111 protein-coding genes, 1 tRNA gene and 1 riboswitch (2 of these 113 cut by a window edge) are annotated in these 115343 nt (G+C 37.2%); of the genes, 62 read left to right on the top strand and 50 right to left on the bottom strand.

The annotated features are described in order from the left end of the window. From D1094_RS06870 to D1094_RS06895, 8 genes are all read left to right on the top strand, one after another. On the top strand, positions 1-963 hold the 3' portion of the coding sequence (locus D1094_RS06870) for an integrase family protein (RefSeq protein ID WP_182440116.1). The gene continues 375 nt to the left of window position 1, outside the view; the window shows 963 of its 1338 coding nt (coding positions 376-1338); the start codon falls outside the window, past its left edge; it ends in the stop codon at positions 961-963. Further along, entirely contained in the window at positions 960-1505 is a 546-nt protein-coding gene (locus tag D1094_RS06875; RefSeq protein WP_118959356.1) for a hypothetical protein, read from the top strand. Before D1094_RS06870 ends, D1094_RS06875 begins: the two co-directional genes overlap by 4 nt. A 113-nt stretch (positions 1506-1618) precedes the next feature. Continuing rightward, positions 1619-1822 carry a helix-turn-helix domain-containing protein gene (locus D1094_RS06880; protein WP_118959357.1) on the top strand — a complete coding sequence of 68 codons (204 nt, stop codon included), beginning with the start codon at positions 1619-1621 and terminating at the stop codon, positions 1820-1822. Position 1823: 1 nt separating this feature from the next. After that, complete coding sequence (locus D1094_RS06885; protein ID WP_118959358.1) at positions 1824-2270, top strand: hypothetical protein; 447 nt, start codon at positions 1824-1826, stop codon at positions 2268-2270. A gap of 79 nt (positions 2271-2349) precedes the next feature. After that, positions 2350-2523 (top strand): hypothetical protein, encoded by a 174-nt coding sequence (locus D1094_RS18610; protein WP_182440117.1) that lies wholly within the window; start codon positions 2350-2352, stop codon positions 2521-2523. Continuing rightward, positions 2523-2954, top strand: a complete 432-nt coding sequence (locus D1094_RS06890; RefSeq protein WP_118959359.1) for a hypothetical protein — start codon at positions 2523-2525, stop codon at positions 2952-2954. The genes D1094_RS18610 and D1094_RS06890 overlap by 1 nt, the downstream gene beginning before the upstream one ends. A gap of 284 nt (positions 2955-3238) precedes the next feature. Further along, positions 3239-3454 carry a recombinase family protein gene (locus D1094_RS19075; RefSeq protein ID WP_404851452.1) on the top strand — a complete coding sequence of 72 codons (216 nt, stop codon included), beginning with the start codon at positions 3239-3241 and terminating at the stop codon, positions 3452-3454. A 212-nt stretch (positions 3455-3666) separates the two neighbouring features. After that, the gene (locus tag D1094_RS06895; RefSeq protein WP_118959360.1) at positions 3667-4020 is read left to right on the top strand and encodes a hypothetical protein; all 354 of its coding nucleotides are present in this window, start codon (positions 3667-3669) and stop codon (positions 4018-4020) included. Between the two features lie 87 nt (positions 4021-4107). Here D1094_RS06895 and D1094_RS06900 read toward each other — a convergent pair whose 3' ends face one another. The 3 genes from D1094_RS06900 to D1094_RS06910 form a co-directional block, all read right to left on the bottom strand. Next, a complete protein-coding gene (locus tag D1094_RS06900; protein WP_118959361.1) occupies positions 4108-4611 on the bottom strand; it encodes a hypothetical protein in 504 nt (167 codons plus the stop codon). Positions 4612-4809: 198 nt separating this feature from the next. Continuing rightward, a tRNA-Ile gene (locus D1094_RS06905) sits at positions 4810-4886 on the bottom strand. A gap of 237 nt (positions 4887-5123) precedes the next feature. Next, positions 5124-7892, bottom strand: coding sequence for a choice-of-anchor B family protein (locus tag D1094_RS06910; RefSeq protein WP_118959362.1), 2769 nt, complete (start codon positions 7890-7892; stop codon positions 5124-5126). 178 nt (positions 7893-8070) lie between these two features. Here D1094_RS06910 and D1094_RS06915 point away from each other — a divergent pair, with 178 nt between their 5' ends. Then, positions 8071-8871, top strand: a complete 801-nt coding sequence (locus tag D1094_RS06915) for an MbnP family copper-binding protein (RefSeq protein ID WP_182440118.1) — start codon at positions 8071-8073, stop codon at positions 8869-8871. Continuing rightward, positions 8871-9995: an MbnH family di-heme enzyme gene (locus D1094_RS06920; protein ID WP_118959364.1), complete on the top strand. Its 1125-nt coding sequence runs from the start codon at positions 8871-8873 to the stop codon at positions 9993-9995. The genes D1094_RS06915 and D1094_RS06920 overlap by 1 nt, the downstream gene beginning before the upstream one ends. A gap of 7 nt (positions 9996-10002) precedes the next feature. Here the strand turns inward: D1094_RS06920 and D1094_RS06925 are convergent, their stop codons facing one another. From D1094_RS06925 to rpsU, 5 genes are all read right to left on the bottom strand, one after another. Beyond that, positions 10003-10620 (bottom strand): outer membrane beta-barrel protein, encoded by a 618-nt coding sequence (locus D1094_RS06925; protein ID WP_118959365.1) that lies wholly within the window; start codon positions 10618-10620, stop codon positions 10003-10005. A gap of 162 nt (positions 10621-10782) precedes the next feature. Next, positions 10783-12633 (bottom strand): RNA polymerase sigma factor RpoD, encoded by a 1851-nt coding sequence (rpoD, locus tag D1094_RS06930; protein ID WP_118959366.1) that lies wholly within the window; start codon positions 12631-12633, stop codon positions 10783-10785. Between the two features lie 198 nt (positions 12634-12831). Next, complete coding sequence (dnaG, locus tag D1094_RS06935; protein ID WP_118959367.1) at positions 12832-14589, bottom strand: DNA primase; 1758 nt, start codon at positions 14587-14589, stop codon at positions 12832-12834. Between the two features lie 106 nt (positions 14590-14695). Continuing rightward, complete coding sequence (locus D1094_RS06940; RefSeq protein WP_118959368.1) at positions 14696-15142, bottom strand: GatB/YqeY domain-containing protein; 447 nt, start codon at positions 15140-15142, stop codon at positions 14696-14698. Positions 15143-15178: 36 nt separating this feature from the next. After that, positions 15179-15394 (bottom strand): 30S ribosomal protein S21, encoded by a 216-nt coding sequence (gene rpsU / locus D1094_RS06945; protein ID WP_076420232.1) that lies wholly within the window; start codon positions 15392-15394, stop codon positions 15179-15181. 229 nt (positions 15395-15623) lie between these two features. On the opposite strand from rpsU, the gene tsaD reads away from it, so the two are divergent. Then, positions 15624-16667, top strand: a complete 1044-nt coding sequence (tsaD, locus tag D1094_RS06950) for a tRNA (adenosine(37)-N6)-threonylcarbamoyltransferase complex transferase subunit TsaD (RefSeq protein WP_118959520.1) — start codon at positions 15624-15626, stop codon at positions 16665-16667. A 16-nt stretch (positions 16668-16683) separates the two neighbouring features. Here the strand turns inward: tsaD and plsY are convergent, their stop codons facing one another. Continuing rightward, positions 16684-17274 carry a glycerol-3-phosphate 1-O-acyltransferase PlsY gene (plsY, locus tag D1094_RS06955; protein ID WP_118959521.1) on the bottom strand — a complete coding sequence of 197 codons (591 nt, stop codon included), beginning with the start codon at positions 17272-17274 and terminating at the stop codon, positions 16684-16686. Between the two features lie 149 nt (positions 17275-17423). On the opposite strand from plsY, the gene folB reads away from it, so the two are divergent. From folB to D1094_RS06975, 4 genes are all read left to right on the top strand, one after another. Next, positions 17424-17780 (top strand): dihydroneopterin aldolase, encoded by a 357-nt coding sequence (gene folB / locus D1094_RS06960; RefSeq protein WP_118959369.1) that lies wholly within the window; start codon positions 17424-17426, stop codon positions 17778-17780. Next, positions 17780-18277, top strand: coding sequence for a 2-amino-4-hydroxy-6-hydroxymethyldihydropteridine diphosphokinase (gene folK, locus D1094_RS06965; protein WP_118959370.1), 498 nt, complete (start codon positions 17780-17782; stop codon positions 18275-18277). Before folB ends, folK begins: the two co-directional genes overlap by 1 nt. Positions 18278-18343: 66 nt before the next feature. Next, positions 18344-19156 (top strand): undecaprenyl-diphosphate phosphatase, encoded by an 813-nt coding sequence (locus D1094_RS06970; protein ID WP_118959371.1) that lies wholly within the window; start codon positions 18344-18346, stop codon positions 19154-19156. A 71-nt stretch (positions 19157-19227) separates the two neighbouring features. Further along, positions 19228-20103, top strand: a complete 876-nt coding sequence (locus D1094_RS06975) for a tetratricopeptide repeat protein (protein ID WP_259337851.1) — start codon at positions 19228-19230, stop codon at positions 20101-20103. Between the two features lie 96 nt (positions 20104-20199). Here the strand turns inward: D1094_RS06975 and zapE are convergent, their stop codons facing one another. After that, on the bottom strand, positions 20200-21315 hold the full coding sequence (gene zapE / locus D1094_RS06980) for a cell division protein ZapE (RefSeq protein WP_118959372.1): 1116 nt from the start codon (positions 21313-21315) through the stop codon (positions 20200-20202). Between the two features lie 168 nt (positions 21316-21483). On the opposite strand from zapE, the gene D1094_RS06985 reads away from it, so the two are divergent. The 3 genes from D1094_RS06985 to D1094_RS06995 all read left to right on the top strand — a co-directional run bounded on the left by D1094_RS06985 (position 21484) and on the right by D1094_RS06995 (position 24610). Beyond that, positions 21484-21939, top strand: coding sequence for a YhcB family protein (locus D1094_RS06985; RefSeq protein ID WP_118959373.1), 456 nt, complete (start codon positions 21484-21486; stop codon positions 21937-21939). Positions 21940-22080: 141 nt separating this feature from the next. After that, positions 22081-23433: a DegQ family serine endoprotease gene (locus D1094_RS06990; RefSeq protein WP_118959374.1), complete on the top strand. Its 1353-nt coding sequence runs from the start codon at positions 22081-22083 to the stop codon at positions 23431-23433. Positions 23434-23533: 100 nt separating this feature from the next. After that, positions 23534-24610 carry a trypsin-like peptidase domain-containing protein gene (locus D1094_RS06995; RefSeq protein WP_118959375.1) on the top strand — a complete coding sequence of 359 codons (1077 nt, stop codon included), beginning with the start codon at positions 23534-23536 and terminating at the stop codon, positions 24608-24610. Positions 24611-24674: 64 nt separating this feature from the next. Here the strand turns inward: D1094_RS06995 and D1094_RS07000 are convergent, their stop codons facing one another. The 3 genes from D1094_RS07000 to ccoG form a co-directional block, all read right to left on the bottom strand. Continuing rightward, on the bottom strand, positions 24675-25322 hold the full coding sequence (locus D1094_RS07000; RefSeq protein ID WP_118959376.1) for a thiol:disulfide interchange protein DsbA/DsbL: 648 nt from the start codon (positions 25320-25322) through the stop codon (positions 24675-24677). A gap of 67 nt (positions 25323-25389) precedes the next feature. Further along, positions 25390-26376 carry a serine/threonine protein kinase gene (locus D1094_RS07005; RefSeq protein WP_118959377.1) on the bottom strand — a complete coding sequence of 329 codons (987 nt, stop codon included), beginning with the start codon at positions 26374-26376 and terminating at the stop codon, positions 25390-25392. Continuing rightward, positions 26376-27824, bottom strand: a complete 1449-nt coding sequence (ccoG, locus tag D1094_RS07010; protein WP_118959378.1) for a cytochrome c oxidase accessory protein CcoG — start codon at positions 27822-27824, stop codon at positions 26376-26378. The genes D1094_RS07005 and ccoG overlap by 1 nt, the downstream gene beginning before the upstream one ends. Before the next feature lie 155 nt (positions 27825-27979). On the opposite strand from ccoG, the gene D1094_RS07015 reads away from it, so the two are divergent. Beyond that, the gene (locus D1094_RS07015; protein ID WP_118959379.1) at positions 27980-28336 is read left to right on the top strand and encodes a hypothetical protein; all 357 of its coding nucleotides are present in this window, start codon (positions 27980-27982) and stop codon (positions 28334-28336) included. An 88-nt stretch (positions 28337-28424) separates the two neighbouring features. On the opposite strand, the gene D1094_RS07020 is transcribed toward D1094_RS07015, so the two are convergent. Then, complete coding sequence (locus D1094_RS07020) at positions 28425-29807, bottom strand: formimidoylglutamate deiminase (protein ID WP_118959380.1); 1383 nt, start codon at positions 29805-29807, stop codon at positions 28425-28427. 65 nt (positions 29808-29872) lie between these two features. Continuing rightward, complete coding sequence (gene hutG, locus D1094_RS07025) at positions 29873-30658, bottom strand: N-formylglutamate deformylase (protein ID WP_118959381.1); 786 nt, start codon at positions 30656-30658, stop codon at positions 29873-29875. Between the two features lie 332 nt (positions 30659-30990). Between hutG and D1094_RS07030 the strand changes: the two genes are divergently transcribed. From D1094_RS07030 to D1094_RS07045, 4 genes are all read left to right on the top strand, one after another. Continuing rightward, positions 30991-31719 (top strand): glutathione peroxidase, encoded by a 729-nt coding sequence (locus D1094_RS07030; protein WP_118959382.1) that lies wholly within the window; start codon positions 30991-30993, stop codon positions 31717-31719. Between the two features lie 144 nt (positions 31720-31863). Then, positions 31864-32091 (top strand): VF530 family DNA-binding protein, encoded by a 228-nt coding sequence (locus D1094_RS07035; protein ID WP_118959383.1) that lies wholly within the window; start codon positions 31864-31866, stop codon positions 32089-32091. Positions 32092-32210: 119 nt separating this feature from the next. Beyond that, positions 32211-33071, top strand: a complete 861-nt coding sequence (gene purU / locus D1094_RS07040) for a formyltetrahydrofolate deformylase (RefSeq protein WP_118959384.1) — start codon at positions 32211-32213, stop codon at positions 33069-33071. A gap of 196 nt (positions 33072-33267) precedes the next feature. Next, the gene (locus D1094_RS07045) at positions 33268-33798 is read left to right on the top strand and encodes a VOC family protein (protein WP_118959385.1); all 531 of its coding nucleotides are present in this window, start codon (positions 33268-33270) and stop codon (positions 33796-33798) included. Positions 33799-33846: 48 nt separating this feature from the next. Here the strand turns inward: D1094_RS07045 and metE are convergent, their stop codons facing one another. Beyond that, the gene (metE, locus tag D1094_RS07050) at positions 33847-36120 is read right to left on the bottom strand and encodes a 5-methyltetrahydropteroyltriglutamate--homocysteine S-methyltransferase (RefSeq protein WP_118959386.1); all 2274 of its coding nucleotides are present in this window, start codon (positions 36118-36120) and stop codon (positions 33847-33849) included. 194 nt (positions 36121-36314) lie between these two features. On the opposite strand from metE, the gene D1094_RS07055 reads away from it, so the two are divergent. Then, the gene (locus D1094_RS07055; protein WP_259337852.1) at positions 36315-37274 is read left to right on the top strand and encodes a LysR substrate-binding domain-containing protein; all 960 of its coding nucleotides are present in this window, start codon (positions 36315-36317) and stop codon (positions 37272-37274) included. 9 nt (positions 37275-37283) lie between these two features. After that, the gene (locus D1094_RS07060; RefSeq protein ID WP_118959387.1) at positions 37284-37703 is read left to right on the top strand and encodes a secondary thiamine-phosphate synthase enzyme YjbQ; all 420 of its coding nucleotides are present in this window, start codon (positions 37284-37286) and stop codon (positions 37701-37703) included. Between the two features lie 20 nt (positions 37704-37723). Here the strand turns inward: D1094_RS07060 and D1094_RS07065 are convergent, their stop codons facing one another. The 5 genes from D1094_RS07065 to D1094_RS07085 form a co-directional block, all read right to left on the bottom strand. Further along, positions 37724-39232, bottom strand: a complete 1509-nt coding sequence (locus D1094_RS07065; RefSeq protein WP_259337861.1) for a phospholipase D family protein — start codon at positions 39230-39232, stop codon at positions 37724-37726. A gap of 301 nt (positions 39233-39533) precedes the next feature. Continuing rightward, positions 39534-40952, bottom strand: a complete 1419-nt coding sequence (dnaB, locus tag D1094_RS07070; RefSeq protein ID WP_118959389.1) for a replicative DNA helicase — start codon at positions 40950-40952, stop codon at positions 39534-39536. Between the two features lie 115 nt (positions 40953-41067). After that, complete coding sequence (locus D1094_RS07075) at positions 41068-42018, bottom strand: DUF4097 family beta strand repeat-containing protein (RefSeq protein WP_118959390.1); 951 nt, start codon at positions 42016-42018, stop codon at positions 41068-41070. A gap of 127 nt (positions 42019-42145) precedes the next feature. Then, positions 42146-42706 carry a hypothetical protein gene (locus tag D1094_RS07080; RefSeq protein ID WP_118959391.1) on the bottom strand — a complete coding sequence of 187 codons (561 nt, stop codon included), beginning with the start codon at positions 42704-42706 and terminating at the stop codon, positions 42146-42148. Then, positions 42699-43289, bottom strand: coding sequence for an RNA polymerase sigma factor (locus tag D1094_RS07085; protein ID WP_259337862.1), 591 nt, complete (start codon positions 43287-43289; stop codon positions 42699-42701). Before D1094_RS07085 ends, D1094_RS07080 begins: the two co-directional genes overlap by 8 nt. A 277-nt stretch (positions 43290-43566) precedes the next feature. Here D1094_RS07085 and D1094_RS07090 point away from each other — a divergent pair, with 277 nt between their 5' ends. Beyond that, the gene (locus tag D1094_RS07090; RefSeq protein WP_118959393.1) at positions 43567-46167 is read left to right on the top strand and encodes a zinc-dependent metalloprotease; all 2601 of its coding nucleotides are present in this window, start codon (positions 43567-43569) and stop codon (positions 46165-46167) included. Between the two features lie 144 nt (positions 46168-46311). Here D1094_RS07090 and rpmE read toward each other — a convergent pair whose 3' ends face one another. After that, positions 46312-46524: a 50S ribosomal protein L31 gene (rpmE, locus tag D1094_RS07095; RefSeq protein ID WP_118959394.1), complete on the bottom strand. Its 213-nt coding sequence runs from the start codon at positions 46522-46524 to the stop codon at positions 46312-46314. Between the two features lie 265 nt (positions 46525-46789). On the opposite strand from rpmE, the gene priA reads away from it, so the two are divergent. The 5 genes from priA to D1094_RS07120 all read left to right on the top strand — a co-directional run bounded on the left by priA (position 46790) and on the right by D1094_RS07120 (position 52357). Further along, positions 46790-48994 carry a primosomal protein N' gene (gene priA, locus D1094_RS07100; RefSeq protein WP_118959395.1) on the top strand — a complete coding sequence of 735 codons (2205 nt, stop codon included), beginning with the start codon at positions 46790-46792 and terminating at the stop codon, positions 48992-48994. Between the two features lie 327 nt (positions 48995-49321). After that, positions 49322-49897: an SPOR domain-containing protein gene (locus tag D1094_RS07105; RefSeq protein ID WP_118959396.1), complete on the top strand. Its 576-nt coding sequence runs from the start codon at positions 49322-49324 to the stop codon at positions 49895-49897. A 117-nt stretch (positions 49898-50014) separates the two neighbouring features. Next, positions 50015-50533, top strand: a complete 519-nt coding sequence (gene hslV / locus D1094_RS07110) for an ATP-dependent protease subunit HslV (RefSeq protein ID WP_118959397.1) — start codon at positions 50015-50017, stop codon at positions 50531-50533. 80 nt (positions 50534-50613) lie between these two features. After that, on the top strand, positions 50614-51942 hold the full coding sequence (gene hslU / locus D1094_RS07115) for an HslU--HslV peptidase ATPase subunit (protein ID WP_118959398.1): 1329 nt from the start codon (positions 50614-50616) through the stop codon (positions 51940-51942). A gap of 40 nt (positions 51943-51982) precedes the next feature. Next, positions 51983-52357 carry a gamma-butyrobetaine hydroxylase-like domain-containing protein gene (locus tag D1094_RS07120; RefSeq protein ID WP_118959399.1) on the top strand — a complete coding sequence of 125 codons (375 nt, stop codon included), beginning with the start codon at positions 51983-51985 and terminating at the stop codon, positions 52355-52357. 95 nt (positions 52358-52452) lie between these two features. Here the strand turns inward: D1094_RS07120 and D1094_RS07125 are convergent, their stop codons facing one another. Both D1094_RS07125 and D1094_RS07130 read right to left on the bottom strand, forming a co-directional pair. After that, positions 52453-54312 (bottom strand): methyl-accepting chemotaxis protein, encoded by a 1860-nt coding sequence (locus tag D1094_RS07125; RefSeq protein WP_118959400.1) that lies wholly within the window; start codon positions 54310-54312, stop codon positions 52453-52455. Positions 54313-54588: 276 nt separating this feature from the next. Further along, on the bottom strand, positions 54589-56511 hold the full coding sequence (locus D1094_RS07130) for a bifunctional diguanylate cyclase/phosphodiesterase (RefSeq protein ID WP_182440121.1): 1923 nt from the start codon (positions 56509-56511) through the stop codon (positions 54589-54591). 235 nt (positions 56512-56746) lie between these two features. Between D1094_RS07130 and rraA the strand changes: the two genes are divergently transcribed. Beyond that, positions 56747-57232, top strand: coding sequence for a ribonuclease E activity regulator RraA (rraA, locus tag D1094_RS07135; RefSeq protein ID WP_118959402.1), 486 nt, complete (start codon positions 56747-56749; stop codon positions 57230-57232). Positions 57233-57305: 73 nt separating this feature from the next. Here rraA and D1094_RS07140 read toward each other — a convergent pair whose 3' ends face one another. The 6 genes from D1094_RS07140 to D1094_RS07165 all read right to left on the bottom strand — a co-directional run bounded on the left by D1094_RS07140 (position 57306) and on the right by D1094_RS07165 (position 69107). Beyond that, the gene (locus D1094_RS07140) at positions 57306-59456 is read right to left on the bottom strand and encodes an EAL domain-containing protein (RefSeq protein WP_118959403.1); all 2151 of its coding nucleotides are present in this window, start codon (positions 59454-59456) and stop codon (positions 57306-57308) included. A 69-nt stretch (positions 59457-59525) separates the two neighbouring features. Further along, complete coding sequence (locus tag D1094_RS07145; RefSeq protein WP_118959404.1) at positions 59526-61133, bottom strand: methyl-accepting chemotaxis protein; 1608 nt, start codon at positions 61131-61133, stop codon at positions 59526-59528. 140 nt (positions 61134-61273) lie between these two features. Beyond that, a complete protein-coding gene (locus D1094_RS07150) occupies positions 61274-64507 on the bottom strand; it encodes an amidohydrolase family protein (RefSeq protein WP_118959405.1) in 3234 nt (1077 codons plus the stop codon). 58 nt (positions 64508-64565) lie between these two features. Continuing rightward, a complete protein-coding gene (locus D1094_RS07155; RefSeq protein WP_118959406.1) occupies positions 64566-65129 on the bottom strand; it encodes a hypothetical protein in 564 nt (187 codons plus the stop codon). A 10-nt stretch (positions 65130-65139) separates the two neighbouring features. After that, on the bottom strand, positions 65140-66996 hold the full coding sequence (locus tag D1094_RS07160) for a lipopolysaccharide assembly protein LapB (RefSeq protein ID WP_118959407.1): 1857 nt from the start codon (positions 66994-66996) through the stop codon (positions 65140-65142). A 170-nt stretch (positions 66997-67166) separates the two neighbouring features. Beyond that, positions 67167-67249: riboswitch (cyclic di-GMP riboswitch) on the top strand. A 79-nt stretch (positions 67250-67328) separates the two neighbouring features. Then, positions 67329-69107 (bottom strand): DUF885 family protein, encoded by a 1779-nt coding sequence (locus D1094_RS07165; protein WP_118959408.1) that lies wholly within the window; start codon positions 69105-69107, stop codon positions 67329-67331. 170 nt (positions 69108-69277) lie between these two features. Here D1094_RS07165 and D1094_RS07170 point away from each other — a divergent pair, with 170 nt between their 5' ends. Continuing rightward, positions 69278-70246: a GGDEF domain-containing protein gene (locus tag D1094_RS07170; RefSeq protein ID WP_118959409.1), complete on the top strand. Its 969-nt coding sequence runs from the start codon at positions 69278-69280 to the stop codon at positions 70244-70246. An 8-nt stretch (positions 70247-70254) separates the two neighbouring features. Here D1094_RS07170 and orn read toward each other — a convergent pair whose 3' ends face one another. Then, complete coding sequence (gene orn / locus D1094_RS07175) at positions 70255-70800, bottom strand: oligoribonuclease (protein WP_118959410.1); 546 nt, start codon at positions 70798-70800, stop codon at positions 70255-70257. A gap of 181 nt (positions 70801-70981) precedes the next feature. Between orn and rsgA the strand changes: the two genes are divergently transcribed. The 4 genes from rsgA to D1094_RS07195 all read left to right on the top strand — a co-directional run bounded on the left by rsgA (position 70982) and on the right by D1094_RS07195 (position 75685). Beyond that, a complete protein-coding gene (rsgA, locus tag D1094_RS07180; RefSeq protein WP_118959524.1) occupies positions 70982-72046 on the top strand; it encodes a small ribosomal subunit biogenesis GTPase RsgA in 1065 nt (354 codons plus the stop codon). A 63-nt stretch (positions 72047-72109) separates the two neighbouring features. Then, positions 72110-72946 carry an archaetidylserine decarboxylase gene (gene asd, locus D1094_RS07185; RefSeq protein WP_118959525.1) on the top strand — a complete coding sequence of 279 codons (837 nt, stop codon included), beginning with the start codon at positions 72110-72112 and terminating at the stop codon, positions 72944-72946. Positions 72947-73111: 165 nt separating this feature from the next. Continuing rightward, complete coding sequence (locus tag D1094_RS07190; protein ID WP_118959411.1) at positions 73112-73492, top strand: BlaI/MecI/CopY family transcriptional regulator; 381 nt, start codon at positions 73112-73114, stop codon at positions 73490-73492. 18 nt (positions 73493-73510) lie between these two features. After that, positions 73511-75685, top strand: a complete 2175-nt coding sequence (locus tag D1094_RS07195) for a M56 family metallopeptidase (RefSeq protein ID WP_118959412.1) — start codon at positions 73511-73513, stop codon at positions 75683-75685. Positions 75686-75687: 2 nt separating this feature from the next. On the opposite strand, the gene D1094_RS07200 is transcribed toward D1094_RS07195, so the two are convergent. Then, positions 75688-76173 (bottom strand): Spy/CpxP family protein refolding chaperone, encoded by a 486-nt coding sequence (locus tag D1094_RS07200; RefSeq protein WP_182440122.1) that lies wholly within the window; start codon positions 76171-76173, stop codon positions 75688-75690. A 216-nt stretch (positions 76174-76389) separates the two neighbouring features. Between D1094_RS07200 and D1094_RS07205 the strand changes: the two genes are divergently transcribed. From D1094_RS07205 to D1094_RS07215, 3 genes are read left to right on the top strand one after another with little or no spacing between them, the layout of a single operon-like run. Then, entirely contained in the window at positions 76390-77100 is a 711-nt protein-coding gene (locus D1094_RS07205) for a response regulator transcription factor (protein WP_118959526.1), read from the top strand. Then, a complete protein-coding gene (locus D1094_RS07210; protein ID WP_118959414.1) occupies positions 77097-78527 on the top strand; it encodes an ATP-binding protein in 1431 nt (476 codons plus the stop codon). The genes D1094_RS07205 and D1094_RS07210 overlap by 4 nt, the downstream gene beginning before the upstream one ends. A gap of 32 nt (positions 78528-78559) precedes the next feature. Next, a complete protein-coding gene (locus D1094_RS07215; protein WP_118959415.1) occupies positions 78560-79567 on the top strand; it encodes an alpha/beta fold hydrolase in 1008 nt (335 codons plus the stop codon). 4 nt (positions 79568-79571) lie between these two features. On the opposite strand, the gene D1094_RS07220 is transcribed toward D1094_RS07215, so the two are convergent. Continuing rightward, entirely contained in the window at positions 79572-80489 is a 918-nt protein-coding gene (locus D1094_RS07220) for a cation diffusion facilitator family transporter (protein ID WP_118959416.1), read from the bottom strand. A gap of 169 nt (positions 80490-80658) precedes the next feature. On the opposite strand from D1094_RS07220, the gene trmL reads away from it, so the two are divergent. Beyond that, entirely contained in the window at positions 80659-81123 is a 465-nt protein-coding gene (gene trmL, locus D1094_RS07225) for a tRNA (uridine(34)/cytosine(34)/5-carboxymethylaminomethyluridine(34)-2'-O)-methyltransferase TrmL (protein WP_118959417.1), read from the top strand. A 237-nt stretch (positions 81124-81360) separates the two neighbouring features. Here the strand turns inward: trmL and gpsA are convergent, their stop codons facing one another. Genes gpsA through D1094_RS07245 form a run of 4 tightly spaced genes read right to left on the bottom strand, consistent with a single transcriptional unit; the run spans position 81361 to position 83660 of the window. After that, entirely contained in the window at positions 81361-82365 is a 1005-nt protein-coding gene (gene gpsA / locus D1094_RS07230; protein WP_118959418.1) for an NAD(P)H-dependent glycerol-3-phosphate dehydrogenase, read from the bottom strand. Between the two features lie 29 nt (positions 82366-82394). Beyond that, positions 82395-82895 (bottom strand): protein-export chaperone SecB, encoded by a 501-nt coding sequence (gene secB / locus D1094_RS07235; RefSeq protein WP_118959419.1) that lies wholly within the window; start codon positions 82893-82895, stop codon positions 82395-82397. 28 nt (positions 82896-82923) lie between these two features. After that, positions 82924-83193 (bottom strand): glutaredoxin 3, encoded by a 270-nt coding sequence (grxC, locus tag D1094_RS07240; RefSeq protein WP_118959420.1) that lies wholly within the window; start codon positions 83191-83193, stop codon positions 82924-82926. A 38-nt stretch (positions 83194-83231) separates the two neighbouring features. Then, positions 83232-83660, bottom strand: a complete 429-nt coding sequence (locus D1094_RS07245; RefSeq protein WP_118959421.1) for a rhodanese-like domain-containing protein — start codon at positions 83658-83660, stop codon at positions 83232-83234. Positions 83661-83859: 199 nt separating this feature from the next. On the opposite strand from D1094_RS07245, the gene gpmI reads away from it, so the two are divergent. The 3 genes from gpmI to D1094_RS07260 all read left to right on the top strand — a co-directional run bounded on the left by gpmI (position 83860) and on the right by D1094_RS07260 (position 87466). After that, positions 83860-85419, top strand: a complete 1560-nt coding sequence (gpmI, locus tag D1094_RS07250) for a 2,3-bisphosphoglycerate-independent phosphoglycerate mutase (protein WP_118959422.1) — start codon at positions 83860-83862, stop codon at positions 85417-85419. 95 nt (positions 85420-85514) lie between these two features. Beyond that, positions 85515-86645 (top strand): murein hydrolase activator EnvC, encoded by a 1131-nt coding sequence (locus tag D1094_RS07255; protein WP_259337853.1) that lies wholly within the window; start codon positions 85515-85517, stop codon positions 86643-86645. Between the two features lie 62 nt (positions 86646-86707). Beyond that, positions 86708-87466: a divergent polysaccharide deacetylase family protein gene (locus tag D1094_RS07260; RefSeq protein ID WP_118959424.1), complete on the top strand. Its 759-nt coding sequence runs from the start codon at positions 86708-86710 to the stop codon at positions 87464-87466. 62 nt (positions 87467-87528) lie between these two features. Here D1094_RS07260 and D1094_RS07265 read toward each other — a convergent pair whose 3' ends face one another. After that, positions 87529-88293 carry a serine protease gene (locus D1094_RS07265; protein WP_118959425.1) on the bottom strand — a complete coding sequence of 255 codons (765 nt, stop codon included), beginning with the start codon at positions 88291-88293 and terminating at the stop codon, positions 87529-87531. Positions 88294-88499: 206 nt separating this feature from the next. On the opposite strand from D1094_RS07265, the gene D1094_RS07270 reads away from it, so the two are divergent. From D1094_RS07270 to D1094_RS07290, 5 genes are all read left to right on the top strand, one after another. Beyond that, positions 88500-89327: a patatin-like phospholipase family protein gene (locus D1094_RS07270; protein ID WP_118959426.1), complete on the top strand. Its 828-nt coding sequence runs from the start codon at positions 88500-88502 to the stop codon at positions 89325-89327. 138 nt (positions 89328-89465) lie between these two features. Continuing rightward, the gene (locus D1094_RS07275; RefSeq protein WP_118959427.1) at positions 89466-91058 is read left to right on the top strand and encodes an acyl-CoA ligase (AMP-forming), exosortase A system-associated; all 1593 of its coding nucleotides are present in this window, start codon (positions 89466-89468) and stop codon (positions 91056-91058) included. Between the two features lie 31 nt (positions 91059-91089). After that, positions 91090-92343: a pyridoxal-dependent decarboxylase, exosortase A system-associated gene (locus tag D1094_RS07280; protein ID WP_182440123.1), complete on the top strand. Its 1254-nt coding sequence runs from the start codon at positions 91090-91092 to the stop codon at positions 92341-92343. A 158-nt stretch (positions 92344-92501) separates the two neighbouring features. Further along, positions 92502-93320, top strand: coding sequence for a PEP-CTERM/exosortase system-associated acyltransferase (locus tag D1094_RS07285; protein WP_118959428.1), 819 nt, complete (start codon positions 92502-92504; stop codon positions 93318-93320). Between the two features lie 64 nt (positions 93321-93384). Then, positions 93385-95055, top strand: a complete 1671-nt coding sequence (locus D1094_RS07290) for an FAD-binding protein (protein WP_118959429.1) — start codon at positions 93385-93387, stop codon at positions 95053-95055. Between the two features lie 63 nt (positions 95056-95118). On the opposite strand, the gene murA is transcribed toward D1094_RS07290, so the two are convergent. The 7 genes from murA to mlaF form a co-directional block, all read right to left on the bottom strand. Then, the gene (gene murA / locus D1094_RS07295) at positions 95119-96378 is read right to left on the bottom strand and encodes a UDP-N-acetylglucosamine 1-carboxyvinyltransferase (protein ID WP_118959430.1); all 1260 of its coding nucleotides are present in this window, start codon (positions 96376-96378) and stop codon (positions 95119-95121) included. Positions 96379-96439: 61 nt separating this feature from the next. Further along, entirely contained in the window at positions 96440-96703 is a 264-nt protein-coding gene (locus D1094_RS07300) for a BolA family protein (RefSeq protein ID WP_118959431.1), read from the bottom strand. A gap of 73 nt (positions 96704-96776) precedes the next feature. After that, the gene (locus D1094_RS07305) at positions 96777-97073 is read right to left on the bottom strand and encodes a lipid asymmetry maintenance protein MlaB (protein ID WP_118959432.1); all 297 of its coding nucleotides are present in this window, start codon (positions 97071-97073) and stop codon (positions 96777-96779) included. 3 nt (positions 97074-97076) lie between these two features. Continuing rightward, complete coding sequence (locus D1094_RS07310; protein ID WP_259337854.1) at positions 97077-97805, bottom strand: ABC transporter substrate-binding protein; 729 nt, start codon at positions 97803-97805, stop codon at positions 97077-97079. Positions 97806-97825: 20 nt separating this feature from the next. Further along, positions 97826-98299 carry an outer membrane lipid asymmetry maintenance protein MlaD gene (mlaD, locus tag D1094_RS07315; protein WP_118959434.1) on the bottom strand — a complete coding sequence of 158 codons (474 nt, stop codon included), beginning with the start codon at positions 98297-98299 and terminating at the stop codon, positions 97826-97828. A 60-nt stretch (positions 98300-98359) separates the two neighbouring features. Then, a complete protein-coding gene (gene mlaE, locus D1094_RS07320) occupies positions 98360-99139 on the bottom strand; it encodes a lipid asymmetry maintenance ABC transporter permease subunit MlaE (RefSeq protein WP_118959435.1) in 780 nt (259 codons plus the stop codon). Beyond that, positions 99136-99981 (bottom strand): phospholipid ABC transporter ATP-binding protein MlaF, encoded by an 846-nt coding sequence (gene mlaF, locus D1094_RS07325; RefSeq protein ID WP_118959436.1) that lies wholly within the window; start codon positions 99979-99981, stop codon positions 99136-99138. The genes mlaE and mlaF overlap by 4 nt, the downstream gene beginning before the upstream one ends. Positions 99982-100273: 292 nt before the next feature. Here mlaF and D1094_RS07330 point away from each other — a divergent pair, with 292 nt between their 5' ends. The 12 genes from D1094_RS07330 (at position 100274) to mgtE (ending at position 109808) form a co-directional block, all read left to right on the top strand. After that, a complete protein-coding gene (locus tag D1094_RS07330) occupies positions 100274-101257 on the top strand; it encodes a calcium/sodium antiporter (protein WP_118959437.1) in 984 nt (327 codons plus the stop codon). Positions 101258-101272: 15 nt separating this feature from the next. Then, positions 101273-102238: a KpsF/GutQ family sugar-phosphate isomerase gene (locus tag D1094_RS07335; protein ID WP_118959438.1), complete on the top strand. Its 966-nt coding sequence runs from the start codon at positions 101273-101275 to the stop codon at positions 102236-102238. 1 nt (position 102239) lies between these two features. Then, positions 102240-102785 carry a 3-deoxy-manno-octulosonate-8-phosphatase KdsC gene (gene kdsC, locus D1094_RS07340; RefSeq protein ID WP_118959439.1) on the top strand — a complete coding sequence of 182 codons (546 nt, stop codon included), beginning with the start codon at positions 102240-102242 and terminating at the stop codon, positions 102783-102785. Beyond that, complete coding sequence (gene lptC, locus D1094_RS07345) at positions 102782-103351, top strand: LPS export ABC transporter periplasmic protein LptC (protein ID WP_118959440.1); 570 nt, start codon at positions 102782-102784, stop codon at positions 103349-103351. The genes kdsC and lptC overlap by 4 nt, the downstream gene beginning before the upstream one ends. Beyond that, positions 103344-103946, top strand: coding sequence for a lipopolysaccharide transport periplasmic protein LptA (gene lptA, locus D1094_RS07350; RefSeq protein WP_118959441.1), 603 nt, complete (start codon positions 103344-103346; stop codon positions 103944-103946). The genes lptC and lptA overlap by 8 nt, the downstream gene beginning before the upstream one ends. Next, positions 103933-104688 (top strand): LPS export ABC transporter ATP-binding protein, encoded by a 756-nt coding sequence (lptB, locus tag D1094_RS07355; RefSeq protein WP_404851451.1) that lies wholly within the window; start codon positions 103933-103935, stop codon positions 104686-104688. Before lptA ends, lptB begins: the two co-directional genes overlap by 14 nt. Before the next feature lie 60 nt (positions 104689-104748). Beyond that, entirely contained in the window at positions 104749-106251 is a 1503-nt protein-coding gene (locus D1094_RS07360) for an RNA polymerase factor sigma-54 (protein WP_118959442.1), read from the top strand. Between the two features lie 21 nt (positions 106252-106272). Further along, complete coding sequence (gene hpf / locus D1094_RS07365) at positions 106273-106560, top strand: ribosome hibernation-promoting factor, HPF/YfiA family (RefSeq protein ID WP_118959443.1); 288 nt, start codon at positions 106273-106275, stop codon at positions 106558-106560. Positions 106561-106580: 20 nt separating this feature from the next. Beyond that, complete coding sequence (gene ptsN, locus D1094_RS07370) at positions 106581-107033, top strand: PTS IIA-like nitrogen regulatory protein PtsN (protein WP_118959444.1); 453 nt, start codon at positions 106581-106583, stop codon at positions 107031-107033. A gap of 58 nt (positions 107034-107091) precedes the next feature. After that, on the top strand, positions 107092-107946 hold the full coding sequence (gene rapZ / locus D1094_RS07375; RefSeq protein WP_118959445.1) for an RNase adapter RapZ: 855 nt from the start codon (positions 107092-107094) through the stop codon (positions 107944-107946). Between the two features lie 33 nt (positions 107947-107979). Next, positions 107980-108249 carry an HPr family phosphocarrier protein gene (locus D1094_RS07380; RefSeq protein WP_118959446.1) on the top strand — a complete coding sequence of 90 codons (270 nt, stop codon included), beginning with the start codon at positions 107980-107982 and terminating at the stop codon, positions 108247-108249. A 200-nt stretch (positions 108250-108449) separates the two neighbouring features. After that, entirely contained in the window at positions 108450-109808 is a 1359-nt protein-coding gene (mgtE, locus tag D1094_RS07385) for a magnesium transporter (protein ID WP_118959447.1), read from the top strand. 46 nt (positions 109809-109854) lie between these two features. On the opposite strand, the gene pmbA is transcribed toward mgtE, so the two are convergent. Further along, positions 109855-111216, bottom strand: a complete 1362-nt coding sequence (gene pmbA / locus D1094_RS07390) for a metalloprotease PmbA (RefSeq protein WP_118959448.1) — start codon at positions 111214-111216, stop codon at positions 109855-109857. Between the two features lie 107 nt (positions 111217-111323). Here pmbA and yjgA point away from each other — a divergent pair, with 107 nt between their 5' ends. Further along, complete coding sequence (gene yjgA, locus D1094_RS07395; RefSeq protein WP_118959449.1) at positions 111324-111836, top strand: ribosome biogenesis factor YjgA; 513 nt, start codon at positions 111324-111326, stop codon at positions 111834-111836. Between the two features lie 72 nt (positions 111837-111908). Here the strand turns inward: yjgA and D1094_RS18850 are convergent, their stop codons facing one another. The 4 genes from D1094_RS18850 to D1094_RS07410 form a co-directional block, all read right to left on the bottom strand. Beyond that, positions 111909-112031: a hypothetical protein gene (locus tag D1094_RS18850; protein ID WP_259337855.1), complete on the bottom strand. Its 123-nt coding sequence runs from the start codon at positions 112029-112031 to the stop codon at positions 111909-111911. Positions 112032-112221: 190 nt separating this feature from the next. Further along, positions 112222-113661 (bottom strand): metalloprotease TldD, encoded by a 1440-nt coding sequence (gene tldD, locus D1094_RS07400; RefSeq protein WP_118959450.1) that lies wholly within the window; start codon positions 113659-113661, stop codon positions 112222-112224. A 17-nt stretch (positions 113662-113678) separates the two neighbouring features. Next, positions 113679-114509: a carbon-nitrogen hydrolase family protein gene (locus tag D1094_RS07405; RefSeq protein WP_118959451.1), complete on the bottom strand. Its 831-nt coding sequence runs from the start codon at positions 114507-114509 to the stop codon at positions 113679-113681. 54 nt (positions 114510-114563) lie between these two features. Further along, positions 114564-115343 carry the end of a YhdP family protein gene (locus D1094_RS07410; RefSeq protein ID WP_118959452.1) on the bottom strand. 3246 nt of this gene lie beyond the right edge of the window, so 780 of the gene's 4026 nt are visible here — the last part of the coding sequence; the start codon falls outside the window, past its right edge; it ends in the stop codon at positions 114564-114566.

Consider the following 115343-nt stretch of genomic DNA (forward strand, 5'->3'; position numbering starts at 1 on the left):
TGTTACCTTAAAGAGTGGCAGAACAAGCCACTGATAAAACTGAATGAAGATGAGGTCACTTATATTCACCAGCAAGTAAGCAAGCGCAGTAAAGCACAGGCTGATTTAATGGCTAGGGTATTACGTGCAATCTTTAACTTTGCTAAATATGAATATCGCGGCACTGATGATGTATTTATCTTCAACGAAAACCCCGTAAAAATCCTATCCCATAAACGTCAATGGAATCATGTTCCAAGAAAACAAACTCGCATAAGGCCCACTGAATTAAAACAATACTTAACCGCAGTAAATGAAGTTCGCAATAATCCTGAATATGATCGCTTTACCCGTTCAGTTTGTGACGCGGTGGAGTTTGCGTTATTTACAGGATTGAGAAAACAAGAAGTATTAAACATTGAATGGCAGAGAGTTAACTTAAAAGATGGTTACTTTTGGATTGATGAAACTAAAAACGGTGATCCGCTAGAGTTACCCATTACAGATACATTAAGAAAAATATTAATCCGTTGTTGGTCTGAGCGTGATGAATCGGCGCGTTATGTATTTGTTGGCAAAGCAGACGGGCAAGCGATTAAAGAACCTAAGTATGTATTGGAAAAAATTTGCATCGCCACTAAACAAAATAATGAAAGCGAATTGATCGCCCATTGGCACGATTTAAGGCGTACTTATGCCACGCTTGCCGAATCTATCGGTGTTGGTGGTTACACGCTTAAAAGGCTGTTAAATCACCGTATTAAGCGAACCAATGACGTTACCGCAGGTTATGTGGTTTTATCGGCTGATGAACTCCAGGAACCTGCAAAACGTGTTGAGCAATCAATACTTGAACACGCTGGCTTAATAGAGAAAAAACAAGGTGTAGACGCGACACTTCAAGACTTATTACAGAGTGTTAGCGAAGAACAAAAACGTGAATTAATATTTCAACTTTCTCAAGTTAAGGAAGATCAAAAATGAATCAATTAGACAGTGATAAACTTGAAAATATAATGAATCTCTTGGAAGGTGATAATCAGGATGTCTTAAGAAAAATGACGCTGGAGTGGTTTATCGATAAGGCAATTAATAGCCCTAAAGATGTAGATCCTGAAACAGTGTTTTTTATAGGAAAGTTGTTAGAGAGACTAAAAAACGCTAACTATGAAAACCCTAGAAAAGCTATGGGGATAAGCTCAGTTAGAGGTGAACTAAGTGCTAAAACTAAAATTGAAAAAATACGATTAATTAGCGATGTTAATTTTCTATATAATAATAATGGCTGTAAAGGTGCGCAAGGAGCATTAGAATTGCTTTTCGAAAAATCCTCTTATTATAAACATTATAAGAATATAAACTCTCTTCAAGTCACATATAGAAATGCTATCAAGGAAATGGAAAAATGGTCCTCTCAAGATGAAGATATGTATCAGGAGATCAAAGGAAAAGATGCGGTCCTAAAAGGACAATCACTTATGAAAGTTCTACATGTTCTTGTTGGTGAGCGAAACCCTCTAATTTAAATTGACCTTTTAATTAGATCTAATTCATAAAAACATATCCCTTAGAATTTTTATTATATTTCATGCTCTTATAATGTTTTGTAGATTTTAACTCAACTACAGAAGATAAGACTATGGCTACTAATATCTATCACAATAAACTGCTTACCGCAGGCGAGACAGCAACCCTTTTAGGATTAAAAGAATCAACATTGGCACAACAACGCTGGCGCGGATGTAAAAACCTGCCTTGGGTGAAGCTAAACAAAAGCATTAGATATAAACTTGCAGATGTTGAAGCTTATATTGAGCGTTGCACTGTAAGTGAGGAATCTTAATATGAGCATTCTATTATTTATAGCACCAAATGAAGCAATCCCACCACTAGGAACTAACGCTAGAAAATACCTAGATTTATTAGCTTTAGGTGAAGTTAAAGAAAGTGAAGCAATGTTACTCTTTAATGGTAATCAGCGATCACCTATTCAGGACTTAGGCGCTGATAGATACTGCAATTGGTTGATTAAACCCATAGAGAATGAACAAGGTGTAATCGTCGCCAGAAAGCTAGATGAACGACACTTCTCAGGCGACAAACAACTAGATGCTGATGCAAGAACAGAGCGTAAACGGATTCTTAAAGATCGCTCTCACAAGCAAGCTAAACAAGGGCGTATTCGAGAGCCAAAAGCCTTTAAAGAGCTAACTGAGGCACAAAGAGAATTCTTTTTATCTTTAGGTGTTGCGGCAAATGATGAGCAAAAAAATACTGCGAAGAAGTCTTAATTCAACGCAGCATTCTTTTAACGGCTAGTGGATGAAGTTTGACGGCTAAACCACTAGCCCACATCGTCAAGGTATCACAATGAGAAACCATTATCTAATCGAAGTAACTCAAAAACAAACCTTCTATTTTACTGTAGAAGCTGAAAACACAAGTGAAGCTATAGAACTAGCCGTAAAACAAGACAGCAGTTTAAGCGAAGCAATGCCGCCAGAAGTAGAACAAATTAATGCAAAATATATTGGTGGTGATTAATGGCTAGTGTCGATAGGAAAAAGCGGAAAAGCCGTTTTATTGGTATTCCATATCATGTAGCAACTAGTAATGAATTTGCTAATTTGAAAGCGCCAGCCGTTAAACTTTTACTAGATCTTTTAATTCAATACAACGGAAGTAATAACGGTATGCTATCTCCTTGTTATGCCTTGATGCGTGATCGAAACTGGGCTAAAAGCTCACTGTACAGAGCCTATGCTTCATTGGTCCATTCTGGCTTTGTAGTTGTTACAAGACAGGGAATTAAAGTTAGAGGGTATCCTACATTAGTTGCAATTACTTGGAACGGAATTGACGCCCCTATTAAGTGTAAATTTGATATTAATGTAAGGCCTAGTCCTGTTCCTTTGTCCTATTGGAAAACTGATAAATCAACGTGGAGCATCGAGCCAAATATCAAACCACCATAAATAATCAGTACCAAATATGAGCGGCTAATGCTTATTAGTACTTCAAATATGAGTAGGAGATAGTTTTAAACTTTGAATAGTTAACCATACTGGAGTACTAACAGGTTGTTTTAGTCTTTGGACTTGTCCCATATTGGAGAGTCTTATATATACCATAGGGTGTTATTGAAAATAGCCTCTCAATATAACCAATTAATGATGCTTTAGTATGGATAAGCCAAGTTGCAATGAAACGTACCAATCAAATAAAGCACAATCAGATAATAATTGCTCGCATTGAACGTATGCTGACCTGTTCATATAGGCGACCGAGTTACAAAACAGTATGTCGATTATTAAACAAAAATGAATTAACTAGTAGCGTAGGCAATATATGGACTGAAAGAAGTATTTATAGAATGCTTCAAAGAAGCGGTTATAGTGGGTTATGGGGACTCCAGAAATATCAGCGCAATAACTTAGCTCAAAGCTATTTAAGCGGGCATTTCTATAGTCCATAAAAAGGGCATTTCAGCACAAGTACGCGTGAGAGGTTTTCATCTAAAATACGGCATTAATAAGGCATTTAACCGTAAATACGGCAAAAATACGGGCTGTTTAAGGGCTCTAATATTTTATTGTTTACAGTTGGTTTTTGCACCACCTTCCTATATTCTCCTAACTATACCAAAACTGTTAACGTCTTTATTCAAATGGAAAAGGAATCCAAAAAATGAATATAATTGCTGATGTTTTACTCGTTCTTATAATACTTGTTACTTTTTTATATTTTGCTAGGAAAGCTAGAAAGACCCGATCTGAGATAAAGAAATGTGCTAATCAAGATTATGAAAGTGAAGAGGAATTATCTAATGATGAATTAGACCGTCGTTTATGTGAAGCTAAATTAATGTATGAAGAACTAGAGGAAAGATATTGGGGACACATTGGTTTTTTAGCAGGACTAGCTTCTTATTACTATTGGGATATTTGGTATTTATCATTTGGGATTGGCATTTTACTCATGCTTGTAGGTCATCAATATTTATCTATAAAACCATTTAGGTCAGGTATACGTGATATATAAGTAATTAGCAAAACTGAGCTACTTATTAGGCAATAACCATGGGGTAGAGTACATAGGAAAAACCAAGAACGAATGGCGTTAACTCATTTATTTTTCATAGGTGCTTTTAATAATTCTTTGTCCTCTAGTTTTATTAATGGTTTTCATGTTTTTCTTATAAATGAGACCACCAAAAAAAACTAGCCATAAACCTATGGGAAGCTCATTGTGAGGAGGGTTCTTCATAATAACGGCTCTAAATAGAAAAGATAACCCTACAGATAGCATGATAGTTATGAGTAATATTGCTATACATTCACCACCAGTTAAGTTCCACGCTTTAATTGTATATTTTGATAGTCCATTTTCAATAAATTCACTTACCTTAAAAAGCAATGGCATACCGATTACAAAGCAAATAATGGTAAATAGTAAGGGTAGAAAAGGAGCAATTGAATCCCAGCCGTCATAGATAAAATAACCAATACCAAATAAAACTGAAAGAATAACTAAGCCGATAATAGCTACAACACCAAAGTTAATAATATCTCGCCAATAATTTATTATTATTACTGCAAGAACAATCCCTAAAGCAATTTCAATTATCAGCATACATTTCCTTATATTTACCAGAGCGAAGCAGTAAGTATTAACACCTGTTGGTTTAAGAAATAATAGACAATAATTGATTAAAAAGCATTAACAGTTGATGAAGCACTAAAGCGTCCAATAGGCGTCCAAAAAACATTTTCCTATATGTGACCCGTGAAAAATCTTGAAGTAACTAATTGATATATAAATATAAAGAAGTGGTGGCCCCTCAGTGACTTGAACACTGGACCTACCGATTATGAGTCGGGCGCTCTAACCAACTGAGCTAAGGGGCCAAATTTACTTATGTAGAATAAATAAAACTTTAATCAATCGCTTTTGGGTAAAGCTCTTCATTAAAGCGCGTGCAGTATAAGCATTTTTATTTTTATTGTCACTATCAGAATTATAATTTTTTCTTAATTTGTGTTTGATTGGCGTATTATTAAACAAAAGCTTAGTTACGATTAGCAAAGTAAAAGCTTAAGTGTGAATTGCTCAATGCTATTACTTTGCTAGATTGATTTAGGTTGTTACTTAATGGCCTTTCCTCTTCGGCGCATAATTAAAGTCATACTGAGAATACAAATAAGCAAGTAACTCATACTACCACCACTGCTTGATTTAGTTGGCGTTGGTAGCAAAGTAACAGGTGCATCAACTACGGTAACCGTAACACTATCACTACTTTGTGCACCTTTTGCATCGGTTGCTGTAACGGTAAAAATTAATTCATCCGCTTGAGAAGGGGCAACAAAACTTGCTGATTGCTTATCGCTGTCTGATATTGTCACATCAGTCCCACTTGATTGTTCCCATAAGTAAGTTAATTCGTCATTTTCAGCATCTGTTGCTGATGATATTAAAAGACTGACTGTTTGCCCTGTATTTACTTCGAAATCTTCAGCTGCAACGACAACAGGTGCAGTATTGCTGTCATCATCAGCAATGTTAATAATGATGCTACTATTAGCACCTAAATTACTGCTATCGGTTGACTCTAATACGATTGAAAAACTCTCTGTTTCTTCTTCAACGTCATCATTTATTAATACAATACTAATGTTTTTATTTGCATTATCACCGTCTAACCATGTGAGTGTTCCTGCTGCCCCCTCAACATCGTTATTAATTGTTGCACTATCTCCTTGTAGAGAATAGTTCACTGATAATTCCCCTAAACTGCTACCGTCTCTTGAAACTTCAATGATGATATTTTGCTGATTTTCTGCAAAGGTTTGTTCACTTTGAATAAAGCTAGCAGCACCGGTATCGATCTCACCCGCAATATTCACCGTAGCATATGTCGGCGAGGCAATCGTTGCGCCATTTGTTGGGTTAAATAGACGCACGTAAAATGATTCTTTAAACTCTGTCGTGGCATCTTCGGCTGCAATATCAATAGTAATAGTTTTAGCTGCATTATCATTAGCTTGCCATGTTAGTTTGCCATTACTTACTGCAAAGTCATTACCTACTTTGGCGCTTCCTTCAAAGACTTCGTAATCAACAGAAACAGTGGTGGCGCTATTATTACTGCCTACACGGTTTACATTTAGTATAAGGGTTTGGTTTTGTTCTGTTGTAACCGTTGCCGCCTCAAATGAAAGAGTGCCCTGCGATGTAGCTAACGTGTTATCTTTTACTACATATAAGCCGCTATTAATATCGCTTATAAGAATATTGCCCGAAGGTAAATAAGGGTAAGCTCCCCAAGCGCCATTAAAGCTGGCATTATCTGAAGGCGTGAATGTATCAAAAAATCCAATTTCTGTTGGTGTGGCAGGGTCTGTAATATCTAAAACGGTTAAACCACGTTCGTAGTTAGACATGTAGTAACGGTTTCCTCGAACAAAACCGTTATGATCAATAGCTCTTGTACTACCTGTCCACTGACCAACTTGTTGTGGGTTAGCTAAGTCGCTAATTTCAAATACCCGTACGGTTGAGTTTAACCCACCTCGGTATTCATCAAATTCATCGTGAACAAAAATAAACTGTTGATCTTCAGTACCCCAGCCCGAATGCACATATTGGTTAGCTTTTGCTACGTCATTATATTCGGCACTCCCCAAGAGTTTGGCATTTTTCGCATTGGTAATATCCCACAGTTTCATTTCTTTTTCATTAAAATCGATAAAAACAATGCAAGATTCAGCATCAGATTGGCAGTTATTCTTCACTCGATCGTCCGTAATCACAAGAGACGCACCATCATGTGTATAACCACTACCTGCTGAGTTATTCGTTAATAGATTAATATTTTCAGGGTCTTCTAAAGAGTAGCTATGAAATGCACCTGAAAAGGTGTTTGCCCCTGTTAATTGTAAGCTTGGAGTTTTTCCTGGTAATGCGGTATTTAAGCTGTGATCAACATTTGAAATATAAACATTGTGTGCTTGTGCAACAACCTTACTGCGTTTTACTAAGCTAATTGAGTTTGGTAAGTGATTTAAATCAATAACCGTCACGTAATCACTTGATCCATCAATTGTTGCATAGGCATAGGCACGCCATAGGTTTATTGTGTCATCAAAAAATTGGTATACTTTTACATCACGCCAAATATCAGTTTTACCTGATATAGTACCCACTTCAACGGGGTTACTTGGGTCAGTTACATTGACTACTGCGACACCATTACTTACACCAATAATTGCGTACTCACTGCCATCATTTAGATCTACATGTCCCCAAATATCATTGGCTGCACTGGGTGAAGATGAAAAGTCGCTTAAAGCAAGATGAGATAGCAGATCTATATTTTTACACTCAAAAGCTCCAGCCATATTATTCACACAGCTTTGATTTTTTTGACTCTGATTCAGCATACTGTAGGCAGCTAATTTCGCTTGAGCTGCTTCATGAAAGTCATGGGTTTTACCATCAGCAATCACTGAAAAACCTTTCTTACGTAAGCCAGATACAAGCTCATTTGGTACACCCATCAAGGTGGTGACATTGCTATTAGGACTTTGGCTTTGAAAGTGATCAAACCGGTTATAGCCGCCCAATACTGGCACTATTTCACTTTTTAAATAAAACAATTCTTCGCTCGAATTAATTTTATATTTACCCGCTGAAATTAAAACTTTATCTCCTTTGTTAGCTTGTTGCACGGCGTATGCAATAGACTGACAAGGGCGAAGTACATTGTCACACTTACCTGAATCTTGTCCTTCTACAGCAACAAACCTTGCTTTATCATGCTCTGAATGAGCTAATATGCTAGGTGATAAAAAGCTAGAAACAAGCCCTGCAGTTATTGCCAGAGTAGATAATTTACGGTGCAAATTAAGCATAATATTCCATTATTTTTCTATTTGAGTTTATAAGATAGTAGCGCAAAAAAGTAATGCACCTGTGTTTGGATAATAAACTATTATAATATCACATTGTAGATGTTACAATAATGTTAATTTATAATGTATATAGCAATACCATAGTACTTGCTATTACTCACTGATGGTAAGCAATTTGATGTTCTTTTCTTTACTTTATCGCTTCTTAATATTAGCTTTAATTATTCTCCTTGTCGCATGTGATAATGCCAAACAATCAAATGTACAGAATTTAAACGCTATTGAGTTCGTACCGCACTTTAATGGCGAAGTGCTAACGTGTAATCAAAATTTTATTGTTGATGGAACACAATGGCGTATAGAACAATTACAATTTTTCATCAGCTCTATTGAAATTAAAGAAAATAAGCAGTGGCGCAAAACCAAATTAGAAAAATCACCTTATCAAACCGAGTCAATCGCTTTACTTGGTGAATATTGTGCAGATATCACTCAAAAAAATTGGCAGCTAAACTTAACCAATGTTGGCGAAAAAGCTACTGAAATTCGTTTCACCTTAGGGCTGCCATTTGCAATCAATCATTTAAACCCCCTTACCCAAGAAAGCCCATTAAATATTCCATCAATGTTTTGGGGGTGGCAAAAAGGGCATAAGTTTTTACGATTAGAAATGGCTTCTACAAATGATAATTGGTTATTTCATTTAGGGTCAGTAGGTTGTAAAGCTAGCAGCCCTCTTCGTGCACCAAAGCAAGAATGTATGTACCCTAATAGATATAGCTATCAAATATCGCTTTCAAACCCAAATGATAAGGTTTCATTTGAATTATCATCTTTACTTAACGGTTTAAAGCTATCATCTGAAACAAGCTGTCAATCTTCTCCTGAGAATAAACACTGTCAGCAGCTACTTAAAAATTTAACTGGTGAGAATGGATTATTTTCAACCATTACTAGAAAAAGCATTGAGCCTCAATAATGAGTAGAGCCTTCAACATAGCAATTACCCTATTACTAACGATAAGCATAGTTTCTTGCTCTAAAGTCGAGAAAAGTCAGCCCTATCAATGGGATATAATTGATGGTTTTCCAAAGCCACAGCTACCTTCAGACAACCCAATGTCAGAAGCAAAAGTATTGCTAGGTCGTACTATATTTTATGATAAAGCGCTTTCAGCTAATCAGCAGCAATCATGCGCCTCTTGTCATTTACAACAAAACGCTTTTGCCGAGTCTTTACCAACCTCAGTCGGTTCAACTGGGGAGCAGCATAGACGCAACTCACCGGCACTCGTTAATATTGCCTATAATAAAACACTCACTTGGGCTCACGATGGCCTAACCTCAATTGAGCAGCAAATAATACTACCCATGTTTGGTGAAGATCCTATTGAGCTGGGTATAACTCACCATGAAGCTGAGGTGCTACAACGTTTTCAAACAGATCACTATGTCACCTTGTTCACCCAAGCATTTGCAATAAAATCACCACAAGAGATAAGCTTTGATCAAATCAATAAAGCACTTGCAAGTTTTGTCCGTAGCTTGATCTCACTCAATTCACCTTTTGATCGCTATGCCTACGCAAATGATGACAACGCTCTTTCTGCTTCCGCTTTACGCGGTATGAATTTATTTTTTTCAGAAAAACTTGAATGCCATCACTGTCATGGTGGTTTTAATTTTACCCAATCAACTAGCCATGAAAAGCAGCTACTAGATAGACGACCTTTTCATAACACTGGTTTATATAATGTTAATGGGAGTTATCCTGAAAAAGATATTGGTTTAGCTGAAATTAGTACTTTAGCCCGAGATAATGGTCGCTTTAGAGCGCCAACTTTAAGAAATATCGAAGTGTCAGCCCCCTATATGCATGATGGCAGTATTGCTACTTTAGAGGAAGTGTTAGATTTTTACGCGCAAGGTGGCAGAGATATTTCTTCAGGAAAGCTGCTTGGCGATGGTAGAAAAAACCCATTAAAAAGCCCTTTTGTTAAGGGCTTTGATATGACTGAACAAGACAAGCAAGATTTATTAGCTTTCTTAATATCGCTAACAGATGAAAAGTTCCTGAATAACCCAAAGCATGCTAAACCTTAATTAATAATTAAAAGGCTACGCTAATCCCTGCGGCTAATTCTTGTTGAACCCATAAATCACTCGATATTGATATTAAACAGTTAGCTTCATTACAAAAGATGCTGCTGTCTGAGTTAAAAAAAGTACCATAGAGTCGTCCAGACAAATGTAAACTAATATTTTCAGAGACAGGTACCTTACCAATAAGACCTAAATTCATAGAGAATCGCGTTTCATTGTCTAACTTATTATCTTGAGGCGACATATGAGTAAAGCCGATTCCTCCAGCAACATGCCACGTAGCAAAGCTTGATTTTGATACGGTGACATTGCCACCAACATGGGCATAAGTGATGGCAAGTTCATCTTTAGTCGGAATAAAATCACTGTGCTCAGAAAAATTTGTCGAATAATGACTAATTAACAGCTCTCCTTGCCTATTAAGATCATACTTCCAAGAAGTTAACAAACCAAAACTCGTTGTTTCTTCTAACTTCAAACGAGTGGTTGAATCTTCTTCACCATAATCAAAATCGCCACCAAAGCGATATCCTGCAAATGGAGTAAGCTCGAAGTTTTTTGTTTCTTCAGCCACAGTAGGCAAAGCCATTAAGGCCGACAGGCAAACGATGCTTAACTTACGCATGTAGATCCCTTTATTATTAATTTTATACTAACTAAATATTATCCTGTTTAACAAGTAAGTAGAACAGTTGATTAATATTTTTCTTTTATAATAAAAAAGAGCAAGTTAACTAACGCTAAATTGCTCTTTTGTGATGTTTTCTTTTACTGTCTAACAGTAAGCTTACTCACCGTCTAAGAAACTCTTTAATTGCTCAGAACGTGATGGGTGACGTAATTTACGTAATGCTTTTGCTTCAATTTGACGAATACGCTCACGGGTAACATCAAACTGTTTACCAACCTCTTCTAACGTATGGTCAGTATTCATATCAATACCAAAACGCATTCTTAGTACTTTGGCTTCACGAGCTGTTAAACCTGCTAATACTTCATGAGTCGCACCTTTAAGGTTCTCAGACGTTGCAGAGTCAACAGGAAGTTCACCACTGCCATCTTCAATGAAGTCACCTAAGTGTGAATCTTCATCATCACCAATTGGTGTTTCCATTGAAATAGGCTCTTTCGCTATCTTTAACACCTTACGAATTTTATCTTCAGGCATTATCATGCGCTCAGCTAATTCTTCAGGTGTTGGCTCACGTCCCATCTCTTGTAGCATTTGACGAGAAACACGGTTCAATTTATTGATCGTTTCTATCATATGTACCGGAATACGAATTGTACGTGCTTGGTCAGCTATTGAACGAGTGATTGCTTGACGTATCCACCATGTCGCATAAGTTGAGAACTTATAACCACGACGATATTCGAACTTATCTACCGCTTTCATTAAGCCAATGTTACCTTCTTGAATAAGATCCAAGAACTGTAAACCACGGTTAGTATATTTTTTAGCAATTGAAATAACTAAACGTAAGTTAGCTTCAACCATTTCTTTTTTAGCACGGCGAGCTTTCGCTTCACCAATTGACATTCTACGGTTTATATCTTTAATACCATGAATGTTTAAGAAGGTTTCTTCTTCAACTTGGTTTAGCTTGTAAATACAACGCTCTACATCAAGTTCAATATCACTTAAACGGGCTGAGTAAGGGTGACCTGCTGCTTTTTCAGCTTCAAACCACTCTTTAGATGTTTCGTTACCTGGGAAAATTTTAATGAAAGTTGTTTTAGGCATGCCTGCACCAACAACACAGTGCTTCATGATTAAACGTTCTTGAACACGTAAACGATCCATCATACTGCGCATATTCTTCACTAACTTATCAAATAACTTAGGAATTAAACGGAATTCTTTAAAGACTTCAGCAACAGCATCAATCGCAGCAATAGAGTCTTTATGGCCTCGACCATTTTTTTCTATTACTTTATTTGCATGCTCGTGAGCATCCCTTAAGGCATTAAATTTCTCACGTGCTAATTCAGGATCAGGACCAGTGTCCTCTTCCTCTTCGTCATCATCACTGTCTGTATCAGAGTTTTCTTGATCTTCATCAGCAAGATCTTCTTTTGACAGCTCAGAACCAACATGCGTTGCCGCTGCTGCTACATCATCATCTTCGGCATCAGGGTCTAAAAAGCCAGAAATAATATCTGTTAAACGTATTTCTTCTGCTTCAAAGTTATCCCACATTTCAAGTAAGTAATTAATTGCAGGTGGATATTCAGAAACACTGCGCTGAACTTCTTTAATGCCTTCTTCAATACGCTTGGCAATAACTATTTCACCTTTACGGGTTAATAGTTCTACAGTACCCATTTCACGCATATACATACGTACTGGGTCAGTTGTTCTACCAATTTCACTTTCTACTGTAGCAAGCGCCTGAGCTGCAGCTTCTGCCGCATCTTCATCAGTATTCGCTTCGCTCATCATTAAGGTGTCAGTATCTGGTGCGTTTTCAAATACTTGAATACCCATGTCGTTGATCATTCTTACAATGTCTTCAACTTGGTCTGAGTCGATAATGTCTTGTGGAAGATGGTCGTTAACTTGCGCAAACGTTAAATAACCTTGTTCTTTACCTTTGGTTATTAAGTCTTTAAGTCTAGATTGAGGGGCTTGATCCATTGACGAGTGTCCACCTGTATATTAAAAATAGGATAGCAAAGTATGCGCATTTAAACGCTAGCGTGCACAATAAAGCCGCAAATTATAGCGAATTTTTTGTACTATTTCTAGTAATTATATTGCCTTTACATACTTTCTAATTCAAATTGTCACAGCAATAACTGCTAGTAAGTATAGCAGTTAGCAATACAAATATTGTTAAGCATTTAATATTGCTTGAAGCTCTTGTTTTTCTTCGTTTGTCATTTGTCCAGCACGTGCTTTTTGTAATAAAAATTCTGCACGCTGTTCAACAAAATCATTAAGAAGTTTTTCGATGCTGTCTAAAAAAACTTCTTCTACCGCTTCAGATTCAACATGGTGTTGCCAGCACATTAATTTTGCTAGCTGTTTACCCTGCGATGTATCTCTATATCCTTCAAGTATTTGAGCTGTTTTTATGTCAGGTCTTTGCTGACAAACCTGTAACAATTCAATTAATAGAGGAATACCTGGCATATCGAGTGGTTGTAATACTGAAATATCAGGTAGTGCTGTGACGATATGGGGATTCTCTAACAATAATGCAATAGCTAATCTAACGGGAGTTACTTTAGATGAGGCTTTTTGTTTCTTAACTTCTTGATTAGGTTTTATATTTTTATTTAATTTCGCTAAAAACTGTTCACTACCTGTACCAAACTTATTAGCAATATCATTTAATATGGCATCTTTTAACACACTGGCTGGTAGCTTAGCTAAGTAAGGTTGAAAAGATTCAACCAACGCCGCACGACCTTCTAAAGAGTTCATGTCGACCTGATTCATTAAATGATCAAAGAGAAACTTTGACAAAGGCATGGCTGAGTCGAGAATCGCTTCAAACGCCTGCTGACCTTGCTTACGTATTAATGAATCAGGGTCTTCACCATCAGGAACAAAAACAAACTTTAATGAAAAACCATCCCTAATCAATGGCAATGCATTTTCCATGGCTCGCCATGCTGCATCGCGCCCTGCTCTATCACCATCATAGCAACAAATAACTTCAGTTACCGTTCGAAATAACGTTTGTAATTGTTCGGGGGTAGTTGAGGTGCCCAATGACGCAACAGCATAATCAACACCATGTTGTGCCAAGGCCACAACATCCATATAGCCTTCAACAACAACCAAACGTTTCAGCTGCTTATTTGCTTGCTTAGCTTCGTAAAGACCATAAAGTTCTTGTCCTTTATGATAAATACGCGTTTCTGGAGAGTTCAAATACTTTGGTTTTTCATCACCCAGCACTCGGCCACCAAAGCCAATAACACGACCGCGTTTATCACGAATAGGGAACATAATACGGCCACGAAAACGATCATACGGTCGATTTTTATCGCCTTCAATTGCCATGCCTAAATCGACTAACTGCTTGCTTACTTGAGGGTTTTGAGCAAAAACCTTCATCATGCCGTCCCAAGCATCACTGATATAACCCATAGCAAAACGTTTAACGACTTCGCCACTTAAACCTCGGCCTTTTAAATAGTTGATGGCAACATCTTTGTCTTGTGCTTGTTTCAGTTGTTGTTGGTAAAAGCGACTCACTTGCGTTAATAGCTCATAGTCATCTTGTTTTTGTTGATAAACTTGCTGCTGCCTTCGTTGTTCAACAGGGCTGGCATGATTCTCTTCTCTTACGACTTCCATACCACAATGCGAAGCGAGTTCTTCAATGGCATCAACAAAGTCTAGTCGATCAAACTCCATTAAAAATGAAATAGCATTACCGTGTTCACCACAACCAAAACAGTGATAAAACTGCTTATCTTGACTCACGGTGAATGAAGGAGATTTTTCGCTATGAAAGGGACAACAGGCTTGGTAGTTTTTACCCGCTTTTTTCAGCGGTACACGACTGTCTACTAGCTCGACAATATCAGCTCTTGAGAGCAAATCATCAATAAATTGTCGAGAAATACGTCCAGCCATTAAGGTAAAAACTCAAGAGAATGAAGAGACAATATTCTACACAAATTACAGGCAATAAAAAACCGTAATCACAATATGATTACGGTTTTTATAACGTTATTAAAAGCTATGCGTTTAAGGCTGCCCTAACTTGACCGCTAACTGCGCCCATGTCTGCTTTACCTTGCATTTTCGGCTTTAATATTGCCATGACTTTACTCATATCTGCCATTGATGCAGCTTCTGAATCAGCGATAGCTTGTTTTATTAAGAGTGCAATTTCATCATTGCTAAGCGGTTGAGGTAAGAAATCTTCTAAAGCTTTCACTTCAGCAGCTTCTTTATCTGCAAGTTCATCACGACCACCGTCTTTATACATCACAATAGATTCTTTGCGTTGTTTAACCATTTTGGTTAATACGGCAATTATATTTTCATCTGTTGCTTCAGTGTCATGATCAATTTCAGCTTGCTTAACAGCCGACAATGCCATGCGTATAACGCCAAGACGAAGTTTGTCTTTGGCACGCATGGCATTTTTCATTTCATCTTTTAATTGAATTAAGAGACTCATCTATAAGCTCTGTCTTCAAAAATTACTAAGTTAATCTTAGTACATGCGAACGCGACGAGCGTTCTCACGAGAAACTTTCTTAGCAGCACGTTTAACAGCAGCTGCTTTCTTACGCTTACGTTCCCAAGTTGGCTTTTCATAACATTCGCGACGACGAACTTCTGAAAGGATACCTGCTTTCTCACATGAACGTTTAAAACGACGTAAAGCTACGTCAAATGGTTCGTTTTCTCTTACTTTAATTACTGGCATGTACTTTATTACCTTAGTATAAAATCTATATAAATCGATGAACGTCTTCGGCTTTTCTTACATTAAAAAACCTTAACTTCACCCGCTCTATTAAAAATGGGTGACGTATTCTACTGCTAACCGTGCATTGGTGTAAAGATCAATTTTACTTTTCTCTTCTTTGTACTGGTTAAAAATAGATGAACAAGGTAAAATCGCCGCGTTTAATTTTCACCCAGAGAGCAAATTTATGCGCATTTTAGGCATTGAAACATCGTGTGATGAAACCGGTATAGCTATCTATGACGACAAGTTAGGGATTATGTCGCATCGCCTCTATAGCCAAATTGCAGTTCATGCCGATTATGGTGGTGTTGTGCCAGAACTCGCTTCGCGTGATCATGTTAGAAAAACAATTCCATTAATAAAAGAAGTATTAGCTGAGGCAAACTTAACCCCTCAAGATCTCGATGGCGTTGCTTATACTGCAGGTCCTGGCTTGATAGGCGCACTTCTGGTAGGTTGTTCTATTGGCAGAAGCTTAGCTTATGGGTGGAACCTTCCTGCAATACCTGTGCATCATATGGAAGGACACCTGCTTGCACCGATGCTTGAAGATAATATACCTGAGTTCCCGTTTGTGGCGTTACTTGTATCTGGTGGTCACACTATGCTTGTTCGCGTTGACGGCATTGGGGAATATAAGCTTTTAGGTGAATCCGTAGATGATGCCGCGGGTGAAGCCTTTGATAAAACAGCTAAACTACTCGGCCTTGATTATCCTGGCGGACCTGTACTTGCCAAAATGGCCGAGCAAGGTGTTGCTGGTCGATTTAAATTACCAAGACCAATGACAGATAGACCTGGCCTTGATTTTAGTTTTAGTGGCTTAAAAACTGCCGCTGGTACTTTGGTAAGAAAGGAAACAGAAAATTTAGGTGAAATTGATAAGGCTCAAACCTTTGCGGATATTGCTAACGCTTTTCAACAAGCAGTTGTCGATACGTTGGCTATTAAGTGTAAACGCGCACTTCAACAGGAAGGCTTAAAACGACTAGTCATTGCAGGCGGGGTTAGCGCGAATACCAGTTTACGTGCAAAGCTTGCTATAACAACACAAAAACTAGGTGGAGAAGTCTTTTATCCTCGCCCAGAATTTTGTACTGATAATGGTGCTATGATTGCTTATGCTGGCTTACAACGCTTACAAACAGGGCAATTAGAAGAGTTAACCTTTAAAGCAAACCCAAGGTGGTCCCTTGATACGTTGCCATCTATAAATCAAAAACCATAGTACGAGTATTCAATCGCTATATTTTATGACTGATTTTACTTTCAGTTCCTTTGACTAAGCGAATAATATTAGCGCGGTGTCTTAAGATAATTAATACACTTAGCATGAGTGTTGGATAAACATATAGCGGCTTTAGCCAATAAACGTATAAAGGGGCTAGTGCCACAGTTACAATGGCCCCTAAACTGGAATATTTACTTAGCTTAACTACGCTCAACCAAGTTAGCACTAATAAACCACCAAGAGTAAAACCAATTGGTAATAGTGTACCTAATGCTGTTGCAACGGCTTTACCGCCTTTAAAGTTGAAAAAAATCGGGTACATATGCCCTAAACAGGCAGCAACACCAATAACACCAAGATAAATGGGTTCAACCTTTAAAAAATAAGCGCCCCAAACAGGTATAGTTCCTTTTAAAATATCTAAGAATAAAACCGTTAACGCGGTAAATTTGTTACTGATTCGTAATACGTTAGTCGCACCTGGGTTTTTTGAGCCCGTGGTTCTAGGATCAGGTAATCGCAAAAATCTGCATATTAAAATAGCACTAGAGATCGAGCCTATTAAATAAGCAACGATTATCATAGCAAAGGTTACAAGCAACATTTTTGAGAAAACATCCATTATCTAGTTCAAAAAGTAGGTTAATTGGTATTCTATCTTGTTATGCGCTAGTTTTTCTACACCCAGAAAGGTAAACTCGCCTTTATTTTGTAACTTTTCGATGTAAGTTAGTTACCAAGGTCATAAGTGAAATGGATAAGGTATTTATAAAAGGTTTGCGTATTCAGACCACCATAGGGTTTTACCCATGGGAAAAAGAAATCAAACAAACGTTAGTGATTGATTTAGCCATGGGGTGGAATACAGCGGCAGCAGCAGAAAATGATGAGCTTGCTAAAACGCTTGACTATGCGGACATTTCATTAGAAATTGAAAAGTTTGCTAATGCTAACCCCGTAGATCTTATTGAAACACTAGCAGAAAGGTTAGCCAGCTTCTTAATTAATCAATATCATATTCCTTGGTTGAAGCTATCAATCGGTAAACCGGGCGCGGTACATAATACTGACACGGTAGGTGTAGAAATCGAGAGAGGCCAAGCTGGCTAATGGCACATATCTATATCTCAGTAGGTAGTAATATCAACAGAGAACATTATATCAACCTAGGATTACAAGCTATTGCCGATGCCTTTAATATTAACTTTTCTCAGTTAATATTATCGTCGTTATTCGAAAGTGAAGCAGTAGGCTTTGCTGGTGCCCCCTTTTATAACATGGTTGTCGGCCTACAGTGTTCACATTCAATTGAGCAAGTTACTGAAATATTACGTGATATTGAATTTTCTCACGGACGAAAAAAAGATGCACAGAAATATAGTCCGCGTACTTTGGATCTTGATATTTTACTTTATGACGATCTCATTATAGAAACACCAGCCCAAATACCACGACATGAAATTTGCACAAACGCTTTTGTTTTATGGCCATTAAGCGAAATAGCGCCAACACTTTATCACCCCATTTTAAAGCAAAGCTATCAAGAATTATGGCAGCAATATGATAAAGAAAGTCAGCAACTGAATATCGTTAACAATTGCTGGTAGTAAGTACCCAGACATTTTAGCTTCACCCAGAAAACATTTAGGTCAACACAAGGAATCACCACCTCAATGAGCACGTTAGAGATTATTATTTTAGCCCTATTACAAGGGCTTACCGAGTTTTTACCTATTTCAAGTTCTGCACATTTAATATTGCCGTCTCAATTACTTGGCTGGCAAGACCAAGGGCAAGCATTTGATGTGGCAGTGCATGTCGGCACACTCATAGCGGTTATGTTATATTTTCGAAAAGAAGTTGGGTCTATGATTGTTGCTTGGATTGGCACTATAGGTTTTGGGCCAAGTAAACATAGTAATAGCTTCGATGGTAAGTTAGCGTGGTGGATTTTATTTGCCTCTATTCCACTAGGCTTAGTGGGGTTATTTGCGGCTAACTTTATTGAAGAACACTTGCGTTCAGCACTAGTCATTGCTGCAACTACTTTACTATTTGGCTTTTTACTGGGTTTTGCTGATATTAAAGCAAAAGAAAATGCTTCTCTTGAAAAAATTGGCTTTAAAGGGGCGATGCTTATTGGTATTGCCCAAGCTATTGCGTTAATACCTGGCACCTCTCGTTCAGGTATTACCATGACTATAGGCCTACTACTTGGTTTAAGCCGAGATAATGCTGCTCGATTTTCATTTTTGTTGTCGATCCCTGCGATTATAATGACAGGTGGTTATTTAGCAGTAAAATTAATGACTTCTACTGAAACTGTAAACTGGATGACGATGGGCTTAGGTAGCTTACTGGCTTTTATCAGTGCCTATGCATGTATTCACTATTTTCTGATTATTCTGGAAAAATTAGGCATGATGCCTTTTGTAATATATCGTTTAATTTTAGGTGTCGGCCTGCTTTGGTTTATCATGGCTTAATCTGAATATCGTTCAGCTATAATACTAACAAACATTATTATTCATCTTAATTTATCAATATGGGCATTCATGTGAACTCAAATATAATTGACATAACTTTAGATAACTTTCAACAAGTGATTGTTGAGCAATCAAAAGAGAAATTAATCCTTGTCTCGTTCTGGGCAGAGCAAGTACCAGAGAGTATTGAATTAAGAGATAAATTAGCAGCAAAGACATCAACCTTTAGTGATTATGTCACTTTAGCGACTGTCGATTGTCAGACTCAAGGACAAATTGCGCAGCAGTTTGGTATTCAAGGTTTACCAACGGCCGTACTAATCAAAGATAGCCAACCTTTAGATGGCCTTTCTGGACCTCAAACCGATGAAACTATTGCCGCATTTTTAGATAAGCATTTACCTAAGCCACAAGACTTACTGCTAAATCAAGCGGTTGAAGCTTTGGCTGAAAATAATCTAAACGATGCTAGCACCGCTATTAATCAAGCCTTTTCAATAGACACTGAGCAAGGTGGTGATCGTGCAGATATTAAACTTGTTTTAATTGATGTTTACATCCAGCTTGGCAAAACTAATGAGGCACAAGATTTACTTAATAGCATTAAAATGGTTGACCAAGATGCTTATTACAAGAGTTTAGTCGCAAAACTTGAATTAGCCTCACAAGCGGCTAACTCACCTGAAATTCAAGCGTTAGAAGTAAAGCTACAAGAAAATGCGCAAGATGCGAATGTAATTCAGCAACTAGCAGCACAATACAATCAAGTAAATAGAAATGAAGAAGCCCTCGCACTACTGTTTAGGCATGTTCAACAAGCAAGTAGCGATGAAGCTGAGGCAAAAGCCAAAAGCAAAGAGCTACTGCTTGATATCCTTAAATCGTTACCTGATGGTGAACCTTTAGCTAACCAGTATCGCCGAAAGCTTTATACCTTAATGTACTAAGCTAACGTGTTGCTTTATTTTACAAAACTCGACAACTAGTTAATCGAGATGTTTGGGGAAACACACCTATATCTGTTTGCCCCAAACCAGTTAATCTTAAGGTAAATGTTCGCTGGCTAAATAATCATGTGATTGCATTTCTTGCAGTCGACTTAAGCAGCGCTTAAATTCAAAGGCTAGTCGACCGCCACTATATAGCTCTTCAAGAGGAAACTCAGCAGACATAATAAGCTTTACATTACGCTCATAAAACTCATCGACTAATGCAATAAATCGTCTTGTTGCATCATCAGTATCAACGCCCATTTGTTTAACGTTGGCCATTAATACCGTATGATAAAGTTGACTTATTTCCATGTAGTCACCTTGGCTTCTTGCACTTTCACATAACACTGAAAAATCAAAATACACAACGCCTTGAGCAACAGATATAGTTCTTAACTGTCGGTTGTTAATTTCGATATCAATATTATTTTCACCAACCTCACAAGCCAATTGTTTAAAGTAATGAGCTAAATTTTCATTCGCTTTATCATCAAGGGGATAATGAAATATTTCTGCTTGCTCTAAGGTTCTTAATCGATAGTCAACACCGCTATCAACATTAACAATCTCGGTATGTTCATTAATTAACTTTATCGCAGGTAAAAATCGTTCTCTTTGTAAGCCATTACGATACAATTCGTCAGGGATAATATTTGACGTAGCAACAAGAGTGACATTATGAGCAAATAGCTCTTCAAACAAGGTACCTAAGATCATGGCATCGGTAATGTCCGAAACAAAAAACTCATCAAAACAAATAATGCGTGTTTCTTGAGCAAACTTTTTGGCGATAATCTTTAACGGATCAGATTGCCCTGATAAGCCTTTTAATTCTTGATGTACCCTATGCATAAAACGATGAAAGTGTACTCTCATTTTATCGTCAAACGGCAGACAATCATAAAAGGTGTCAACTAGGTACGTTTTACCTCGCCCAACACCTCCCCAAAAGTATAAGCCCTTAACGGGTTGTATCTCTTGCTTAACATAAATTTTCTTCCATCGGTTAAGCACTTTCTTAAAGCCAGAAACAGCAATAGGTTGACTTAACAAATCATCATAAAGTCGCTGTAAATGCTTAACAGCCTGTTCTTGTGCTGCATCAAAAAGAAAGTCTTCATGTTGTAAATCTTGTTTATACTTAGCTAAAGGAGAAAGCTTAATCATTTACTGGCCATTTAAAATATTTATTAGCATCACGCTTGAAAAAAGAAAATTTGTAAAAATATACTCTATATCTCTATTTATACCACGTTACACAGAGTATAGTTATGGTTAAGTTATTCAACTATTGAACGACTTATTATATTTCCAATTACTATGAAAGGTACACCTATGAATGTAGTTTTAGCTCTTGCTTTATTAATCGTTGGCGGCATTATTGGTTTTTTTGCTAATCGTTTTTTTTCTACCTCTAGCCAAGCACAGCGAAAACTTGCCGAACAAGCCAATCAAAGTGAAGCGGCTCTTAATCAATACAAACTTGATGTTGCAGATCATTTAGCAAGTTCAGCCAAATTATTAGAACAAATGAATAGCACTTGCCAAACTGCAATGAAACAAATGGAAGAAAGTACGCAGTTGTTGCAAAAAGCCTCTCACATAGAAGAAGCTGACATGCCTTTCTTTTCTCAAGAAACACAAGATCAGTTAGCGCAAACGGCAACACTTAGACATCAGAAAAGAGTTGAGGATAACTCTTCAGACATTACCGAAGCGCCATTAGATTATTCCGCCAATCCAAGCGGTTTATTTGTTGATAAGAAACAATCTGTTACAAATAGCAACTAAGCTTTAAGGAACTAAAAGCTGTATTCAAAAGTCTATCCTTAAAACGTAACGTAAACATTTTTTGTGGATAACTTCGTCACTTAGATAAAGTTATCCCATCTATTGATATTTATTATACTGTTATTCGGAGAACTCTTAAGTATGAAAAAATTATCCTTTTTAATCACCGCCGCCTTATTATCCTCTTCATTGGCTTTATCTCAAGCACCTGCTTATGCAAGCTGGCCTTCATCGGTTGATGGCCAAACGATGCCTAGTTTAGCGCCTATGCTAGAAAAGGCGACACCTGCAGTGGTAAGTATCTCAGTTAAAGGAACACAGAAAGTTCAACAAAACGTGCCTGATGCTTTCAAGTTTTTCTTTGGCAATAGAAATCAAGCTCAACCCCAAGAGCGCCCTTTCAGAGGGCTAGGTTCAGGTGTCATCATTGATAGTGATGCGGGCTATATTGTTACCAATAACCACGTAATTAATAATGCCGATGAAATTATAATCACCTTAAAAGATGGTCGACAACTTGAGGCAACAAAGCTTGGCGCTGATGAAGAAAGTGATATTGCTTTATTGCAAGTTGATAGTGACAACTTAACTGAAATTAAAATTTCAGACTCTGATACCTTACGTGTTGGTGATTTTACTGTAGCTATTGGTAGCCCTTTTGGCTTAGGTCAAACGGTGACATCAGGTATTGTCAGTGCTTTAGGTCGAAGTAACTTAAATATTGAGAACTTTGAAGACTTTATTCAAACTGACGCTGCAATTAACAGTGGGAATTCTGGTGGAGCCTTAGTGAATTTGCGCGGTGAGTTAATTGGTATCAATACTGCCATCCTTGGGCCAAATGGTGGAAATGTCGGTATAGGCTTTGCTATACCCAGTAACATGATGCATAACCTAGTTAAGCAAATTATTGAATTTGGTGAAGTACGACGTGGTGTTTTAGGGGTTTCAGGTAGAAGTGTTGATAGCGGCATTGCTAAAGCCATGGAATTAGAAACAAGCCAAGGTGCCTTTATCGAAATGGTTGCCGCTGATTCTGCTGCTGATGAAGCTGGCTTAAAAGCGGGTGACGTTATTGTTAAAATTAATGGTAAGTCTATCCGTTCATTCAGTGAGTTAAGAGGTAAAATTGGTTCTATTGGTGCCGGTAATAAAGTTAAGTTAACGGTTATTCGTGACGGTGATGACGAAACGTTTACTGTTAAGTTAAAGCAATCGCAAAGTAGTAACGTAGCCGCAGCTTCAATTCATAGAATGCTAGAAGGTGCTAAGCTTAAAAACAGCCCAGATAATGTCGGCATTATAATAGAAGAAGTTGCACCGCAATCACCTGCACAAGTAGCAGGGTTACGCGATGGAGATATCATTACAGGCGTTAACCGCACTCGCACTAAAAACATAATTCAATTAAGAGAGTTCTTAAAAGATAAAAAAGGCGTTGTTGCCTTAAATATTGTTCGTGATAAACAAGCACAGTATTTAATGATTCGCTAAGTATAAACAACAACTTTTCTAACGAAAAACCAATGACTGATTGCTCATGTCATTGGTTTTTTTTATGTTACACTGAAAAAAAACAAGTTAATAAAAGCCCGTGAAAATATTCGATATCGTTAAATACATTCTCAATGCCGTAAGTTATGGTGTTTTATTCGCTGTAGCACTAATATTACTCAAACCTGAACTATTTCCAGGGTTGCAGTCTAGTCCATTATTTTCACAAACGCCGAAAGAGCCTCAAGCATTATCTTTTGCTAAAGCTGTCAGTTTAGCCAGTCCTGCCGTAGTAAATATTTACTCAGAGAAAATTGAAAACAACCCGAGATATGGCAGTAAAGCACGAGCAAGCACAAGGTTAGGCTCTGGTGTCATTATGGACAGTAATGGCTATATTTTAACTAACATGCACGTAATTCAGCAGGCCGATTTGATTCTTGTTTTACTGCAAAATGGTCAACGTTACCCTGGAGAGTTAATTGGTTTTGATCGCTATACCGATTTAGCAGTAATCAAAATTAATGCCAGTAACCTTCCCGTTATACCGCAAAAAATTAATCAACAATCACTTGCTGGTGATATTGTGCTAGCTATTGGTAACCCGTTAAATTTAGGGCAAACAGTAACTCAAGGTATTATTAGTGCGACGGGAAGAAATGGCCTAAGTAACACCAGTTATTTAGAGTTTTTACAAATGGACGCAGCCATCAATGAAGGTAATTCTGGTGGTGCACTTATTAACAGTAACGGTACGCTTGTTGGTATTAATTCTAGAAAATTCACTGAAACTAATCCCAATTTTACTTCAAAAAATAATTTAGAGATTCAAGGAATCTTTTTTGCTGTGCCTTATCAGCTCGCGCATAAAGTGATGCGACAAATCATTGAAAACGGCAAAGTGGTTCGTGGTTGGTTTGGTATTACAGCGAGTGAGTATTACGACGATGCAAAAGGCTTCGTTATCGGTGGGGTCGCAGATAATAGCCCAGCAAAATTAGCAGGGATTCAAGTGGGTGATATTGTTTACCAGATAGGCGATCAGCCAATTGCAAGCATTACTCAAGCACTAGATATTATTGCTGAAACCAAACCAAACACACAGGTTAGCGTGAAAATGTATCGTAAAGGGCAACCCATTGAAACAATAGTAACTATTGTTGAATTAAACGGTTAAAGGTTTCAATAGTTTTTAGAGAATAAAAAAGGCTGCCAATGCAGCCTTGTTAAATGTTAATTGATTAGTCTAATTCACTTAGATATTTAACTAAATTTTTATAATCTTGCTCAAAATTATTTTTATCTAATTTATCACCATTGATTTTATATTTTCCATTAACGATCACGGTTGGTACACCGGTCAGTGCTTTGTTTTTAGTCATGGTTACTTGATTCTTCTTCATTGCTTTCGCTTTACCATTCACTGAAAAACTCTTCATTAATTTATCAAACTTATCTCCATCAGCACCATTTAGAACAAAGATATTACGTATATCTTTTTCAGAGGTGATTACCGCACGCTGAATATGAATATAATTAAACAGTGCGCCAACTAGCTTATCTTCCATTTCGAGTTGCTCGGCAACCACGACCGCTTTGCTTACCATTTGTTGTATTTTAGGGCTTGCTGCACGTAAAAAGTCAACATGATTTCTTTCAAAAGCTACGCCTTCAGGCAATGATTTTTTCACTGAAGCCATAAAAGGTTCGAACTTAAAACAGTGCCCACAATAGACAGAAAAATATTCTCTCACTTCTTTCTTAGTTGATGCCTGATCACTCACCGTAGTGTATTGCTTACCTTCAGTATATTGTTCCGCACAAGCTGACATTGATAGAGCAAACAACGGCATTAAAAAGACCAAAAAAGGTCGAAATATCTTTTTCATAATGTTTCCTAAGGGGTTAAATAGTAATTATCTCGCTAAATTTACCTTATTTTTAACGGGGTAGCGATTAAAAATGTTGTAAACTTAACGTTGGTTGTTGAAGCGCTGAAAACTGTTCTTTTAGCATCAGTATTTGTTGCTCCCAATATTTTTCTGTATTGAACCAAGGAAAATTCCTTGGAAAGGCGGGATCTTGCCAGCGCTTGCAAAGCCAAGCCATATAATTCACAACCCGCATGGTGCGTAATGCTTCAATTAGCCGTAACTCTTTGTTATCAAAACTATAGAACTCTTCATAACCCATCAATAATGTATCTAGTTGCAATAATTGCTGTTGTCTATCGCCAGAGAGCATCATCCATAAGTCTTGAATAGCAGGACCCGTTCGACAATCATCAAGGTCAACAAAGTGTGGCCCTTCATCACGCCACAAAATATTTCCAGCATGACAATCACCATGAAGTCGAATCTGCGTTACCGAGTCAATCGCTTTATATTGCTCACCTGCTATCGCAATAACTTGCTCAAGAATAGTAAAAAAAGGCAACTGAAGATGTACAGGTACGAATTGTGAATTCTTTATCGTTTCTTTAGCTTGATAAAGTAACTCTTGGCTTGTAAACGCTGGGCGATACTTAAAGCTATGTTTTGCTGATACAGCATGAATACGACCTATAAAACGTCCCATCCATTCAAGTTGATCTAAGTTATCTACTTCAAAAATACGGCCGCCGCGACATGGGAACACGGCGAAATGATAACCTTGATGCTCAAAAAGACTTTCACCATGTATTTTTAATGGGGCAACAATGGGTAACTCTTGCTCTTCTAATTCAAAAGAAAAGTCATGTTCTTCTCTTATTTGCTGAAGCTGCCATCGTTGAGGTCGATAAAACTTGGTAACGTATTTAACTAAATTATCATCATGAAATTGATAAACACGGTTTTCAAAGCTGTTTAATGGTAATAAACCACTATCAACAACAAAGCCAACACTTTCCAGTCCATCAATGATGACATCAGGTGACAATGAGGAAAAGTCAAAAGCAGCCATTAACGTTTATTAAAGAATCGACTTTCTTGTTCAATCCTTACCTCTTCATCTGTTTTTTGTTCAACAACAAAGGTGATGTCTGTCATTAATGATTTAAGCTCATAGGGGTCGACCGAGATACTAATAGGTAAGGTATAAACTGAAGCGGCTTCAACCATTACTTCTTGTTTACCATGCCATTGAGTATTTTCTATACCTTTCACAGAGAGTTTATAGACATTATCGGTTTGTGACATATTAAGAATTTTTAAGGTGTAAACATTTTCAATTTCACCGTTAAAGTTTTCTTTAGCAAGCTCCGTTCTATCACGAATAATATCAAGAGACAAAGGAACTCTATTGACAATTTCAAGCACTAACATGGTTGTCATAATGACCAAGAGTACTGCATAACCAATTAATTTAGAACGAACCAGATGCACTTTCTTTCCATCTAATTCATGCTCTGTTGTGTATCGAATTAACCCTTGAGGGTAGTTCATTCGTGTCATAACCCCTGAACAGGCATCAACGCAAGAACCACAATTAATACATTCGTATTGTAAGCCATTACGTATATCAATACCGGTTGGGCAAACCTCTACACATAAATTACAGTCGATACAATCGCCTAAGCCCAGAGACTTATGATCTTGTTTTCTTCCTCTTGCGCCGCGATTCTCGCCACGCTCTTTATCGTAAGCAACCGTTAACGTATCTTTATCAAACATTGCCGATTGAAAACGCGCATAAGGACACATGTGTAAACAAACCGTTTCACGCATCCAACCAGCATTACCATATGTGGCCAACGTGAAAAACAATAAAACCCCAGCCATTGTGGCAGTGGTATTAAAGGTAAATACGTTTATAAATAGTTCTTGCATTGGCGAGAAATAGCCAGCGAATGTCATTGCAGTAAACAAAGAGAACAATAGCCAAGCAGCATGCTTTAAAAATTTTCGTGTGAATTTATTGACACTAAGTGGTTTTTCATCAAGTTTTCGACGTTGGTTTGCGGTGCCTTCTATTCTTTCTTCAAACCAAATAAAAATGAATGTCCATACGGTTTGTGGACACATATAGCCACACCAAACACGACCTAAGAAAGTCGTCACAAAAAACAGTAAAAACGCGCCAAGTATAAAAAACCAAGCGAGCAAAGTAAGATCTTGCGGCCATAATGTTAAATTCCATAAGGTGAATCGCTGCTCAGCAATATCGAATAATACCGCTTGATGACCATTAAATTGAAGCCATGGCAAAAGTAAGAAAAAGGCAAAATAGACCAGGTTCATGCGTTGTCTTAATTTCTGAAAAAAGCCTGACACTTTTCTTACATAAATTTGATCACCAGGTTTATATCTTTCTTTACCGCTATTCTTTTGCCCGTGAATTTTAACATTTTTCACAGGAATGCGTTCTTGAGGTGATTTCGAACGTTCTGGTTTGACGTTTGATGGTTCCACGATTATTCCTTACTTCGCGAATAATAATGAACAAGTATCACACTATGTTCATTTTCTGATATGATCGCGCTTAATTCGTTTTATGAGAGAGTTAATAACTAACTTATTAGCTGTTCAATATAACACAATAACTATTAAAGATAATACGACATACTATGAAGAATTTATTGATCTTAATCGTGGCCATTGCAGTCTATTTACACTTCTACCCACAACCCGAAGTAACTAAGTTTTATAACGAACAGATGGCTACTGTCAAAGAAGCTTTCAACGAATTTAGCGATACAAAAGTACGCTTAAAATCAGACAAAATTTTTGATGAGTTAAAACCTGAGTTTAAGACTTTTTCTGAACAAGAGGTTGAGCATTTAAAACAAATTACTTCATCAAGAGAAACGGTAAAAGAGTTTTATTTTGCTTACTGCTCAAAAAGTGAGCGTGATCATGTTTTCCATCTTTTAAATCAACAAAAAACATGTTCAGTAATTGATAAATATCGTTCTTTATTTTAATAAATTAACGACTATCTCATGTTAATTATCTTCCACTTGCATCAAGCATAATTAACTTACCTTTACACGCCCTAGCAAAGAATTAATACTATTTAGAGAGCCTTTTTAGCAACTTAGCAAAATGTTGTTCGCTCTCTTGCTGTTCTTTATGTCTAGATGATTGAATAACCCAATCACCATTGACCATAACATCTTTAATAGAATTCTGCTGGCTAGCAAAGACAAAACTGTCCATTAGGTGCTGGTCTGAATGAGCAAACACATGACTTTGCTCAGCTGATAACACTAATAAATCGGCTTGCTTACCCACGGCCAATATTCCTGTATTAGCATTAGTGCTTTGCGCTCCGCCTTGAGCTGCTTGTTGCCATAAGTTCAACCCAACTGAAACTTGTTGATTATTAGCTAAAATAGCTCTTTGCTGTTTTATTAACCTTTGCACGTATTCTAACCAACGCAATTCTTCAACGGGGTTTACAGAAATATGACTATCTGAACCAATGGCAATGGTACCATTTTGAGCCATAAATTCAGTCGTTGGAAAAATACCATCTCCTAGATTTGCTTCCGTTGTTGGGCAAATTCCCGCAATGACCTTTTTAGCGACCATTTCTTCACGTTCATTATCATCAATATGTGTAGCATGTATAAAGCACCAGTGCTCATCTACTTCTATATTATCAAGTAACCATTGCACTGGTCTTTTGCCATAGTAAGCAAGACAATCATCAACTTCTTTTTGTTGTTCACTAATATGAATGTGAATAGGTGCGTTTTTATCTAAATTTCTAACGTGTTTTACCGCAGCTTGCAGAGAGCTCTTATCAACCGCTCTTAATGAATGTGGCGCAATACCAACATTAGTGTTGCGGTATGATTTACTCAGTTTATGACAATCAGTCACCAAGTCATTAAATTGCGATACGGTATTTATAAACCGCTTTTGTCCGACTGTTGGGGCTTGCTCACCAAAGCCACTGTACTGATAGAGCACAGGTAACATCGTCAAACCAATACCCGACTCTTTTGCAGCATCAAATATCGCTTGAGCCATTGAGGCTAAACCATTGGTATTTTCAACTTCACTATAAGGGGAACCATCAATGTCATGATGCAAGTAATGAAATTCAGCGACGCGAGTATAGCCCATTTTCAACATTTCAATATACAATTGCTTAGCGATCACTTTGGCATCTTTATCAGTCAGTTGGGCTAAAAACTGATACATGATTTTACGCCAAGTCCAAAAACTATCTTGTCCTTCACTCCCTTGCTCACTAAAACCGGCAAAAGCCCGTTGAAACGCATGAGAATGACAATTTACCATGCCTGGAATGACTGGACCATTAACCATTTGTGCATCATCTTGTTTACCTGAAACTATGTCGGTAATGATCCCTTGTTCAATAATGATGGTTTTATCTGCCGTCCAGCCATCAGCTAATAAGATTCTTTCTGCGTATAATTTCATCTTTAATCTACTTTAGTTATCTTTAAAAACTTATTTAACTCGCAAATAAGTAATATATAGGTTCGTTATTCTTGAGCGAATTCAGCTAAACAAGCGACGAAATCTTTTAGCTTGGCTTTTACTTTTTCGGCTTTGTCTTTATCAAACACATTACTTGGCTCTTTCATATATGTATGTTGAGAAAGCTCTAATTGGATCGCGTGTATATTTCTATTTGGTTTTCCATAAGCTCTAGTAATATAACCGCCTTTAAAACGACCATTGACTACACTTGTATACGGTGAAAGGTCTAACGCTGAAATTTTTTCTGTTAGTGCAACACTGCACGATGTTCCATTAGCACTCCCGAAATTAAAGTCTGGCAATTTACCATTAAAAAATCGAGGAACTTCAGATAAAATAGAGTGAGCATCAAGCAATACAACTTTTTTGTATTTGCATAACATCTTTTCAAGTAACTCATTGATACATTGATGGTAAGGTTGCCAATACATCTCTACCCTTCTAGCTATTTCTTCAGCACAAGGCTCCTTACCTTCTTTGTATAACGGGGATAAATCAAATGCTGTTGTTGGACATAGTTCTGTACTATTGGCACCGGGGTATAAATTTTCACCTGAAATATCACGATTTAAATCTATTACATATCGGCTGTACTTAGGTGAAATAATTGAAATACCCATGTCTTGGGCAAAATCATAGAGTTTATCCATGTACCAATCTGTGTCAGGTACTTGAGTGGCTTTCTCCGTCATATTGTCAGCAATATCACTAGGAATTTCCTGTCCATTATGCGGCATACTGATTAACATGCCTATATGCCCTTCACTTAGCTGAAAGCTTGAATTCATGTCACCACCCTAATTGTATATACAACTTATGTACGAGAATTTATCATGTAAATAGTGCTTAATGCAAGTGAGGAATGCAATGGGGTGTTGAACTTTCGAGCGTAAAATTTGTACTCTATAATTCATCACATCCTAGAAAAGTTATTTAAGCTTAATTAGGGGCTGTTGATCTTTGTTGGTATAAAGCACAAAGAAGAATACAAACGACAATCTATTTTTTAGATAGCAAAATTCGATTTTTTAAAATTTACTAAACATTAAGGTAGCGTCACAATAGCCACAGTCCACAAATTAATCACACCAAGTATTTAAAATAAAGCCAGGAGAGCAATATGTTTACAGATATTTCAGGTCAAACCGTTCCAAATGTTACGTTTCCAATCATTACAGAATCAGGATGGAGTAAACGTGATACCCAAGAAATTTTCTCCAATAAAACGGTTGTTGTTTTCTCATTACCCGGAGCCTTCACTCCAACATGCTCATCTACACATTTACCTCGCTACAATGAACTAGCAAGTAAATTTTCTGAAAATGGTGTTGATGAAATTATTTGTATTTCTGTTAATGATACCTTTGTTATGAATGCTTGGGCTAAAGACCAACAAGCCGAGAACATCAGCCTAATTCCCGATGGTAATGGTGAATTTACTGAAGGTATGGGATTACTTGTTGATAAAAAAGAAATTGGTTTTGGCAAGCGTAGCTGGCGTTATGCGATGTTGGTAAAAGATGGCGTTATTGAGAAAATGTTTATTGAACCTGACTTACCAGGCGACCCATTCGAAGTATCTGATGCTGATACCATGCTAAATTACATAAACCCTAATGCGTGTCAAACAACTGAGATTACTCTATTTGGTAAGCCAGGTTGTAGTCATTGTACTAAAGCAAAAGCATTATTAGCTGAGAAAGGTTTGAGCTATGATGAAATTGAAGTCGGTAAAGATATCTCTATCTCTGGTTTACGTGCAGTGAGCAATGCTGAGACCACACCACAAATATTTATCGATGGTAAACACATCGGTGGAAATGATGAATTAACACAGTACTTTTCTTAAACACCTAATATTGAAAACACTTTGTACAATTTGCTGTCTGCACAAAGTGTTTTCTCTTGTTATAACTTCTGAACACTAAGGTTCTAACACGACACAGCAAACATGTTATATTAGTGTCACAACTTACCATACATACGAATACTAATGGATAACCAACCATATAATCCGCTACATGGCATCACCCTAAAAACGATTGTGACTGAACTTGAAGCTTATTTTGGCTTCGAGACGCTAGGCAAAGAAATTAAAATAAAATGTTTTACCCATGATCCCAGTATTCAATCCAGTTTAAAATTTTTGCGAAAAACACCTTGGGCTAGAGAAAAGGTTGAACAGCTATTTATTAAAAATATGCACAAAGTCCACAAATAAATGGATAAATATAACCTTTATATGCATACCTATATCAATAAGAGCTATTAAATCGTTAGTGCTTTAAGTAAAAATATAGAATGATGAACTATATTTTTTACTATGACTGAATAACTTCAATGACAACAACGAACGAATATATTCTAACGTGGCAATGTCCTGATAACTCAGGTGTGTTAGCTAAAGTCTCACAAAGCTTGTTTTTACATGGCGCATTTATTATGGAAACATCTCAATATAGTGACCCTTATACTGATACTTTTTTCTCTCGTATCGCCTTTGATGATAGAAACCTAACCGTAGCTGAAGATGAATTTATAACAGCGTTAGATGAATTAGCTAAGCCATTAAATATGACTTATCAATTCAGAAGAAAAAACCAAGTCCCCAATATTGTCATCGCGGTTTCAAAAGATGATCATTGTTTAGTATCGCTATTAACAAAATGGAAATCAGGTGCTTTACCTGTAAATATTGTTGCTATTGTATCGAATCATAATGACTGTAAATCTCTAGCTAATTGGCATGAAATTCCTTTCTATCACCTTCCTATATCAAAGGATACTAAAAGCCAGCAAGAAGAAAAAATGCTTGCCATAATGAAAAAATATCATGCTGATTTGTTAGTATTAGCGCGATATATGCAAATTTTATCAGATAATTTATGTCAACAATTGCAAGGGAGAGCGATTAATATTCACCACTCGTTTTTGCCGAGCTTTAAAGGGGCAAAGCCCTATCATCAAGCGCATAAGCGAGGTGTTAAAGTGATAGGCGCCACAGCTCATTATGTTACTGCAGATCTTGATGAAGGACCTATTATTGTGCAAGAAGTGAAACCCATCAACCATACCTTTACTATTGAGCAAATGGTGCATATGGGTCACGACATTGAAGCAACCGCATTAAGCCATGCTGTGCGCTTTCATGCAGAACAGCGGGTTTGTTTAAATGGCAGCAAAACCGTTATTCTGGTTTAACCAAATCTCAATGCATGTAATTAATCTTTTACAGGCGTCAACACATGCTGACGCTCGCGTAAAGAGAAAGTGGCCTCTAAATTAGTACCTAACGCGACTTTATGATTAGAATAAAACTATACAATGGCACAATGGCTACAAGCCAATAATGAGCCAATCACAAGCCAATAATTAGTTCAAATAAAGAAGCCCACTTATGATTAATATTGAAAAAATTCATCACGTTGCCTATCGCTGTAACGATGCTAAAGAAACAACCCAATGGTATAAAGATAAACTTAATATGAATTTGGTGTTAGCAATCGCTGAAGATCAAGTTCCATCAACGAAAGCACCTGATCCATACATGCATATTTTTTTAGATGCTGGCGATGAAAACGTTTTAGCGTTCTTTGAATTACCAAATTCACCAACCATGGGGCGTGATACTAATACACCTGAGTGGGTTCAACATATTGCTATGCGTGTTGCCAGTGTCGATGCCTTAATTGCGGCAAAAGAAGAGTTAGTGAGCAAGGGGGTTGATGTACTAGGGCCAACAAACCATGGTGTTTTCAAGTCTATATATTTCTTTGATCCAAATGGTCATCGCCTTGAACTAGCTGCTAATACCGGTACTAAAGAGCAATATAAACAACTTAATGAAGTAGCTCACGATATGATAAATGAGTGGGCAGAAACTAAAAAAGCACCTCGTCATGCCGCGTGGCTCCATGAGCAAGATTAATCGTTTGTTGTTTAGCTCCCTATAAATTTTACAGGGAGCTATCTTACTTTAGTTACTATAAGCCGCACGCAATTTTTTCACTGCGGTTACCATATTATCTAATGCCAGTTTAGTTTCTGTCCAGCCTCGTGTTTTTAAGCCACAATCAGGGTTAACCCATAGCCTTTCTATAGGAATATACTTTTGTGCTTTTTCTATTAAAGCAACCATCCAATCAACCTCTGGCACATTAGGGGTATGGATATCATAAACTCCAGGGCCAAGATCGTTAGGGTATGCTTGTTGATCAAATGCATCGAGTAGCGCCATATTTGAACGGGAGGTTTCAACGGTTAGCACATCAGCATCTAACGCAATAATAGCAGGTAAAATATCATTAAATTCTGAGTAACACATATGGCTATGAATTTGTGTTTTTGCAGGTGCTTTTGCTGCAGATAAACAAAATGCTGCCGTAGCCCAATTCAAATAACCTTGCCATTCACTTTGCTTTATCGGCATCCCTTCTCTAATAGCAGGTTCATCTATTTGAATTATCTGCGTACCATTTTCCACTAAATCAACGACTTCATCACTAATCGCTAAACCTATTTGGTTTGCTACCTCTTCCCTGCTTAAATCGTCCCTAACAAAAGACCAGCACAAAATAGTAATTGGACCTGTTAGCATCGCTTTAACTGGCCTGTCAGTTAATGATTGAGCATAATTAATCCAAGACAACGTCATTGCTTGTTTACGACTTACATCTCCGAAGATAATCGGCGGTTTAACACAACGAGAACCATAACTTTGTACCCAAGCAAACTGAGTAAATGCAACACCTTCAAGTAACTCTCCAAAATATTCAACCATGTCATTGCGCTCGGCTTCACCGTGAACCAGTACATCAAGACCAATATCTTCTTGCTTAGTAATTGTATTGCGGATTTCTTCTTCTATGAGTGATTGATATTGCGCTTGGGTGATTTCATTACGTCGCCATTTCGCACGTACTTCACGTATATCACCCGTTTGCGGAAATGAACCTATGGTCGTGGTAGGTAACACAGGTAGATTCAAGGTTTTTTGTTGCACTACTTTACGCTCAAGAAAGCTTTGTTTACGATGAAAGTCTTCTTTTGATAACCCATTTACTCTCGATTTTACTGAATCATTATGAATGCGCTTTGATACGCAGCGGGCTAAAGCAGAGCTTGAATAAAGAGTGATCTCATCACTGTTTTCATGCACAAGGGCATACTTTAATAACGCGAGCTCTTCACATTTTTGTTTTGCAAAAGCGAGCCATGATTTAAATTCTGCATCAAGTTTACTTTCTTGTTGTAAATCGACAGGTGAATGTAATAACGAACAAGATGGCGCAATCCATAGTCGGTTTTTTAAGTGACGATATAAAGGTAATAATTTTTGGTAAACAGAGACTAAATCTGTTTTCCAAATATTACGACCGTTAATAACACCTAATGAAATAACCCAGTGCTGAGGCAGTGTATCTATAATCGCTGAAACATCAGTTTCTTGTGCCACGGTATCAATATGTAGGCCATCAAAATCAAGTGTTTTAATTAAATCAATATGATGATCAATAGAAGAAAAATAACTTGTCAGCAGCAATTTTAATTTGCCTTTATTTAACTGTTGATAAGCCTTACTAAAAGCATCTTGCCATTGTTGTTCTAACTCTAAACCAAGTATAGGTTCATCAAGTTGCACCCAAGATACGCCTGCATTAGATAATTGCGTAACTAAGGTTTGATAACGCTTAAGCAATGCTGGTAACAATGACAATTTATCTGCATTTTTGCTTACACTTAAATGTAAATAACTTATCGGGCCTAATAGCACGACTTTAGTTTTATCAGAAATTTTGCTCGCTTCTTTACATTGTAAAATTAATGATTCAGCATTCACTTTTTCAGATGATGCGAGCAACTGTTCACTTAGCTCAGGAACAATATAATGATAATTGGTATTAAACCATTTCGTCATATCACTTGCTGCACATTGACAGCCGCTAGGCGCTTGCCCTCGTCCTACTCTAAACTCGAGATCTAAAGCATTACTGTTGTGGGCAGTAAAACGTTCCGGTGCTAATCCCAGTATTAACGTAGTATTCAGTACGTGATCATAATGCGCAAAATCTCCCACAGGTAGCCATTCAATTCCCGCTTGATGTTGCAATTGCCAATTATGTTCACGTAACTGCTGACATTGCGTTAAAAACGCTGACTGGGTTATATCGCCACGCCAATACTGTTCTAAAGAAAATTTTAACTCTCGTTTCGCGCCAATACGCGGAAAACCTAGATTATGAATATGCATAAGTGTTGCTCCTGTTCATTATGTTTCCCTTATCGTCTTTGCTATTTATCTAGCAAGAGAATTGGGCATAGCCTGTTTTTAGGTTGCGTGCCAAGATGTCATTAAAAAATATATAGACGTCTAGACGTTTGAATGGTTATACTTTAAAAAACTGACAGAATTAAACAAGCGCAAATAATTCAATAAGGATATGAATGAATTTCATTATGTTTGAGATCAAGCACTTAAAAACAATACAAGCACTCAATGCTACAGGGAATATCAAAAAATCTGCCGAACAGCTTTTTACCAGCCAATCGGCGTTATCTCATCAAATTAAAGATTTAGAGCAAAAAATAGATCAGCCATTATTCATTAGAAATACTTCGCCAATTGAATTTACAACCGCTGGTGAGATTTTGTTAACTCTGGCAAGTACGGTATTACCAGAAATAGAAAAAACGGCTAAAAAGTTAACAGCGCCGAAAACAATCATAAGCCAATTAAAACTAGCCATAGCGTGTCATGCATGTTTTCAATGGTTGTTGCCCATCACTTCTACGTTTAGCGAACGACATAACGCTTTAAATATTGAATACGTCGATAATAATTTTCTTGATAAGAGCAACCAAAGTCTGGTTGATATTTTATTTACTGATTACAAAGTAGATGACAGTGACTACACCTATATTGAAATTGGCCGTTTTGAAGTCATTGCGGTGATGGCTAAAGAGCAACAGACAAAAGTGCAACAACCAAATGAAAGCACTGAAAGCACTGAAAATGAAGCGATGATACAAGCGAATGACTTTCAACATCTAACTTTATTAACTTACCCTTTACCCGTTGAAAAACTCGACATTTTCACTTTATTCTTAAATGCAGAAAACATACAACCTAAAGCAATTAAGCAAATTAAAAATAGCCATGTTATGTTACAAATGGCGGCGGCAAATATGGGTGTTGCTGTACTACCTGATTGGTTAGTGAATAGCATCAGCTTACAATCACTCGTGACAAGAAAACGATTAGGAATAAAAGGGGTATTTAAAACGCTTTATGCACGTTACGATAAACATAACCCCTTGAAAGATGCTATAGAACAGCTGATTCCTGATGTAATCGCCGCTTTTACACAATTAAAGGTTCCTGATAAAAAAATAGCTAAAAAATGAGGTTTTTTCATGTGGGCACAAACTGAGTTTTCATTATCGGCAAAAACGCGAGGCTTTCATTTAATTACAGATGAAATAGAACAACAACTGCCAAAAATCTCCTGTGTAGAATGCGGTCTATTGCATTTATTTATCAAACATAGCTCTGCTTCATTAACCATTAATGAGAATGCAGATCCTACCGTTAGGGACGATTTGGAAGCACACTTTAATCAATTTATTCCTGAAAATGCGCCTTATTATCAGCATATTTATGAAGGCAATGATGATATGCCAGCTCATATTAAAGCCAGTACATTAGGAAATAACTTAACGATACCTATCACTAAAGGGCGCCTAAATTTAGGTATTTGGCAAGGAATCTACTTAGGTGAGCATAGAAACCATGCAAGTCAACGAACACTCGTTGCAACCTTGCACGGTGAATAAAACCAAACACTTACCGTAAATTATAATTGAGACTCTATTGGTAAGCATTGCAAAAGCTTAACAGACAATCTTTGCCACCACGATGTATACGGCTCTTTGTTATGAATAACGACCTCATCTTGCCTTTTTTCTACCCAAATAATATCATCATTATTTAATTGAACTTCAAATGTACTTGATTGAAGACTTTTTCTAATAATAGAAATCATACCTTCACCTATATCAGGTGAAGTAAGTATGGTGCCCACCTCGGTGTTTTCATATGTTGAACGAGGATCCAAATTCAAAGAACCAATAAAAATGTATTTTTTATCTAACACAAAAGATTTGGTATGAAGACTGGTCTTAGACGAGCCAAATGCAGACTTATTACTACTGCCCTTGCCAGTGATTACATTAATTTTTGGTTTCATTTCATGTAAAGATACGCCTGCCTTTAATAGCTGCTTTCGATAACGTGAGTACCCAGAATGGACTGCAAGTACATCATTTGAGGCAAGAGAGTTAGTTAAAATTGTGACATTAATACCTTGCTTTGCTAAATCAGTTAGAAAAAGAGTACCTTCTTCTCCTGGAACAAAGTAAGGGGTAATTATAAAAAGTTCTTGATTAAGTGTTTTAAAATAAGGCTCTAATGCTGTAATTAGTTGATATTCACGCTCATCTCTAGCTCGTCTAACTTTGATAGGGTGGTCATAATAAATACTTGCATCAAGCCAAGTAAAAGATAAGTTATCCGCTTTAATTTTTATTGCCAAATCTGAAGACATTAACGCTTGTGCGTATGCCGAAGTAGATTGCTCTTTCGTCAAAGAAAAAAGCACTTCTCTTCCTTTTGCTAAGTCTTGCTCATTAAAGTCATCATTTGCTAGTAAATCAATTGGATATACGACTTCACTATTCCAATATAAATCAAAGCCCTTAGAAGCTTCTGAGACCACTTTCCCTGTCAGTAAAACGTCTAAATCACTAAAAGCTCTGCTAGGATCAATATCAAAATACTCATCACCAATATTTCTGCCACCTAAAATCACCATGCTATTATCAGCAATAAACATCTTATTATGCATGCGCCGCGTTACATCGCCTAGGCGAGTTGCTAACTGTCCAGTACGGCTGAAATCCCTGTTAAATGGATTAAATAAACGGACTTGAATATTAGCGTGAGAGTTTAAAATTAATAAATTTTTATCTTTACCACCCAAATCAAAATCATCAAGTAATATGCGTACTTTTACACCGCGATCTGCTGCTTTGAGTATTTGATCAACCATCAAACCACCAATGGTGTCATCATGAAAAAGATAATATTGAATATCTAAACTTTTCTCGGCTGCTATAGCTAAAGAAGCTCGAGCAACAAAAGCATCTAGCCCATCACTTAACATAATGACTCCAGACTTATCTGGGTGCTCTAGCCTTTCTCGCTCAACAATTTTATCAAGCACTGTATCCCCTTTATTCTCTATCGCCATAGCAATCGACATTTTGCTGTTATCTGGAATAGAACCACACCCATGAAGTTGCATAGTGAACAAAAAAATAACACAATAAAACAACGTGTTTGAAAAAAAATGAGTGAAAGGTTTAAGGTTCATTATCAGAGGTGCGGCTATGGCTAAAGCAAGTAAATGGGATTATACAACTTATTTAGTCGTGATAAACTTTCTTGATTAAACTTTCTTGATTAAATTTTATTCGAAGTAAATATTTTTAACCACGGGTCAAGGAATGAGGAATGCAGCACAAAGTTCAATATCAGGTGATATTAATGGTTTATTGGCACGGATAGCACCTTTAAACCATTAACAAAATTACTAGTGTGTGTAACTAATCTTCTTCTAATACATGCGGCCCAGCATAATTATCAAAACGTGAAAATTGACCTTGGAAAGTAAGTGGTACACGGCCAATTGGCCCGTTACGTTGTTTACCAATGATTATCTCCGCCATACCTTTGAACTCACTATCATCATGATAAACTTCATCACGATAAATAAACATAATTAAATCGGCATCTTGCTCAATAGAGCCTGATTCACGAAGGTCTGAGTTAACAGGACGTTTGTCTGCACGTTGCTCCAAACTACGGTTTAGCTGAGAAAGTGCCACAACAGGCACTTGCAACTCTTTGGCTAATGCTTTGAGTGAGCGTGAGATTTCTGCAATTTCTAAAGTACGATTATCTGAAAATTGTGGTGCACGCATTAATTGCAGGTAATCAATCATGATCATACTAATACCGCCATGATCACGATGAATACGACGCGCTCTAGAACGGACTTCTGTTGGTGTTAGACCAGCAGCATCATCAATAAACATCTTACCATTTTCTATCAATAGCCCCATGGTTGAAGATAGACGAGCCCAATCTTCGTCATTAAGTTGACCGGTACGGATTTTAGTTTGATCAATACGACCTAATGAGGCTAACATCCTCATCATAATTTGATCTGAAGGCATCTCTAAACTAAAGATTAAAGCAGGTTTATCTTCGGTCATTGCTGCATGTTCTGCCAAGTTCATTGCAAAAGTCGTTTTACCCATCGATGGACGTGCTGCAACAATAATTAAATCTGATTTTTGTAAGCCAGCTGTCATTTTATCTAAATCAGAAAAACCGCTTGAAACACCGGTAACACCACCTGATGGTGTTGAACAAAGTTTCTCAATTCTGTCGACGGTTTTTTCTAAAACAGAATGAATACTTTCAGGGCCTTCAGATTTATTGGCGCGTTTTTCTGCGATTGCAAAGACTTTGGTCTCTGCTAAATCAAGTAAATCGGCGCTACTTCGACCTTGAGTATCGTAGCCTGCTTCAGCAATTTCATTGGCAACACTGATCATTTCACGCGTTACCGCACGTTCACGTACGATATCAGCATAAGCGGTGATGTTCGCGGCACTTGGGGTGTTTTTCATCATCTCGGCGAGATAAACAAAACCGCCAGCATCATCTAGTTTTTGATCATTTTCTAATGCTTCAGAGAGCGTGATAAGGTCAACAGGTTCGCCAAGTTCAATTAACGCGCCTATGGTCTCAAAAATTAATCGGTGAGAGCGACTGTAAAAGTCTTCTGCGACAGTTTTTTCTGCCACTCTGTCCCATGTTTCATTATCAAGTAGTAAACCACCAAGGACAGATTGTTCAGCTTCTAATGAGTGCGGTGGAACTTTTAACTCATCAATTTGTTTATCTTTGATAAATTGCCTTTCTTTAGCAAATTTACCTGGCTTTTTATCTGCCATTAGCTGAATCCTACCTAACTATTGCTCTTTAAAAGAGACTTGAAAAAAGGACAGTTAATGTAGCAGAAATTAGTAAAAAGTGACATGACTAAATCATGTCACTTACATCGATTTGTTAATCTTTTACAACGATATTACCACTGACACTATTTGCGCTGACACTAGCGCTGCCCTGCCCTGTTTGAAAGTATAACTTTGCACCTGGGCCATATTTAGCTTCCTTAGCTTCATCGTCAGTAAGCTTATTAATTAAATCACCGCCTACATTCGATTTCAGACGAAAATTAGCATCAACGTTTTTTTGAAAGGTTAACTCAACATCGCCACTAACACTTGATGCCTTTAATAAACCTTTGTCTTTTAAGTGAAGTTTTGCATCAACATCACCACTAACCGTTGACATTCTAAGCTCTAAAACCTCATCTAATTTAAGCTTTGTTCTACCTGAAACGTTATTAACAAAAACTTCTGTGGCTTTAGAATTCACATCAACCTCACCACTGACTGACTGTAGTTGCAGGCGACCATTCGAGTTGTTATCAAGAATGTCACCACTCACTGACGACAAAGACACTTTTCCTGCAAGATTTTTAGTTGTTACGTTTCCACTAATCGTGGATAGCTCTATTTGCTCAGTTAACTCATCGCCATCAATATCACCACTAACAGTCTTAGCCTCAACACCTCCATGAAGGTTTGTTAAAGAAAAATCACTCGAAATTGACCCTAAATCGAACCTTAGACCTTTAGGTGCCTTAATTACAAGATTTGTACCACTTGATGTCCAGCGCTCCATATTGGGGTATTCCACTTTAATAATAATTTGTGCGCCACGTTGTTCAAATATTAATTCTTCAGCTTTTTCATCAAGTTGCCCTGATATAGCCACGGTATCTTTATTCCAGCCTATAAGGTTGATTGTTCCACTTTGGTTTTCGATACTAATGCTGCTCACTTCATCCGCGGGAAGTTGTTGAGAAATTTTTTCATTCGCCAATACTTGGCTACCTATCAAAAGCCCTGAGAGTAGGAGGGAATGAGATAATGCACTGATAAAACGATTCATAATAACCTCTATTTTTATATTGCTGATCGCTAATGATCAGCCACCTATTCGATAATTTATTCAAGTAGTAATATTAAATTACTGGTTAATAACTATATTTTCTTTACAAGTATTCTCTAATAACGCGTTAAATACTTTGTAATTGTGGACGATATAGTTGCTGTAATAATTTCAATTCTTGTTGCTGGGTAAAGTCTAATAAATTCAATAAATCAACATTATGCTCATCATTAATTAATGCTTGTTTAATCGACTTTCTTGCTGAAGCAAGTTTCGTTAACTGAGTTTGCATTTCCTGAGGTAACTGAGCTAAATCAGGCTGACCAAAACTCACTAACATGGCTTGCTTTTGCTGGTTAAAACTTTCTTCCATGAAGCCAACAATTTCTATTTCTTGTTTTGTTGCCATGTCATCTTGGTCGATATTTTTTACTTTCTGCTGAACTAACTGAGGAGACTCCCCCCCAATTTGTTGTGAAGAAAAGCCTATCCAAGTTACAAGTACTGCTGCAATAATAGAAGCAGCCCAAGTAGTGGGAGTAAAAAATTTACTATCATTCGCTGCTTGTTGCTTTTTACTTTGTGTCGCTTTTTCAATACCTGCCCATAAATCTCGTTCTGGCGTAATTTCTCTAGGTAAATTGTCAATTTTTTCTTGTAATGCCTTGTCTGATATTTCTTTATTCATGACAAAATTCCTCTTGTTCTGCTTCAACTAACCACTGTTTAAGTAACGCTTTAGCACGGTGATATTGTGATTTACTTGAACCAACAGCCATTTTTAACATTTTTGCAATTTCTTCATGACGATAACCTTCAACCGCAAACAAGACGAACACAATCCGAGCACGTTCAGGTAATCTTGCTATTTGTTTATCTAATGCATCTAAACCAGAGTCATCATGCATTGGTACTGATTCTTCTTTGGTGGTATCACTTTGATCTTCTATACTAAAAATCTTTTGCAACCAAGTTTTATGTTTACGCAAGTGACCCAAAACAACGTTGGTTGCAACACTGTGTAACCAAGTACTGAATTTACTATCACCGCGAAAGTTATCTATTTTTTGCCACAAAACAACAAACACTTCTTGGCAGACATCTTCAGCACTATCCTTATCTGCAAGCATACGCCAACACAAAGCATAAATTTGCTGATGATATTTTTCATACAGGTGATGAAATGCCACTTGCGAGCCATGTTTGGCTTGTGTTATCCACTCAAGCTCTTGCCAATCTTGTTCTTGCTTCTTTTGACTTTTAGCAAACAGTGGTTGGGCATCAATTATTTTTTTTGTGTCCAAGCGTAAAATTCTCTTAATAAATTAGGTTGCTTTTACTTTGTTAATTAGTGAGATGCTAAGTTAAACAAAAAGGTTTAAAGCATAATGAAAATATTTAACTTTTTCGTTGTTAACATCTTGTTACTTTTTGTATCTTAACCTGTGTGTCGCTTTTACCTAAACTGATTTATTAGCATTCTGGTACTATGATTCTTGTTCGATAAGATAAGTACTATAACTATAAGAAAAACTACAGGGAACCTAAATGAAACTTACCAGCCTTACGATGGCAGTTGCCGTTGCCTTAGCATCAAGTCAAATGGCTTATGCTGATGATTCAAAAAAGTCAGATAAAAAAGATAAGAAAGAAGAAAAAACCATTGCGCAAATGATTGAGAAGAGAACTGCAACAGAAGGTCTCTTTAATTTCTATCAAGACAAAAAAACCGGTGATACCCTGATGCTCATCAAAGAAGAGCAACTTGATACACCTTTATTACACTTTGCACAAACCGTTGACGGTTTAGCTGATGCAGGTCACTTCAGAGGTGGTTATAGAGGTGTTAAAATCATTGAGTTTAGACGCTATTTTGATCGTATTGATATTGTCACTAAAACACCTAGATACTTGTTTGATGAAAACAACCCTATTAGCCGAGCTAAAGATGCCAACATCAGTGAAGCCGTATTAGCAAGCTTAAAAATTGAAAAAGAAGAAGACGGGCAAATCGCTTTAAAAGTCAATAAACTCTTTTTAAGCGAAGCTTTACATAAGGTTTCTCCTTGGGCTCGAGTTAACGACAAAAATGCTAAAAAGCGCTTTAAACTAGGTAAAATGAACGATAAAAAATCTCGCATTCTTCATAAAAGAGCCTATGAAGATAATGTTGATGTTGTTGTTGATTATGTGTTTAACAATGCCAACCCAAGTGTTTATGGTTCAAACGCAGTTTCAGACCCACGTTCCGTATCAATAAAGCTTCAACATTCGTTTGTTGAATTACCAAAAGAAAAATTTGCACCACGTTACGATGATCCTCGTGTAGGTTATTTCACACATCAATACGATAAAATGACTTCAAGTGACTGGGCACCTTATCGTGATGTTATTAAACGCTGGAACCTAGAAAAGCAAAATAAATCAGCTGAAGTTTCTGAGCCAGTAGAGCCAATTGTTTGGTGGATAGAAAATACTACGCCTCATGAATGGCGAGAAACTATTAAAGAAGGTGTTTTAGCGTGGAATTCTTCCTTTGAAAAAGCAGGCTTTAAAAATGCCTTACAAGTAAAAGTTCAACCTGATGATGCTACATGGGATGCCGCTGATATAAATTACAATGTATTGCGCTGGACTTCATCTCCACAGCCTCGATTTGGTGGTTATGGCCCTTCTCTTGCTAACCCGTTAACGGGCGAGATGCTGGGTGCAGATATCATGCTTGAATATGTCTTTATGAAAAACCGCTGGATTTATAATAGTTTATATAGCCAAGGTGTAAGCAGTTTAAGTCATCAAGCTGAACAAGAAAATGAGACTGAGTTTACAGGCTCGAAAGACAATGATGCATTGCATTGTAGTGCTGGCCATGAAATGCAGCAGAATATGATTCTAGGTCAAGTCATGTTTGATCAAATCGCTGTCGATAATGCGGGTCTAGCTTCAGCTGACTTAGAAAAGAAAGCGTTAATCAAAGAAGCGTTACGTTCATTAGTGTTACACGAAGTTGGTCATACTTTAGGTTTAAATCATAATATGAAAGCTTCTATATTATGGGATGAAAATAAAATTCATGATAAATCAGTTACTCAAGGTATTTTAACCGGTTCTGTGATGGATTATGCACCGATTAACGTTGCACCTATTGGTAAAGAACAAGGTGATTACTTCCAAACCGAGCCTGGCCCTTATGATGATTGGGCTATTGAGTTCGGTTATTCTGTTGCCTTAGCCTCTGTTGCTGATGAAAAAGCAAGACTAAGCAAACTTTTAAGCCGTTCTTCTGAAGCTGCATTAGCCTTTGGTAATGATGCTGATGATATGAGATCACCAGGTCGTCATATTGACCCGCGTATCATGACTGGGGATTTATCATCAAACCCTGTTGCTTATGGTGTTGACCGTATGGCGCTAATTGAGAGCCTATTGGTCGATTTAAAAGACAAAACTCTCAAGGAAGATAACTCATATCAGCAATTATTAACCTCAGCTAACTCACTCTTTGGCCAATACCGTCGTCAAGCAGAAGTTATTTCAAGGCAAATAGGTGGTGTATACGTTGAGCGTAGCTTTGTTAAAAATGATACTCAAACCCAACCTTATACGCCTGTGCCAGCTGCTAGACAGCAAGAGGCAATGCAAGCACTGACTAAACATGTTTTTGCTAGCGATACTTTATCAGCTATGCAACCGCTCTATAGCTATATGCAACATCAACGCCGTGGCTTTAATCATTATGGACAAAATGAAGATCCGAAAGCTCACGATATGATATTAAACATGCAAAAAGCGGTTTTAGACCAGTTATTGCACAAAAATGTCTTAAAGCGTATTTCAGACACCAGCCTTTATGGCAATGAATATTCATTAACTAGTGTGATGAATGATCTCACCAAGGCCATTTTTGTTGATAAGAAAACGACAAACTCTTTAAGCCAAAACGTACAGATTGAATACGTTAAGCGATTAATTGCGATTGTTGGTGTTAAAGGTAAATCTAGCTATGATAATTTATCAAAAACAGCGGCTTTAGGTCAGTTAACCAACATTCTAGATAAGTCATCATCAATGGGTTTTGGTAAAAGCGATAACCAAAAAGCACACGATGCTTACTTAAGCTTGATGATCAACAAAGCATTAAAAGTATAGTATTGCGATAAATTACACTTAAAATAGTCGCACATATCAAGCCCAGTAGATTACTGGGCTTTTTATTTCCAATAATTTTATGGAATTCCAGATACAAAAAAAGCGCCCTTAGGCGCTTTTTCGTTTAAGGTCTTTAACCAAGAATTACTTCTTAGAAAGAGCACCAAAACGCTTGTTGAACTTGTCAACACGACCACCAGTCTCAGCAGCTTTTTGCTTGCCAGTGTAGAATGGGTGACATTCTGAACATACATCTAAATGGATGTCTGCTGAACGAGTTGAACGAGTGTTAATTACGTTACCACAAGAACAATGTGCCTTGATTTCAACGTATTTAGGGTGAATGCCTTCTTTCATAGGAACCTCTATCTCTTTCGAGAAATGGGCGTATCGCCACCTAGTCATTTATCAATCATTCCAATCAATAAACCCTAAGCACCATACGGAGTTAAAATTAATGGGGGCGAATAATAAATGATCATCTAATCAACTTCAACAAAAATTACGCGATAACATCGCAAAAAAGTGGTTTTATCACTAATTCATAAAAAAATACGATTGGTGCTTGCACCTTGTCAGCAAAGAGTCAAAATAACCTCATTCAAAATCAATACAGACCATCGTGACCAAACAATACATACAAGTTGCTATTCCTGTTCCAATGAGGCAACTATTCACCTACAGTGTTCCTGAAAACCTTCAGCATCCCGTTATGAAACTGGGTGAACGTATTGTGGTGCCTTTCGGTCATCGAAAAGTGATCGGTATTGTCACAAGTGTTAATGTTGAGAACTCTTTTGAAGAGAATAAAATCAAGGCCATCTCAGAAAGATTAAATGATAATTTTCACTTAAGTCAGTCACTAGTAAGTTTTCTCCAACTCTGCGCACATTATTATCATCATCCTATTGGCGATGTATTTCAGCAAGCTTTACCCGTTATTTTGAGGCAAATTGAAAAAGTCAATTTAAAGCCCCCAATGGTGTGGCATGCCTCAATGGCAATAGCAGAATCAGACCTTGAAAAGCTCATAAAAAAAGCGCCAAAGCAAGCTGCCCTTTATGACATTATTGCAAAACAACAAGGTATCAGTTGGTCTGAGTTACGCACATTAGGTTATAGCAAAAGCCAATTAAACGCCTTGGAGACTAAGGCATTTATTTGCGAAAAGCAGCAAGAAAGTCGAACATTTACATGGCAAGAAAGCGCATTAAATACTGAGGATAAGCTTAGGTTATCTTCAGAACAAGCCATTATTGTTAGTGCCATTAATGACACTTATGCTAAATATGCTTGCCACTTGGTTGATGGGGTAACAGGTAGCGGTAAAACCGAAGTTTACTTACAAGCGATGGAAAAAGCACTGCAACACAGTAAGCAGGTATTAGTGATAGTGCCTGAAATAGGATTAACACCCCAAACACTGAGCCGATTTGAACAGCGTTTTAATGTACCTATTTGCTTGCATCATTCAGGCTTGAACGATCAAGAACGTTTAAATACTTGGTTTAATGCCCAACAAAATCATGCAGCAATCGTGATAGGCACGCGCTCAGCGATCTTTTCTCCTTTGCATAATCTAGGTCTAATTATAATTGATGAAGAGCATGACAATTCATTAAAGCAACAAGACAGTTTTCGCTATCATGGTAGAGACATGGCTATTTTACGAGCCAAACAACTTAATATCCCGATTGTATTGGGTAGTGCAACACCAAGTTTTGAGACATTGCAAAATGCACTTTCGGGTAAATTCAGCCATCATCGATTAACTCAGCGTGCAGGAAAAAGCCACCAAGCAGGTATGGCATTAATCGATGTTAATCAACAACAAATGGAGTTTGGCTTATCTGGCACATTAAAACAGCAAATTAAGAACACCATAAACCGTGGTGAACAAGTATTACTCTTTTTAAACCGTCGAGGCTATGCGCCAGCGATTAATTGTAAAGAATGTCACTGGATGGCTGATTGCGCTCGTTGTGATAAATCATATACCTTGCATCAAAAACAACAATTATTGATATGTCATCATTGTGGCAGTCAAAAACGCATACCACCACAATGCCCAAGCTGTGGTAGTGTACGAATTGCTCCCGTAGGCCAAGGAACCGAGCAGTTAGAAGAGAAACTAGAAAGTATATTTCCTGACGCTAACATTGTGCGTGTCGATAGAGATAGTACTCGACGAAAAGGCGAATTAACAAAGCTATTGCAAGAGGTAAGCGATAAAAAACACAACATCTTAGTTGGTACCCAAATGTTAGCTAAGGGTCATCATTTTCCGGATGTGACACTTGTCGCAGTGTTAGATGCCGATGGCGCACTGTTTAGTTTTGATTTTCGTGCCAGCGAGCAAATGGCGCAATTACTTATTCAGGTAGCAGGACGCGCAGGACGAGCAAGTAAACCAGGGAAAGTGTTAATACAAACTAACTACCCTGATCATCCGTTATTACAAGATCTTGTGCATAATGGTTATCATCATTTTGCACAGCAAGGTATAACAGAGCGCCAACAAGCTATTCTGCCTCCCTTTAGCTTTCAAGCATTAATCAGAGCAGATGCCAATTACCCTTCCTATCCCGAAAAATTCCTTCGTCAAATAACAATGCTGACTTTTAACGACTGTGAGTTTGCTGGCCCTGTACCTGCAGCTATGGAGAAAAAAGCAGGGAAATTTCGCTATCATTTGATTATTCAATCAACAAGCAGAAAATCATTGCATCAGGCGATATTAGAAATATTAGCCAATGTCGCCACAAATGAATGGCAAAACAAGGTTCGTTGGAGCATTGATATAGACCCCATAGAGTTGAGTTGGTAACTAACCTCAGCTCGGGACAATAAATGGCTCCCTAGCAGCTATTTTTCCTTACTTCTGTGATAAACTCATAAACAATAGAATAACTATTCTTAATGTATTTGCCTTGAAGTAAGAAAAACTATCAAGCTAGTGAGTTGCTACAAATACAAGTCTAAAATTTTCAAACGGTTAACCTATCTCTTAACCCGAGCTGAGGTTAACTATATTTTTCCTAAATAGCGCTTACCTTTAAACTTTATTGTAAATAAAATGATCTAGCCCTGTTCTTTTAAAATGACTCAGTTAAAATAATCAACTTATCCTTGTATTACGCTATTAAAGTTTTCCATGTCAAACCAAGATTATATTTCCCGCTCTCCAGCTAAAAAGAAAAAAAAGCCGCAAAAGAAAAGTAAACAGGTTCAACCTGTTGCGAGCATAAAAACCAAAATAGTTGGCATATTAGCTATTCTGTTATTAAGTGCTTTTGCTTATGGTCTTTGGGCGCTTAAAAATAGCCCAGAAACTAAAACTCCAATTCAAACAGAGCCGAAAAAAACATCTAACACTGAAATGACTAATGATGAAGAAGCCAATGCACTACCTGAGCCACCTCAAGAGAAATGGACTTATGTAAAAGACTTGGAAAATAAACAAGTGGAAGTCGGTGAATATGAGGTTGAGCAAGGCGGCCCATACAAAATGCAATGTGGCTCTTTTAAAACACGAAAACAGGCTGAAGTATTAAAAGCGAATATTGCCTTTGCTGGTTTAGAAGCGATTATTCAATCCTCTACAGGCAAAAATGGTACTTGGTATAAAGTTGCTTTAGGTCCTTATCCACGAAAGCGTATGGCTGAAAAAGATAAAAACAAATTAAAGCGAAATAATATAAATTATTGCCAAATTTGGTTATGGAAATAATTTACCTCCTTCCTTGAAATTATCATAAAGATCCCAACTTAAATATCATTAGAATCTTCAATCATGCTTAAACACTTTAGGCATGATTGCAAAAATACTATTAATTTGAGGTTTATTGTGACTACGATTGTATCAGTTAGACGTAATGGCAAAGTCGCCATTGGTGGAGATGGCCAAGTGTCACTTGGCAATACTGTCATGAAAGGTAATGCTAAAAAAGTACGACGTTTATATAACAACAAAGTGTTAGCAGGTTTCGCTGGCGGTACTGCGGATGCATTTACTTTATTTGAGCGCTTTGAAAGTAAGTTAGAACAACATCAAGGTCACTTAACCAAAGCTGCTGTTGAATTAGCTAAAGACTGGCGCAGTGATAGGGCTTTACGTAAATTAGAAGCATTGCTTGCTGTTGCAGATGAAACCGCATCATTAATTATTACTGGTAATGGCGACGTTGTTCAACCTGAACATGATTTAATAGCTATTGGTAGTGGTGGTAACTTTGCACAATCTGCTGCCACAGCTCTATTAGAAAACACTGAGCTGAGCGCTAAAGAAATCGTTGAAAAATCATTAACTATTGCGGGCAATATTTGTGTATTCACAAACCTAGAGCACACTATTGACGAACTATAAAACGGTTCAAAACAAGCCACAATAATAGAAAAGAATATCTTGTTTAAGCAGCGCTTAAATAAACAAAGAGGAATTTAAACATGTCTAGTATGACTCCTCGTGAAATTGTTCACGAATTAGATAGTCACATCATTGGTCAAAGTGACGCTAAGCGTGCAGTTGCTATTGCACTTCGTAACCGCTGGCGCAGAATGCAATTAAATCAAGACTTACGCACAGAAGTGACACCTAAAAACATTTTAATGATCGGCCCAACAGGTGTCGGTAAAACAGAAATCGCTCGTCGCTTAGCTAAACTTGCCCGTGCTCCTTTTATTAAAGTAGAAGCAACAAAATTCACTGAAGTAGGTTATGTCGGTAAAGAAGTAGAAACAATCATTCGTGATCTTGCTGATATGGCCATTAAAATGGTCAAAGAAGATGAGATGGCACGTGTTACGCACCTTGCTGAAGAAGCAGCAGAGGAGCGAATTCTTGATATTTTATTACCACCCGCTAGAGATGGTTTCGGTAATGATGAAACCAGTGAAAATAGCAACACTCGTCAGGTTTTTCGTAAGAAGTTACGCGAAGGAAAGCTTGATGATAAAGAAATAGAATTGGATTTAACAGCGCCGCCAATGGGTGTTGAAATTATGGCTCCTCCTGGTATGGAAGACATGACTTCTCAGTTGCAAAATATGTTTCAAAGCATGTCGAGTGAGAAAACTAAAAAGCGTAAACTTAAAATCAAAGATGCATTAAAAGCGTTACGCGAAGAAGAAGCCGCTAAAATGGTCAACCAAGACGATATCAAGCAACAAGCTATTGATGCTGTTGAACAAAATGGTATTGTTTTCATTGATGAAATTGATAAAATTTGTAAACGTGGTGATAGCTCAGGCCCCGATGTATCTCGTGAAGGTGTACAACGTGATTTATTACCTTTAGTTGAAGGTTCAACAGTAAGCACAAAACACGGTATGATCAAAACAGACCATATATTATTTGTTGCTTCTGGTGCCTTTCAAATGGCTAAGCCTTCAGATCTAATTCCTGAATTACAGGGTCGACTTCCTATAAGAGTTGAATTACAAGCATTAAGCTCTGATGACTTTGTTAGAATTTTAACCGAGCCTTTCGCTTCGTTAACAGAGCAATATAGTGCTTTACTGGCGACTGAAGGTGTTAACGTACAGTTTAGTGACGATGGTATTAACGCTATTGCTGAAGCGGCATGGCAAGTAAATGAGACTACCGAAAATATTGGTGCTCGTCGCTTACATACAATGATGGAGCGTTTAGTTGAAGATTTATCATTTAATGCAGATCAACGTAGCGGTGAAACAATCACTATTGATAAAGCATACGTGGATAGCACCTTAAATAATGTCGTCAAAGATGAAGACTTAAGTCGCTTTATTCTTTAACTAACGCATATATCTTAACAGTAAACAACAAAGGTAAATCATGGCAGTACTCAGTTTCACTTTGAATAAACATCAAAAATCGTTAACTATACTTTTTTTAACGCCTGATCAAAGTGAATTTACTGCCACTCTGCCTTATGAATTTATAAGAGTATTTTCACCAAACCAGCCAAAAGCTAAAGGCAATGAAATTGCACTGATAACCCATAAGAAACTTGTTGAGCTTATTGCGATTGAAAGTGTTGCAAAGCACGGTTCAAGATTTATCTTTGATGATGGCGATTCAACCATCTATAGCCACGAATTCTTGCTTGATATAGCAAAAAATCATCAGCTATATTGGCAAGAGTACTTAACAAAGCTTAAAGCAAGTGGTCATACTCGTGAAGCGATGATAGATTTCAAACAGCTCTAAAATGCACTTTACTCTCAAGTACACTTCATAAAAAACGCCTGAATTTTCAGGCGTTTTTTTGATTGCTATAATTTTGCTTTTATCTAATTTAAGAATTACACAGTAAAACGACTAACTTCGTTTTGTAATACACCTGCTTGTTGTGACAACTCTTCACTCATATGTTCATTTTGTTTAGAAGCTTCAGCAGACTGCTCGGTAACATCACGTATCGCAACAACATGTTGGTTTACCTCTGTGGCAACGGATGTTTGTTCTTGAATTGCCGTTGCAATGGCGCTATTCATATCCATTATTAATGCTACATCTTGTGTTATTTCATCTAACATTGCGCCAGTAGAGCTTGCTTGCGTCGCACTCTCTTCACCTTGAGTACGACAAGCAGCCATCAAGGTAACGATTTCTTGTGTTCTATTTTGCAATAAGCCTATGATTGTCTCAATTTCTTGTGTTGAATCTTGGGTTCTACTCGCTAATGTTCTCACTTCATCAGCAACAACCGCAAAACCTCGCCCTTGCTCACCTGCACGAGCTGCTTCAATTGCTGCATTTAAAGCAAGTAAATTAGTTTGCTCAGCGATTCCACGAATAACATCAAGCACTGAGGCTATAGTGATACTTTCTTTCTCAAGTTCTTTTACTACGTTCTCAGAATCTAATAATTTATTCGACAATTGACCAATTTGCTCAATGGTTTGCTCAACCCCTGCCTTACCTTTATCAGCATTATTATTAGTGACTTCAGCTTTATGAGCAGCTTCTTGGGTGTTCGAAGCAATCTCTTCAACCGTAGCAACCATTTCGGTAACAGCGGTAGCAACAAGATCTGTTTGTTGCATCTGAGTTTCTACACCTTCATTAGAGTTATAGATGTTTTCTGCCAAACTACCCGTTGCTGAGTTTAACGTTTCAACAGAATGAGTAACCTCATGAATAAGCGCTCTAAAACTGTCTAACATTTTCTTAAACGCGTCTGACATATCCGCTAATTCATCATTTCCTTCTAAACTAACATCAATAGTTAAGTCATTATTTTCAGCTATTTGGTTCATTGAGCTTCGTAAATTATCAATACGCGATAATATACTTTTACTAATCAATATGCCGCTCGCCAAAGAAATGATTAATACAATGGTAAATAAACTAAAGGCTAGTGTATTAGTAAACTGGATATTTTCATCAACTGCTTCTTTACTAACAGAGACTAAAGAAGCAAGGTTATTGTCAACTTTATGAACAGTAGCTCTTACCTTGCCTAACAAACCAGATTTTGAATCTAACCCTAATTCTTTTTGCGCACTGGTCAACTGAAGAAAAGCAGTTTTATAATTACCTATCAGCGAAGCGATTTGCTCTTTTTTATTATCATCCAAAGAGGTGTTTGCCAATGATGTTAAAAGGTTATCAACATTACCGGTTAAACGAGCAATATACTTTTCATCGAGGCGCAACATGAAATCTTTCTCATTTCGACGCAGTTGTAGCATTTGACTTAATAGTTGATAGTCGTCAGAGCCGATAAGCTCTTCTACATCATGGACAGCGCTTCGTAAGTTGCCATATAAGCCCTCTTTTGGATTTAAACCAATTTTCTGTTGTAACTTAACTAGGCTGTTAAAGTGTTTTACATATTCGTTGAGAATAGACTTCATTGCGCCAGTATCATTTGTTTCAACACCAATAGCATCAAAATCTTTTTCCAACATAGTTATTTGCTGCATTAGCGACTGCATATTGTCATTAAATTGCGTTGAGTATTTAAGATCTTTTCGTGCTAAAAAATCTTTTTCATTACGTCTCAGCTGCAATACAGAGCTTTTAACATTACCTATACTTTTTGCAACATTAATATCATGCTGAAAAGAACTGCTTGAATAATTTAATAATAAAAGCATTAGAACCATAGCAAGTATCAACACCGCTGTGTTGGCTATTAATTTGTGTTTAATCAACATAAAAACATTACCTTTCAAATAACAAAGTTTCTTTTATTGCACCCATACCTTTAACTTTTAAGCTTAACGAGTACAATAGCTTCGCACAAAAAATGCGTTAGTTAGCCATGTAATTCTAATTATAGTTAACTTTAACCATTTGTAACGGCAAGAACTAAAAAAAATTAAGTAAATCATTGATGTGATTAAAGGGCGTGTTGAACTTTATGAAAAATATAATCTAGTGGGTGGTTTATCTTTTTATAAAAATCAAACTAAGAGGCAAAATAAGCTAAATCATGACTTTGGCTTAAAGTATGCCAATAATTTTTTTTCAGGTAACGGCTTGCTAATAAAGTACCCTTGAACTGCATCACAACCTAAGTGGCGTAATACGTTAAGCTGTTCTTCTGTTTCTACACCTTCTGCAAGTACTCGCTTACCAAGACCATGTGATAACTCAACCATCGATTTAACAATGGTTAAATCGGAATCATTACTGGCAACTTCATTTATAAAGCTTCTATCGATTTTAATTTTATCAATCGGCAGTTCACGTAAATAAGACAACGATGAGTACCCTGTTCCAAAATCGTCAATAGATACTTTAATCCCCATGTTCTGCAATTTGACTATGGTTTCCATCCCTTGAGTAATATCAGTCATGACTACATTTTCTGTTATTTCTAATTCAATATATTTAGGTGGAATTTGATGCTCTGTCAGAATAGCTTGAATTGAGGAAACAATTTTTTCATCCTGAAACTCAATAGCAGTAATGTTAACAGCTATAGCTACTCGACGATGATATTTCTCATACCAATTTGCATGTAATTGACACGCTTTTGCCAAAATATATTGGTCAAAATGATTATGCATTCCTAACTCTTCAAGATCAGCTAGGAAATCTACTGGCAATAATAACCCTTTTTCAGGGTGCTGCCATCGAACTAATGCCTCGACACCCTCCAGTTTATTGGTCAATAAGTTTAATTGTGGTTGAAAATAAAGAATAAACTCGTCATTAGCAATCGCATTCTTTAATTGTTTTTCCATAATTAACAAATGACGACCATGGGCTTGCATTCCCTCTTGAAAAGCAACTGATGGTAAGTTGTTGGTTTCAGCATGATGTAACGCTAAATTAGCCTTTTGCAATAAGTCTTCAGCCTTATTAGCATGTTCAGGATAAAAGCAGAAACCTAAGCTGGCCTGTATATGTATTTCTTGTTGGTTACAATAAAAGGGCTTATTAATCATTTCATGTATATGAGATACAGCGCGTTCTACGTGAGACATATGCTCAAATTCAAGAACGAACATGAAAGAATCGCCACTTAACCGACCAACAGCTTGAGGTAAAAATACGCTATTGTTTAATCGATTAGCAATTTCTCCTAATAAATAATCACCTACCTTCAAGCCATAAGTATCATTAATAAACTTGAACTGCTTTATATCAATTAAAAAAATGGCTAGTGAATTATTACTATTTTTTGTATTAACCATCACTTCAGAGAGTCGAGCCATCACTTGCTCACGATTTAACGCTCCTGTTAATGAGTCATGTTTTCCTAAATATTGTGCTCGGCTAATCGCATTTAAGGCGGCAAAACGTTCTGCACCTTGCATCCATACTAATAATATAAATCCAAGAATCGTGGTTGCACCAACGTCAAAGTATTTTATAGCAAAGGTAAGTTGTTTAAACCATGGCTCAGTAATCGCTAAGATAGAAACAAAAGAATAAAACAAATACCTTAAGCCCAGAATAAAAGAGAAATACATTAAGACATTACTTGAAAAATGCGGTTTTTTATCAACAAATAAATAAAATGATAGCGCAAAGAAACAGCCACTAGACACAAAGTTAGGCAAACTAACGGTTAAATAAAAATGATTAAAAGTGTTTTCATTATCAAAAGCAAAGAAACTATTGGTAATAATAGAAAAGACAACGATGCTACTGAAAGTAATAACAGCTATAGGTTTAGCAAGTTTTACGTTAGTTTTAGCGTTATATACCCCCGCAACCAAATAAAGCAATGCTGTATAGTTAGCTATCATTAATAGCGTAGGTAAAGTAAGTAAGTGGCTGTTTGCAACGGTGAAGCTTTGAATGTTAGGAGCAACGATGCGAACGCCATAAGAGGCCGTTATTATTAATAAACTAACCAACCAGTATTTAGTATATTGACGGGAAAATGTCCGTAAATACATGAAAAATACAAATACCAAAACTATAAACACCAACGTTTGCATCAAGTAAAGTAGTGCTTGTGGTTCTATCGGTAATGGCATATTTAACAACAAAAATTTTTTAATAGCTTAATTAAGCTATTAAAGAGTCTTTTACCTTTAAATTCAAGTAATACAACAGTAAATAGTAGTTTTATTTTAATCATAACCAGATATACTGAGTATAAATATCAGACAACTGCCTATGAGGATTATTATGCAGTACAATACTTCTGAACTTTGTAATATTTATGCTGATTTAATTGATGTTGTTGACCCTATTTTCAGTAATTATGGGGGGAGAAGCTCTTTTGGCGGGAAAGTTGTCACGATAAAATGCTTTGAAAATGTAGGGTTAATTCAGCAAGTTTTACAAGATGATGGCGAAGGCAAAATATTAGTCATTGATGGTGGCGGTTCAACTCGCAGAGCATTGATTGATATTGATATTGCACAACTCGCTGAAAGTAATGCTTGGGAAGGTATTGTATGCTTTGGTAGTGTTCGTGATGTTGATGCCATTGAAGATGTCGACATTGGTATTCAGGCACTTGTTTCAATCCCTGTAGGGGCAGACGATCAAGTGATAGGTGAATGCGACATTGCAATTAATTTTGCTGGTGTAACCATTTTACCTGATGATCATTTATACGCTGATAATACAGGAATGATTTTGTCTCCTGAAGCGCTAGATATTGAATAACCTAAAAGCCTATTATTAAATTTACAAGCTCATATAAAGTTCATTATCATAGAGCTTGTATAAATTGGTTAACTTAATGCTTCTTTGCTTTTTGTTCCTGCCATGTTTTCAACCATATAAGTAATTCATCAGGTACTATCCCTTCAAATATTTCGCTGCCTTGTGCGATACTTCCGCCCATATTTTTATAAGCCTCTAGCGCAATTGCATCTGAAAGTTCTGTACCTATAAGTGGTAACTTCATCGCTCTACTCAGATTTACTAATGAATTTATAATGGCTTTATCTACGCGATTATCATCACTTTCTGTAAGAGACTGACAATTAATTTTAACTTGTTGGATAGCCATTTTGCGTAAGTAACGCAATGATTCGTAACTGCCTGAAAAATTAGAGATGGCTATTGAAACTTCTAAGGCTCTTAATTGTGAAATAATCGCTTTTGCTTGCTCAGTTGCATCAAGAATCGCGTCTTCAGCCAATTCTACAATTAAGTATTTACCTAATATGTGATACTTACTCATTAATGATTCAATATATTCTACTAAATCAACTTCAAGTATTGAGTCACTTGTCAGTGTGACCGCAACTTTTAGATAATGACCATGTTGATGCAAAAGATGCAATACTTTGAATGCTTGGGATAGCATTTGCTTTGTTAATAAATATGCATCACCGCTATGCTCGGCCACCAAAACAAAATCTTCAAGCTCTAACGGCTTATTGTCATCTTCATACCAATGAACTTTGAGCTGTAGGCCATAGATTTCTGTATCATTTATATTGATTTGAGGCTGCAAATACCAAAATAAATTCTCATCTTGTATATCCGTATTCAGTGCATCCATTCTCGAAAGTTGCTGCTGCGTATATAACAAACTTGTACTATCAAAGTAACTGACCATGCGTTGTTTATTGATACTTGTTAGTAATGCATCTTCTGCATAGGAAATTAAATCATTAACATTACTGCTATCTTCACCAGAAATAGAAACCCCAAAAGCAAGCTTGAAATTCAATGAAAAGCTTTTAAATGACATCGCTCTTGGCACACTACTCGCTAAGTATTGGCATAATTCATTAATAGCATGATGAGCTTCATGGGTAGTCTCTGAAATATCAAAGACAACTAAGAAATTTAGCCCCTGTAATCGAGCAATTCTAATTGCTTCAGGATTAAAGCCAAAACGTAGCAAATTTTTGTTGCCTGAAGCTTGTTGCTGTAAGCAATAGGCTAGTTGTGAAAGTAAAATATCGGAATTTCTATGCCCTAATACATTATTGACCTGCTGGAAGTTCATTGGGTTGAAAATAACAACTGCATATCGCTTATTATGATCTTTAGCTAGGGTATCCTCAAAGATTTGTAATGCTTGCTGGGCCATTGGTAAGTTAGTAGCAGGATCTAAACTGTAATGAAATAGTTCTTCACTACTTAGTTTTTCTTGGTTTTCAGGTGTTTTAAATGACAACAAAACATTTTGCATTAAAAGCCAGCAACCATTAGTTAACGTAATGACAAAGCTTAATAATAACGCGATTACAACCCAATAGTAGTGAGAGGCTCCCTGTATATACATAACCAATGCTACAGAAAAGGCACTATGTAAAATAAATTGAATAATTAAGCGAGAAAAGACCGTGTAATCTTTTTCAGAAAGGTTTTTTAACGATACAGCCTGAGTAAAACTTATCAATAATACGGCGCTAGCGTATATACCAAAACGATAGGAAACATTGATATTTTCATCATCAACAAACCATAAAAATAACACAAAAGCTGCCAGGAATAGCATTACAAGCTTCAAGCTCAAAGTTACTAGCTGTTTGCGCTGACATACACAACCTAATGCTAAACTATCATCTCTTTCACTGGCTAATGGCCATAAACATACTAGGGCAAGATATACACTAGCTGCTGTCAAACTCACTTGCAGTTGGTAAGAATGCTCCAGTATTTGACCAAAGAAAAATACAAAAATAGCTAAAGTGATACCCGCTAAATATTGCCATTTAATTGAAGCAACCTTTCTCATTAATACTGCAAAAAGTATTACAGGTAAGCTAATACCTAAAATAAAAGCAATGTTAAATTCAATATATGAAAAACTGACGGATGTTGATGCAAAAGAAGAAAAGCTGAACATATATAGCAAAGCGAAAATGCTATAAATATAAGGTTGAGTAGGTCTAACGTGACGCTTAAAAATGTGAAAACAGCTCATATTCAATCATTAGTTAATCTCGTAAGTAGATTATAAATATCAGCTGTTTTGTCTTAGATTGCAAGCAAACTAAAGCTTAAACTTCGCTAGTTGCACATTTAACTCATAAGCTAACGCTAGTAGTTGCTCGCTAATTTCTTTCCCTCGAATAGCGTCTTCACTTGATTTTTCAGCAACATTACTGATAGAAACCACGTTGATATTGATTTCATCAGCCGCTAAGTTTTGCTGTTTCGCTGCACTAGATATCTGACAATTTAACTCATCAAGCTCTTGAATCTCTTCACTGATATTCACTAGTAAACTGGCAACATTGGCTACATCTTCAGCCTTTTCATTCGCTTGTTGACTAACTTCATTCATAGAGTCAACAGCGCCCTTAGCACCTACTTGTAAAGTGCTAATGGTGGCATTAATTTGTTCTATTGACTCTCGCGTTCTAGTCGCTAAAGAGCGAACCTCATCTGCAACAACAGCGAAACCACGTCCTTGTTCACCAGCGCGTGCTGCTTCTATTGCCGCATTCAAAGCTAATAGGTTTGTTTGCTCAGCTATCGCGGTAATAACTTCTAATACAGAGCCTACTTCATTGGTTTTACTACTTAACTCTGTGATCATTTCTGTGTTTTCATTTACTTTATCACGTAGTTCATTAATGCCTTTCTTCGCTTGCTCCACCAATGCTAACCCTTGTGAAGCCCGCTCATTTGCCGTTACTGATTTGTCAGCAGCACTTTGTGTATTATGTTGAACTTCATGAGCCGATGCATCAAGTTCATTAATGGCAGTAGCAACTGAATCAGTACCATTTTTCTGCTCGAGTACAGCAGTTCGAGTTAACGATGATATTTCATCAACATGTTTAGCTGACTCCATTAATTGCTCAGTTGCACCAGAAATTGAAATAAAGCTTTGTTTAAATTTCGCCATCATATTATTAAGTGCGATGCTGACAGCACCCAACTCATCCTTATGATTGACTGTAATTTGTTTGTTAAGATCTAAATCATTTTCAACGGTTTGAATAGTTTTACTTAATCTTTCTAAGCGGTTAAAAATTAATTTCTTTAAGATAAGGCTTAAAACAGCAAAACATATTAGAGTGATAATAAATTGCAGAATTGCGGCTTTGGTAATTGAACTTGCAATATCACTATCAACACGAGATAAATCATATGTTAGCTTCACTGCACCAAGCACTTCATTTTCTTCAACTTGATGACAAGTTAAACAATTGGTGCCTCGATAATCTTTACTCGCCTTAATTGGCATAATAAAACTCATCATACGTTTTCCATCTAAAGAAAACTGCTCAAACGCTTTTTCTCCTGCTACACCTTGTTGCTCAAATTGACTGTTCGCACTTTGATCGGCATGGCCAGCGCCAAACGTTTTATTTATTGACGCTGAACGTATTATTCTCGCTTCAACAATATCGTCTTGGCTAAGGATTTTATCTTGTATTAATTTTCGATTAGCAATAGTGCCTGTTAACATCATGGTATTAACAGAGTCAAAATAATTTAATGCTAAACTTTCTAAGTTTCGCTCAACAAAGTGCTCAGCGAGCTTCTTCTCATCATCATAAAAAAAGAAGATAGTGGTACTTAAAAAGACCAGACCAATTAGCGTGAATGCTAAATTTATTTTTTTAACTAACGACAATTGCAACAACATAAAACCCCCGTGTTCAACCAAATAAAAATTCAGACATTGGTTGTTTTTCTCTATCCTGAGACCTTTAGCCTACTTTATTTTATATAGCTTTTGTTCTTACATTTAAAAAACTTATCGCTTTATTGATCTAAACAGTAAAATTATTCAAAGTAAAAGGCCTTACGTTTACGATCATAATTACCGATTTCATTCATGGTATCAGCATTATATAAACGGCCGTTAACCATAGTAAAAATCACTTTATCTGTTGCGCGAATATCTTGGCTAACATCACCATCAATCACAACTAGGTCAGCCAATTTACCTGCTTTTATAGAACCGAGTTGCTTAGCCAAACCAAGTGTTTTAGCTGGTGATATGGTTGCTGTTTTCAACGCCTCTAATGGCGACATGCCACCTTGAGCCATCATCCACATTTCCCAATGCATCGCTAAACCTTCACGTTGCCCGTGACCACCTGAGTTAACTTTAATCCCAAGATCTTGAAGCTCTTTTGCTCCTTTAGCCACGTTAATATGATTGTAATGGTGATGTGGCGCTTTAGTACGTCGCATTGAGCGAGGTTCTAAAAACTCGCTTGGTACAAACTTGCTTAATCGAGGGTGCAACCATACGTCTGTGGTGTCATACCAGTAATGTTCACCTGATATTCCTCCGTAAGCAACACCCAGAGTTGGCGTATAGGCCATCTCTGATTGTGTCCATAGCTGCTTAATGTCTTCATAGATTTTAGCAACAGGAATAGAATGTTCTAACGTTGTATGACCATCAACAATCATTGTTAGGTTGTGCTGCAATAAAGAACCGCCTTCAGGAACGACTAACATGTTTAAATCACGAGCGGCTTGAATAAACTGCTGTCTTTGATTGCGACGTGGTTGGTTATAACTTTTAACACTAAATGCGCCAGCAGCCTTTAATCGCTCAACGTGAAAACTTGCATCATCTAGACTATCAACATGTGATGTATAACCAGGCAGAGTTGCACCGTATAAAATTGTCCCCGTAGAAAATAGTCGTGGAGCCACTATTTTGCCTGCTTTTTGCATTTCACTGGCGGCAAAAAACTCCGTAGTATCATTAGAGGGATCATGAATTGTTGTGACACCAAATGCTAAACTAGCGTAATTCTTCCAGTTTTGTTGAGGGATAATTTCACTTTGTCCTTGCGAGCCATGTGCATGTGCATCAATGAAGCCTGGTACAATACTTTTACCCTTGATATCAATAATCTTTGCTGAACTTGGGATATTAATGTCACCTTGTTGTCCTACGGCAACAATTTCATTTCCATCAACGACAACCACGCCATTCTCAATGATATTATCATCTTCCATGGTTATCACTTTACCGCCAACAAAAGCCACAACGCCTTCTGGCCTATCAACTTTTTTCTCATAAGCTAAATCAGTCGATTTAACAGTATCACCTTGATTACTTTCTTCGCTTTCACTGTCTTTAATTTCAAATAAACCACTAATATCGCTTTGATATAGGGTTGCGCCTAAATTCCAATACAACTGATCTGAACCAGCACCCCAGCTTATGCCTTCCCCTGCTCTGTTTGATAATTTTTTCACCGGTAAGTTAACTGCTTTTGGTCCAATATCAATAACGTTTCCACGCTCAATCATCGGTGTAACATAAACATTAAAGCGTTCTGCAAATGCCAAATATTCACCGTTTGGTGAAACACGGTATTCCGTAGCAAACTTCCCTTGATACAGCGCCTGTTCTTTACGTGTATTTATATCGACGCTAGATAAATGAGGCTTTTTCCCCGAACGCAGTACATAAACCTTGTCATTAGCATTTCCGAAATGGGGTTTAACACCCTGCTCTGTAATTAATTTAGCTTTTGCTTTCTTAGACTCGCCTTTAGCCGACACAATATAAATACCTTGGCGTAACCCCCATTTAGGATCGGTTATATAGCCACCTCTTATTTTGCGATATACAACCGACTTTCCATCAGGAGAAAAACTTGGCTCGATATACTTTCCAGGCTCTTGTAATAGTGATTTACTTTTACCGCCCTTACTAGAAATAACTTTTACTTGCCCTTGCTCTTTATCATTCCAAGTCACATAAACTATTTTTTTACCATCACGAGAAAAACTTGGATTCAGTTCAAAGTGACTGTTTTGTTTCGTTAAACGTTTAGCTTTACCGCCTGAAATTTTGCGCTTATAGATATAACCCATAGACTCAAACACAACATATTTCCCGTCAGGGGAAACGACAACATCTCTCAACATTTTAGTCGTGAAACGCTGTTGTTCTATTTGTTGCTCGAATTGTAATGCTGTTTGGATCTTCTTGGTGGTTTTTACATGAAAATCAATTTTTGTTGCTTTTTTATTAGCTAATGATAAACGTTTTATCTTGCCGTTATCCCAAAAAACTAACCCATTACTATCAGGTAACCATGCAATCGTTGGATATACGCCATGTATTGCCCATGTTTCTTGCATGTCACGCTCTAAATCAGCATAGACTAATGTTTCTTCACCGCTTTTCAGATCATATAAATAAAGATTAGATTGAAAGTCATCGCGGCTAATAAATGCTAAATAACGCCCATCAGGTGACGGAGTCGGTCTAATAGCGCCACCTTTTCCTGAAATAACAGTGGTTATTTCACCGTTATCTAAGGCTAAGCGTTTAATCTTATAAATACCTTTAATTGAGTCTTTTGAATAATGAAAAGTCTTACCTGGAGTTGCATCTTGAGAAAAGTATACAAATTTACCATCATGTGAAAAACTCGCTTCACCAAGATCTTTTTGCTCATTCTCTCTTGTGGTTAGTTTCACACCTTTACCACCTGTTTTATGGTAAAGCCACACTTCACCAGCCCCTAGTGATCGTGTTCCTGTAAAATGCTTACGCCCAACAAGGTATTCGCTATCAGGTGACCAAGAAGGGCTATTCAATAAGCGAAATGTCTCATTGGTAACCGCTTTTGCATTACTACCATCACGGTTCATAATCCATAAGTTATCGCCGCCATCTTGATCAGAAGTAAAGGCAATGTATTGACCATCAGGGCTAAATTTAGGCTGCATTTGCCATGCAATATCTGTCATTAGCGGCCGTGCTTCACCACCTTCGATAGGAAGCAAGTATATATCTCCCAATAAATCGAACACAATTTGTTTGCCATCAGGACTAACATCTACATTCATCCATGTGCCTGAGCTCACATCAATAGTTGCTGATTTGAAGACGCCTTGCGGCTCATTTACTGACCAAGCCTTATTATCTTTTTCATCTTTTGTAGTTGGAGGCGAGCTTGTTTCTGCGGCATTAAGGTGAAGGGATAGCGCTGCTATTAGCAGCGCGTTTAACACTTTGGGTAAAAAAGTAGTCATGTATTAGCCTCTTTTTCAATGGGGGTTATTGAATCAATTGATTATAGAGTAGATAAAACTATTTACTGTTAGCTGCTTTTCTTATTAATAACTGCTTATCAGCTAAATCATTCGCAGAAATTAAGGACTTATTTAAATCATCATTAAGGATCAATAAAGCCTCTACTAACGAAATAAAACCATTTAAATTATTAACAGACCAAAAACGTTTAGTATGCTTTTCACTTTGTAGAACCTTAATAAACGCTTTAAAAGCTTGCTCATCACCACTAGCAAAACATTTTTTTGTAATGCTCTGCAATCTACCCTTACCTTTCAAACAATCTCTAAATATTGCTGCATAGTTATTCACTAAAGGAGAGATAATGTCATAGTAATGAATTAATTGATCATTTTGCTGCTCTTGTGCTTTTTCTTTAAGCCGTATTAACCGACTTTTCGCAAACTCTTCATTCTTTGATGCTAGAAGTGCCATAGAGTCGACCAAGTTTTTATTTTCTTTTATTGTCGTTTGCGTTTCTCTTTTTTGAGTAATGATAATTCGTTGCAGCTTTTCAGCTCTTAAAAAAAAGTACACACTAATAATAACGAATAAAGCCGTTATTGCGAGGACAAAAAACATCATGTCACCTTTATAGATCTTTAGATTCTGTTAATTTAGCTAAAAAGATATAAGGGTCTATATCTTTAAAATTAGGTGTTTTAATTGCATATTTACTTAAAATAGAAAAGTCACCAATACTTGCAATAAACCTTACTTGTAAAGCTTCAGATAGTTTATCAACTTTTTGTACAATTTCATCTTCATTTTGATACTCGAATAACAATAGATATTCACCTTCATTTAATATACCTGCACAATCATACTCATCAAGGTGCTCAGAAATCACTTTTGCAATATCATTACACACTTCATTAATAATTGATTTTTTATTAAACCTAAACGTTAATTCTTGCCAATTATCTATAGTTAAAGACACAACAGTTAGAGGATATTGATATTGCCTTGCTTTTTTATAAAGTAATTGGTAATTGTGCTTTGTGTGCATAGACTTTAGAAAAAAATTAGCTGGGGTTTCTGCCTCTTGATACACCAAAGAAAGACGCTTAGCCCTAATTCTAAAAAAGAAAAATAATAAAAGAGCCAAAAGTAATAAGCTAACCAAAGACAAAATAAAGATGATCGCATTTTGCTTTTTGAATTTAGCATCAAAACTGCTGCTTAATTCACTTTTTTCAGCCATTTTTATCGTTAATTCTCTAGCTAAATCTAACGGTTCAATTGTTTCTTTTTCATCTTCAGAAATAACAGAAGAAAAATAACTTGGTATCAAATCTAGCCTTTTTTGTTGTTTATTCTTGTTTTGAAGCGCTTGACTATATTTTTCTTGCCATAAGAAGGCTTTTTGATATTCCTGCTTGTTGAAATGCATTTGGCTAACCATGTTATAAAAGCTCAAAACATCTATATTCATTTCACTTTCAACGATTAACGTCTGTATCTCATTTAACAGGATATAAGAATGCTCAAACTCCTTTCTTTTTAATTTAATTTCAGCAATGTAAATAGCGGTCTCAACATAAGGTAATATCATGTTTCTTTTTTTATAAATGTCATTCGCGCTCGACAGCTCTAATAAGGCATTGTCTAAATCATTTTGTTTATAATAAACAATACCAATTCCTTGCTGTGCGTTAGCGACATTTATATCAGCACTCTTCTTCTGAGCATATTTTTTGGCCTCCCAATAACTGTTGTAAGCGTCATCAAATCGTCTTAAGGCTAAATAGGCATGCGCCATTTGGATATATGTTTGATCTAAATTAGCCAATCGAGATAATTCAAACCTTAGCGTCAAAACTTTATTATGAATGGTAAGAGCGGTTTGATAATCGCCTAATGCTTGGTAAGCTTTCGCTAAAATAGTTAACAATTCAATGTGTTCAGAAAAAACTTTATTTGATGAAATGCTTAACTCTACTTGTTCTAAATCCATTAACGTTTTTTGATGTTTGCCTAGCATTGCAAACGCTACGCTACGATAACCTAAAGCAAAGAGTTTATATTTAACATTGTTGGTCATTTCACTCTGAACTACTGCTTGCTCAGCAGCAGAGAGTAGTAATGAGAACTGCTTTTTAGTCACATAAATTTCTGCTAACTTTAATGTTAGACATAATCTTATTTTTTTATGAGAAGTGTTTACAGCAAGACCATCCAAAGTAAACTGGTACGCTTTATCAATATCCCCCTTATTCGTCGCAACATCTGCTAATAACAGAAATAATTTTGCAATAACATCACTTGGATACTCGTGTTTGTTTGGGATTATTTTTTTTGAAAGTGAGGTGATTTGTTCCGCTTTGAGATCTTCTTTATCTTTGGCCAAATATAAAGCAACCTGATCAATTAATAGCATTTGTTCATTTACTTTATCTTGCGCAGCAAAAACCGATGAACTCAACAAGAAAGTGAGCAAAACCTTCATTAAAACAATCTTTTTTCTCAAAAAAACCACCAAATCCCTATATTTTTAACAACAATAAAAACAATAACTTAACCTTTTTGTTCACGACAAATTAACAACATTAACTTTGTGTAAACCTTCGTGGTGTTTACATCGAGAATACTTATTCTATAATGAGGGTGAGTTCTAATACTCGACAAGGGCAAACCTAGTGAAAACTAGAGACGCAAAGTTACCGGTCTAATGGGAAACCTATGATAGCGGGACTGCCAGATTAGATATAGTGGGGGCTTATCTTATTTAGCAGCTTCTATTGAAAGTTTCTTCCGATATCTTTGCGTGCCTTCCTCTTGTTATTCTTTCTGCTCCATTGATGATTCCTTGTGATCAATGTATTCCTTAATGACTTTTTCAAGCATTGATAACGGCATAGAACCATTCTTTAATATTTCATCATGAAACTCTCGTACATCAAAATGTTCACCCAAAGCCTTTTCCGCATCTTTGCGTAAGCGCTTAATCGTTAGCTCCCCAATTTTGTAAGATAATGCCTGACCTGGCCATGAGATGTATCGATCAATTTCAGTCTTGACATTATGTAATGACAAAGCCGTATTGTCCGCTAAGAAATCCATCGCTTTTTGGCGGCTCCACCCTTGAGTGTGCATGCCCGTATCAACCACTAACCTGCAGGCTCTCCACATTTCATAAGTTAACCGACCAAAATCATGATAGGGGTTTTCATACATCCCAGCTTCAATACCCAAATATTCAGAATATAACCCCCACCCCTCACCAAAAGCAGAAATATAAGTACGATTTCTAAACTTTGGTACATCTTTCATTTCTTTTGCTAATGCGATTTGCAAATGATGTCCAGGTACCGCTTCATGTAATGTTAACGCTGTAAGTACGTATAGTGGCCTTCTATCTAGTCGATAGGTATTTACCCAGTAATTCCCTGGTTGATCATCTCTAGAGGGGCCAGAGTAACGACCTGTTGTGTACTTAGGTGCTATATTCGCTGGCACGGGTATAACACCATATGGCGTTCTAGGTAAGGTTTTAAATAATGCAGGTAACTTTGCATCCATTTGCTTAGCAATATATGAAGCTTCCTTAATCAATCCTTCAGGTGTTTTTGCGTAAAACTGAGAGTCGGTTCGTAAGAAGGTCACAAATTCTTTGAAGCTACCATCAAACTCAACCGCCTTGATAATATCATTCATCTCAGCTTTTATACGTTTAACTTCCAACAAACCTTTTTGATGCACTTCTGCTGCAGTTAAAGGTAACGTGGTGTAGTGCTCTACTCTATTTTGATAATAAATTTCACCATTAGGCAGGCTTGCAGCAGCAATATTTTCTCGAGCCTTTACTTGGTATGTATCCACCATAAAGTCATAAAAGTCTTGATATGCTGGCATTACCTTATTCACTAATACTTGTTTAGCTTCTTCTGTTAGCTTCTTTTTTTGCTCAGATGAAACCTGATTCGACATATTTTTAAAGGGTTTGTAATAACCACTGTCTTCAACGTTTTCCTTAATATAAGCTGCTATTGACTCTTCAAACCCCTTTAATACTACTTTAGGTTGAGTAATACCCACTTGAATTCCCTTTTCCATCCAACGAGTTTGCTGCTGAAAATAATGAGGGATCGCTTTCAACCTCGAAATATAATCTTGATAATCTTGTACCGATTTAAAATTTACTCGACTTGCAATATTTGCTATCCAAACATGAAAACCCGATTCAGCCGTTAACGGCATGTAGTGTTCTTTGTTAATGTAACTGTCAAGTTGGTTTTTTAAACTGTATGTTAAAACTGACCAGTTAATTTGATTTTCTTTACTGAGTTTATTTTTATCTAAGGCATTTAACGCTTGAAAAATTGTCAGTCTTTGCTGATGCAGGTTTTCTAAATTTTCAGCCGATAAATCAGGTAATTTGGCGTTATTATCACCAGCTAAAGGTTTATTAAAAGGGCTACTTTGTTGATAGAAAACTTCATGTTGTTCAATAATTTTTGCCAACTGCTCATTAGCATCCTTTTTTGTACTTTTATCTAAAGTTGAAACTGAACAAGAGACCAGAAAGAAGCACAGTATGAAGGTATAAATTTTTTTCATGAAGTTTACTCTGTTTTAAAGACATAGTTACTCTAACAAACTTCAACAAAAAGAAAAGACAAAGAACTAAATACAATATAAAGTGCAAAATAAGTTACATAATACCACTAGATTTTTCCTAACATTTTCGAGAGAATACTCCTGCCTTATAGATGTGAATAAATAGACCCATGAAGTATCACGACTCTATACATGAAGCAGAGCAAATCATGGCTCGCACCATAGAACAACTTAACCAATGGGGGTTACCTGTTAACCCTATCAATTATGCTGTTGGTTATGAGTACAGTAAACAAAATACCCCTAAGCTAAGTAAGTGTATCAATGACCAATTACTTATCTCCAGTAGTCTCAATGGCTTTTTTATGGAATCTCTTTATAAAAGTCATGTACTTGAGCAAAGTAAGTTCCGCTTTGATATTATCTCAGACTTACATAAGCTACTCAGTACAACGCAAAAGAATTCACAGCAAAGCAGTCATTCTGCAGACAAGCTTATCTCAGACTTTGATACCAGTATTCCACAACTACTTTCCCAAGATAAAGCAGAAGTTATTCAAGCTGTCGAGGCGTTAGAAGCGGCAACACAAGCTTTTAAAAAACAACAAGAGCAACTTAATAAGCAATTACAAATAGCTCAAAGAGTGAATCAAAAACTTAATGATGAATTAACCATTGCAAAGCAGAGTGTCGATTTAGATCCTGTTACCGGTTTATTTAATAAAGAAGCCATTATTAGACATATTAACGCTTGGCTAAAACAAGACAGTCAACCTGTCATGATTGCAATACTCGTTAAGGTCAATGATTTTGAGAAATTTTCTCAAGAATATGGCTTACTATTATCTGATGTCATTTTAAATAAAGTAGCAAATAAGGTGGCTAGCTATGTTGATGAAAGTGGCTTATCTTCACGCATTAGCTTTGATGAATTTCTCTTATTCGTCCCAAAAATCAGCATAGATACAGCGAATGAAATCAGTAAAAAAATATCACTTGGCGTAGAAAAGCTCAGATTTGTAAGTGCTAAATCAAAGGTGACTTTACCTCAAATCACCATTGATTATGCTATTGATAATATTAGTTTAAGTGAGTCGCTATCTGTGATTACAACTCATCTTAGAAATAAACTACCTTAGAATATCTATTATTCTTTAAAGAAATACTGGCGATAAACTTTAAGCTCAGCAATAGACTCTTTAATATCATCAAGCGCTAAATGAGCCCCAGTTTTAACAACTTTATCAAGTACTTCTGGCTTCCAACGGCGGGCTAACTCTTTTACCGTACTAACATCTAAGTTTCTATAGTGAAAAAAGTCCTCAAAGTCTGGCATGTATTTATTGATGAATCGTCTATCTTGCCCGATGCTATTTCCACACATTGGAGACTTTCCTTCAGTTACATGTTGCTTCACAAATGAAAGTGTTTGCTTAGTCGCTTCACTTAACGTTATTTCACTATCACGACAACGCTGAGTTAACCCAGATTTTCCATGATGCTCAATACACCATTCACTCATGTTATCTAATACGTTGTCAGGCTGGCTTATAGCAAAGACTGGCCCTTGGGCAATTATATTTAATTGGCTGTCTGTTACTATGGTCGCAATTTCTAATATCACATCAGTTTCAGGCTCTAATCCTGTCATTTCTAGATCAAGCCAGATTAAATTTGAGTCACTACAAGTCATAAATTTCCCTTAAAAAAATGCACAAGCATTGGTAGACAATTGTAAGTATAATACGTCAGATATTATCACGATGATATTTCTTTCGTGAGTAAGGTATAATACTTAAATAAAATTACAATGTATGGCCATCTCTTTTTGGCTGAATTTGTTTCAAGGTGAATGGCAATATGAATATCTAATTATGGCTAAAGTAAAAAAATTAACTAAAGGTCAACTTCGAAGAATTAGAGCTAACCATGACAAAAAACTTCATGGTCAAAGTAAAAAGACTAAAAACAACGAGCAAATTCATTGGCAAGATAATGAATTAAGTGAACCTCAATCAGGCACTATCATTAGTCGCTTTGGTCAACATGCTGACGTAGAAAGTGAGCATGGTGAAGTGTTCAGATGTAATCTTAGGCGCTCTATCGAATCACTCGTTTGTGGCGATAAAGTACAATGGCGCCAAGGTAAAGAAACTGAGCACAGCATCAATGGTATTATCGAAGCAGTACATGAAAGAGACTCAATGCTCTCTCGCCCTGATGTCTATGATGGATTAAAACCTATAGCAGCCAACATTAGTCAAATTTTAATTGTTTCATCAGTATTGCCTGTTTTTAATAGTGATATTATTGACCGCTATTTAGTCGCTGCCGAACAAACAAAAATCACACCTGTGATCGTATTAAACAAAATTGATTTACTAGATGAAGTTTCTGAAGAAGAGCAGGCTGTTATAGAAAAACAACTACAAATCTACCGTGATATTGGGTATCAAGTATTGTATGCCAGTAGCAAGTCAAATCACGGGATTGACGTAGTAAAGGAGCAATTGGCAGAACATACTAGTATCTTTGTGGGTCAATCAGGTGTTGGAAAGTCAACTTTAGTGAATGCTTTAATGCCTGACTTAGGATTGTTAACACAAGAAGTTTCAGAAAACTCAGGTTTAGGTCAACATACTACAACTGTTGCTCGCCTATACCACTTTAATGATGGTGGAGATTTAATCGATTCCCCTGGTATACGGGAGTTTGGCCTTTGGCATTTAACACCAGAACAGGTTTATCATGGTTTTATAGAGTTTTCTCCCTTTATAGGAATGTGCAAATTTAGAGACTGTAAACATCAAAAAGATCCCGGCTGTGCACTGATTAATGCACAAGAAAACAATGAAATTACTGCCAAACGTTTAGCGAGTTTTCAACGAATTCTAGCAAGCTTAGGTGATAACAAATTAACATCTCGATTTAACGATTAAGGAAACCAAGTGTCTTCACAAAATTCATTTTCAGACAAAGTAAAAATTGCATTGCAATATATTATGCCAAAGCATTTTTTATCACGTTTAGTAGGCAAATTTGCCGCAGCCAAAATGGGGTGGCTAACAACTAAAGCAATTAGCCAATTTATCAAAGCCTATGGCATTAATATGGGTGAAGCAAAACTAAAAAATGCTAGTGATTTTGAAACCTTTAATGACTTCTTTACCCGTGAACTTGAAGAGGGTGCTCGTACCATAGACAAAGATGAAAGCACACTATGTTACCCCGTTGATGGTGCAATTAGCCAGCAAGGTGATATTGTAGATGGCCAACTGATACAAGCCAAAGGGTTTGATTACAGTTTAACCTCATTGCTTGGTGGTGATGCTCAAACAGCAGAACCATTTCAAGATGGTAAATTCTCTTGTATCTACCTAGCTCCCAAAGATTATCATAGAATTCACATGCCAATGGCGGCCACACTGCGTGAAATGATTTACGTACCTGGCGAGCTATTTTCTGTGAATCCTTTAACGGCACGAAATGTTCCCGGGTTATTTTCACGTAATGAACGCGTTGTTGCGATATTCGATACTCAATTTGGTCAGTTAGCCATGGTATTAGTTGGTGCAACAATCGTTGCCAGTATTGAAACAAAATGGGCAGGTACAATTACACCGCCAGCAGGAAAAGATGTATTCCGTTGGAAGTACCCTACTTCAGGCGTTGATGCCATCACTTTTGAAAAAGGTGATGAAATGGGTCGATTCAAACTTGGTTCGACCGTAGTCAGTGCATTTTCACCAAACATGGTTGAATTTGAGGCCAATGCAGGACCAGGTACGGTCACTCGTTTAGGTGAGCTTTATGCTACCGTCAACGAAAAACAGCATTAGAAATAAAATTAAAACAAGAAGTTAACGTTAATAAAATAAAAAGGTTGCTCATTTATTCTCCACAAGATACGATTAAGTTCGTATCTTGTTACAATGTTCTACAAATTTTCACCTTTGTAAAACATGATTTTATCAATAAGCGAGTAAGCTCGAAAGGAAATGTAAATGGCGCGTGATAATTCTGCAGTAAAGCCTACCGAGGCTGAATTAACATTACTTAATGTACTATGGCAAATTGGTCCAGCAACAGTAAGACAAATCCACGAAACAGTTAGTACAACACAAAAAACAGGTTATACGACTGTACTTAAAATATTGCAAATAATGCATGAAAAATCTCTAGTGATTAGAGATGAGAGTAACCGAGCTCATGTTTATGCTGCAGCAAACAGTGAAATGCATACGCAATCTTCACTGATAAAAGATCTTATAAGTAAGGCTTTTGGTGGTTCAACATCTAAGTTAGTCATGAGAGCGATTGATGAATCAACCAGCGCTCAGGATATAGACGATATTCGCCAACTTTTAAATTCACTTGAAAAATAGAAGTAACTAAATTAACACATGCTTGAACATTTATTAGCAACGCCCTATTTTTATAGCTTAGCACTAACCTTATTGCACTTTTTGTGGCAAGGGGTATTGGTGGCTTTTGCTTTAAAAGCAGCTTTGTTAATAATTGACAAAAATAAATCACAATTACGATACGCACTCTCTGCAACGGCTATGTTTGCCAACTTAGTACTCGCGATTGTCACTTTTATTATCGTTTTCCCTGACGATGCAGTAATGCAAGCATCAAGTAATACGCCTATCGCATTAACAACCTTAGTTAACGAGTTAACACAAGATAATACCTTACTAAACTATCAAGAATTAATACCTTCACTTGTTGCGCATTCTTTACCCTTTATTTCATTATTGTGGATGGTCTGTGTATTATCACTAGCGGGTAAGTTACTAATAGAAATGCGCAATGTAAATAAATTGCCCACTCAGGGTAGTATAGTTCCTGAGCAGGCGTTATTAGCTCGATTTAATGAACTTGCTCAGCAAATAAGTTTAAAGAAAACCCCAAGACTACTTATCTCAATAAAGATAGATGTGCCAATGGCAATTGGTTGGTTTAAGCCCGTTGTGCTTATACCTGCTGGCATGGTAACTGGCTTAAATGCTGCTCAGCTTGAAATGCTTATGTTACATGAATTAGCTCATATTCGTCGACACGACTATCTTGTTAACTTCATACAAACAGTTATCGAGTTATTATTCTTCTTCCATCCTGGTGTTAGCTGGATAGCGAAACAAATGCGTAATGAACGTGAATACTGTAGCGACGACATTGCAGTACAACATTGTGGCGACCCCATTGCTTATGCACACACCTTAGCAGACACGGCTTCACTATGTGCAAATAGACATCATCACACTATTCCTAGCATGGCAATGGCCGCTTCTGGTGGTGATTTAAAACAACGTGTACTGCGCCTTGTTGACCATCATTGTGCACCGACTAATGATGTAAGCAAATGGTTTGCTGGTATCAGTATCTTTTTTGTTATTTTGTTCGTTATGAGTAATAAATTACTCACTTTTCCATACGCGCAAAAATGGAGTAATGAATTTCCTTGGAGCAAGCCAAGCACTAAACTAGCAACAGCTTCAAACAAGCCAAATAAAGATAAGGCTAATCACTTAAAGTCAGGAACAACTGCACTAGCTGATGATAGTATTGCCCAGCAATTATTAAGCAATCAAACGGTAGAGCAAACTACATCAGGTTTAGCAAACCAATATAACGTCGATACCCGTGAAGAGCCTTTACAAGTAAAAACTGATCCCTTAATTGTTGACACGTTTTCAGAAACTTCAGTAACAACAACCAATAAAAACCAAGATACCTTTTCTCGCGATATTTCTCGCGGCATAGAAAATAATACTGAAAATTTAGGTATTGTAGAGAAACAATTTGAGGATAATACTAGCTTGCAAAGTAACACAGTTATTGAGCAACCTATTATACGCACTAAGAGTAATGCAGCTAAAACAACACTCGCTTTAAAAACATCACCTTCTAAAAACAACGATGTTGCCAAGCAAGATTCGATAATTAATAAAGATAACGATCAGCTACTTAGCAATACGTTATTAAAAGAGCCTTCTAAATCAGCTATAACAACTTCAAATGAAGATAGCTCTAAACATCATGCACTGTTAACCTCTCAAACGAGTAAATCAATTAACTTAAGTGATAGCGCACCTTCTGCTATCGAGGTTGCTTTAGATTCAAGTAGTGCATTAACAACGCGTAATACCTTTGAAAACCCTTATCAAGATCAACTTAACGAACTGGGTTCTGAGCCCGTTGCAACAAAGGGCAATGATATTTTTGAAGGGTTAGCTAAATTTGATAAAATTCCTGCGTCGACATCTAGCTTATCAGTTGAACAAATAAAGCAACCTGTTTGGTACGAAGCTGAACAAGTTAAAACAGCTGATCCTGTCTACCCTAGTCTTGCCAAGCGCAAAGGTATTGAAGTTGAAGTGAAGGTTAACTTTACTATAGACGCACAAGGGAGTGTGAAAAATATTCAGTTTGTTCAGCAAAACAAAGTAAATTACTTTAAAAACTCTATCCGTTCTGCGATAAAAAAATGGCGATTTCTACCAGCAAAAATCGGTGATAAACCAGTAGAAAGCCAAATGTCTAAGATATTCTCGTTTAGTTTAAAAGGTTAAGACTACTTTCTGCCTCGCGTGTTATTCTGCTTAATCTTTTGCCACTTCTCTTTTTGCTCTGCTGTTAACACACTGTAGATTGCATGTTTTGTTTTTGCTTTGCTAAGTGCCCACTGTGCTGCAGTAGGTTGATATGCATTAAATAAAGCAGTAAAAGCATGTTCATCAAATACATCAGCATGGGTTAAGGCTTTTTGTTCTGCTTTCATTTGCTTTAAAGATGCCTGTAGTTCTTGGTTCTGCTCTTTTGCTGAAAGCTTAATCGCTTTAATTTGTTCTTTTTGAAAATCTGTTAAATCAAGCGCTTTAGCCATTCTTCTTAACTGCTTTCCATGATCTCTCTGCTGCATTTCATACTTGTGTTTTGTTTGATTATCACTACTCAACACTGCGTTATCATCAAAAGTTTGAGCTACTGAAATTTGGCTAAATAATAACGTGACCATTAACGCTACGGGTTTAAAGTTCATTTTAAATCTTTGTTTCATCATCTTTCCTCAATTAACTAATATTCGATATCTAGGTTTCGCTGAACTTTCGTGCTCTAAGCTTGTTTGATAAAAACTCAAAAGGTCAACAAGCCCTATTATATTTAAGGGAATGAAAAGAAACGCAAAGCAAATGTAAAGATTACGTAAAGTTTACTTTCACTGTGGGCGTAGATTGTTAGCTAAGGTAAACTAGACTTAACATGAGAGGTGGTTTTGAATAACAAACGTTTACTCCTAATTGATGATGATTTTGAGCTTGCAGAATTACTCACGGCATTTTTAGGTATGCATCAGTATACTGTAGATTGCTGCTATGATGGGCAGGCGGGATTAAAGCAAGCATTAGGTCACTCATACGACATTATTTTACTTGATGTTATGATGCCTAAACTTAATGGATTTGAAGTTCTAAAAGCGCTTGGCGACCAACATAAAACACCTGTATTAATGCTAACCGCAAAAGGCGATGATAACGACAGAGTATTAGGGTTAGAACTGGGTGCAGATGACTACCTTGCTAAACCTTTTCATCACCAAGAGCTGCTTGCTCGCATTAAGGCAATATTAAGACGAATAGCCATTACACAAGAGTTACATAACCAGCCAAATAGTGAGAAAACTCTACAAGTTAATGGTGTTGAATTAAACCATGCAACGCATCAAGTTCATTGCTATGACAACCCTCTTGAATTAACCAGTACTGAATATCAAGTTCTCAACATCTTGATGAATAGGCAAGGAGAGATTGTTAGCAAGTCACAATTATCTGAGCAGGTACTTGGAAGAAAGCTTGCCCCATTTGATAGAAGTATCGATGTTCATGTTAGCAATATCAGACGAAAATTATTACCTTACTGTGAGGTTGATAAAATTAAAACTATTCGTGGTGCCGGATACATCTTTTTATTAGGCGAACAAACATGAATTTAACGCTAATTAGACGATTACTTTCATCTTTCAATATTAAACTTTTTCTTTGGTTTTGGTTTATTACCTTAATTTCAATTATTACCACTCGATTTGTCAGCAGCCAATTGCTTAATGAAGATAATCTCAGCATCATTGCTCAACAAGTCGATAAAGGCGACCTTCGCTTATTAAATAGAGCAAAAATAAAACTACTTAAACGCCCTTTCATGCCATTAAAAGAAAACTTAGAACGGCCTGAACATCTTAGAAAAGGTTTCAGCTTATGGACACAGCATCGAGATGATAAATTAATTGTTAACAAGTTATCTAAGCAAAAAGATCGCTTTAATGACATCATTAAAAAGTACATTCAAACTCGAGAAGATAACACCTTACAATCGATTATATTCCATCATACCAGAGTGACAGGCCCCATCAGCATCCATTATAATAATCAAGATGTATTGTTATTCGTTGCAAAAAAATTACCCCGTAAAAGTTTTCAGCACTTCATTAAAAAAATGCCAATTTGGCTCAAATTAGCCATTCCTTTATTGGTTAGTTTCATCTTGTGTTGGATATTAGCTCGCTCGTTAAGTAACCCCATCCTAAAGATGAAAAACGCGACACTGCAAGTTGCTCAAGGCAATTTAACTACACGTGTTACAGGTCTTGATAACAGGCGTGATGAAATAGGCGAGTTAGCACATTGCTTCAATCAAATGGCGAGTAAACTTGAAACAAACATTAGTGCGCAACAGCGATTACTTGGTGATGTTTCCCACGAGCTTCGCTCTCCTTTAACTCGACTACAAATGGCTTTAGCGCTTGCACAACAAGAGGGAACCGATCAAGAGAAGTACTTTGAAAGGTGTCAGCATGAAATCAATCAACTAGATGAAATGATAGCCCATGTTCTGACATTATCGCGTTTAGAAAACACCTTTCAACCATTGAATATTACCTCTTTAAACTTATCACTTTTAATAGAGGACATTATCTCAAATGAGCAATTACTCGCAGAAGATAAGCAAGTAGTCATGTCATATCATGCCGAGAAAAACATCCTCATTGAAGGCGATAGCCATTTAATTCATGGCGCCATTACCAATGTACTGATTAACGCTATTAAACACAGCCCTGCCAATTCGATCATCTCAATATCATTAACGCAAAACCATGATCACGTCTCATTAATTATTACAGATTCTGGGCAGGGGGTTCCTCAAAGCGCTTTAACAAAAATATTCACCGCGTTTTATCGGGTAAATAGTGCTAGAGATAGAGAAAGTGGAGGTACAGGCTTAGGCTTAGCCATTGCCAAACAAGCTATCAATGCTCATCAAGGAAGTATTTTTGCAAATAACATTACACCAAGTGACACAAGGCAAAGTGGTCTTGCTGTTACAATTAAGCTTCCTAAAAAACAAGCTAAACAGTAAGATACCCTCATTAACACTGTATAGGATATTTTATGGCTATTGAAATTAGCTTCAGTAGTGAGCAACAATTAACTGAAAACCTTGCTACCGTTATTGCTGATTTTTGGCAAACAGGTCACTTTTCTCATTTTAAAGGTGTTGATCAAGTACGTATTAATTATGTCTATTTCATTAATGCAGCACATTCTAAAAAGATTATCATTGTACCTGGCAGGTGTGAAAGCTATCTAAAATATCAAGAATTAAGCTACGATTTATTTTTACAAGGATATAATATTTTTATCATTGACCATCGTGGTCAAGGTTTATCGCAGCGTTTACAGAAGAATTTACATAAAGGTTATGTTACTCACTTTCAAGACTATATTACTGATTTAAAATATTTTATTGAAGAAATTTCAGTCAAAGTAGATAAGACACCCACCTTTATTCTTGCCCATTCGATGGGAGCAGCCATTGCAACACGATATTTACAAGAAAAAACGATTTCGATAAACGCTGCGTTACTTGCTTCGCCTATGTTTGGTTTCAATACAGGAAGCCTTCCAAAATATTTCACGCAAAAACTGATTCAAGTAGCCAATTTTATTAATAAGAAAGTCAGTGAGCATGCTTGGTACTTTTTTGGCCAGAAAAATTACAATGTAATTACCTTTGAAGAAAACCATCTAACTCATTCAAAGCAACGCTACAGTGCCTTTGCAAACTTATATCAGACAACTCCTGACCTTCAGTTAGGTGGCGTTACTTTACAATGGCTTATTGAAGGTATTGAGGCACAAAAAGCGATACTGGACAACCTAGAACAAATCACAACACCTCTTTTAGTTTTACAAGCGAAAGAAGATACTGTGATAAATAACCAAGCTCAGCATATATTTTGCCAGCAATTAAACAATATTAAGCCACAATATTGCACATCAACTGAGCCTGTTATTATTGAAGGGGCTTATCATGAGTTATTTTTCGAGACAGACACCATTAGAAACCAAGCGATTAACCATTGTTTAGCGTGGTTTTCACTTCATCAATCAAGGTAGCGTTTTAACTTACTTGTTGTTCTAACTCGTTCTTAACAACGGAGCTTGGGTCATGATGAATAAATATTTCACATGGCTCAAATGCTTCAAGTAGCCTAGCTTCAATTTGGTCGCCAATTGCATGGGCTTCATATAAAGATAAATCATCATCTAACTCTAAATGAAACTGAATAAACCGTTGTGCTCCTGATTGTCTTGTTCGCAGTTCATGTATACCCCTAGCCTGGTTATTCTTCATAACAATATCTTTTATTTTCATTAAATCTTCATCAACTAATTCACGATCCATTAGTTGACCAACACTTTGGAAGATTATTTTTCCTGCACCTATTAATAGATAAATTGCCACAGCGATAGTAAAGGCACCATCTGCTTGCAACCAGATCCCTTGGCTGAGAAATATTGCAGCCAATACGCCTAAGTTTAAAAATAAGTCAGATTGATAATGTAATGCATCACCACTGATAATAATCGAACCTGTTTTTTTAATAACAAAGCGCTGAAAAACGACTAATAATAACGTTAGTACTATCGCGGCAACAGTAACCCAAATAGCCACTTCGCTTTTTACAATAAACTGAGGATTAATTAAACGAGACATACCACTAAAAATTAAAATAATGGCAGAACCAAGTACAAAGGCAGCCTGTACAAGCCCCGCTAAACTTTCTGCTTTACCATGCCCGAAACTATGCTCTTTATCTGCAGGAGCTAAAGCAAAACGTAGAATAACGATATTCATAACCGACGCAAATAAATCAAGAATAGAGTCAGTCGTTGACGCTAACATCGCACTAGAATCAGTAACTAACCATGCGTAGAGCTTAATAACAACAAGTAGCAATGCGACACTGGAGGAAAAGATAGCGGCTAACCGCACCCAAAATGCATAATCTTCTGAGGAAAGGTTGTTATTATCCAAGATACATAGTCCCTAAATCATTAAAAATTACAATGTAGCTTAATGGCTATATTTATATGCAGTATAGCGTTAAAAAAACCATAAATTAACCACCAAACAATAGCTAACATTCTAAAATACATGTTCTTTGGTTATACTAGCGAAATTATTAATTTACGTGATGACACTCATGCTCGACGTTGTTCTTTTTCAACCACAAATACCACCTAATACCGGTAATATCATTCGCCTTTGCGCTAATTCAGGCTTTAGATTACATTTAATTGAACCATTAGGTTTTGATTTAGATGATAAAAAGCTAAAAAGAGCCGGTTTAGATTACCATGAGTTTGCCGCTATTCAGCGCCATAAAAACTATACTGCGTTCTTAGAACACGAACAACCTGAGCGTGTTTTGGCTATCACCACCAAAACAACTAATTTTTACCATGATGTTTCTTTCAAGAAAGGTGATTACTTATTATTTGGCTCTGAAACCAGTGGTTTACCTGAAGATGTTCGCCAACAAATCCCTGATGAAGATAAAATACGTATTCCAATGCTTAAAGATAGCCGCAGTATGAATTTATCAAATGCTACTGCCGTTATTGTGTATGATGCATGGCGCCAACTTGGTTTTCCTAATGCTGTTTAGTGTACGAATTAAGACCAATCCGTATAAGAAAGCTATCTCTTAGCAAGAGGCTAAAGGCTCAGAGACACAAGTCTAACAACTTCAAACAATAATTTATCTTTTAACCTGAACTGAGGTTAAGTGCCTACGCCCATTCAGGCAAGGCATTAATTGCAGACAATGGTATAGCGCGTAAAAAGCACAAAAAAAGCCCTGCATCATTTTAATACAGGGCTTTCTCATAATTTATATTTATCGCTATTCAAATTTCTTATCTCTAGAAAGCAAATCAGCTGCAGCTAATTTAGCATTTTTTCCTTGATAAAGTACTTGATAGACTTGCTCAATAATAGGCATCTCAACACGATGACGTTGAGCCAGCATATACACTTCTTTAGTGTTTCGATAACCTTCAACAACCTGACCAATATCAGTCATCGCTTGTTCAACTTCAAGCCCTTGGCCTAATGCTAAACCAAAACGTCGATTACGAGATTGGTTATCGGTACACGTTAACACTAAATCACCCAAGCCTGCCATACCCATAAAGGTTGCTGGTTGAGCATTTAATGCTAACCCTAAGCGAGTCATCTCTGCTAAACCACGGGTAATCAGTGCTGTTCTAGCATTAGCGCCGAAACCTATACCATCAGCAATACCAGCCGCAATGGCAATAACATTTTTTACCGCACCGCCAAGTTGAACACCAATAAAGTCAGTGTTTGAGTAGACGCGAAAGCGCTTTTCACAATGCAGTAAATCAGAAATTTCAGCAACAAACGTTTCATCATTAGACGACAGTGAAATAGCAGTTGGTAAACCTGCTGCCATTTCCTTCGCGAAAGTTGGCCCTGATAACACAGCTAATGAAATATCTTCACCGAGTTCTTTTTGAGCAACCGTTTGCAACAAATCACCTGATTGCGGATCTAAACCTTTTGTTGCCCAAGCAATTTTAGTATCAGCCCTTAACAGTGGCTTTATTTGCTTTAGCATATCGCCAAACACATGGCTTGGTACCACTAATAATATTTTATCACTGGCTTGAACGGCTTCAGTTAGATCTTGCACTAAATGTAAACTTTCTGGAAATGTATATCCCGGTAAGTATTTAGCGTTCTCTCTAGTGGCAGTCATTTGCTCTACTTGAGTTGCGTCTCGTCCCCAAAGCAAAGTCTGATGACCATTTCTCGCTAAACAAATAGCTAAGGCAGTGCCATAAGAGCCAGCCCCTAGAACCGTAATTTTTGCAGATAAACTCATCGACAACCTGTGAAATGTTAGGCTAAAAATTAATGTGTTTCAGTACTCTCTGGTACATTAGCTTGCGCTTGAGCTGCTTGTTGTTGCACGTATGAAGCATATAATGCATCAAAATTCACCGGTGCCAAGTTAAATTGCGGGAATGAACCACGGTTAACTAAGTTTGCAACACTTTCACGCGCATATGGGAATAACGTTGTTGGACAGAATGCTCCAATTGTTTGAGCAATTTGAGTATCTTCCATATTAGCAATAGTAAAAATACCCGCTTGTTGAACTTCTGCTAAAAATGCAGTTTGACCTTCAACTGTCGCCGTTACAGTAACCGCTAAAACAACTTCAAAAGTATCTTCAGCTAACTTGTTAGAACGCGTATCTAAATCTAACTTAATTTCTGGCTGCCAATCTTTTTGAAAAATAGCTGGTGAGTTAGGTGTTTCAAAAGAAACATCTTTTGTATATACACGTTGAATCGCAAATTGTGGACCTGCAGCAGCGGCAGCTTGTTCTGTTTGGTTTTCTTCAGCCATGATGGGCTCCTAATATTTATATATCAAATCAAGCTTTTGCTTGTTCATTTAGTAATGGGTCTAACTGTTGGTTGTACTCTAAAGCCATAAGGTCATCGCAACCACCAACATGTTTATTATTTATAAAAATCTGAGGTACGGTATAACCACCTTGACTACGTTCTATCATTTTTTCACGCTGTTCAGGGTTAGCGTCAATTTTAATTTCATTATATTGAACTGACTTATGCGTTAATAATGCCAGAGCTCGCGTACAATAAGGACAATACGCTTTGGTATAAATATCAACTGTTGCCATTAATAACTACCTCAATTGTGTTCTTTAGTTTTTAGTTTTTAGTTTTTAGTTACAGGTAAGCCAGCGTTAATCCAAGCACTCATACCCCCTTTAAGGATACTTACTTTTCCAAAACCCGCTTTGAATAAATCATTTGCCACTTTTGCAGCAGTAATTCCTGCACTACACACTACAATGATGGGTTTATCTTTATGCTTTTCAAGGCTAGTAAAGCCATTTTGGCTTATTTTTTCATTAGATAAATTAACCGCATCTAAAATATGGCTAGTTTTAAATTCTTTTTCTGCGCGAATATCTAATGTCACACCTTCTTCACGATTCACTAAAAATGTTAAATCTTGAGGGCTAATTTGTTTAATAGGTGACATTTTCATTTTAATGGTTGTGACGATGATCATCACAACTAGTGCAACCCAAACAGCACTCAATACTGCATTATTACCCGCAAATGTAAGTAACTCTTCCATTAATCTCAACCGTAATTATCTTAAATTTTGAATCGGCACATTATACCCAAGTCTCTTAAAAATGCGAGCTTAACGCTGCCGATATCCCTTTTAGTAAATAGCCTTGGAACATTTCTTTGGTGAATAAGACTTTTCGAGCGTGTACAATGTCGCCAATTTAATCACTCACTCGCAATTAACGACACTGCAGGAAACTCTTATGGCGAATAAAAAATCAATGGTACTAATGATATTAGATGGCTGGGGCTATAGAAAAGACAGTAAAGCTAATGCCATTTTACAAGCAAACACCCCAGTGCTTGATGATTTAACCGCTAATTACCCAAACATGTTAATTAACACCTCTGGCATGGCTGTTGGATTACCTGAAGGTCAAATGGGTAACTCAGAAGTAGGTCATGTAAATTTAGGCGCAGGCCGAGTGGTTTATCAAGATTTTACCCGCATAACTAAAGCCATTGCTGATGGCGACTTTCAAACAAACACTGTACTTTGCCAAGCAATAGACAAAGCGGTAGCAAATAACAGCGCAGTTCATGTTTTTGGCTTATTATCTCCTGGTGGGGTGCATAGCCACGAAGAACACCTGTTCGCTACATTAGAATTAGCAAAACAGCGTGGTGCGAAAAAAATCTACTTACACGCATTTCTTGATGGTCGAGATACACCACCACGCAGTGCTCAAGCTTCATTAGAAAAAGCACAACAAGTGTTAGCTAACATAAGTGAAGAAAATGGTATTGAAGCACAAATTGCTTCAGTTATCGGTCGTTACTTCGCCATGGATAGAGATCAACGTTGGGATCGTGTTGAAAAAGCATACAACCTGATGGTTGAGGGCAAAGCAGATTACCAATTTCCTGATGCGGTATCCGCTTTAAAAGCGGCTTATGATCGTGATGAGAACGATGAGTTTGTCAGTGCCAGCGCAATTACTGATCAACAAAACAATACCATTGAAGTGAATGATAACGATGCCATGATATTCATGAACTTTAGAGCCGATAGAGCACGTCAATTTACCCGCTGTTTTACTGAACAAGCATTCGATGGTTTTAATCGTAACAAAGTACCAAACATTGCTGATTTTGTTATGTTAACTCAATACTCTGCTGACATTGATACTAGCTGCGCATTTGCGCCAGAAGCATTAAACAATGTGCTAGGTGAGTGGTTAGCGAAACATCAAAAAACACAATTACGCATTTCAGAAACTGAAAAATATGCGCACGTTACATTTTTCTTTAGTGGTGGCAAAGAAGACACCTTCCAAGGTGAAGAACGTATTTTAGTGCCTTCACCAGAGGTAGCCACTTATGATTTACAACCTGAAATGAATTCAAACTTGTTAACCGATAAATTAGTCGCAGCCATCGAGAGTGGTGAACATGATGTGATTATTTGTAATTACCCCAATGGCGATATGGTCGGTCATACGGGTGACTTTGACGCTGCGGTAAAAGCCTGTGAAGCGGTAGATTATTCGGTAGGAAGAGTTGTTGCTGCACTGAAGAAAACAGGCGGCGAATGTTTAATTACCGCTGATCACGGCAATGCCGAGCAAATGCTTGACGATACAACAGGTCAAGCACACACTGCACATACCTGTGAACCAGTACCACTCATTTATGTAGGTCGTCAGGCGATACCTGCAGAATCAGGTACGTTAAGCGACATTTCACCTACGTTACTGCACCTTTTAGGGATGGAGCAACCACAAGAAATGACCGGTTCTGTTTTAATGAAGCTAGCCAAGTAAGGTTTAAATCATTACACTCGGTAACCATGAGAAAAAATTGTTGTATATCCAAGTTTTGGCGAAAACCTAAAAAAAGCTCAATAACGAGAATAAGCTTGCTTTGCGTAAGCTTATTCTTTGCTAATGCTATGCCGTTCGCTGCAGAGAAAATTGACGCTAACGAAAAGGCACAACAAGAAAACAAAGCGAAACTCGAAAACATACAAAAGGCGATTGCTAAACAAGAATCAAATATTTTTGATACTAATAAAAAGCGAAGCGCCTTAGAAAAAGAGCTTAAACGTGATGATATGGCCATTGCTAAAGTCGCAAGAGCCATTAACAATATAGAGAATCAGCTAGTAGAGCGCCAGCAACAAATCAGTGTATTGGCAAAAGAAAAACAACAACTCACCCAAGAAAAAATTAAACAAGAATCCTTATTAGCCAAACAGTTACGTTCTGCCTACACCACTGGCCAACACGATTATTTAAAGCTATTACTTAATCAAGAGCAAAGCGAAAAAATTCAACGTACCGTAAGTTACTATCATTATTTAAATAAAGCGCGCATTGAAGAAATAGAGACGTATCAAACAACCATAGCGCAGTTATTAGAAGTCACTACTGCACATCAAGAAAAAATTGAACAACTTGAGCAACTAAAAGTCAGCCAAAATCAACAAGCGAAACTACTCAAAAGCACTAAAGCTAAACGTAGTAAAACCTTAGCCAACTTAAGTAAGCAGTTACTATCTAGTCAACAGCAATTAACTAAACTAAAATCTGAAGAAAATAACTTAAACGCTGCGTTACAAAAGCTAAGTCAATTAATACAAGCTGAAATAAGCCTCACCGGGTTAAGTAAATTAAAACGAAAATTATCTTGGCCAGTAAAAGGGCGAATGCTCCATCGTTTTGGTAGCCGAAAGCAAGGCTATTTAACCTGGAAAGGGATGATGATATCAGCCCCTATTGGCAGACAAGTGCAATCAATTCATAACGGTACAATTTTATTTTCAGATTGGCTTAAAGGTTATGGTTTATTAACGGTAATTGACCATGGCAATGGCTATATGAGCTTATATGCTCATAATCAAACACTTTTAAAATCTGTTGGTGATCGAGTAGAAACCGGAGAGCCAATTGCGTTAGTTGGACAAAGTGGTGGCCAAGAACAATCGGGGCTCTATTTTGAAATTCGTCATCGCGGTAAAGCGGTTAATCCTAAGCTATGGTGTAAATAGGTCGTTTTAATGTTACCGTTTATCTGTTTCCCTATCTTCTTATATAAGAGCTATTTATCAATATGAAAAAAATACTTTCTGCCCTGCTCTGCTATTGCCTTTTGTCTTGTTCTACCCTAGCGAATTCACCTGCTAGAGTCGCCATTATTATCGATGATATGGGATACCGCTATACCGACAAACATGCATTAAGCCTACCGGGAGATATTACCTATTCAATATTGCCCCATACCACTTTTGGCAAAAAATTAGCTGTTGCGGCCAATGAAAATCATCATGAAGTGCTTTTGCATATTCCGATGGAAGCAACCAATGGCAAAAAATTAGGCCCTGGCGCTTTAACCATTGATATGGATGAAAGGGCTATTTATCAAAGTTTACAAAAGTCATTTGAGGAAATTCCATTTGCCATAGGTATTAATAACCATATGGGAAGTCGGCTAACTGAGTTATATGAGCCAATGGCTTGGACGATGTTATTTTTAAAACAAAATGATTTGTTTTTTCTAGATAGTAAAACAAGCCCTAAATCTCAAGCAGAGCAAGCAGCAAAAGACTTCGGTGTACCCGTTAAAGCTCGTCATGTTTTTCTAGACAACCAATTAGACAGTGAATATATCAAAGGGCAGTTTTTAGAGTTGATTCAATTGGCAAATAAGCGTCAAATTGCCATTGCTATTGCACACCCTCACCCAGAAACTATTGAGAATTTACAGCAACTCATCCCTACCTTAGCGCAATATAATATTGAGCTAGTGCCACTTTCACGCTTATACCCTACAAACTCACTAGCAAAACACAGTGGAATGGTTAGTGAGTAAGAGGTGATTTTTCTGATATTGGCAATAACCTTATAGGGGTTGTATTGTTAATGACTTCCTCATTACAAAGAAATATCATGCTCTTGTAATAATTGATGTAAATACTTAACAGGTATAGCATAAGTAATACCGCTCGGCTTTTCGATAACGGCTTCCTTAGTCTCTTGCACAAAGACTTTATTAATAACGCCAACCACTTCACCTGTTTTTTGATCATACATAGCACTACCACTATTACCCGGATAAGCCGTTGCATCTAACTGGTAAACTAAATATGGGTTTCGTAAACTCTTTAGCATTTTAATACTAATTTGCCCTGCTGATGGCACGGGCACAATAGTAGGTGTAGTACTAGCAATAATCCCTCGATGAGTTACAGGATATAGCCCTAGAACAGCACCGATAGGAAAACCAGTAAAAGCAATAGAAGTGCCATCTGGAATAAAGGCACCTTGAGCTAACGTTAGCGCAGGTAATCGCGCTCCTTCTAATTTAAGTAGCGCCAAATCATAACGCTGAGATGTTGCAATAGTCTCTGCTTGCCTAACTTTAGCTTCTCTACCTGAGCCAATAAAAACGGCCATTTTTTGCAATAAGGCATCATCAAGCATTTCAGGTAATACATGTGCATTCGTGACAATATAACTTCCATCACCAATAACAAACCCTGTGCCTCGTAATACATTCTGCGGCCTGCTAGTAGGTGTATGAGTACCAATACCGACAACAGACGGTTTCACTTTAGCAACAACCGTCACTAAATCAGCCTGACATTGAAAGCTTACTAGCATAGCAACTAGTACTATCCATTGAACTAAACGTTCCATGTTTCTCCACCCTTAGACCTAACGATCTCGTTGTATTCACTTTTCTTATGTTCAGTTTCGCAAAATTACCAAGATTGTCCATAATTAATACCAAGATACCCATAGGTTACTTGTTAATTATCGATGACTTCACTGTTAACTCATTTTAGCACTAAAGCATATGATAAAGGTCATGCGCTGCTTAGTTAATGGATTAAGGAGACTAAATGAAAAAAAGCATTGTCCCTATTTTTGCTGGTGGAGGCACAAGGCTGCCTGCGCATTTAGGGGTGCTCAAAGCATTAGAGATTCTTGATGTTCCTTTTACCGATCTGGTCGGTGTTTCAGGTGGTAGTATTATCGCTAGCTTTTATGCCGCTGGATTATCAATTAATGACATCAAAAAAATAGCCTTGCAAACAAACTACAATGAATTTAGAGAGTTTTCTCTGGTTAAATTAATTCGACATGGGGGCTTGAGTTCTGGGGATGCTTTCGAAAAATGGGTAGATCACCATTTACAAGGTAAAACATTTAGCCAATTATCAATGAAACTTCATGTAGTTGCTACCGATGTCACTAATGGTAAACCCGTTATATTCGATGCAGAACGTACACCCGATATGAAAGTCTCTCAAGCAGTGCGCTTTTCTATGTCAATTCCACTAGTTTTTAGTTTTAAACCCTTTGGCAAACGTATTATGGTTGATGGAAGTATTCTTTCAGAAGATGCCTTGCATCGAGATTGGGATCATCAGGGTACACCCGTTCTATGTTTTCGATTACGCGGTGAACATGAATACGACAGTTTAAATGTGAATGGTTTCTTTCCAATATTTAATTACGTAACTTTGCTTATTAGAACATTCATGACTACTATTTCACGCGAATACATAAATGATACTTTTTGGCATAATACTATTGTAATCAATATAGGTGAGTACTCTGCGGTTGACTTTAAAATGAATAAAGAACAAAAACATGATTTATACAAAGTAGGATTACAAACAGCCCTAGAAATAGTACCGATTAAACTTGCCTATAAACACACCTAATCACGAGCCAACTTAAGCTTCTCTTTAAAGTTTTTACTCAAACAATTACTTGCTTGATACGCAAAATCATTGCCATAATACCTGTAGGATAATTTTCTACGATTTAGGGCCTTTCGATCTAAGTCATCAGGATGATAAATGCTTAACTATATTCATGAACTGATCAGTCAACGTGCTGAGTTAACACCACGTTCAACAGCATTGCAAGTCAAAGAAAACAGGCTTAGTTATCAGCAATTACATCTTCAAGTTCAAGAATTCTCTTGCTATCTAGCTCGTTTTTCTAAACCTGAACAACGTATTGGTATCTATCTTAATAAAAATATAGAAAATGTTGTCACTATGTTCGCTTGTTCAGTCGCTGAACTCATTTTTGTGCCAATAAACCCCGTGTTAAAGTCTGCTCAAGTTCAACATATTGTTGATGACTGCCAAATTCAGACCTTAGTAACAAACAAAGCAAGGTTGGCAGGTTTAGCTAAGGTACTGCCATCACTAAGCTCAATAGAAAATATAATCATCATTGATGCTAATTCAACAGACATTGAAGAATTTTCTGATAATTTTCCAATCATTAATTTCACCGAATGGCCAAAAAACGTAACGGCTATAGAGTCGAGTCTACCAAAGGGTAGAGATCGCTCTTCTCATGATCTAGCTTGTATTCTTTACACCTCAGGAAGTACTGGTAACCCTAAGGGGATTATGATCAGTCATCACAATTTAATTTTGGGTGCGGAGTCAGTAAGTCAGTATTTACAAAACACTGCCAAAGATAAAATTCTTGCCGTACTGCCATTAAGCTTTGATTACGGTTTAAACCAACTAACCTGCAGTTTTTTAGTCGGGGCACAGTGTATTTTACTTGATTATTTATTTGCTAAAGATGTCATAAACGCAATTGAAAAGTATGATATTACAGGCTTAGCAGCTGTTCCTGCTCTCTGGTCACAATTATGTCAAATTAATTGGCAGCAGCAACAAGTAAAGTCTATACGTTACTTTACTAATTCTGGTGGTGTATTAGCACAGCAGCACCTTGACATATTACGAACTAGAATGCCAAAGGCAAAACCATTCCTTATGTATGGCTTAACGGAGGCATTTCGCTCAACATACCTTTCGCCTGATGAAATAGATAAGAGAGTCGGCTCTATAGGTAAAGCGATTCCCAATGCAGAGATTAAAGTATTACGCTCAGATGGATCAGAATGCGATGTAGGCGAAGAAGGTCAACTCGTTCATATTGGCCCATTAGTCACTTTAGGTTATTGGCAGAACCCTGCTAAAACGAAAGAGCGTTTTAAGCCCTATGGCAATGCCAATAACATTGCCGTGTTCTCGGGTGATTATGTCAAAAAAGATAGCGATGGCTTCTTATATTTTGTTGGCAGACACGATGAAATGATAAAAACATCAGGTTATCGTGTAAGCCCTAGCGAAATTGAAGAATGCTTATCTAGCTTAAGCGTAGTATCAACTGCCGTTGTCTTTGGCAAGCCTGATAGTCATTTAGGCCAATTAATTATTGCGCAAGTTCAATTAGCAGAACAACATAAATCAGCTCATGAGTTAACGGCACTAAAGCAAGAAATTAATCAAACATGCAAAAAACAGCTTGCTAACTATATGCAACCCCATGAGCTCTATTTTATTGATGAATTTCCAATCAATGCTAATGGTAAAATTGATAGAAATAAAGTGCGATTAAACTACCTAGCCAACTTGTAAGCAGCTAAGATGAGTGAGTAACATTTTGACAATGAAAACAGATAATAAAACTATGGCACATCAACACAATTTTACTATACAAAATAACGCTATTTCAGTGGCTGACCATTCAATTGATCATATTGCCCAAATGCTAGGTGGTACGCCATTTTATGTTTATGATAAACAACAAATTATCGATAGAATCGACGCTTTAAAAGTCTTATTACCTCCTCAAGTCAAGTTGCACTATGCAATAAAAGCAAACCCACTGCCAAGCCTAGTACACATGATTGCACAGCATGTTTCTGGTTTTGATGTTGCGTCAACTCAAGAAATGCTACTAGCATTACAAACCAATATTTCTGCAACAGACATTAGTTTTGCAGGTCCTGGTAAAACAGAGCAAGACTTACGTTCAGCTATCATAGCTAATGTGACTTTGCATGTAGAATCAACAAACGAATTATCATCTATTCAAACAATTGCGAGTAGCTTGAATAAAAAAGCCAACATCGCTATTCGCGTAAATCCATTGTTTGAATTAAAAGCTTCAGGAATGAAAATGTCTGGAGGCTCGAAACCTTTCGGCATTGATGAAGAGCATATTGACACCATTCTTCAAGAGATAGATCACACGGTCATCAAACTTTGCGGCTTTCATATTTATTCAGGCTCGCAAAACCTCAATGCCGATGCGCTTATTGAGTGCCAAAAGCAAACGCTTTCGTTAGCCAATAATCTGGTTTCTTTAGCACAGCAACACAATCATAAACAGTTAATTTACATCAACATAGGTGGCGGCCTAGGCGTACCATATTTTAGTCATGAAAAACCTTTAGCAGTAGACAAGGTTTTTCAGCATTTAACTTCAGCATTGACCCAATACCAAAGTAACTTAGCTAACATCGAAATTGTTATCGAACTTGGGCGACACTTAGTCGCTGAAGCTGGGTTATATGTCACTAAGGTTATCGACAAAAAAGAATCGCGCGGGCAGCAATATCTTGTCTGTGATGGGGGGTTACATCATCATTTAGCTAATTCAGGAAACTTTGGGCAAGTGATTAGAAAAAACTATCCTGTAAGGCTTGAGCAACAGCACACTCCCATTGATGACTCGACCGAAACCGTCTCGGTAGTTGGCCCTTTATGCACTCCTCTTGATATTTTGGCAGAAAAGGTAACACTACCTACAGCCAACATAGGAGACTACTTTATTATTTTTCAATCAGGTGCTTATGGTGCATCAGCGAGTCCAGTTAACTTTTTAAGTCAGCCTGCTTTAAAAGAAATTTTATTATAACAAGGTTAAATAGGTGTATTTTTTGAGCTTATAATACGGCTATCTGCAAGGAAGCAGCTATACTTATATTAGTTAATTTTGTCAGTAGTTTTTATTTTGGTTGTAACCTAATTTAGGTACAGGATAAACCTGTGTAAATAATATTCTATGGAATAATAATGAATTGGAACAAGCGCCTATTAAAAACTCCCGTCCTTGGTGATATCACCAAGAAAATTGTTTCAATTAAAGCAAGCAGAGAAGCGCACAGCATTGCTGATCACTTTACCCAATTTCTGCAACCGCAAATTGCCACTAGCGAACAATTAAGAAGTGAGGTATTCAAAATTAGACACAACGTCTATTGTGAAGAACTTGCCTTTGAAAAGATTCAAGCAAATGGTGAAGAAAAAGACGAGTTTGATGACCAATCAATTTTCTCACTCATTAAACATAAACCTACAGATACTTACACCAGCTGTGTACGCTTAGTAAAAGCTAGCGGCCCTGGGGAAAAACTACCCATTGAGAAGTATTGCTTAGATTCAATCACTAATACTAACTTAAGTCCAGAACGCTTTAATCGCGCAGAAATAGCCGAAATATCACGTCTTGCAGTAAAAGCTGACTTTAGACGACGCCAAGCAGATCAATTTAAAGGCTCTAGCACTGGTGTCATTAGCGAAATTACCTATTCTGAAACTGAATTACGTTGCTTTCCTTTTATAGCCATTGGCTTATATATGGCAGCTGCTACCATGGGGATGAATACAGGCATTCGACATGTTTACGTGATGATGGAGCCTAGATTAGCTCGAAGTATGAAATTTATAGGGATTACTTTTCAACAATTAGGAGCGCCGGTTGAGTATCACGGTTTACGAGCTCCCTATTATATTAGCCCCGATATTTTTATGAAAAATTTATCACCGGGATTTAGAAGCTTATATCAAACTATCGAATTAGATATTTGCCAGCAACTCGAACAAGTTAACTAGAAGTAACTAATACGGACTATTAACTCGCCCTCTACTGCATTAGACATAATTATGGAGCTTATGAATGTCAGCAACACTACTGAAAACTCTTGAAGAAAACTTATCAAATTCAACCATAATCTCTAATGACAAAGCTGTATTAAATATCTACCTTCAAGGCACAGAGGGATTAGAAAAGTTAAACGGAAAAAATCGTGAACTTATTGCTGTAGTGAAAGTAGCAGAAGCGAACGATATCAAATTACTGTTAGATTTAGCGAATAAATTAGCAACGAATCCTAAAGAAAAATTTACTCTTTATCCGATTAGTACAGGAAATAATTGGGGTTATGGCACTAGTCAGCCTGCTAGTTTAGAAAAAAATATTATTTTAGTAGATTTAAGTGCGTTAACCACGATTAGCGAATTTGATCATACATTAGGATTAGTGACACTTGAGCCAGGGGTAACCCAGCAGCAACTCAGCGATTATTTACTGCAACATAACTATGATTATATGGTTCCAGTGACAGGCGCTGGCCCTAACTGTTCAATATTAGCTAATGCCTTAGAAAGAGGTTATGGCATTACACCTTATACCGATCATTTTGGTGCGGTAATCAGCATTCATGGTTACTGGGCTGATGGCACCCCTTTTCAATCAGCGATTTGTGAACTTGATAAATCAACGGACAAATTTGTTGATAAAACCTTTAAATGGGGCTTAGGACCTTATTTAGATGGTTTATTTACCCAATCAAATTTTGCTATAGCGACTCAAATGACTATTCGGTTAGCTAAATTAAAACCCGAATTTACTTCATTCTTTATTCAAATTGAAGATGATGCATTGCTTGAAAAAGTGATTCCATTAATTCGTCAAACATTACAAGATTATGAAGGCATAGTAGGTTCAATTAATCTCCTTGATCAACGGCGTATTCTTTCAATGTTCGCTAAAAACCCTCATGCAAGTAAGCAATATAATTTAACGTCTAATGAAGTGAACATGTTAGCAAAACAACAAAATGCCCCTTGCTGGACTGTTATTGGTAGTATCTATGGTAGTAAAGGTGTTGTTAAGGTCGTTCAAAAAGAGGTTGATACAATATTCAAACAAATACCGTGTAAGCGCATTTTTTCAAATAGCCTTTTGATTACTCTGCCTAAAAAAATCATTAATTTAATACCTCGATGGCTAATTAAACGAGTTAATTTGCTATCGATGGCAGCCGAACAGCTAGATTCTTTTGATAAGGGCAAAGAAATAATGCTTGGTAAGCCGAATACTGTTGCTTTAAAGCTTGCCTATTGGCGCCATAATAACGCTGCATCGTTTGATAAAAGCAGCTTGTCACCTAGTGAAGATAGCTGTGGTTTATTATGGTATGCTCCTTTAATAACGATGAAAGCAAGCCATATGCGTGAATTTGTCTGTTTTGTTCGCGACGTTTGCCCAAAATACTCTATTGAACCTTTTATCACTTTCACAAATTTAAGACATGACTGTGTCGATAGCACAGTACCTATCGTTTTCGACTCATCCAACCCTCAGGCGGTTAAAGATGCACATGCGTGTTTAAAAGAGTTAGTGACCATCGGTCTCACTAAAGGCTTTGTTCCTTATAGACTCAATATAGATCAACAACAATGGTTGCTCGATGAAAAAACTGATTTTTGGCAAACAGTAAATAAGCTCAAAAAAGCGCTTGATCCTAACGACATTCTTAGCGTAGGACGTTATAACCCAAGATAAAATAGAAGCCCACAAAAAAAGCTGCCATTTGGCAGCTTTTAAACGGTGATAACACATCACATACTAAGCTTGTATGCGAGTAATATCAGCACCTAATTTTTGTAGTTTATCTTCAATGCGTAAATAACCACGATCTATATGATAAATTCTATCAACTTGAGTGGGCGATTTAGCCACTAAGCCTGCAATAACAAGGCTTGCTGACGCTCTTAAGTCTGTTGCCATCACTTGAGCACCATGTAATTCTTCAACACCTTTCACAATAGCGGTATTGCCTTCTAGGGATATATCAGCACCCATGCGTTGCAATTCAGGAACATGCATAAATCGATTTTCGAAAATAGTTTCAATAACCGTGGCGGTTCCTTGAGCAAGTACATTTAGCGTCATAAATTGGGCTTGCATATCGGTAGGAAAGGCAGGATGTGGAGCCGTTCTTACATTGACCGCTTTTGATGGTACAGGCATATTTAATTCTATCCAGTCTTCACCGGTCGTAATTTCTGCACCTGCTTCTTGTAGTTTACTCAATACCGCTTCCATTGAACTTGGGTCGGTATTTAAACATTTGATATGACCTTGTGTCACTGCAGCTGCGACAAGAAAAGTACCTGTTTCAATGCGATCAGGCATGACTCGATATTGAGAACCATTGAGTTCACTTACGCCTTCAATAACTAAAGTGTCTGAACCTGCACCTGAAACTTTCGCTCCCATGCTGATTAGACATTCTGCTAAATCGACAATTTCAGGTTCTCTTGCTGCGTTCTCAATAACGGTTGTCCCTTCAGCTAAGGCAGCAGCCATCATTAAATTTTCAGTACCCGTAACACTAACTGTATCCATGAAGATGTTAGCACCTGCTAAGCGACCTTCTTTTTTAGCCACAATATAGCCATTTTCAACGTCAATATCAGCGCCCATTAGTTTTAGGCCTTGAATATGCAAATCTACCGGTCTTGCACCAATAGCACAACCACCAGGTAATGACACTTCAGCATGCCCCATACGAGCAAGTAAAGGCCCAAGGACCAATATAGAAGCACGCATCGTTTTAACTAAATCATAAGGGGCACGACATAAATCGATTGTTGAAGCATCGATAGATAACTGATCTTCTGAAAGCCATTCAGTTTTCGCACCTAGCTGAGTTAGCAATTTTACCGTTGTTAATATATCGTTCAACCGTGGAACATTAGAGAAAACTACGGGTGTTTTTGATAATAATGCTGACATTAAAATAGGCAGGGCTGCATTCTTTGCCCCAGATATAACAACGTCGCCGCGTAGTGGATTTCCACCAATAACTTTAAATGCGTCCAAAATAACTTACTACTTACTTAAAAATTAAAAACCAGAATTAGTATACACAATGAGATATAAATTAACTGTTAAATAATTTATCACGTTGCCATTGTTGCTTGTTAAACGTTTTCACTGAAACAGCGTGAATTTTACCTTCTTGAATAATATCAGCTAAAGGGGCTAATACAGCTTGTTGACGCTTCACACGGCTCAACGAATCAAATACATCACTTACAGCAACAATACTACATTGTGAACCATCAAAGTTTACATTCAATTCATCAAGTTCTAGTGCATCACTGATTAATTGCTTTACTAGCGCTTCTACTTCATTTATTTCCAAGGTTTTCTCCTAAAATTTTTTACTCAAATCAGTATAAGCACTCTTTACTTATACTCAATATATTTCTTTAGCATTATTTTATGGGTAACAACCCATTAACACCACTAAGCTGTATCAAATTAATTAATTTAGCTGGTAATTGGGTGAACTCAATACGACTTGAACGAGCCTGTGCTTGTTCAAGTAAATATAATAACCAAGCAAGTCCTGCTGTATCTACCGTGTTTAATGCTGACAAGTCAATTAAAGTGTAGTCATTCGCCCATAGTAAATCTAACTCATCGCTTGAAATGCTCAATAAGGTATGACGAGTAAGATCACCATAAAACTTAGCATTATGGTCGCTAATTTGTAAGTTAATCTCTAACAAATGTTATCCCTTTTTTAAGGCTTCGCGGCTTTTTTTGAGAGCTGTAGATTTACTGTCTTTAAAGACAATATCTCGCTCACTTTTCTTTTTCAGCATCTCGGTAACATAAGGTAAACCTTTTTGTCTGATAAGGCTGCCAAGCTCAGCTTGCTTCGAGTCAAGTAGACTTATACCTTCTGCTACCATATCGTATGCGGACCATTTTTGTGATTTTTTACTTTTTCTTACTTTGAAGGCAACATCAATATTATCTCTTCCAGGCATCACGACGACGGTACTTACAGCAACAATTCTTTTATCTGAAAAATCACGCGCGGGGGCAAACTTAACTTCTTGATTCTCATATAAAGTAAAAACTTGCGCATATGATGTGACTAAGTACTCTTTAAAAACGGGTACGAAAGCACGTCGCTCTTCGTCTGTGGTTTTTCTAAGATGCTTACCTATAACTTTAAATGCTGAATATTTATAGTTTACGTAAGGCATTAATTCCTCACGGACAATATTTTTTAGTAAATTTGGGTTTTCTTGAATGGCTTGCTGTTCATCAGCAAAGCGTTGAAAGGTTATGCCGGCAACTTCTTTGATCATATTATACGGATTTGACTGATCAGCTAACTCTTCACTTGCCCAACTATTATTAATGCTTACGAGTAAAAAAAAGCTAGTAACAACACTTGTAAACCAGTGCGCTGCTTTTTTAATTACGATGCGTTTTGAAAAAATATTCATTGCCTTTCTCTTGTTACTCATTATTCGTCACCACTTCCTTGGCTAAATAAAAACTGTCCAATTAATTCTTCTAGTACTAAAGCGGGTTTAGTATCTTCAATAAAATCACCCGGTTGAAGTGTATCTAGTGATTCATCAATAAAGCCTGGTTGTAAGCCAACATATTGTTCACCGAGCAAACCTGATGTTAGTATTGCGACAGAGGTTGCTTCGGAGAAATTATTGTAATCAGTGTAAATTTCTAAAGTGACCACTGGGGTATAATCTTCATCATCAAGTGATATATCACTCACTCGACCAACCACTACGCCACCAACTTTTATCGGTGAACGTACTTTTAAACCACCAATATTATCAAATTTTGCAAATAAGTTATAACTTGCACCGCTTCCCGCAATTCCAGAATTTGCAACTTTTAAAGATAATGCCAATAGTGCGGCAATACCTAATGCAACAAAAAAACCTACCAATAATTCAACTTTTTTAGACACCATGTCTTCACCAATACTCTTTTTAAAATCATCAGTTAACGTGACTGCTAACTATATAAACACTTATTTAGTAAACATAAGCGCTGTTAAAATAAAATCTAATCCCAGAACGAGTAGGGATGAATGTACCACAGTCGCTGTGGTTGCTTTACTTATACCTTCTGATGTTGGTTCACAGTCATATCCCTTATAAACCGCTATCCAGGTTACAACAAAGGCAAAAACTAAACTTTTAATAACGCCGTTCATTATATCTTTATTAAAATCGACTTGATCCTGCATGACTGACCAAAATGTCCCTGAGTCAACACCTAGCCAGTCAACCCCTACTAAGTGCGCACCCAAAATACCTACCATAGAAAATATTGCGGCTAATAAAGGTAGGCTAATAAAGCCAGCCCAAAACCTTGGCGCAATAACACGTCTTAACGGGTCAACGGCCATCATTTCAAGGCTAGATAATTGTTCGGTCGCTTTCATTAGCCCTATCTCTGCTGTTAAAGCAGAACCTGCTCGGCCAGCAAATAATAATGCCGCAACCACCGGCCCTAATTCCCTTAATAAAGACAAAGCAACCATAGGACCAAGGCTAGCCTCAGCACCATAACCCACTAAAATGGTATACCCTTGTAAAGCTAAAACCATACCGATAAAAGCACCTGATACCACAATGATAACCAGCGACATAACACCAACACTATAAAGTTGCTGTAATAATAAAGGTAAACCTTTTCTTGGGTTTGGTACGTGCATTAAAGCTGAATACAACGTAATTACCGCCCTACCAAGCCCACTGACTTGTGCAATGGTATTTCGACCAAGCTGTTCTAGTTTCTTTATCATTGTGAATTACTGCCTAACTGCTTTGGGTCATTCGATTTAACTAATTCGCTTTGATAGTTAGATGCAGGAAAGTGAAAAGGAACGGGCCCATCAGATTCTCCTCGCACAAATTGCTGAACTAAAGCAGATTGATCTGCGCGAATCTGCTCAGGTGTCCCTTGACCAATGACTCGCTGCTCAGCCACGATATAAATATAATCGGCAATACTCATCACTTCAGGTACATCATGAGAAACAACCACAGACGTTAAACCTAAAGCATCATTTAATGAACGTATCAATCGTACAATCACTCCCATTGAAATCGGATCTTGCCCTGCAAAAGGCTCATCGTACAATATTAGCTCTGGATCTAATGCAATAGCTCTCGCTAATGCGACACGCCTAGCCATTCCCCCTGAAAGCTCACTAGGCTGTAAGTGCCTAGCTCCACGAAGCCCTACAGCTTCTAACTTCATCAATACAATTTTTTCAATAATATTTTCAGGTAATTGCGTATGCTCTCTGATTGGAAATGCAATGTTGTCGTAAACACTCATATCCGTAAACAAGGCACCGCTTTGAAACAGCATACTCATACGTTTTCGAGTTTCGTACAGATCACTTCGAGAAAGTTTCGGTATATTTTTTTCTTCAAAAAATATGTTACCGCTGTCTGGTGTTAATTGACCACCAATCAACCTCAACAACGTTGTTTTGCCTATACCACTTGGACCCATGATAGCTGTCACTTTCCCCTTTGGAATAGACAGGCTTATATCATTATAGATAATCCGTTCACCGCGGCTAAAAGTAAGATTTTCAATTTTAACTAAATTTATTGAAGGCAATGGGTTTGTCATTTATTTAACATCAATGTTATTAAAAAGGAGTAGTACAAGCATTATGGTTGTTGATTTTACCTGAGCAGTAACAATTGTTCATTAGAAATAACGCAATTAACGAAGATTTAATGTAAGAAAAGTCATCTTATTTGTAAGTAAATGATCATTTTTCCAATCTAATTGCTTAAAAGTAAGGCACAATTACAATTTTTTACGGCTAATAGGCATTATTTACTTTTTTTTTGCTGCGCAACCAGCGACAATTTACCCCTTATACCAATGCTAATTGGTATCACCCGTGGAGTTTTAAATGTTACTACAAGTTTTTATATTAGCGATGTCTTTAGTTGCTCTGGTATGGAGTGCTGACAAGTTCGTCTTTGGCGCTTCTTCGCTAGCCAGAAATTTAGGTGTATCGCCAATGATAATTGGCTTAACTATTGTTGCCATGGGGTCTTCTGCGCCTGAAATGATGACTGCGGCAACAGCCTCTTTGCAAGGCACTCCTGATTTAGCGATAGGTAACGCTATAGGCTCAAATATAACCAACATTGCTTTAGTGCTTGGTATAACCGCATTATTGCAACCGTTAACCGTTTCTTCTCAAACAGTTAAACGGGAAATCCCCTTAATTCTAATTATTTCTGCGATTGCTTACTGGATTCTTTTCGACCAATTTTTCAGTTTCAGTGAAGGGTTAGCGTTAATCATTGGCTTTTTTATCTACATCGCTACCTTACTTATCATCACAATAAAAAGAACCAAAGGTAAGAAAAGTGACGACCCCTTAATTATAGAAGCAGAGCAAGATGTGGCAGAGCCCGTCGAATTAAAGTTTTCTATTATGTGGCTTATTATTGGACTCATCGTATTACCCACAAGTGCAAGTTACCTTGTTGATTCATCAGTTTTCATTGCCAAAAGCTTTGGCATTAGTGACTTAGTGATAGGGTTAACCATTGTCGCAATTGGTACAAGCTTACCAGAGTTGGCGGCTTGCCTAATGAGTATTATCAAAAAAGAAGATGATCTCGCCCTAGGTAATATTATTGGCTCAAATATATTCAATATATTGGCAGTATTATCATTAGCAGGTTTGATTGCACCAGGAAACATTGATGCACTCGCCGCTACTCGCGACGCTCCCTATATGTTAGGCGTAACCTTATTACTGTTTGTATTATGTTTTAGTCGAAAGTTCGGTTACTTTAGAATAACAAGAGCAAAAGGCGCATTATTATTGCTCACCTTCATTGCTTATCAAGTATTACTTTTTAACCAAGTTAATAACTAAAAAAGAACCGCTTTTATGAAAGATTTTAAACAATTAGCAAAAAATGTTATTCATATCGAGCAACAAGCGATCGCCGAATTATTACAATATATTGATGATAAGTTTGAGCAAGCGTGTCAACTTATGTATCACTGTAAAGGAAGAGTAATCGTTATTGGCATGGGTAAATCTGGCCATATCGGCGGAAAAATAGCCGCTACCCTTGCAAGCACCGGCACCCCAGCTTTCTTTGTACACCCCGGCGAGGCCAGTCACGGTGATTTAGGTATGATAACTAGTGATGATGTCGTGCTAACCATTTCTAATTCAGGTGAAACACACGAAGTATTAGCAATTATCCCTGTGATTAAGCGAATAGGTGCAAAACTTATTTCTATGACTGGCAATGAAACCTCAACATTAGCCCAAGAAGCTGATACTCATGTTTGCATAAAAGTAACTGAAGAAGCTTGTCCATTAGGCTTAGCACCAACCTCTAGCACGACTGCAACGCTTGTGATGGGTGACGCTTTAGCTGTTTCATTACTCAATGCGCGTGGCTTTACCGCCGATGATTTTGCGTTGTCTCACCCTGGCGGTAGCTTAGGAAAACGACTACTGTTACGTTTAAGTGACATAATGCATAAAGGTGAGCGTTTGCCTGTTGTTTCAGAGCACGCCTTAATAAAAGACGCCCTTGTTGAAATGTCATTGAAAGGCTTAGGTATGACAGCAATTATTAATGAAGAAAGTGTCTTACAGGGTGTATTCACCGATGGTGACTTACGAAGAATACTTGATGAGAAAATAGATATTCATCAAGACAAAATTAGCTCTGTTATGACACAATCGCCCAGCACAGCACAAGAAGAGATGTTAGCAGCACAAGCATTAAAAATTATGGAAGATAAAAAAATCAACGGCCTCATTATCGTTAATGACAGCAATCAACCTGTCGGGGCTATGAATATGCACGATTTACTCAGTTCTGGAGTATTATAAAATGAATACCCTGTACGGTGAGGTATCAGCTGATACCTTTGATAAAGCTAAAGAGATTAAATTACTCGTTTGTGATGTAGACGGCGTCTTTTCGGACGGTAGAATTTATCTTGGTAATCAAGGAGAAGAACTTAAAGCATTTCACACAAAAGACGGCTTCGGTATAAAAGCGCTAGGAAAAAGTGGCGTTCAAGTTGCCATTATTACAGGACGCACTTCTGCTATTGTTGAAAATCGTATGAAAGCGCTTAATGTTGCTCATATAATTCAAGGACAAGAAGATAAACTACCTGCTTTAGTTGATTTAGCTAACGCCTTAAATATTGAGCTAGCAAACGTTGCCTATATTGGTGATGACATGCCTGACTTGCCCTGTATAAAAACAGTAGGTCTAGGAGTCAGTGTTGCCGATGCTCACCCGGCAGTGATTAACGGTGCTAATTATGTCACCTTCACTCACGGAGGATTTGGTGCCGTTAGAGAAGTGTGTGATCTACTTATGCTCAGTCAAAATACGTTAGCGGATGCAACAGGCGCTAGTCTATGAGTCGACTGAATAGTTTAGCGCTTTTTACTCTGCTGCTAAGTGCTATGGTTTATGGCATTATTGAATGGCGCAGTGCGTTAAATAAAGAAGAAAATATAATCGATGATGAACTATCCCCTGATTTCATTGCCGAAACATTAAAGAGTGATATTTTTACTGATGAAGGAAAGTTATCTCATACCATTGAAGCCGATCGTATGGAGCACTATTCTACCTTAGCGATGACGCACTTTGAGTTACCAAATTATACCCTGCATCCTAAAAATAGTGATCAGCCATGGAAGTTAACGGCAAAAGAAGCAACACTGTATAAAGATAATAGAGTAGTATTAAACCATCGGGTACGGTTAAAATCGACCGACCAATACAGTTTAATTGAAGAAATTCATTGTAAGTATTTAGAGCTCGATCTGACAACAAATATTATCAGTTCGGAACAAACAGTCATGGTAATAGGTAAAGATTTTACTATGTACGGCTCAGGGTTAATTATTGACCTAAATACCAAGCAAATGACATTAACCGAACATGTTCGCACCATTTATAAAAAGAAGAATGATGATTAAACCATACCATTTAGAAAAGGCCTTGTTCTTGCCAAAACAATTCACAGTAGGAATATTAATTCTTGCAAGCACAATACTTTTTAGTCACTCAACGCTGGCTGCTAAAAAAGACTTGGAACAAGAAATTACGATAAAGTCACAACGACAGTCGGCAGATTTAAAAAATAAAATTGCCAGCTATCTAGACAATGTAAATATTCAACAAGGTTCAATCTCTATTACCGCTGATATTGTGCAAGTATTTAGTAATAAAGAAGAAAGTACTGTTGAGAAAGCCGATGTATACCTTGCTAAAGGTAAACCTGCCATTTTTCAACAACAATTAGAAGATGGTAGCTTAATCAGCTTACAAGCTAATGAAATTAAATACCAACCTAATATCAACCTCATAACAGTGTCAGGTAATGCCATTGTTAAACAAGCAGGCAGCGAAGTTAGTGGCAGTAAAATTACTTACAATACACTAAATGAAAAATTAGAAGCAGAAAGTAATACCAATGAAACTGTGACCACCGTTTTACAGCCTACTATCTTAAAGAATCAAAAAGAAAATAAAGACAAAAAGAAACAAGGCGATAACCGTGACAACAACTAGTACATCATCGCAAGTACCTTCAATTTTAGTTGCAGACTCGCTAGCGAAATCCTACAAAGGAAGACAAGTCGTTAAACGTGTTAGCTTACAAGTTGAATCAGGACAGATTGTTGGTTTATTAGGTCCAAATGGTGCTGGTAAAACGACCTCATTCTATATGATTGTCGGCTTAGTCCCCAATGACCATGGTCATATCATATTAAATGAACAAGACCTTACATTGGCGCCAATGCATGAAAGAGCCCGACAAGGCATAGGCTATTTACCTCAAGAAGCCTCTATTTTCAGAAAACTAACCGTAACTGAAAATATTATGGCAATTTTACAAACTCAAAAAGAATTATCAGAGCAGCAACGCGCTGAAAAGTTAGAACATTTACTTGAAGAGTTTAATATTTGCCACATAAAAGATAATTTAGGTATGAGTTTATCTGGTGGCGAGAGACGCCGTGTTGAGATAGCAAGAGCCCTTGCAGCAGACCCTGCATTTATACTTTTAGATGAACCTTTTGCTGGTGTAGACCCAATTTCAGTTGGCGACATTAAAAAAATAATCATACACTTAAAGCAGAGAGGAATTGGCATCTTAATTACTGACCACAATGTACGAGAAACTCTTGACGTTTGTGAGCACGCTTATATTGTCAGCCACGGGGAAATTATCGCAGAAGGCAATGCAGATCAAATTCTTGCGAATCAAAAAGTCAGAGATGTATACCTTGGCGAGCAATTCACGCTATAGTTAAATTAAATAATAGTAAACGCAGCCGTATTAATAAGAACAGGAAATAGTAACACCTAAATGCGCCCTACACTTCAACTAAGAATTGGCCAACAATTAACCATGACGCCACAACTGCAACAAGCTATTAAGCTGTTGCAGCTTTCAACGTTAGAGCTACAACAAGAAATTCAAGAAGCACTAGAAAGTAACCCACTGCTTGAAGTTGAGGAAGGATCAACAAGTGAGACAACGTCTGAACAAAACAATTTAGAAGAAGCCTATTCAGCAGAAGTCACTACTGAGCGAACTGATAATGTAGAAGCTGATGTTAGTGCTAGTATCGATGAAATTAGCACGACAGAAGCAATGGAAAAAAGCGATATTCCAGAAGAGCTTAATATTGATACCACTTGGGAAGAAAGCTATAGCGCAGGTGTCTCTAATACGGGCGCAGTAAGTAGCCCAGCTGATGACTTTACTTATCAAGGTGAAACGACTGACTCAATTCAAGATCATTTGTTATGGCAAATGGAATTAACGCCTTTTTCAGAGACAGACAAAACAGTAGCTACTGCGATTATTGAAGCTGTTGATGATGCTGGCTATTTAACCGTTTCAGCTGAAGAAATATTAGAAAGTGTTGGAATTGAAGGTCTAGAGCTTGATGAAGTAGAAGCGGTTTTAAAACGTATTAACATGTTTGATCCCATTGGTGTTGCCGCTCGTTCTATTCCCGAGTGTTTACTGATTCAATTAAATCAGTTTGATAAAAGTACTCCTTATCTAGAAGAAAGTAAGCATATTATAAACGAGTATATCGATTTACTCGGCAATAGAGACTACCGTCAATTAATGCGCAAAACTAAGCTTAAAGAAGATCAGTTGCGTGAAGTAATGCGCTTAATTCAAAGCTTAAACCCACGCCCTGGTGATGCGGTTATTAAAGGCGATGATCAATACGTAATTCCTGATGTAACTGTTGAGAAAAAGAATGGGCGCTGGGTGGTTGAATTAAATTCGGACACTGCACCGAAACTGTCAATTAATCAACAGTATGCGGCGATGACAAAAACAATGAAGTCATCAACAGATGGACAATTTATTCGCGCAAACTTACAAGAAGCTAAGTGGTTTATTAAAAGTTTAGAATCGCGAAATGATACTTTACTCAAAGTGTCTAACTGTATTGTACAACGCCAACAAGGCTTTTTAGAACATGGTGCTGAAGCAATGCGCCCTATGGTACTCAATGATATTGCCGAAGCAGTCGATATGCATGAATCAACTATATCCCGAGTGACCACACAAAAATATATGCATACTCCTCGTGGTATTTTTGAATTGAAATACTTTTTCTCGAGTCATGTAAGTACTGAAAATGGTGGAGAATGTTCTTCAACAGCTATTCGTTCACTTATTAAAAAATTAATCTTAGCGGAAACTCCTGCCAAACCGTTAAGTGATAGTAAAATGGCAGATTTATTAGCAGAACAAGGTATTAAAGTCGCCAGACGAACCATAGCTAAGTATAGAGAATCATTAGCTATACCTCCGTCTAATCAACGAAAAAGTCTACTATAGTACAAAAAAAGGATATCGCTTATGCAAATTAATCTTTCTGGTCATCACGTTGAAGTTACAAGCTCATTAAAAGAATACGTAAATACTAAGTTTGCAAAACTTGAAAGGCATTTTGATCATATAAACAATGTACATGTAGTACTCACTGTCGAAAAATTAGATCAAAAAGCTGAAGCAACGGTACATATGAGTGGTAATGAAGTTTTTGCTTCTGCTGTCAATACTGACATGTACTCATCAATAGATACGCTAGTTGATAAGTTAGACCGCCAAATCCTCAAATATAAAGGCAAAATCGCCCATCATTAAAGCTTTGCTTTACCTGAACTATGAAATTACAAGATATATTAACGCTAGACTGCACCTCGTGTGCAGTTCAAGCGACAAGCAAAAAACGCCTCCTTGAACATATTTGCGAAATAGCCGCTAGCTCAATCGGTAATGTAGATCCGAGTGACTTGCTCGATAGCCTGCTTGATCGAGAGAAAATGGGCAGTACCGGTATAGGTAATGGTATCGCAATACCCCATGGACGCTTAACCAAAACTGAAAAAGCAGTTGCTGTGCTACTAACAACTGAAGAAGCTATTGATTTTGATGCTATCGATAACCGTGATGTTGATATATTCATTAGCTTATTTGTTCCTGAAGATCGCTGTTCAGAGCATTTAGAAACACTGCAAAGTATCGCTAAACTTTTTAGTGACAAACAAACATTAAAGCAAGTAAGAAAGTGTACAAGTGATCAGCAGCTATTTGATCTAATTCAACAAGCAAGTTGAAGCATTCAACACTAAAATATGCTGTTAAAAAGCATTTCTCAACTGCTTAGGTATTAAAATGAAATTAATTATTGTTAGTGGCCGCTCCGGCTCTGGTAAATCTGTTGCGCTTCGTGTTTTAGAAGATCTTGGTTATTATTGCGTAGATAATATCCCCGTCAATTTATTACCCGCTCTAACACATACCGTTATTAATGATTATGAAACTGTTGCGGTTAGCTTAGACGTTCGAAATTTACCAAATGATCCGCAAGATATCCCTGAAATAATCGGCTATCTGCCCAATGCAGTTGAAGTAACCACCTTATATTTAGATGCTGATGATAACGACTTAATTAGACGCTTTAGCGAAACACGTCGTTTACATCCGCTCATCAAAGAAAATATCGCGCTTGATCAAGCTATCGCTTTAGAAAAAAAGCTGCTTGAGCCCATTTCAACAAGTGCTGACTTATATATTAATACAAGCCAATTATCACCTCACCAACTTGCCGATTTGGTGCGAGAAAGAATACTCGGTAAAAAAACAGGTTCTATGGTTTTAGTATTCCAATCTTTTGGCTTTAAGCACGGTATTCCTGTTGATGCTGATTATGTATTTGACGCACGATTTTTGCCTAACCCATTTTGGGAAAAGTCATTAAAAGGTCAAACGGGATTAGATCAAGGGGTAAAAGACTTCTTAGCCTCTCAACCCATCGTAACCAAATTTGTTTGGCAAATAAATAGCTTTATGATGACTTGGTTACCACACTTAGAACGTAACAACCGCAGTTATATCACTATTGCTATAGGCTGTACTGGCGGAAAACACAGATCTGTGTATATCGCTGAATTGCTGGCAAAAAACTTTAGAAAAGAGCGTGAAGATATTCAAACTCACCATCGTGATATCGACGTAAAATCAACTTAACTTCACTCCATTAACCAGATAAGGCGTTTTTGCATGCTTTCTCAAGAAGTAATGATTTGTAATAAACTTGGCCTGCATGCGCGAGCGGCAACTAAACTGGCCCAATTAAGCCAAAAATTTGATGCTAAAGTTTCTCTAGAATTAGAAGGGAAACATGCTGATGCTGGAAGTATTATGGCACTGATGTTACTTGCAGGTGCTCAAGGTAAAACCGTCAATATAAAAGCCGAAGGTGAAGATGCTCAACAGGCATTATCTGAAATCTGCCAACTTATCAGCGATAAGTTCGATGAAAGCGAGTAACAGCATACCTTTGAAGTAAATATTCTTATTCATTTCATCATAAAATAGCTGATAAAACCACAGACTTACGATAAACTTAGTTCATAGATCATCTAGCGGTTTGAAAAACATAGCTTTCTCCCAAGCTTTACACTCAACCTGTTTCTCTTTGTTAGCAACAATCACATCAAGGTGTGTATTTATAAATAAACAGAGTCGCTATGCCTGAAATTACAGAGCAAGAATACAACCAACAACGCTTACAGCAAGTTAATGAAGCACTTGGTAGTGGTATGTTTGTCTATGTGCGTAAGTTATTACAACACATGCCTGCATACGATCTTGCATTAATCCTTGAGTCTTCCCCTGCAAAAAGCCGTCCCGTATTATGGCAGCTTATTGATCCTGATTTTCATGGTGAAGTGCTAGAAGAGCTTAACGAAGAAGTTCGAAAAGGCATTTTGAAAAGCATGCGACCAGAGAAACTGGCTGCTGTTGCTGAAGGCATGGATGTTGATGATTTAGCTGAGGTATTGAGAACACTACCCGATAGTATCTACAAAGAAGTTCTTAATTCCATGGACTCACAAGATAGAAGCCGAGTAGAAACGGCATTATCTTATGAGGAAGATACTGCTGGTGGTATCATGAATACCGACACTATTACACTTCGCCCTGATGTAAGCGTTGATGTAGTACTGCGTTATTTAAGATTAAAGGGTGAACTGCCTGAATCAACCGATTCGTTTTACGTGGTTGATAGAAACAACCGTTTTATTGGTGCCGTTTCACTTGCTTCTATTGTAACCGCGAAACCTGAAGTCATCGTTTCCACGTTAATTAATGATGAAGTAGAAGCCGTTTTAGCCGAAATGACAGAACAAGATGTCGCTCAGCTATTTGAACGCCATGATTGGTTTTCTGCCCCTGTTATTGATCAAATGGGTCACTTACTTGGTCGTATCACTATAGATGACATTATTGATGTCATTCGTGAAGAAGCTGAACACTCCATGATGAGTATGGCTGGTTTAGACGATGAAGCTGATACATTTGCTCCTGTTTTAAAGAGTACAAAACAGCGTTCATTATGGCTGGGTGTTAATTTGATTACCGCGTTAATGGCAGTTGCGGTTACTAGCATGTTTGAAGGAATATTTTCTCAACTTGCCATACTTGCGGTATTAAACTCGCTTGTGCCAAGTATGGGTGGAGTTGCAGGCAATCAAACATTAACGCTTGTCATTCGCGGTATTGCCTTAGGTCACGTTGGTGAGAGTAATGCCAAAGCATTATTATTTAAAGAAGCAGCCATAGGCTTTTTAAATGGAGTTATTTGGGCTGTGCTTATTGCCAGTGTCGTTGCTATTTGGAAACAAGATTTAATGCTTGGCGGTATTATCGCTTTTGCCATGCTAATGAACATGACTGCAGCAGGCCTTGCTGGTGTAGGTATACCTTTACTACTGAAAAAAATGAATATTGACCCTGCGTTAGCGGGTAGTGTAATAATTACCACCGTTACAGATGTGGTTGGTATTTTTGCCTTTCTTGGTACGGCAACGTTACTGCTAACTTAATTATCCCGAGTTAAGGTCAATTATTTCAGCAGTAACGATTTATTTATTAATGCCCTGCGACTTGCATTTCATCAATTAAAATTGAACCTGTTCGAATACTACCTCGCAAATCAACATCTGATCCAACCGCCACAATACCTTTAAACATTTCTACTAAGTTACCTGCGATGGTGATTTCACTTACAGGATATTTTATCTCGCCATTCTCTACCCAAAAACCTGCGGCACCACGAGAATAGTCTCCGTTAACCACATTGACACCTTGACCCATTAATTCAGTCACTAACAACCCCGTGCCTAACGTCTTTAACATGGCGTCAAAGTCACCAGAATGTCCACTCGCTTCAACAAGCCAGTTATGTATTCCTCCAGCATGTCCCGTTGTAGTAAGTCCTAACTTTCTTGCAGAATAACTAGTTAACAAATATGTTTCTAATGCGCCTTGAGTAATAATATTTCTATCAACTGTCACCACACCTTCATTATCAAATGAACTACTTGCTAATGCTTTCTTAATATGTGGTTGCTCAGTTATATTTAAAAAGTTAGGAAAGATATCGTTACCAAGCTGATCCAATAAAAATGATGATTTACGATATAAATTTCCACCACTTATCGCCGCAATAAAGTGACCCCAAATTGAGTTAGCTATATCTGCACGAAAAAGTACTGGCACTTTACCCGTAGATAATTTTTGAGCATTTAAGCGTGATAATACTTCGTTGGAAGCTTGAAGACCTACCTCTTTTGCGCCATCTAGCAAATTGAAGTCTCGATTGACAGTATAAGCATAGTCACGTTGCATATCATCACCTTCACTGGCGATCATGACACAACTCAAACTATGGCGAGTGCTAGGGTAACCCACTAGTTGCCCATGACTATTACCATACACTTTAAAGCCAGCAAAACTATCTAGGTTTGCACCGTCAGAATTATTGATACGTTTATCAGCACCTAAAGCACTTTGCTCACACTCTTTCGCGATTTCTATTGCTTGTTCAGTAGTTAGCTCCTGCGGATGGTATAAATCAAGATCCTTAGGGTTCATCTCAAGTAAAGCTTTATCAGCGAGACCTGAACATTCATCAACTGAAGTATATTTAGCGATGTTGACTGCCGCTTGAACTGCTTGCTTTAAGGCACTATCAGATAAATCTGCTGTTGAAGCACTACCTTTTCTACCTTCTTGATAAACCGTAATACCTAATGCGCCATCATTAGTAAATTCAACATTTTCAACTTCGCCCATACGTGTGCCAACACTTAAACCTTGTTGACGACTCATAGCCACTTCAGCACCATCGGCTCCTAAAGTTTTTGCTAAATCTAATACAGTTGCAACTCTTGCTTTTACTTCATCAAGTTGTTTAATTAATTGATCATTTGCTTTACTGGTGACGGTCATATTTTGTTTCTACGGTTATTTACTCAGCTTCAAATTTAGCTTGTGAGTATATTAATGATATAATTGGCTAACACTATAAATGCAATCCACTATTGATAACTATTATTATGCCCCACTCAGCTAACGATATCGACGATTTAGAGCAAGAATTAAAAAGTAAAACAGAAATAAAGCGCGAAATGCATGACCTACAAGATTTTGCGCAAAAATTAGTGGAGATGTCTAAACATCAACGAAGTAGACTGCCACTAACCGATGAGTTACTTGATGCTATGATTGTCGCAGACAAAATAACAAATAAGCATGAAGCCTTGCGTCGCCATATTCGCCATATTGCGAAGATATTATTAGAAACCGATTTAGCCCCTATTCATCAAGCCATTGATGTAATGAATAATAAGCATCAGCAAGAGACAGCAAAATTTGTTCGTCTAGAGAATTTACGCGATGAATTAATTGAGCAAGGTAATAATGCCATCGAAGCAGCACTGATTGAAAAGCCGACTATGGAAAGGCAAAAATTAAGACAACTAGTACGCCACGCAGCAAAAGAAAAGAAAGCTGAAAAGTTAGGTAAACATTATCAAAACTTATTTGCTTATCTAAAAGAGCATAGTTAACCACATATAAAGAAAACGGTAATTAGTTATACTAATTACCGTTTTTTATAGAATATAATTTTCGTTTACATGCTACGACAGTAACGTAATCCAACCCATTAACATAGGTAATAAAGGCAAGGCAACAAGAGCAGTTACAACCATAAATAAGTGACGCTTTGATGAGCTATCTTTAAAATCTTCGTTATGTGACATCTTTTAATTCCTCAACTACATACTCACTATGAGTATAAAAAAGACGCGCATCATACCGATATTTTGAACGATTGAATAGCTTTTATTGATCTAGATCAATAAAATAAAAGCCCATAAATTATTATAAAAATAACTTAATATGGTATTTCAGTAACTTAGAGCTTTCATCATTATTTCACTCTTGAGACGATTATTGAGTACCGCCTACCGTCATTTCGTCAACTTTCAGCGTAGGTTGACCTACGCCAACAGGGACACTTTGACCGTCTTTACCACACACCCCAACACCAGCATCAAGTTTAAGATCATTACCGACCATACTAACCTTTTTCATTGCCTCTGGCCCACTGCCAATAAGTGTGGCACCTTTGACTGGCGAGGTAATTTCACCATTCTCAATTAGGTAAGCTTCAGAGCTGGTAAATACAAATTTACCCGATGTTATATCCACTTGACCACCAGCAAAGTTTGGCGCATAAATGCCCTTTTTCACGGATTTAATAATATCTTTAGGATCAGACTCTCCTGCAAGCATATAAGTATTTGTCATACGAGGCATAGGTAAATGTGCATATGATTCACGTCGACCATTACCAGTAGGGTTTACTCCCATCAAAGCAGCATTATGCTTGTCTTGCATGTAACCTTTTAAGATGCCCTTTTCAATGAGCACATTATATTGGCCTGGTGTACCTTCATCATCGATAGAAATAGAACCTCGTTTATTCGCCAATGTACCATCATCAACAATAGTACAAAGATCAGAGGTCACTTGTTCACCGACCTTACCCGAGAAAGCAGATGAACCTTTACGGTTGAAATCACCTTCTAAGCCATGGCCAACAGCTTCATGTAATAAGACGCCTGGCCAACCTGCACCTAACACAACAGGAAAAGTACCTGCAGGTGCTTCAATAGCCACTAAATTAACAAGTGCTTGTCGAACGGCTTCTTCAGCAAAAGCTAAATAACGTGCTTTACCTTGTTCAACTTCAAAGAAGTAACTGTAGTCTGTACGAGCACCGCCGCCAGCACTCGCTCGTTCGCGCTTACCTTTATCTTCGACTAGAACAGAACAATTTAAGCGTACTAATGGACGAATATCAGTGCCATACGTTCCATCAGTTGCCGCAACTAACACCTTTTCATAGACACCAGACAAGCTAACAATAACTTGAGATACTCTACTATCTACCTGTCTTGCATGAGCCTCTACTTGATGAAGTAAATCAATTTTTTGTTCTTGAGTTAAGCTGCCTAATGGCTCTACCGATTGATATACTTCTATCGGTGATTGTTTGGTAAAGGCTTTTACTTTTACGCCACTGATTGGATCAGCAATGCCTTTAGCAGCATCGGTAGCTTTTTGTAACGCCTCTACCGAAATATCATCAGAGTATGCAAAACCTGTTTTTTCTCCTGAAATAGCACGTACGCCAACCCCACGTTCAATATTATATGAACCTTCTTTGACAATACCGTCTTCTAACACCCAAGACTCATGTAAACTTGATTGAAAGTACAAATCTGCATAATCGACTCTTCTGTCTTGCATGCGTTTTAAAGTGGTTGATAAGACCTCTTCATCAATATTACTATCAGCTAACAATGACTGCTCTACACTATTCATTTAAGACTTACTCAACTTTACTTTACTATTAAATTCGACACCAAAGGCATACTTTGGCGGATCTGTTTTACTTTGTTTAATTCAAATGTGGCACTAACATAGCCTTCGCCCTCTGGCAGGCAATTTAGTACATCACCCCACGGACTAATAATCATAGAGTGACCCCATGTCTCTCTACCATTAGCATGAACCCCTTCCTGCGCTGCAGCTATAACAAACGCTTGATTTTCAATGGCGCGTGCCTTTAATAAGGTTTCCCAATGCGCCTCACCAGTAACTCGAGTAAATGCACTGGGAATAGTAATGATATTGGCACCTAATTTTGATAACTGTTGAAACAATACAGGAAAACGTAAATCAAAGCATATAGATAAGCCGATATTAGCAAAAGGTGTTTGAACCACTTTTGCTTGCTGACCCGCTTGTGTATAACGCGATTCTCGATAATTAGCCTCACTATCTGCCACATCAACATCAAATAAATGAATTTTATCGTAAGCAGAAAGCAACTCACCTTCAGGACTAAAAACACAACACTGGTTGGTAAATTTGTCTTGATTAGGCACTAAAACTGGAATAGAGCCAGCTACTAAATATATATTAAATCGCTGTGCTATCTCAGCTAAACTACTCACCAACTTGTTAGTTGATTGCGATGATTTTGCCAGTTCAAGCTGTTCACTATCACGACCACCAAAATATAGACAACATTCTGGCAACACAACGATATTATCGGTTACCTCAGCACTTTGCTGACTTTTCATATTATTGATTTGATTTGCTATCGCCTGTAAGTTTTCACCTACATCGGGTTTTGAACATAGTTGAATTGCGGTAAGTTTTATCATCAGTTACTTATTGAGTTGGTTAATTGCCTTTTGCTAAATCACTATTGTCATTCGCTATGAATCATCTTTTAGTTTTTCTGGTAATTCATTGCTAGGGTTTGACTTTTTGTATTGCCTCATCCCCTTTTCGGGTGCTTTAGATTTACTATTATCAACCTCATTATTCAGGTTATCAACAACCTCTGGCGGTGATTTTCTACCGACACTAACATCTTTACTCTTACGATCAACTTCTCGAAAGTTAGGGTCTGAAACGTTACCCGTTAATTCAAAGGTAAACTCGGAGACTACCTGAGATTTTATCACCTGATCGATTGCAACTCCGGCTAAAAAAGTCACTGGGTTTAAGGTCGCAATCCAAGCTAGCACGGGTAAACTCGATGTTAAGTTTGGCTTATATGACATTTTATAATCAAGCATCCCCGTTGCTAAGTTAGTATTTCCTGTCATGAATAAATCACCCGCAGTACCATTCATTTTAGTACTGTCAGTATATAATACGCCTTGTTTTAACTGGTATTCACCTTTAATGGTACTATAGAACATCCCGTCACTGAAAATATCTCGAAAATCTAACGTTAACTTTCTCACGAGTGACTGCAAGCTTAACACTGAAAATATACGCGCTTTATCACTCACATCCGCTAAATAGCCATCATCAATTTCAGCACTAAACTGTCCATTACTTTGAGACATTTCAAAATCATGAGGGCCACCTGACCAATTAAGCTTAAAGTCCAACTCAGCACCACTATCACGAATTATTGAGTCATAACCCAATTGGTTCATTTCATGTTCAATACTATCGACAACAAGGTCGCCGGTAAACTGACT

This window comes from Colwellia sp. RSH04 (genome assembly GCF_003545765.1).
In the GTDB taxonomy this organism is placed as follows: Bacteria; Pseudomonadota; Gammaproteobacteria; order Enterobacterales; family Alteromonadaceae; genus Colwellia.

What these genes read in the sequence shown, in the direction of transcription:
- D1094_RS06875 (WP_118959356.1), top strand. Translation starts at nt 960, where the DNA reads ATGAATCAATTAGACAGTGATAAACTTGAAAATATAATGAATCTCTTG.
- D1094_RS06880 (WP_118959357.1), top strand. Translation starts at nt 1,619, where the DNA reads ATGGCTACTAATATCTATCACAATAAACTGCTTACCGCAGGCGAGACA.
- D1094_RS06885 (WP_118959358.1), top strand. Translation starts at nt 1,824, where the DNA reads ATGAGCATTCTATTATTTATAGCACCAAATGAAGCAATCCCACCACTA.
- D1094_RS18610 (WP_182440117.1), top strand. Translation starts at nt 2,350, where the DNA reads ATGAGAAACCATTATCTAATCGAAGTAACTCAAAAACAAACCTTCTAT.
- D1094_RS06890 (WP_118959359.1), top strand. Translation starts at nt 2,523, where the DNA reads ATGGCTAGTGTCGATAGGAAAAAGCGGAAAAGCCGTTTTATTGGTATT.
- D1094_RS19075 (WP_404851452.1), top strand. Translation starts at nt 3,239, where the DNA reads ATGCTGACCTGTTCATATAGGCGACCGAGTTACAAAACAGTATGTCGA.
- D1094_RS06895 (WP_118959360.1), top strand. Translation starts at nt 3,667, where the DNA reads ATGAATATAATTGCTGATGTTTTACTCGTTCTTATAATACTTGTTACT.
- D1094_RS06900 (WP_118959361.1), bottom strand. Translation starts at nt 4,611, where the DNA reads ATGCTGATAATTGAAATTGCTTTAGGGATTGTTCTTGCAGTAATAATA.
- D1094_RS06910 (WP_118959362.1), bottom strand. Translation starts at nt 7,892, where the DNA reads ATGCTTAATTTGCACCGTAAATTATCTACTCTGGCAATAACTGCAGGG.
- D1094_RS06915 (WP_182440118.1), top strand. Translation starts at nt 8,071, where the DNA reads ATGTTCTTTTCTTTACTTTATCGCTTCTTAATATTAGCTTTAATTATT.
- D1094_RS06920 (WP_118959364.1), top strand. Translation starts at nt 8,871, where the DNA reads ATGAGTAGAGCCTTCAACATAGCAATTACCCTATTACTAACGATAAGC.
- D1094_RS06925 (WP_118959365.1), bottom strand. Translation starts at nt 10,620, where the DNA reads ATGCGTAAGTTAAGCATCGTTTGCCTGTCGGCCTTAATGGCTTTGCCT.
- rpoD (WP_118959366.1), bottom strand. Translation starts at nt 12,633, where the DNA reads ATGGATCAAGCCCCTCAATCTAGACTTAAAGACTTAATAACCAAAGGT.
- dnaG (WP_118959367.1), bottom strand. Translation starts at nt 14,589, where the DNA reads ATGGCTGGACGTATTTCTCGACAATTTATTGATGATTTGCTCTCAAGA.
- D1094_RS06940 (WP_118959368.1), bottom strand. Translation starts at nt 15,142, where the DNA reads ATGAGTCTCTTAATTCAATTAAAAGATGAAATGAAAAATGCCATGCGT.
- rpsU (WP_076420232.1), bottom strand. Translation starts at nt 15,394, where the DNA reads ATGCCAGTAATTAAAGTAAGAGAAAACGAACCATTTGACGTAGCTTTA.
- tsaD (WP_118959520.1), top strand. Translation starts at nt 15,624, where the DNA reads ATGCGCATTTTAGGCATTGAAACATCGTGTGATGAAACCGGTATAGCT.
- plsY (WP_118959521.1), bottom strand. Translation starts at nt 17,274, where the DNA reads ATGTTGCTTGTAACCTTTGCTATGATAATCGTTGCTTATTTAATAGGC.
- folB (WP_118959369.1), top strand. Translation starts at nt 17,424, where the DNA reads ATGGATAAGGTATTTATAAAAGGTTTGCGTATTCAGACCACCATAGGG.
- folK (WP_118959370.1), top strand. Translation starts at nt 17,780, where the DNA reads ATGGCACATATCTATATCTCAGTAGGTAGTAATATCAACAGAGAACAT.
- D1094_RS06970 (WP_118959371.1), top strand. Translation starts at nt 18,344, where the DNA reads ATGAGCACGTTAGAGATTATTATTTTAGCCCTATTACAAGGGCTTACC.
- zapE (WP_118959372.1), bottom strand. Translation starts at nt 21,315, where the DNA reads ATGATTAAGCTTTCTCCTTTAGCTAAGTATAAACAAGATTTACAACAT.
- D1094_RS06985 (WP_118959373.1), top strand. Translation starts at nt 21,484, where the DNA reads ATGAATGTAGTTTTAGCTCTTGCTTTATTAATCGTTGGCGGCATTATT.
- D1094_RS06990 (WP_118959374.1), top strand. Translation starts at nt 22,081, where the DNA reads ATGAAAAAATTATCCTTTTTAATCACCGCCGCCTTATTATCCTCTTCA.
- D1094_RS07000 (WP_118959376.1), bottom strand. Translation starts at nt 25,322, where the DNA reads ATGAAAAAGATATTTCGACCTTTTTTGGTCTTTTTAATGCCGTTGTTT.
- D1094_RS07005 (WP_118959377.1), bottom strand. Translation starts at nt 26,376, where the DNA reads ATGGCTGCTTTTGACTTTTCCTCATTGTCACCTGATGTCATCATTGAT.
- D1094_RS07015 (WP_118959379.1), top strand. Translation starts at nt 27,980, where the DNA reads ATGAAGAATTTATTGATCTTAATCGTGGCCATTGCAGTCTATTTACAC.
- D1094_RS07020 (WP_118959380.1), bottom strand. Translation starts at nt 29,807, where the DNA reads ATGAAATTATACGCAGAAAGAATCTTATTAGCTGATGGCTGGACGGCA.
- hutG (WP_118959381.1), bottom strand. Translation starts at nt 30,658, where the DNA reads ATGAATTCAAGCTTTCAGCTAAGTGAAGGGCATATAGGCATGTTAATC.
- D1094_RS07030 (WP_118959382.1), top strand. Translation starts at nt 30,991, where the DNA reads ATGTTTACAGATATTTCAGGTCAAACCGTTCCAAATGTTACGTTTCCA.
- D1094_RS07035 (WP_118959383.1), top strand. Translation starts at nt 31,864, where the DNA reads ATGGATAACCAACCATATAATCCGCTACATGGCATCACCCTAAAAACG.
- purU (WP_118959384.1), top strand. Translation starts at nt 32,211, where the DNA reads ATGACAACAACGAACGAATATATTCTAACGTGGCAATGTCCTGATAAC.
- D1094_RS07045 (WP_118959385.1), top strand. Translation starts at nt 33,268, where the DNA reads ATGATTAATATTGAAAAAATTCATCACGTTGCCTATCGCTGTAACGAT.
- metE (WP_118959386.1), bottom strand. Translation starts at nt 36,120, where the DNA reads ATGCATATTCATAATCTAGGTTTTCCGCGTATTGGCGCGAAACGAGAG.
- D1094_RS07055 (WP_259337852.1), top strand. Translation starts at nt 36,315, where the DNA reads ATGAATTTCATTATGTTTGAGATCAAGCACTTAAAAACAATACAAGCA.
- D1094_RS07060 (WP_118959387.1), top strand. Translation starts at nt 37,284, where the DNA reads ATGTGGGCACAAACTGAGTTTTCATTATCGGCAAAAACGCGAGGCTTT.
- D1094_RS07065 (WP_259337861.1), bottom strand. Translation starts at nt 39,232, where the DNA reads ATGCAACTTCATGGGTGTGGTTCTATTCCAGATAACAGCAAAATGTCG.
- dnaB (WP_118959389.1), bottom strand. Translation starts at nt 40,952, where the DNA reads ATGGCAGATAAAAAGCCAGGTAAATTTGCTAAAGAAAGGCAATTTATC.
- D1094_RS07075 (WP_118959390.1), bottom strand. Translation starts at nt 42,018, where the DNA reads ATGAATCGTTTTATCAGTGCATTATCTCATTCCCTCCTACTCTCAGGG.
- D1094_RS07080 (WP_118959391.1), bottom strand. Translation starts at nt 42,706, where the DNA reads ATGAATAAAGAAATATCAGACAAGGCATTACAAGAAAAAATTGACAAT.
- D1094_RS07090 (WP_118959393.1), top strand. Translation starts at nt 43,567, where the DNA reads ATGAAACTTACCAGCCTTACGATGGCAGTTGCCGTTGCCTTAGCATCA.
- rpmE (WP_118959394.1), bottom strand. Translation starts at nt 46,524, where the DNA reads ATGAAAGAAGGCATTCACCCTAAATACGTTGAAATCAAGGCACATTGT.
- D1094_RS07105 (WP_118959396.1), top strand. Translation starts at nt 49,322, where the DNA reads ATGTCAAACCAAGATTATATTTCCCGCTCTCCAGCTAAAAAGAAAAAA.
- hslU (WP_118959398.1), top strand. Translation starts at nt 50,614, where the DNA reads ATGTCTAGTATGACTCCTCGTGAAATTGTTCACGAATTAGATAGTCAC.
- D1094_RS07120 (WP_118959399.1), top strand. Translation starts at nt 51,983, where the DNA reads ATGGCAGTACTCAGTTTCACTTTGAATAAACATCAAAAATCGTTAACT.
- D1094_RS07125 (WP_118959400.1), bottom strand. Translation starts at nt 54,312, where the DNA reads ATGTTGATTAAACACAAATTAATAGCCAACACAGCGGTGTTGATACTT.
- D1094_RS07130 (WP_182440121.1), bottom strand. Translation starts at nt 56,511, where the DNA reads ATGTATTTACGGACATTTTCCCGTCAATATACTAAATACTGGTTGGTT.
- rraA (WP_118959402.1), top strand. Translation starts at nt 56,747, where the DNA reads ATGCAGTACAATACTTCTGAACTTTGTAATATTTATGCTGATTTAATT.
- D1094_RS07140 (WP_118959403.1), bottom strand. Translation starts at nt 59,456, where the DNA reads ATGAGCTGTTTTCACATTTTTAAGCGTCACGTTAGACCTACTCAACCT.
- D1094_RS07145 (WP_118959404.1), bottom strand. Translation starts at nt 61,133, where the DNA reads ATGTTGTTGCAATTGTCGTTAGTTAAAAAAATAAATTTAGCATTCACG.
- D1094_RS07150 (WP_118959405.1), bottom strand. Translation starts at nt 64,507, where the DNA reads ATGACTACTTTTTTACCCAAAGTGTTAAACGCGCTGCTAATAGCAGCG.
- D1094_RS07155 (WP_118959406.1), bottom strand. Translation starts at nt 65,129, where the DNA reads ATGTTTTTTGTCCTCGCAATAACGGCTTTATTCGTTATTATTAGTGTG.
- D1094_RS07160 (WP_118959407.1), bottom strand. Translation starts at nt 66,996, where the DNA reads ATGAAGGTTTTGCTCACTTTCTTGTTGAGTTCATCGGTTTTTGCTGCG.
- D1094_RS07165 (WP_118959408.1), bottom strand. Translation starts at nt 69,107, where the DNA reads ATGAAAAAAATTTATACCTTCATACTGTGCTTCTTTCTGGTCTCTTGT.
- D1094_RS07170 (WP_118959409.1), top strand. Translation starts at nt 69,278, where the DNA reads ATGAAGTATCACGACTCTATACATGAAGCAGAGCAAATCATGGCTCGC.
- orn (WP_118959410.1), bottom strand. Translation starts at nt 70,800, where the DNA reads ATGACTTGTAGTGACTCAAATTTAATCTGGCTTGATCTAGAAATGACA.
- rsgA (WP_118959524.1), top strand. Translation starts at nt 70,982, where the DNA reads ATGGCTAAAGTAAAAAAATTAACTAAAGGTCAACTTCGAAGAATTAGA.
- asd (WP_118959525.1), top strand. Translation starts at nt 72,110, where the DNA reads ATGCCAAAGCATTTTTTATCACGTTTAGTAGGCAAATTTGCCGCAGCC.
- D1094_RS07190 (WP_118959411.1), top strand. Translation starts at nt 73,112, where the DNA reads ATGGCGCGTGATAATTCTGCAGTAAAGCCTACCGAGGCTGAATTAACA.
- D1094_RS07195 (WP_118959412.1), top strand. Translation starts at nt 73,511, where the DNA reads ATGCTTGAACATTTATTAGCAACGCCCTATTTTTATAGCTTAGCACTA.
- D1094_RS07200 (WP_182440122.1), bottom strand. Translation starts at nt 76,173, where the DNA reads ATGAAACAAAGATTTAAAATGAACTTTAAACCCGTAGCGTTAATGGTC.
- D1094_RS07210 (WP_118959414.1), top strand. Translation starts at nt 77,097, where the DNA reads ATGAATTTAACGCTAATTAGACGATTACTTTCATCTTTCAATATTAAA.
- D1094_RS07215 (WP_118959415.1), top strand. Translation starts at nt 78,560, where the DNA reads ATGGCTATTGAAATTAGCTTCAGTAGTGAGCAACAATTAACTGAAAAC.
- trmL (WP_118959417.1), top strand. Translation starts at nt 80,659, where the DNA reads ATGCTCGACGTTGTTCTTTTTCAACCACAAATACCACCTAATACCGGT.
- gpsA (WP_118959418.1), bottom strand. Translation starts at nt 82,365, where the DNA reads ATGAGTTTATCTGCAAAAATTACGGTTCTAGGGGCTGGCTCTTATGGC.
- secB (WP_118959419.1), bottom strand. Translation starts at nt 82,895, where the DNA reads ATGGCTGAAGAAAACCAAACAGAACAAGCTGCCGCTGCTGCAGGTCCA.
- grxC (WP_118959420.1), bottom strand. Translation starts at nt 83,193, where the DNA reads ATGGCAACAGTTGATATTTATACCAAAGCGTATTGTCCTTATTGTACG.
- D1094_RS07245 (WP_118959421.1), bottom strand. Translation starts at nt 83,660, where the DNA reads ATGGAAGAGTTACTTACATTTGCGGGTAATAATGCAGTATTGAGTGCT.
- gpmI (WP_118959422.1), top strand. Translation starts at nt 83,860, where the DNA reads ATGGCGAATAAAAAATCAATGGTACTAATGATATTAGATGGCTGGGGC.
- D1094_RS07260 (WP_118959424.1), top strand. Translation starts at nt 86,708, where the DNA reads ATGAAAAAAATACTTTCTGCCCTGCTCTGCTATTGCCTTTTGTCTTGT.
- D1094_RS07265 (WP_118959425.1), bottom strand. Translation starts at nt 88,293, where the DNA reads ATGGAACGTTTAGTTCAATGGATAGTACTAGTTGCTATGCTAGTAAGC.
- D1094_RS07270 (WP_118959426.1), top strand. Translation starts at nt 88,500, where the DNA reads ATGAAAAAAAGCATTGTCCCTATTTTTGCTGGTGGAGGCACAAGGCTG.
- D1094_RS07275 (WP_118959427.1), top strand. Translation starts at nt 89,466, where the DNA reads ATGCTTAACTATATTCATGAACTGATCAGTCAACGTGCTGAGTTAACA.
- D1094_RS07280 (WP_182440123.1), top strand. Translation starts at nt 91,090, where the DNA reads ATGAAAACAGATAATAAAACTATGGCACATCAACACAATTTTACTATA.
- D1094_RS07285 (WP_118959428.1), top strand. Translation starts at nt 92,502, where the DNA reads ATGAATTGGAACAAGCGCCTATTAAAAACTCCCGTCCTTGGTGATATC.
- D1094_RS07290 (WP_118959429.1), top strand. Translation starts at nt 93,385, where the DNA reads ATGTCAGCAACACTACTGAAAACTCTTGAAGAAAACTTATCAAATTCA.
- D1094_RS07310 (WP_259337854.1), bottom strand. Translation starts at nt 97,805, where the DNA reads ATGAATATTTTTTCAAAACGCATCGTAATTAAAAAAGCAGCGCACTGG.
- mlaD (WP_118959434.1), bottom strand. Translation starts at nt 98,299, where the DNA reads ATGGTGTCTAAAAAAGTTGAATTATTGGTAGGTTTTTTTGTTGCATTA.
- mlaE (WP_118959435.1), bottom strand. Translation starts at nt 99,139, where the DNA reads ATGATAAAGAAACTAGAACAGCTTGGTCGAAATACCATTGCACAAGTC.
- mlaF (WP_118959436.1), bottom strand. Translation starts at nt 99,981, where the DNA reads ATGACAAACCCATTGCCTTCAATAAATTTAGTTAAAATTGAAAATCTT.
- D1094_RS07330 (WP_118959437.1), top strand. Translation starts at nt 100,274, where the DNA reads ATGTTACTACAAGTTTTTATATTAGCGATGTCTTTAGTTGCTCTGGTA.
- D1094_RS07335 (WP_118959438.1), top strand. Translation starts at nt 101,273, where the DNA reads ATGAAAGATTTTAAACAATTAGCAAAAAATGTTATTCATATCGAGCAA.
- kdsC (WP_118959439.1), top strand. Translation starts at nt 102,240, where the DNA reads ATGAATACCCTGTACGGTGAGGTATCAGCTGATACCTTTGATAAAGCT.
- lptC (WP_118959440.1), top strand. Translation starts at nt 102,782, where the DNA reads ATGAGTCGACTGAATAGTTTAGCGCTTTTTACTCTGCTGCTAAGTGCT.
- lptA (WP_118959441.1), top strand. Translation starts at nt 103,344, where the DNA reads ATGATTAAACCATACCATTTAGAAAAGGCCTTGTTCTTGCCAAAACAA.
- D1094_RS07360 (WP_118959442.1), top strand. Translation starts at nt 104,749, where the DNA reads ATGCGCCCTACACTTCAACTAAGAATTGGCCAACAATTAACCATGACG.
- hpf (WP_118959443.1), top strand. Translation starts at nt 106,273, where the DNA reads ATGCAAATTAATCTTTCTGGTCATCACGTTGAAGTTACAAGCTCATTA.
- ptsN (WP_118959444.1), top strand. Translation starts at nt 106,581, where the DNA reads ATGAAATTACAAGATATATTAACGCTAGACTGCACCTCGTGTGCAGTT.
- rapZ (WP_118959445.1), top strand. Translation starts at nt 107,092, where the DNA reads ATGAAATTAATTATTGTTAGTGGCCGCTCCGGCTCTGGTAAATCTGTT.
- D1094_RS07380 (WP_118959446.1), top strand. Translation starts at nt 107,980, where the DNA reads ATGCTTTCTCAAGAAGTAATGATTTGTAATAAACTTGGCCTGCATGCG.
- mgtE (WP_118959447.1), top strand. Translation starts at nt 108,450, where the DNA reads ATGCCTGAAATTACAGAGCAAGAATACAACCAACAACGCTTACAGCAA.
- pmbA (WP_118959448.1), bottom strand. Translation starts at nt 111,216, where the DNA reads ATGACCGTCACCAGTAAAGCAAATGATCAATTAATTAAACAACTTGAT.
- yjgA (WP_118959449.1), top strand. Translation starts at nt 111,324, where the DNA reads ATGCCCCACTCAGCTAACGATATCGACGATTTAGAGCAAGAATTAAAA.
- D1094_RS18850 (WP_259337855.1), bottom strand. Translation starts at nt 112,031, where the DNA reads ATGTCACATAACGAAGATTTTAAAGATAGCTCATCAAAGCGTCACTTA.
- tldD (WP_118959450.1), bottom strand. Translation starts at nt 113,661, where the DNA reads ATGAATAGTGTAGAGCAGTCATTGTTAGCTGATAGTAATATTGATGAA.
- D1094_RS07405 (WP_118959451.1), bottom strand. Translation starts at nt 114,509, where the DNA reads ATGATAAAACTTACCGCAATTCAACTATGTTCAAAACCCGATGTAGGT.